Raw genomic sequence first — 115,343 nt, 5'->3', positions numbered from 1 at the left:
GCATGAATTCATTATTAATAATTTGTTTATAAGCAATCGAAAAATTTGTCTTTTGCAGCAATTCATTCTCAATTAGTTGATTTAGCTCTTCAGGATTTCGCATTATTGATTTTTAATTCTCACTAACGGTATCGCGATAGGAGGAGTTTCGCCTTCCACTATTCGTTACCTCTAAAATTAATAATTTTTTCGAACTGCATATCGACAAGTACCTATCAAGGCGAAATTACTTCCTTATCGCCTGTTATCTTACGTTCATTGTTTTTAACTTGTATATGGACTTAAACTTTATGTCGCAATAATTTATTTTTGACACCAATTTGAGCAGCTAGGTTTAATTGTGAAGTTGATTAATCATGGAAAATAATTTGGATATCGGTGTTAAACAATTGCTAGCCAATAAGATTTAGTAAGAATCTTACTTTTATAGAGATCTACTTCAAGCTCAGGGAAAGAATACCGAGCATGGAAAAAAATTTGAGAGATGGCTGCTAAAAGAGAGTGGTGGCGATTGTATTAGTGAAAATCGAAATTGCAAATAAAATATAATCTCCAGATCAGCGCAAACGCCAAGCATGAAAAGGTCTATAAAAATCGGAGGGCATTGAGTCGAGTCTTCCTCGCGAGAACAACAGATTGTGTGAAAAAACCAGAAGAGCAAAAAAATACTAAGAATTTACATCTAATATCGAAAGGTGTTCACTCAAATCAAGACCACTATTAGTTTTTTCTCTATTGAAAATCTACACTTAAGTTTCTGTAAGAATCTAAAATATGGAAGATAACTCACCTTTATCCCCACTAATATATATACATCGTTCCAACTTTTACAATTCCGTTATATTTTTTCCTAATCGATCAAGTGGACTTTGGATGTTATCCATGCTGCGTGTGGTGACATGGGTGTACACTAATGTCGTCTTTATATCCTTATGCCCTAGTAATTCTTGGATAAAGCGAATATCTGTGCCGCGATCCAATAAGTGCGTTGCAAAACAATGCCGTAATGTGTGTGGCGTTACCTTTCTTTTAATACCTGCTTTTTTGGCACTTTCTTTAATTATCTTTTGTACACTACTTGATGAATAAGCTGTTTTTCTGTTGAGTCCCTCAAATAACCAATATTCTGGTTGATATTCTTCAATATATCGTTTCATTAACTCCTTCAATGTATGACTCAGCAACGTCATCCGATCTTTATTCCCTTTAGCTTGCTTTAGAATTATTTGATTTCGGTCCCAAATGATGTCCTGGACTCTAATATTTAAGACCTCATTCAACCGTAATCCGCCGCCGTATATGGTATATGCGATGCATAAATGTTTTAGGTTTGACATTGACCTAAAAATTCGATCGACTTCCACTTCACTTAAAATAGTTGGTAAATACTTTCCTTTCTTCGGACGGACAAGGCGCTCAATATGGAAATTACTTCTATATTCTACTTTTTCATAGTAAAACTTAATAGCACTTAAAGTTATGTTGATTAGACTTTCGGAAACTCCAGTCTGTGCAATTTTAGTCAAGTATTTATTGACTTCATCCGCTTCTAAGGTTGCAATGGAAATATCTCCGTAATGGGCCATAAATTTAGCCATTTTTCCAGTGTAGGACTGGATGGTGCGCCAACTGTAGTTTTGAAGCAACATGACATCAACATATTTTGCTAGGATTTCAGGAAAAGAGCTAGGGAATTTGCTAAGTAGATAAGATAGTTTGCTCTTAATGCTCCGATTCGCAACGTAGTACTCTCCAATGTCTTTTTTAGGAATTCTATTGATAATCTTAACGCCTAATTTTTCATAATGGTCTGTGATCTTTTTTATTGTTTCCTTTTCTAAAGGTAGAATCCACCGCTTGAATTCTTTGTCATATTCTCTGTGTGCAAAGGTTTTAATGAATGATACATCGATCCCAAAACCACGGAGTTTTACATAAATGAATTTGATCCGCTCGGGACTTAGATATATTTCTATTATCCGAGGGTTCATTTGTAAATTGATCAATTCAAATAGTTTCAAATACTCTTCTTCAGTCCATCCAGCGAAATAGTTCTGCAATGACTTTAGGTTTTCAATATTTGATTTCACAACCCATACTTTATTTTCACTATGCCAGTAACTCCCTTTGAGTGACTTAAGAAATGTTACCGCTTCAAGTTCGTAAGATATATTCGTAATGAAAGCCTTTCCACTCCATGAGATTGCAGGGATATGTGCTTTTCCCAGACTTATGCTAGAATCCAGCTGAGTGATCTCAGGTTTAGGAGTTTCTAGAGTCGAAGCTTTTACTTCTATGGTGGAATTATCGCTTAGAGAAGGTGATGCTTCAGCGGTACCACTTGTGATAATAGTATATGGAATGTTTAACGCTCTTAATGCTGCATAGTCTTGAATAGAGTAAGGGATATAGTAACAAGTATGTGTGGCAGTATAACTTATATTGTCCAATGTTAGCAGTTTGGATTTAATTGTTTGTCCACCCGTAAAATTGATGCCGATGTGTCTTTTGTTCTTGTGGAATAGGTCGAAAATCTTAAGCATTGTATTAAATTTGGTGTAATCATAAGTAGAAAATGGTTAACTTGCAATTTTTAAAACATTGAAAATCAATATAATAGTGATATAAGTGATTATAACGGTTATAATTGAGTATATCGATTGTGGAATGATGATGACAGTAAAAAATATCTTATGAAGAAGAATTGTAAAATGTGCAAACAAGAGTTCAATGGGCGCTCTGATAAATTATTCTGTGGCATTGCTTGCAAGAATGAATATCATCATAAATTAAGGAAAGTTAATTCTGATGCGACGAGTAGAATTGATAGTATTCTTCATCGAAATAGATCTATTCTTCTTGAAATTATGGGGAAGAATAAGACACGATTGACAACGAGTAAGATGGTTTTGGATCGCAAGAAATTTAATTATACCTATATGACGGGATATTCGATTAATAATCAAGGGAAGACTTACCATCATATATATGATTTTTCTTATATGTTATTTAGCTCTCCGAAAGTGTTGATTGTGAGAAAGAAGTGAAAACTGATGTCATCGCTGAAGAGCGCTAACATCAGAGAAACTACTTGATGGTCTCACATTCAGCTGAGGCTATCAAACGTGGTTTCGAGTGGGAGGTAATTAATGCTGGTAAAGTATAGTCGAATAATTAGTATCAGAAAACTGATGTCATCGCTGAAAAGCGCTAACATCAGGGAAACTACTTGATGGTCTCACATTCAGCTGAGGCTATCAAATGTGGTTTCGAGAGGAAGGTAAGCAATGCTGGTAAAGTGTAATCGAATAATAAGTATCAGAAAACTGATGTCATCGCTGGAAAAGCGCTAACATCAGGAAGTTTACTCTTGTTGTCTGAGAAGACTGATGTCATCGCTGAAAAAGCGATAAGATCAGGAAACTTTACAGGAGTGGTTCGATGACTTCCCATACATTTTCAGCAACAATCTTCTGGCCTTCTATATTGGGATGTTTTCGGTCTGGCAAGTTCAGGGATGGATCTCCAGCTACTCCTTCTAGAAAGAATGGAATTAACGCTGCATCGTAATCTTCGGCTAATTTCGGAAAAATACTGTTAAAAACATTGACATAGTCAGCGCCCATATTCGGTGGAGCTTGCATTCCAGCAATCACAATCTTCGCTTCAGGACTTTTTTCTTGTACTATATCCAATATCGCCCTTAGATTCTCATCCGTTGCCTTAACACTCGTCCCTCGCAACATATCATTGGCACCTAATTCCAACATGAAGATATCCACCGGTTCTCGTAAAACCCATGAAATTCGCTCCATTCCATTCGAAGTCGTTTCACCACTTAATCCCGCATTGATCACTTCGTATTCTAATCCCAAAGAATCCACTCGGCGTCTAAGAATGCTCGGAAAATCTTGCCCTTCCTCTAATCCATACCCAGCAGTAAGACTATTACCGAAGAACATAATGCGCTTTTTTCCCGTTTTTTCGCGTTTGGTCGATAAGGTTTCAACTTTTGTCTCATTGTCGTTAACTTTTACCTCGTTATTTGGTTTATCTTTGCAACCTTGTATCATAAGCAAGGCGATCGTTAGCATTATAAAGCGATTTCTCATAAGTGCTAAAGGTAAGGTAGATTGATTTAAGAATTAGAAAAAAGGTTCAATGATTTTAGAAGTTAATGATGTTTCCAAGGTTTATAAAAGCGTAAATCGTTCTCTTACGGTTTTGGATGAGGTCAATTTTGTAGTTGAAAAAGGAGAAACAGTCGCCATCGTCGGAGCATCTGGAAGTGGGAAAACAACTTTGCTAGGCCTTTGTGCTGGACTAGATGTTTCCAGTTTCGGGAATATTAATCTTGCTGGTCATAACCTGAACAATAAGACTGAAAACGAAAAAGCATCTATCCGAAATAAGCACATCGGGTTTATCTTTCAGAATTTTCAATTGTTGCCAACATTGACCGCACTAGAAAATGTGATGTTGCCGCTTGAATTGCAAGATCGAGCGAAAGAAGCTGGACCGAAAGCTAAAGAATTGCTAGAAAGAGTAGGACTAGGTGATCGAATGGATCATTATCCGAACCAACTTTCTGGTGGTGAACAACAAAGGGTTTCGTTAGCGCGAGCATTCTCCAATACACCTGAAATCTTATTTGCAGATGAACCTACAGGAAATCTGGACGATGAAACAAGTGTGGTCGTAGAGAAATTGCTTTTTGACTTAAATAAGGAGCACAATACCACTTTAGTTATCGTAACACACGATATGGAATTAGCGCAAAAAACAAGTAGAATCATCCGATTAAAAGGCGGGAAAATTATTTCGGACGAAAAAGTAAACGCATGAAATTAGGATTGCTCTTAAAAAATGCCTTTCGAGATAGTAGACGTGATCGGTCAAAACTGGTGTTGTTTATGTCGTCCATTGTACTTGGCGTAGCAGCTCTTGTTGCCATTAATTCCTTTAACTATAATCTGGTTAATGATATAGACAATCAAGCCAAGTCCCTTCTAGGAGCGGATCTGGTTTTCGAAAGTAATAAACCTTTCCAAGAGGATTGGATAAAAGTGATGGATTCGATACCTGCTGAGAAAGCATCTGAAGTTGCTTTGCTTTCTATGGCTTATCTGCCTCAGCAAAGTCAGTCGCAGTTTGTACGAATTAAGGCGCTAGGTGGCGGGTTTCCATTCTATGGGAAATTATTAACTGAGCCGGAAAACGTAGATTTTCAGAAAGAAAAAACAGCCTTAGTTGATGATGGTATGATGCTGCAATACAGTGCAGAGATCGGTGATTCTATCAAGTTGGGCCAGGAGACTTTTGTTATCGGAGGAAGACTGAAAAATGCCTTCGGAAGTGTAGATCTAGGATCTGGATTTGCACCGACGGTATACATAGGTCGTGAAAGTCTTGCTGCTACAGAGCTGATACAACCAGGAAGTTTGGTGGATTACTCGATTTTCTTGAAAACGGCTGATGATTTTAATCCGGATGAATGGAGAGACTCGAAACGTGATGATTTCAGAGATAATGGCATGCGGATTCAGACTGTGGAAGGACAGAAAGAAAACTTACAACAAGCGTTTTCGTCGTTGAACAATTTCTTGAATTTGATTGCGCTGGTATCTCTGCTTTTAGCATGTATCGGTGTCGCGAGTAGTGTTCTGATTTATGTGAAGAATAAAGTGAAGTCGATTGCCATCTTTCGATGTTTAGGAATGAATGGAAACGAAGCATTTTTGATTTATTTTATTCAAATATTTGTGCTTTCCTTGGTGAGTGTGCTCATCGGCGCAGCGATAGGAAGCGGAATACAAATGTTACTGCCGATCGTCTTCGATAGTTTCCTCCCTTATGAAGTGGATATGAATATGTCGTGGAGAGCAATAGGTGAAGGTATATTGGTCGGTTCAGTGATTACCTTACTTTTTGCATTGGTTCCACTAATACGGATCAGAAATATTAGTCCATTGAGAACATTAAGAAGTTCTTACGAGGAAGAACAAGGCAAATTTGACCGACTAGAGTGGGGGATTTATGCCCTGATCATTCTATCTATATTTGGCTTTTTGTGGAGCCTTACTGGGAATATAAAAGATGCAGGAATGTTTACTGGCGGGTTGCTGGTGGCTTTTGGAATTCTTTTCGGCGTTGCCAAATTAATAACTTTCATCGTTCGTAAATTTTTCCCGAGGAATTGGAATTTCATTTTCCGTCAGGGACTTTCGAATCTATATAGGCCTAATAATCAGACAAGGACATTAATTGTCTCGATAGGTTTAGGAACAGCGATATTGACCACTTTATTTATCATTCAAGGGTTGATTCTTGGAAATGTAGGTGCAATGGGTGCTGGAAATCAGGCTAATACAATCTTGTTCGGTATCGAAACGAAGCAAAAGGATGAATTAGCTGAAATCACCCGGAATTACGACATGCCTTTAATGCAAGAAACACCTATCATTACGATGGATTTGTATGGCTGGAAGGGGAAAACGAAGCAAGAATGGTTAGCAGATACAACAAGGACGGCGAGAAGATGGGCAATTAATAGAGAAGCGCGAGTAAGTTACGCAGATTCGATTTCGAAGAACGATAAGATTATTGCAGGCGAATATACCAGTAGGGTAGAACCAGGAGATTCCGTTTTTGTATCCTTAGGGGAATCTTGGGCCAGATCTCTAGATGTAGACTTAGGAGATGAAATAGTGTGGAATGTCCAAGGTGCACTGATCAAAACCTATGTAGGAAGTCTGAGGGAGATTAATTTCCGAAGCATGGATACTCGATTTTTTATACTATTCCCACTGGGAGTACTTGAAGAGGCTCCGCAGTTTCATGTATTGGTCACAAAAACACCAGATGCTGAAACGACGGCAGCGTATAGAAATGAAGTCGTGCAAAAATTTCCGAATGTTTCTATCATAGACTTAGGCTCTATCTTAGTCACGTTAAATGATATTCTCTCTAAATTGAGTTATGCAATTCAATTTATGGCTGGATTCAGCATTTTGATAGGACTAATTGTGTTAATCAGTTCTTTATTCTTGTCAAAATATCAGCGGATTAATGAAAGTGTGTTGATGCGAACATTGGGCGCGGTGAAGAAGCAGATCTTAAGAATTAATATGGTGGAATATGGGTTGCTGGGCGCATTGAGTTCGCTCACAGGAATATTCATTGCACTGCTTTCTAGTTTCTTATTGGTCAAGTTTGTCTTCGAATTAGAATTTGCGATTTCATGGCTTCCTATACTAGTCATCTTTATTTTGGTTACTCTTATTACGATACTTATCGGATTAGCGAATAGTAGAGAAGTGGTGAATAAGCCACCTTTAGAGATTTTACGGAATAATGGGTAAATGTTAGGCTGGTCTTTAAATTGACATATATAAAGAGACTGCTAGGAAATATACAGTAGGATTAGAAAATCAAGACTTTCTAAAGGACATTAATCAATATTAAGTATCCTAAAATTGACAAATAGAAAGCTTCTATAAACCATGCAAAAAGGAAAAAGGCACATCGGTGTAATAACTAATGTGCCTTTTTAATTATTCTGAGTTGACCTGTTTCAAATTCATTATCTTAGGTCAAGTCATGTTTAAGCCTAGATGATAAGCCTAAATCTCTCCTGAAATAGATTCATTCACATTCATGATATGATCACCTATTCTTTCCAGAGAAGAGAATATGTTATTGTAAATCATAGCCGATTGAACAACATAACCTTCTGTTCCAATTTTGGCTAAATTATCAGCTCTTAGCTCTGTCCTATATTTGTTAATCTCCTTTTCTAGCGCCTGAGCATTTTGTAGATTTATCTTATCATAATGATCAAGTGCTAGATTTTTATTCATTTCTGCAAATGCCTTGTCGATAAGCTCAATCATATGATTCAGGTTGTTTCGCTGTTCCGGAAGGAAGTATTGTTTGTTTTCATTTTTCAGCTCAATGGTCTTAGAAATCTGGTAGTAAATATCACCGATTCTTTCCAGATCATTACAGATGTTTAGAATACTTCTCAGTTTTTGACTGGTTCGAGGAGTGATCTCTTGATTTGAAATTTTAGTAATGTATTCGGTGATTTCTATTTCCATTCTATCCGTAATCTTTTCGTATTTACGGAGTTTCTTGTACATTTTCTTTCTGACTTTCGCCGCAGTTGAATTGATCAACTGAGAAGTGAAACCAGACATTTTGCTAGCGACTTCACCGAAATGTGCTGCTTCTTTTTGCAATTCGACAGTAGCCAATTCAGGAGTTCTGATACCGGCACTGATGAATTTTAGTCTGTGTTCATCTTCATCCTCATCTTCTTTATCGGGAACACTCCATATGGCTACTTTAACAAGCGTATTCACAAAACCCACCATAATGATAACGTTCAATAAATTAAAGGCAGTATGAAAAGCTGAAAGACCGATAGGCATTCCACTCGCTTGGTATGGGTCACTCATTCCTAGAAATTGCTGCCCGAAGGAAGAAAGTAATGGCAAGAAATAGGGTAGTAATATAACCATCCAGACGACCCCTATAACATTAAACATAGAGTGAATTCTAGCAGATCGTTTAGCATTTGTATTACCTACGAGGGAAGCTAATTCAGCGGTTATTGTTGTTCCAATGTTCTCTCCTAGTATCATAGCAGCAGCTACTTCGAAAGGAAGCCATCCTTGAGCACACATGGTTAGTGTTATGGCCATTGCAGCACTAGATGATTGAACGATAATGGTTACTAATGTACCTATCGAAACAAATAAAAGTCTAGACAAAATTCCCCAATTTGTGAAATTTGCAAGGAAATCTAAGACTTCTGGGTTTCCCTTCAGATCAGGAACTGCTCCTTTCAGATAGCTCAATCCTAAGAATAGAATGGCAAATCCAATCAAAAATTCTCCCCAATACTTTAATTTTGTCCTATTAGAAAAAAGCATGGGTACACCTAGTGCAAATAACGGTATCGAATAAGCACTTAATTTGATTTTAAAACCAAGAATCGAAACAATCCAACCTGTTATGGTAGTTCCAATGTTAGCCCCCATCATAATTCCAGCGGACTCGACTAAAGTAAGTAAGCCTGCATTAACAAAAGAAACCGTCATAACCGTGGTCGCTGAAGAAGATTGTACTAATGCTGTGGTTAAGAAACCTGTTCCTACTCCTAGGAATCTATTCTTAGTCATTGTTCTAAGGATGTTCCTTAGCTGAGAACCTGCTGCCCTTTGAATACCATCACTCATCATTTTCATCCCATAGACGAAAAAGCATAGAGCACCGATTATCTGTAAAGCATCCCAAAATCCGAATTCCATAATTCTTAAAGTTAAAGTTGTATTATATTAAAAATGTAGATCCATCTGGAATCTCCAATAAATTTCATCATTGCTCACCGACCTGTCTCGGTAGGTGACATCAGTCTGCAATTTTAATTTGTGGCCCACTATAAATCTAGAAAAACCTAGTGTGTATCTTGTTTCGTCTTGGTCCACAGCAGCATCTGGATTGATATAGGTATATCTGAATGCGACTTCATGTATCTTATTCAGAAAATATCCTGCTTGTAGGTTAATTCCAGTACCAGTGTAGAAGGTACCTATTTCATTTCCATCCACCAAGACAACTGGGTCGTCACCTTCTGCCTTTTTATTAGCATATTCGCCCATCATCGAAAACCCTTCATACTTAAACATCATATCTACAAACCAGGTATATAATGTTCTACCCTCGAAGCCACCTTCAAATGGAATGAAACTTCCACCTTGACCTCTTTCCCTTGCTGTATTAACATTGATATCATAGGTGACACCTATAGATAGTTTAGGTATTGCTTCTCTGACAATTGCAGAACCGATGTAATCGCCTTTTGATTTAAACTCACCGAAAGGAAATGCTTCTACTCTGAAAGTATAATCTAAACCTCCTTTATTACCTGAGGTAATATTTCTTCCTTCGCCCTGAGAAAGAGAAAAGACTTCCTTCACAATAAAGTTGTTCAAAATCTTAGACTCGTGTTTTAACATGACTCCAAAATCTCGATCAAGTGTATACCTAGAATTCAGTCGAGATCGATCGACAAACTGGAGATTACCAGAGGATATTACTCTTTCCCTATTTCCAGGTAATTTCCCTTGTCCAAACTGGATCGCCCAATTTTCGGAAAATTTATACAAAACAGAGGCGTCTAAAATATATCTAGGAGCATTGCTATAATCTGAAGTTATTCCACCGCTCATGTCCCTATTAGAAAGACCAAGCTCAAACTTGTATATTAGATTAGGTGAAAAGGCATAGCCATCAAATTTTAATCGTGCCCTCCTAATTAAGAAATTAAATTCAGGATCTTGGAAAGATTTGTTTTCATCTTGAGACCAATTTGAAATCATTAAATTCTGGAATCTTAAGCCAATTTTCATTGTAAATGAAGAGTCTGCGGCTGTAATGTTAAGTAATCCTTTACCGAATTTTGGACTTTCAATTTGTGCATTGAGTGAGGTGATGGCACAGAGGAGCCATAAAAATAGTGTTGGTTTAAACATCGGACAATTGATAAATCTACTATTATTTTAAAAGAAACGATATGCAAAAGTATGGTTTCTAATGTTAACACTATATTAAGAAATTGTATCTTTTATGTAATAAGCGAAAGGAGAGAAAAAGCTTGTCCGAAACCTAATCTCCACTTCCGCATAATAGTATGATGCAAATGTATTTTGTTACTTTAATTTATTGGTAAAAGCAATGTTAACTTTGTGTTAAGTTGCATAATTGTTAAAAATTGGGGAAGGATTATGCAGAAATATACATCATGAAAATTAGAGCAATCGGTTGTTTCTGGAGCAAATTAAAGAATGGAATAATTATGATTAGAAGTGTGTTAGGAGGTGAATTACCGTTAGATTAGCGGATAATTCCATTGGTCGGAGAAATAAAATTACAATTTTGATAAACCGTTAAATAAAGGTTAAACAAGTATATGTGGAACTCTAACAAGTGGAATTACGTATTAAAAATTGGGTTTAAGGCATCGTAGAAATAATGAATTTCGTTTTTTTTAAACAATTTTCTATTTTTACGGTCTTCACGGAAGAATTATAAAATTCAATTATATAAACGATTTAAAATTAAATTAGGAATGAGTATTCAGTTTAAAAATTTATTTGCACTTCTTATTGTATTTGCATTTAGCTTATCTCTTGTATCAGCTCAAGATGCTGAGGCTAGTGCAGCTTCATTGTATAATGATGGATTAGCATTATTGAAAGAAAAGAAATTTGCAGAAGGATATGACTTTATGTCCAAAGCTTTAGAGAAAGCGACAGCAGACGAAGATGAGAAAGTTATCAAATTAGCAACAAAAAATGGAGCGGTAGCAGCATATAGTGCTGGAAATGCGGCTTTGAAAGCTAAGAATTATGATGAGGCGATGACGTTTTACCAGAATGGAGCGGATATGAATCCTGAGTATTCTTCTAATTTTATTGGAAAAGGAAAAGTGCTTAATGCGAAAGGTGATAAAGTGGGTGCTGTTGAGGCATACATTGCAGGAGCAAAAGTAGCAAAAGCTGCAGGAGATGAGAAGAAAGTAACAGAAGCTAAGAAAAGGTCTAAGCAAGCTGTAGGTAAATTATTTGCCGCTAAAAAATATGCAGATGCTATTAAAGCTGGAAAATTCGTAGAAGAATTCGAGAACATGCCAGAAGTAATGTACTATGTAGCAAGATGCCAGGTGGAAGAAAAAGATTTTCAAGGGGCTTTAGAAACTGCTGAGAAATCAATAGAAGCTGGAAAGGCGACTGGTAAAATAGAAGATAAGTTTTACGTTGCTAAAGGTCTTGCATTAGAAGGTTTAGGTAAGAAGTCTGAAGCGATTTCTGCTTATAAATTAGTGAAAGAGGGAGATTATAAAGAGCAAGCTGAATACAAAATTAAGGAACTTGGAGGTAAGTAATAGGTGTTGCCTATTTTGCTAAGAATCGCAAGTTTGAAAGATATAAGGAAGAACCGTTCATTGATTTGAACGGTTTTTTTTTGTTGTACAAGGAAATGAAGGTGTCGCACCTTTGGCGCTATCAAGGTGTCGCTCCGCTGGAGCTGGGAAGATGACGCCTCTCTGAGGCTACAGAGGTTTGACTACGCTGGAGACAATATTGTTTCAGCACACACGGATGTGAAAATGTTCTGCACAGTTGGGTTTCATAAAAGTGCGCTTCGTTGGAATCAGTAATACTCTAAGTCATCATATGCCATATAGGTGTCGCTACGCTGGAGATCAATAGACTGGAGTAGGCTGGAGGTGTGTGTTTCTAGAAAAGAGGCACATCGAAATCAGGAATTTAATTATCTTAGGCAAAATTTAAAAATAACAGATGAAGTCTAAGATATCAGTCCTCTTATTCGGGATGCTAATCGTATTGTTGAGCTGTAGTGAAAAATCAGTCAAGTCCTTAAAAATGGAAAAGCAAAAACTGAAAGCATTAATTATAGATGGCGAGAATAATCATGGTGTATTTCCTAAAACAACCATGATGATGAAAGATTATCTAGAAGAAACGGGCTTGTTCGATGTAGATATTGCTAGAACAAAATATATATGGCAAGGTCCTCACCATAATAAAATAGAAGGAGTAGATAGCATTCAACAATTGTTAACGATGTATCCACTTGCCGATGGAATAGAAAGAACTTCTGTGAAAGATCCTGTACCAGATCCTAATTATCAACCAGATTTTACGAAGTACGATTTAGTTTTATCGAATTTTGGTTGGAAAGCAAGCACTTGGTCTGATGATGTCAAATCGAATTTCGAACAATTCATCAAAAATGGAGGTGGATTAGTCGTTGTACATGCTGCTGATAACTCATGGGGAAGCTGGGAAGCATACAATGAAATGATCGGCCTTGGCGGATGGGATAATAGAAGTGAAGCAAGTGGGCCTTATGTTTATTACAATGAAAATGATTCCCTTGTTTATGATAAAAGGGTAGGAAGCGCAGGTTCACATGGGCCACAATCTGAATTTATTATGCAGAACAGAGCGAAAGATCATCCCGTAATGAGAGGACTTCCTGCAGAATTCAAGCATGCGAAAGATGAACTTTATGAGAAGCTTCGTGGTCCAGCTAAAAACATGACTGTTCTGGCTACAGCACTTTCAGATAAGAAAGTGAATGAAAAGAGAACTGGTCATTATGAGCCGGTTTTAATGGCTATCGATTATGGAAAAGGAAGAGTCTTTCATACCATCTTAGGTCACATGGATTATTCTATGGAAAGTGTTCCTTTTATTACTACTCTTCAGAGAGGAAGTGAGTGGGCAGCAACGGGTAAGGTAACACAACCTGTGCCTGAAGATTTTCCTCAGAATAATGAATTGGTCATCAGGAAGTGGGATCGATAAATTAGGAATAAACATTGACCTAGAAAGAAAAAAGATAAGGCCTTTTATACGTCAATGGTATTTCAATTCGATCTGAATAATCACCGTTAAATAAGTCCAGCAGAAAGAAGACTAACGGGAAAAGCACACTTAATCGCTCAATATTGTATCTTAATTGAAGTTTAGATATCTAGCAGTGATGATTAAGTGGATCTTTTTATTATTTTTTCCTATATGGGTGTGTGCGCAGCAGACGCCATTTCTCACTACTTTTTCTAGTCAACATGGTCTTCCCAAATTGAAGATCTTAAATATGGCTAAGGATAGTTCTGGGTTTCTTTGGTTTGAGAGCAATCTTGGACTTCATCGTTTTGATGGAAAGACGTTCAAGACTTTTAACGATTTACCAAACTCCGTTATTCCAGAAATTCAAGTAAGGCCTGATGGTAAAATATTCATTACTATTCAAGATTATGGCATTGGTATTTATAATGAGTTTACTGAAAGATTCGATCTTTTTAAAGAGCCTGATCTATTTAAGAAGGCTATAGGGTTTCATACAAAGACCGTATTTGGAGAAGGTGGGCGTGTTTTTATTTCTTTATCCGAACATGGCTTATTCGAATTTGATATGGAAAAGCAAGTGTTTCTAAACCTGCTTCAGAAACCTAAAATAAGAAGTATCTTGGTGGTGGATTCAGTTCCAAATCAACTGTTGCTCGCAGGAGATAGTCTCTATTTATATGATATATCGCAAAACGTAATCTCAGTTATTTCTAATTATAGGCCACTTCAGATGACACTTGATGAAAATGGAGATGTGTGGTTTAATAATCTGGATCGATATGGGTTTTGCAAAGTAAATATAGAAACGAAGGAAGAAACATGGTACGAAGATGAGGAAGAAAGTCCAACTTATTCTATGTGCTACGTAAATGGTGAGATTTGGTCTGAGGCTAATGCTAAAGTTGTCAAATTTAATGTTGATGAAAAAAAATGGGAATATTTTCAATTTGGGAATAATGAAATAACTGGAATATATGCTGAGGATAATGGTCGTCTTTGGTTTGCCCAGGACAATAAATTAAATGTAATAGATCCACAGAATCAATTTTTTCATTTAGTACCAGGAAGTGAAAAACATTCTTATACTTCAGTCGTGAAATTGAATGATAACCAATATGGTTTTATATCATTTTATACTAATGAATTGCATATTTCAAATCTGGACGGCAAGAAAGTTCAAATTGCGGATAAATTTAACAAAGACAAGAAGTTACAATTTCCATTTAGTATGGTAAGGATAAAAGATGATTTATGGATTGCTTTCAGCAATGGAGTGGCAAAATATAACATAAAGAATCAGCAATTCGAAAGAGTAGAATTTAATCGATATAATGAATTCTTTTCTGGACCTAATAAATTGAAATTGATAGCCAATAAAGGGGAGCATTTATACATTTCTAAGATTACTGATCCAATCATACTTCGGGTAAATGTAAAAACACTTGAAATAGATTCTATTCATTATACAGCTAGAAGTGATGTATATATGGGTGGTCTCAAAGTTGATGATGCTGGAATGATCCAAATACCATCTGCAAATGGTATTCTTACTCTTAATTTTGATTCTAAAGAACAGATTTTGTATCCTATTTTTTTGAATGGTAAAGAAACTAGTTTAGGATTTATTGATAATTTTTTAATGGAGGGCGATGACATTTGGCTTATAGCGAATAGTATGACCTATAAAGGAAAATTGGAGAATGATGGAATTTATATTACAGATGAAATTAAGCGCGAACACTTTAATAATTACAGTGAGGGTATGGATATTATCCAGGGGTTTGAGGACTCGAAAATTATACTGACTAGAGCAGGCATAAAAGTTATCAAAGATAACTCCAACCATTTTAATTTCTGGGGAGTAGATGAAGGCTTAATTAATGTGGATAGAAGGACATATATGAAGCGGTTAGATCAATATCTATTTTTTATGTCGCAAGGAGTTTATTATGTAGACGAAGAAAACCTTTCCACTAATAATGAAATTCCTTATGTGCAGATCAGCTCTTTCAAAGTGAATGAGACAAAAGTTGATTATGATGTCCTAAAACCTCAAGAAAACGATATTAAAATTAAGTTTGAATCCATCGACCTGACTAAGCCCCTTGACGTTAAATACAAGTATAGGTTATCTCCAGAGAATCCATGGATTAATGCTGATTATCAGGGCAACGAGGTATATTTTTTAGACTTGAAACCAGGAGTTTATACCTTCGAAGTATGTGCGAAACACAAATTTTCAGACTGGAGTAATCCGGTTTTCAAGACTTTTGAAATAAAAAGTCCATTCTGGAAAAAGTGGTGGTTTATGGGCGGAATAATGTTAGTCAGTGGATTATTGATTTATTTTTACTACAAGTACCAGCTAGTGAAAGCAGCAGAAGTTTCAAGATTGAAATCAAGGATGGTCACATTAGAAAATGAGGCTTTAAGGGCACAAATGAATCCGCATTTCATTTTTAATTCTTTGAATAGTATTAAGTCATATATTATTGAACATAGTAAAGAAGATGCAGCAGATTATTTAACGAGCTTTTCAGATTTGATTAGACTAATATTGGCCAATAGTAGAGAAGAGCTTATACCAATCGAGAAGGAATTGTCTGCACTTGAGTTGTATATGGATATTGAAAATATTAGATTGGAACAAAAATTTAGCTACCGGATTAATAACGAAGTACCAGACACTTATATCCAGCCGCTTACTCTTCAGCCTTTTATAGAAAATGCGATATGGCATGGCTTTATACACAAGAAAGGGCATGGAATGTTGTTAATAGATATAAAAAAGGTGGCAGACAAAGTGATTATTACAATCGAAGATGATGGTGTCGGAAGAGTTAAGAGTCAAGTGATAGAAAAGAAACACAGTAGGAAGAGATCATTCGGAATTCTGATTACAAAGGAGCGCCTTTCTCGATCAGAAATAGCAAATAACATTGAAATAGAAGATCTTACAGATGCTGAAGGCAAAGGAATAGGTACGAAAGTATCTGTCATAATACCTTATCAAAAAACCAAAACATGGCCAAAGAATTAATTAGAGCAATTGCTGTAGATGATGAGAATCATTGCTTGAAGACACTTGAATTCGAACTAAGTAGGAGTTGTCCAGATGTAGAACTAGTGAGAAAGATCCAAGATTCGGAAGAAGCTTTTGAAGTTTTAAAAACAGAAGAATTTGACTTGTTGTTTCTAGATATTCACTTGCAAGCGACCAGTGGCATCGAATTATTAGAACGATTAATGCCTGTGGATTTCGAAGTGATTTTTGTAACCGCGTATGATGAATATGCTATTAAGGCCTTTGACTTATCAGCTATGCATTATTTGCTAAAACCAGTGAATCGTAATAAGCTTAGAATGGCCGTAGATAAGGTCGTTGAAAAACGTAAAAAAATAGACGTGCAGCAATATGATCAGATGTTGCGGGCGCTTCGCGATGATCTATCTCAGTCTAAGAAGATAGGAATTCCTGTTCAAGATGGTGTAGAATTCATCGATCCTTCAGATATATTATACATTAAAGCGGACAGTAATTATTCTACTTTTCATTTTAAAGACGGTAGAAAATTGATGGTAAGTAAAACGCTGAAGACCATAGAAGAATCTTATCTAAAGTCTGGATTTATTAGAATACATAAGTCCCACCTCGTTAACATTAGTGAGTTAAGCAAGTACTTTAAAAATGATGGAGGTTATGTTATCTTATCTAATGGGGAACGATTAAGCGTTAGCCGTAACAAGCGCCAGATTCTCAATGATTTATTCTGATTTGTTATTGGGGAAACGGCGCTGTCAAATTGGCTTTTACTTCGTCCAGTAGTCTACAACTAGCACGTCCTCTAGGACAGGCCCGAGAATAGCACCAAATGCTTTATGATCTGGATGTGGCAAGTAAACTGCTCGATCTTCTTCACTATTAAAAGTCAGAAAGAAGCAATGAGTGAAACCTTTATCAAGACCTTCTGGACTGTTGTTCAGTCCCCATTCGTAGGCTTGTATTTGTGGAATTTTAGAAGGAAGTGCTGAAAACGCATCTTCTACTTTTTTGATCTCCGTGTCGGAAGTACCTTCTTTAAATTTAAAAAGAACGACATGTCTTAATTCTTTGTTAGCATTCATGCTCATATAAATAAAACTTGATGAAAAAACAAGGATAGTAAGTGATAGAAGTAACCATTTAGTACGCATAAAGTATTTTTTCAGTAAGATAAATAATCCAAGCATTTTTACCGCATCTTTTTTTATAGATGTCCGAGCGATTGCATTTTAGTTTGATAACAGATTTCGAAAGCAACGTTTTCCATTACTCAGCAGTTTGTCTATTAGCAGGATGAACTCATACTTGTTTTTAGATCATGCAGCTGCCTTAATTGATTGGATACTAGAAAAGGGGTGAATCATTAAATAAAGAAAAGATGAAAGAAAGATGAAGAATATATTTGGGATACTTCTCGTGTGCATGCTCATGTTAGGTGCGTGTATAGGCGATGATTTTGTCGATGATCGGGTAGATCCGGTCTTAAGGATAACGAACTCTATTGATTCTCTAGCGATAGATTCATCTTACCAATTTGAATTTTCGTACTTGAACAATGTTGGTCAAGAAGAGCAAATAGCGGCCGTATGGACAAGTGGATCTGAAGAGATTATATCTATTACAGATACGGGTTTTGCAACGGCACTGGCAGCAGGTTCTTCTGAAATTCAGGCATCATATGAATATGAGGGTGGCAGAGCGATAGATATCATTCAGGTCAGTGTGGGAGGAAATACCGTAGAAACGGAAATAACTGGAAAGAAAGGCACCGTTCAGACGACCAGTAGCTATAAACTGCAAGGTGATTTCACCCTTGCTGAAGTGGGTAGTGATCTTCAACTTAATTTTGGTAGCGATTACGAAGCATCCACGGCACTGCCTGGTCTATTTGTATATCTAAGTAATAATCCGAATACAACAGCTGATGCACTAGAAATTCAAGCCGTGGAAGTTTTTGCAGGCGCACATTCTTATACCATTCCTAATGTCGGTATCGAGGATTATAGATACGTATTATATTTTTGTAAACCGTTCAATGTGAAAGTTGGACACGGCGAAATTGTAGAATAATGAAAAAATTACTCTTTATAGGAATCTTGCTTAGTTTTGGATTCAGTCTGCATGCTGGTGGGCCATGGCCACAGAAAAAAGGTAACTTATATTTTAAAGTATCGGAATGGTGGCTGGTGTTTAATCAGCATTATACGGATCAGGGTTTAATAGATCCTAATGTTACTACCGGATTGTATAACACTACTATTTATGCTGAGTATGGACTTACGAATCGACTAACAGGAACCATATATGCGCCATTATTAAGCAGAAATTACATGAATAACTTGGTGTCGAACACAACGAAAGAAGTGATCGTTCCAGGAGAGGCGATCAATAATATAGGCGATGTGGATATTAGTTTGAAATATGCCATTAATAAGAAATTCCCAGTATCCATCTCACTGACTCTTGGATTACCGACGGGCATCGCTTCCGCTGGAAGTCAGCAAAATTTACAAACTGGAGACGGTGAGTTTAATCAAATGTTGCAAATCGATGCAGGCCAAGGTTTCAATCTTTCGAAGGGCGTTTCTGCTTACTTTAGTACATACGGAGGTTTTAACAATAGAAGCAACGGCTTTAGTGATGAAGTGAGATATGGACTAGAAGGAGGATTGTCCTTTATAAAGAATCGATTATGGATCATCGGCAGAGTGAATGGGGTAGAATCGTTGAAAAATGGGGAAACAGCAGAGACTTTTTCAAGTACTAGTATTTTCTCTAATAATTCGGAATACACGAGTTATGGAGCTGAAGTAGCCTTGTATGTAACTAAGCGAGTTGGTTTTTCAGCATCTGTAGCGTCTGCATTTAGAGGGGAGATCATTGCCGCGGCGCCTAGCTACAGTGTAGGTTTCTTTTACGATATGAGTAAGTGATTTATTTTTAGGTCAATGTGGACTAAGATTGTGACGATTTTTTACTAACGAAAAGATAACGCCCGAAGCTAATGATAACCCTATGAAAGCTAGCGAAACCCATTCCGGGAAATGAAGGTAATTAGCAGCCATTAATTTAACGGCAACAAATAGAAGGATTACAAAAACGGAGTATTTAAGGTAGGCAAATTTATCTAGCATCTTAGACAAGAAAAAGTACATTGATCTTAAGCCCATAATGGCAAAGATGTTCGAGCTATAAACGATAAATGGGTCAGTTGTTACCGCGAAAATTGCAGGAATACTATCTAGTGCGAATAGTAAATCAGTAAACTCAATGGTCAGCAAAGCTCCGAAAAGCGAAGTGAAGACCATTTTTCCATTGACTTTGGTTCTGAATTTTCCACCATCTATTCTGTTGCTGATATTGAACAGTTTCAGAATCCAATTTTGCTTACTCTCTTTCTCTGAATCATCTTTATGAAACAGCATTTTGAACGCAGTGTATAATAAGAACAGGCCAAAGATGAAGGTCATTCCTTGAATCTTATTGATGAGCACTAAGCCTAGGACGATTAGAATTGCTCTGAATACTAGGGCGCCTAGAATACCTAGAAATAATAGTTTATGCTGGTGAATGTCTGGAACCTTAAAAGTGGCAAATATGACTGCAATCACGAATAAGTTGTCGATGCTAAGAGATAGTTCTATAGCATAACCAGTTAGATACTTGACGATGGCATTTCCAGGAGTTAGGTTGTTCATATTGTCTACCAATCCTGTTTCATAGAACCAATAAATTAGTCCCGAGAAAATTAAAGCATTGGCAATAAAGAATATGGATTCGAAGGCTACTTGTCTTACAGATGGAACTTCATTTTTCTTATGAAGGACAAAGAAGTCAATAAACAATAAGATGAGAACATAACCGATTAAAATAATCCAAGGCATCCACTGACTCATAAGTTTTTAAATTGGAATTTGATGTTTTCTTCTAATCTAAAAAAAGGTGGATTAGTTCAATGGAGTGGGTTAATTTTAAAAGAGAAAACTTAAGTCTCTTATTCCAACATTGACATAGATAGCCTCTCTAATAAATCAACCTTCCCCAATTTTACTTTCCGATCTCACCAAGTTCTACTCCTTCAGAGTAAGCTACTTTTATCATGCCTTCACCAAGTGCTTTTTTTACGGTCTCAGTCGCATTATAATAAGCAGGTTCCATATGCTGAACAAGGCAGAAGGGTTTAACACTTAACTTTATGCTATGAGTATCGAATTCTAGTATTCCTATTTGTGGTTGAGGATCATTTAATATCAATTCAGTTTGCTCGAGCGCATCTAAAAGCAACTTCTGGACCTTCGGGAAGGACTCGTTATAGGGCATGTAGACCGTGAAATCTAGACGAACGTAACCATTAGAAGAAGAATTTGTTACATTTTCACTGATGGCTGATCCGTTAGGAATAATCACATCTTTATTATCCAGATTAGTGATAATGGTATTCAAAAGTTGAATCTCTTTCACAGTTCCACTATGATCACCCACATTGATAAAGTCACCCATTTTATAGGGACGGAAAATCATAATAAGTAATCCAGCTGCCAGATTTCCTAAACTGCCTTGGAGCGCCATTGCAATACCAAATCCCAGTGCAGCAATGAGTGTCATTAAGCCAGCAGTCTTAACACCGATGATGGCTAGGATGACGAAAAAGAGAATCGCTTTCAGTGAAATACTAAGGAAAGATTTAAAAAAAGGCTTCACATTTTGACTAATCTTAGAATGCTCGATGGTCTTATTAGCGAAGCTTAATATCTTTTTTATAACGGCTGATCCAATTAAGAATATGACTACGCAAAGCGCAAGTCTAGGAAGGAAATCTATTATGGTTTCAGTGTACTCAACTAAGATTTCCTGTAATGCTTCGGTATCCATTTCTGTCTAATTGTTTAAGACAAATATAAAAAAAGCCTTTTGGTCCATACTCCAAAAGGCTTTAAAATTCTAACAATTAATGTAAAGTGAAAACTTTTACACTGCGGTAAAAGCCTGTTCAAGATCACCAATAATATCATCAATGTGCTCTATTCCAACACATAATCTTAACATTTCATTTTTAACTCCAGCTGAAGCTAACTCTTCTTCGGATAATTGACGGTGAGTCGTAGAAGCTGGGTGGCATGCAAGAGACTTAGCATCTCCGATGTTTACCAATCTTTTGAATATTTCTAATTTATCATAGAATTTAACCGCAGCATCATAACCTCCCTTAATTCCGAAAGTCAACAATGACGATGGCTTACCGTCGGTATATTTCTGAGCTAATTCATAATAAGGGCTGCTTTCTAGACCAGCATATTGTACCCATTCTACTTTTTCATGTCCTTCTAAATATTTAGCGACAGCTATTGCATTTTCACAGTGTCGTTCCATTCTAAGACTTAAGGTTTCTATTCCTTGAAGAATTAAAAATGCACTCATCGGAGATAAGGCAGAACCTGTATTTCTTAAAGCTACCGTTCTTACTCTTCCTATATATGCTGCTGCTTCGAAAGCTTGAGTATATACTACTCCGTGATATGCTTCTTCTGGTTCATTAAGCATGTGGAATTTCTTAGGATAATCTGCCCAAGGAAATTTACCACTATCTACAATGATCCCAGCGACAGTCGTACCATGACCTCCCATGTACTTCGTAAGCGAGTGAATAACGATGTCTGCACCATATTCTATCGGCTTAAGAACAGCTGGAGAGGCAACAGTATTATCTACGATTAATGGAACACCATTTTTGTGTGCCATCTTAGCAATTGCTTCTAGATCTACAATATTTCCTGCTGGATTACCTATTGTTTCGCAAAAAACTGCTTTCGTATTTTCATCTATCAATTTTTCTAAATCTGCAGCTTGATCTGATGCTCCAAAACGAACATCGATTCCTTGCTTAGGAAGCATATGCTTGAATAAAGTGTACGATCCACCATAAAGCATCGGCACAGAAACGATGTTGTCACCCATTTCTGCAATGTTCAAAATAGAATAGTTAATCGCTGCTACTCCTGAACTAACTGCAAGAGCTGCTATACCTCCTTCTAATGCTGCGACTCTTTTCTCAAGCACATCATTCGTAGGATTCATAATACGAGTATATATATTTCCAGCCACTGCAAGATTAAATAAATCTGCTCCGTGCTGAGCATTGTCAAATTCATACGCTACAGTCTGATAAATCGGAACCGCAACTGACTTAGTAGTGGGTTCTGTATCATATCCTGCATGTATTGAAATCGTCTCTTTTTTCATACTTTGTTTAATTATGTTTTCTATATTAATATGTCTAAATTAAAATAATTGTAACGAATTTAATAATTATGTCCCCTTATCCTAAATAAAAAACGTTATAGTTTAAAAAATTATATAAAAAATGAATTATTTTGAAATATTTACAAATGATAATATTAACATGTGTCGTTCCTTTGTAATTAAATTTTTTGTTTGGTTCGCGTTCTTTCAGATCTTGTTATTACCTGCGATGCATGCACAGGACGTAGAATTTGAGCATACTTTGTTTTACGACAGCATCGTTGGCTCTCCTAGCGCGTCTATTTCTTCTCTTGATTGGATCCAAGGTGACTGGCGGGGGACTGCTTTCGGAGGGAATACGGAAGAAACTTGGAATGCGTCATCTGGCGGTTCTCTAATGGGAATGTTTAAGCTGTATAGTGATGAGGCTGTGTACATTTATGAATTGATGACGATATCTCAAGAAGAGCAAACCTTAATCATGAGAATAAAGCATTTCAATGCAGATCTAACGGGCTGGGAAGAGAAGGATAAGTCTGTAGAATTTAAGCTAGTCCAGCTGAAGGATGGATTCGCTTATTTTGATGGATTGACTTTTGAAAAGGTTTCTGAGGATAAAATGAATGTTTATGTGGTCATAGAAAATGATGATGGTACGAAAGAAGAACATATTTTTCCATATACTAGAAAATAATTGTAACTAAGATAAAGGTAATCAGACGGTAACACATCTGAAATTATTTTTTTGTTGCAGTTAGAAGCCGTACTTTTTAGGCAAATTTAAAATTTAACTATTTATTTAACGGTTTTAATATAAGGGGAACCGATAGTTTTGCGTTTCAGTTATAGTATATTCTAATGCTATTTATTTTTAACCCAAAATTTAATAGTGCCATGACCAATTTCTATAAAACAATTATTGCTAAGGCGATCGCCCTTCTCTTATTTAGTTTTAATTCCAGCGATCTGAATCCTTTTATTAATCTTTCAAAAAATATGGTAGAGATTCCCGTCATGGATGTGAATTTTTATATGATGAATAGAAGTGATGTGGACGCGGCGACACTAGGTCAGATTAGAGAAAATGTAAGGTATCTCAATGAGGAATTTGAGCAAACTATCATTTTCGAGGTTAATCATTTTTTCATCAATGAGGGACATGCTTACTTACCAGATCTTCATAAAGAATATTTTGGAGTTGAGGAATTAACGATAGATAGCCTTGTAGAAAATATAGAGGACCAAGGTTCCATTAATATTTATATTTTCGATAGTTATGTTATTCAAGAAATGAATGCGGAACTAATGGGTTTTACGCCTATTTTTCGTGCTAGTCATAAAGATTATGCTGATGCTTCACCCAGCTTCGATCGAATCTTTCTTGCTTATTCAGCATTAGAGAAAAAAACAACATTGGTACATGAAATGGGGCACTTTCTAGGTTTAGATCATCCTTGGGAAATGTCTGATATCAATAAGGATTTAATGGGCTTGAGCGAGAAAAGTGATATTTCAGAAAATCACATGGCATATGGGCCTAGTGTGGATGGCTTTACATCTGAACAATTAGAGCGCATGCAGCATTTTGCTAAGCAGTTTAGAGCTTACTTGATTAACAGGAAAGAATTTGTTTTTCAAGATGTGAAGGTCACGAACTTATAATGAAATTCAATTATTATAGAGATTTTAAGATAGCTTGTGCTTCCTCATACTTATAATGGTTTTCGCTCAGCGAAGACAGAATTTCTCGAGCAAACACTTTTCTATCTAATTTTATTAGCGCTAGACTTTTATACCATGAAGCTTGTTCTGTGACTTTCGGATCGTTGTTAACGATGATTTGATCATATAGGTCTATAGCAGATTGATAATTTCCCATTGCTTGTTCAGCGTTAGCAGCATAAAGTAGGAACACATTATTTCCATCTTTGGTGTATAGAATTTTGAATTTCTGTGCAGCAGATTCAAATTTTTTAGAAGTGTAGTCATTTATGGCATCATTTAGAGATTGCTCAGAGTCGCCTCTTTGGTTAAGGGCCATCGGATAAGGTTCATAATATGCAGCATAGACTTCTTTCGCTGAATTTCCATCTAAAAGTGAAGGGAGAAATATTATAGCTAATAAAAATACCGCAGCAATACTTACAATCGGGAGGATTAGTGTTAGGAGTTTGGATTTTTTCTTTTCCGCACTTTGACTTCCTGTTATTTTATTGAGTTTGTCTTTAAGATCTAATACATCTTCCGAAAATTCAGATGCCAAGACTTTGTCTAATTTGTTATCTTTTTTCATAGTTCGCTAAGTTCTTCATATAGTGCATCGGCCTTAATTCTGCTTACTAGTTCTTCTTTACATTTAAATTTTTTCTTTTTAATGTACGCCTCAGAAGTATCTAATTTTTTAGCAATTTCTGACATTTTCACCTTGGCGAAAAACATAGAAAGTACTTTTTGACATTTTTCAGCTAAGCTGTTAAAATGTTTCCTGTAGATCATTATTTGTTCCTGCTGTTCTATCGTCGATTGCATATCTAGATCTAAAGAAACGTGATCACTTCCAACATCTTCTTGATATTTTATCTTATCTTTTTTTCGGTTTTTCGCAAACCATAAATTTCTACAGACCACTAATGAATAAGACCAGAAAGTACAGGTAAGCTCGAATTCACCTTGCTGTTGTTTTTTATAAATTGATATAATCATTTCCTGAAATAAATCTTTAGCATCATCTAATTGACCTCCATTTTGCTTTACCCAGCTTGTTATTCCGGGTAATATATCATCGTATATTTCCTGAATAACTTTACTGTTCCGAGTTTTTATGCCCTCTAGATAAATTAAATTTTTGTCTTTACTCATTGACTAATATCAGTGCTAATAAAAAGGTTACCCTAAGTGATTAAATTTTTATTGTAGGTCCTATTTATTCATTCTATGAAAAAACTTTGTTCATAAAGGTAACTTTTTAAGACTAAAATATATATGAAACAAAAGTAGTAATATGAAAACCTTAATCTTGGCCTTATTAACCATCGTGTCTCAGCAAATAGAACCCGAATTATCTCCAGCATTTACAATTCATGACAAAATCACGGAAGCTGAAAAGGAAAAAATATTGGCCGTTGTTCAAGCCACTTTAAATAGATACACGGATGTCGGTAATTTTTGGGACAGTGAAAACCAAACCTTTGACAATCGAAAATATGCTGAATTTATCACGCTTTTCGCTAGCTCAGCAAAGGTCGTGGATGATATCAGTTTCAACAAAGAGGAACTGCCTTATTCCACTTATGCTCAAAAGATTTTTAGCAACCTCCAGGAAATTGGCGTATCTTATAAACTCGAAAAAGCACTGATCAATAAAATAGATATAGATGAAACAGGGTTTTATGTTATCGATGTTAGTCTAACTAAACGCTTATTCACAGGGTTGAATGAACACAACAAGCCCGTTGAATTGAAAAAAGGTAGGGTGATTCATCTAAATATGAGAATTGATCTTCCCGATTATTTACTAGAAGATGCTAGAATTCAATATATTCAAGTTGAAAACAACAACAGGGTTTTAAATTTTATTAAAAAACCGATAGGATATGTTTCTAGGCTTATGAAAAGCAAGAACTAATGCGTATAGTAATCATTTTCTTATTAACCTGCCACTTCCTTATAGGTCAATCTGGTCTAGATCTAGAAAAGGCTCAAGATCTTTATGATCAAGGCAAGAAATTTTATTATGATGCGGAATATCGAGAAGCAGCAATTGCTTTTGACTCTTGTCTTGCCATTAGATCAGCACAGCTTGACTCTCCTCATAATTTGATATTCAAAGTGAAATACAGGATTGCGAATAATTATATGAAACTTCGAAACTATGAGCAAAGTGAAGATTATCTGAGTAGTACACTTGAGGATGGTAAAGCCTTATTTGGACCTGAAAGTGATGAAGTTTCTAGAGTTTTAGGTGATTTCGGTGTGTTATATTCTAGAAAGCGACAATTTTCTAAATCTATCTTGTGGAATCAGAAATCCATTGACCTAAAAAAGAAATTATATGGTTCGTTAAGTAAAGAGGTTGCATACACGAGAATGAACAATAGTAATAACTATTATGGACAAGGTAATTATGTGAAATGTATCAATGAATTAAAGGAAATTCTAAAGATTTATGATAAAGAATTAGACCCTGATGATCAGAATTATAATAGAGTTTATCTAACCTTAAGCCAGGCATATCGCAAGAAAGGTGACCTTGATAATGCATTAGTATTTGCAGAAAAAGCGGTAGAGATAAAACTGAAAAATTATGAAGCGGATCATCCGAGTTTAAGAAAATACTACGATAACTTGGCTAAAGTTCAAGCATCACTAAATCAGTTAGAGCAATCAAAAAGCAATTTTAAAAAAGCGGAGAAAGTATACGAAGGATACGGTAGCAAGGAAGATTTGGGATCTCACCTGAATGATGCAGCAAGAGTATATGTTCAAAGTGGTGAATTTAGAACAGCGCAGGAGATGTTCGAACAAGCTGCAGAATTATTCAAAGGAAATGTAAGGAAACAAGCCATCGCAAGGTCGAATATTGCGATCTGTAAGTACTATTCGGGAGCTCCTGATGAAGGCATAGAAATTTTAGAAAGCGCATTAAGAGATGATCCAGATTTAGAAAATTTCCTTAGATTATGCGAGTGGAAGATAGAAGTGAATGATATGGATGGTGCTAGGTTAGCTTACCAAGAAGCGACCGCCATTTCAGTCAATGGAGATGATCTTTCTAAAGTAAAATTGCTCGTGTTGTCTTCGAAACTTGACAAATCTATATCGGTCGATCGGGCTTGGGCTTCTATTAATGAAGCGATAGAAGTATTGACTAAAATGAGGCGAAAGTATCTAGGAAGTGAATCTAAGAATTACCTTAATGAAAGGTTAGAAGGCATTTTTGATTATGCTGTAGAATTATCTGTTGATAAATATCGACTTAAACCCACAGAAGAACAACTAGCAGATGTTTATAAGACGATAGAAATGGCAAAGTCGGCTTCTTTTTGGGATAACTTAAGTGAAGAGAATGCAGCTTATTTGGGAAAAGTGCCTGCGGATCTGATAGAAGAAATAGAAATATTAAAGAGGGGAGGAGAGGAGATGATGCTAGCATTAGAAGAAAGGATGACCGCATTAGAAATGGAATACCCCTTGTATTATAAGAGAAAGTATACTTTAGAAGTACCAGAATTGAGCTTTATCAAGACGCAGATAGATGAAGATATGTGCGTAATAGATTACTACGTTTTAGAAGATAGTGTTTATGCTGTTGTGCTGACTTCAGAAGGGACAGATTTTATCTCACAATCGAATACAGGAGAGTTGACATTTGACTTGGAATGGGAGTACTTAAAGGACAAGTCGATTAGTCGAGTAAGCATCGTTCCGCATCGATTTATACATTTTATATCCTTTGAAGAAATTATAAATCAAGAAACACAAGACTACTTTTTATATGACTTCGCTTTTTCATATCAAGTGAATATAGAAGCATTGATAAAGTCTAGAGATCTTACAACAAAACTAAATTATCTCGGCATTGCTCCGACATGGACAACAACAAGTGATTCGAAGGATTTTGCATTTAGAAATGATTTAGTACCTCTGCCAGGTGCATCGGTTGAAATAGACAAAGCAGCCAGTTATTTTAAAAGTACTGTACTGAAAGGGGAAGATGCAAAAGAGGAAGCCTTCTATTTAAAGGCGCCAGATTTTAATTTTATTCATTTCGCTACACATGCTAAGATAGACCCAACGAATGAGTTGAATTCGTACTTGTATTTTAACTCACAGGAAGAAGGGGAAGATGGAATTTTGCATACTGATGAGATTATGAATACGGATCTAAGAGCTGATTTAGTTTTGTTAAGTGCTTGTGAGACAGGAGGTGGTGGGCTGAAATCAGGGGAAGGGGTAATGAGTCTTTCTCGTGCTTTTCAGTATGCGGGTGCGAAGTCAGTGTTGATGAGTTTATGGCGCGCCAATGATCATTCAGCGCAACCGATTATCCTAAACTTTATCAAGAACTATAAAAATGGAATGCCTAAAGATGTTGCCTTGCAAAAATCAAAGATCAAGTACATTGAAAAGGCTGATCCGTTAATGCGTGACGAGATTTACTGGGCTGGATTTATGATCAATGGTGACGTATCTCCCATTCATACTGCAACTCCATGGGGAAGATCTTTCCTATTTATCGGGCTTGGAATATGCCTATTAATCTTGCTTTTGAAATTCGCATAGTTTATTTCGAATAGTTATCTTGGCAGCTCATGAAAAGAATCAGGAATATTATCCCGATCCTAGAGACGCTGCGGACTTATAATAAGTCAATGTTAAGGCATGATTTTATTGCAGGAATAACCGTAGCAACGATATTAGTTCCTCAAGGATTAGCATATGCATTACTTGCTGGTGTGCCACCTATCTATGGGTTGTATACAGCAATAGTTCCTTTGATCGTCTATGCAATATTAGGTACATCTAGGCAGTTAGCGATCGGTCCTGTAGCGATATCTTCATTATTAGTACTTTCAGGAGTCAGCTCCATTGCGACACCTGGAACGGATGAATTTCTCGGTTTAGTAATCACCGCTGGACTCCTGATCGGTTTTTGTCAGTGGTTGCTAGGCCTGGTCAGGCTTGGATTTATTGCCAATTTTATATCATTACCCGTGATTACAGGTTTCTCTTCGGCTGCAGCAGTAATCATTTTATCTACTCAGCTTCGAGATGCTCTAGGAATAGTTATTCCGAGATTCGATTCAGTCTTTAGTAGACTGGGTTATACTATGGAGCACTTAGGTGAGACTAGTTTTTTAACGACAGTAATATGTGGTGGGGCAATTGCAATCATGTTAATTCTGAAAGCGATCAATAAAAAAATACCAGGTGCATTATTTGTAATTATCATAGGTCTAGTATTAGTTTATTTTTTTAACCTTGATGAGAAAGGTGTGGACATCATAGGTGTGATTCCTGAGGGATTGCCGTCATTTTCTATACCTGATCTTTCGATTGGTAAAATTAAACAACTCATTCCTGTTGTCCTGACAGTAACAACGATCGGAATTGTGGAGTGTGTAAGTATTGCTAAGACCCTTCAAGCTAAGCATAAAGATTATGACATCGATGTAGACCAAGAACTAATAGCAATCGGAGCGTCTAAAATGGTGGGAGCTTTTTTTCAATCCATCCCTTCTTCAGGAAGTTTCTCGAGATCCGCTATTAATAGCAGTGCAGGTGCGAAAACCACCATTGCTGCTTTTTTTACCGTAGGGCTAATTAGTCTTACATTGATATTTTTGACACCTCTATTCTACTATTTACCATCTGCTGTTCTTGCTGCGATTATTTTATTGGCTGTAGTAGGGTTATTCGATATTAAGGAAGTGGTTCACTTATGGAAGACCCATAAGAGGGATTTCCTAATGATGGTAGTGACTTTTGTTTGTACTTTGATATTCGGAATAGAGGAAGGTGTGCTCATAGGTGTTGTAATCAGTATTGCTTCTGTTTTGATTAAAAGTAGTAAACCGCATGTTGCCATTCTGGGGAAGGTTCCAGGGACGAATGAATTTAGGAATATAAAGAGGTTCGAGGATGCAATAGAATATGAAAGTACCGTAATTGTTAGATTTGATGAGCAACTTTACTTTGCGAATGCTGGGTACTTTAAAGATAAAGTGTCAAAAATTATTAATATTCCGAAGTATGCTAAGCTGAAATACTTCGTGCTTGATGCAAGTAACATGCATAATATTGATAGTACAGGAATTAAAATTCTTCATGATATCACCTCTATGCTGAAAAGTAGAGGTATAGAATTGCATATGTGTGGTGTGAAAGGGCCAGTTCGTGATATGCTATACAAAAATCAAATGCTTACTGAAATAGAGAAGCACCACATGAATATTAATGCGGCTATCGATCAACTACAGACCGGAAAACCCATTAAAAATAAAGGGAAAGCGCTTCAGACTAATTTTAGAAGGTGATCAATGCTTTAGGAGGTTTTCGTGCTTAGAACTCCATGGGATTTGGTCTTGTCGCCATTAAATTTCCAGTCGACAAGTGTAAAAATGGCATTGACCATGTAAAAAATATATTTAGCCACATTGGCAAAATTGAGCTGGAGAAAGTTTTTAACCAATTGCACTACATTATAAATCATCCATGAAAGCCAAGTCTCTTCATACTTCAATGCTGAACTTATATTAGCACCAATCGATAGACCGAACGTGATGGCTACCGTATTTAAAAATAAAGCGTCCGTTTTCCCTCCGAATAAATAAGCTCCTAGGTAAACCAAGCCATAACCTAACGCTATTCCTATAGCCATGATGGTATAATATCTCCAGTCTAGTTTCCTTATTTTTTCACCTTTTGCCCAATTGAATACCGCAAAATTCATAATGATAAAGGTAAGAGGGTAGGTGATGATCGCTGAAGCGTTCCCAAATAAATAATCGATAGTTCCTGCAGTGATTGTTGTAAATACTCCAATGATGTTACCAGTATTATTTTGCTTGCCTATAAATCTAGTCGAAAGCATAGAGAACATAGCAGAAATTATAGAGACAAAGCCAAGTGGAAATGCGCCATTACCCATTTTACTTACAATCTCAGACATGGGAACATTGAATATGATCTCACCGCCTTGGTACATGGTACCATGAAAGTTTTTGATGATAGAAATGACTAGGATTAATCCAGCGCCAAAAATATCCAAATAAGGAGATTTTACGAATGATCGAACAATTGGGTAGCGAACGTCCAAAATGTATATTGTTTAATTCTTGGTCAAAATATGATTATTTTTAATTACTTATAATCAATTTGTTATAATATTTAGGATACATGGCTTTATACCCATTAATGATTTGCGTGTATTGTTCATTGTTTAATCGCTCTTCTTATCTAATAAGTAAGATGATCGCTGCTACTGCTGTAACGATAAGTATAAAATTTCGGTAAGCCTGATCATTAAAGTAAGACACGATTTTAACACCAATGAAAAAGCCAATAACGACAAATGGTGCCAAATATAAATCGTACATTAAAGAAGTAGGATTAATCGTTTTCCAGCTGAAGACATGGAAGGGGATTTTAAAAACATTGACAATAAAAAATAACCAAGCAGCTGTTCCTATGAATTGCTCTTTCGGAATTCGCATCGCTAAAAAGTAGATGTTAGCAAATGCGCCTGCTAGATTTCCAATCATTGTCGTAAAACCAGCTGCGGTTCCAGTAAGACCGGCAAACCACATTTTCTGAGGAATTTGCTTTTTGCTTCTTTCCCACCACACCATAATGATTACGCTGATGATAATAATGACAGACATCATTTTCTTAAACAGAAACTCGTCTAGATCTTTACCTACGAAGACACCGATTAGAACTCCGAGAATCATCCATGGCAAGAACTTAATTAGAATGTTCCATTGGGCGTGGCGATTATAGTACATAACGGCTAAAATATCTCCTACAATTAAAATCGGAAGAAGGACACCAGTAGATTCCTTTGCGCCAAAAGCGATGGCCATAAAGGAAACGATAAGTATCGAAGTTCCTTTCAGTCCTGCTTTAGCGATTCCTAAGAGTAGCGCTGCGGATATGGCGAGAATGATCGCAAGTGTAGACATTTATTAGTGTGGTAGTTTATGTTTAATCAGACCATATACGAATGTTCCGAGTAAAGCTGAGGCGATCACAATTAGGATAGACCAAACGCCATGGCCAATAAGGACGAACATAGGTCCAGGACATGCGCCAGTCATTGCCCAACCTAGGCCAAAAATGGTTCCACCTACGATTAATCTAAATACTCCCCCATCTTTAATGGTGAATTTGGGTGCTTCGCCATTAATGGTTTTCATTTGTGTTCTTTTCATGATCTGAACAGCTATGGCTCCTAGAATTACGGCAGTTCCTATAATTCCATACATGTGGAAACTTTCGAATCGAAACATTTCTTGAATTCGGAACCAAGAAATAGCTTCAGATTTTGTCATTACGATCCCGAAGAGGATACCAATCAATATATATTTTAAATACTTCATTACGATAAAATTGCGGGTAGTATAACCCATGCCATTAATAAACCTCCTATAAAAAATCCAACCACTGCAATAAGTGATGCCAATTGCAAATTAGCTAATCCACTAATAGCATGCCCAGATGTACAACCACCGGCATATCTGGTTCCAAATCCAACAAGAAAACCACCAAGTACAAGCAGTACCCAGTTCACTGGTTTTCCCAATTCTGAAAAGATTTCAGACGGTACAAAGCCTGTCCCTTCACTCATGGTTTGTGGTGTTTCGATACCGATAGTCGTCAAGTAAGCTTGTGTGCTTTCAGCAATTTGCACGGGTTCTGGACTTGCTAAATATTGAGAAGCTATAAATCCACCAATAACAGAAGCACCAATGAATACTAGATTCCAGATATTAGATTTCCAGTCTATTCTAAAGTAGTCACTAAACTTTCCTGCACCGCCCATTGCGCACAGTGTTTGCAGGTTAGATGAAACTCCGAATCGTCCTCCTGAGTAGGTGAGTAGTACCATGACTACGACGATCATTGCACCTGACACTGCCCAATGCCAGGGTTGTGATATAAAATCAATCATTACTTATTGTTAATTTTGAAATAAATCGTGAAGATAATATTAATCGGTAAATGTAATTGTTGTACTGTGGACATTATCCTTGCTAGCTTACTAGTCCACGAGCAATGGTGAATTTGCTAGGCGTGTTAGTTGAGTTTAATCACTTTCTGCATGTAATTAAAGGATGTCTGATCTACTCTGATAAGATAAGTTCCGGCAGGGTAGGCCATCATAGAAAATGTACCTGTATAGACCCCACTGTACTTATTGATTTTCCTTTGCTGGAGGATCTGTCCAGTAAGATCAAGGATTTGTACCTCAATCATTGGTTCTAAGAGATCTTGGCTTGAAATGTTTATTTTAATTAAGTCGGATGTGGGATTAGGATTGATATCAATAATAACCTCATTACCATAGTAATCTAAGACCTGAGAAGTAAATCTGACGGCAACCGTTTCCATTAATTCGCAAATTCCAGATGCATCCTTCACAACGATATCATAGTCACCCGATGAGAGTGCTGAGAAAACTGCATCGGTCTGGAAGTTTTTTCCCCCGTCGATACTATACTGATAAGGAGCTATACCATTATCAACATTGATGAGAATAATTCCGTCTGCTGCAGATTCCGAGGTCGCATCTGTTATGTCTGTTGAATAAGTTAAAGAACATACTGTGCCACGTGCACAAAATGAGATCTCGGCTTGCGGACCGAAATTACCATTATTAGCAACGATTATTAAGCCTTCATTATCGGTTATGTTAAAATTGCCACTACCATAGTTACAGCAGATTCCATCTCCATAGGTATCTGTCGCTATAAATGTGAAACAAGAATCAGGGTTAACACACGCATTAGTAGAAATGGTAGTTTCTAGTAATTCTAATATCCCACTTGCGATAAGTTCTCCAGAATTCTGGCTATACAAGTTCCAACCACTTTCTTCTGGAAACTTATCAGTTGTAAAATTAATGGTAATGAAGTGGTCTTGAGGCAGTTGCTCAGCGGAAAGCCTTAAGTTGTTGTTTTCAGGGATACCATCACTAGGACTTTCATTTATAGAAAGCAATGAAAAATCAATGGTATTAAAACCGTTAGGTAAGTCAATACTTTTATAAATTACATTTTTACGTTCTCCGAATTTAATTGTTTCTTTGAGTCTGAAAGTATCCCAAACTACTTCATTAACGAGTACTTCGAAAGTTAAAGAATCTATGGTCTGAGCACCATCATTCAGAATAGAAATTGAAGTTTGTGTAGTATCTGTGCAGTTTCCTTGTTGGATATGTCCTTTAATATCTATTTCTAGTTCATGAAGATTTCGAATAACTGTTTTTAGCGTGTCATTGGCTAGATTCTCATCAAAATCAGATCTCACGATTACTTCAAAATCATAATTAGCTTTTAGTGACATGTCAATCAGTGAAGAAAAATTCACTTGAAAGAAGTCATTTGGGCCAATGTTCTGATCAACCACAATGGATTCAATTATCGCATCATCAAGTAAGAGATCAACTTCAAAATTAGAAACCTGTTTTAATCCACTATTTAGAATCGTAGCTGAAATTTTTTCTTCAGAAGATAATTCAGATGAAGTTATTGGATTGTCAATAGATTTCACGGTTAAGTCAAAGGAGTCTTGCCTGATCTGAAAGGCCACAATACGAGTCTGAGTAACCTGTCTGCCTTCACCTGCATATTCAGATGTCCACCAGAAGGTGTCGTCATGATTAGGGGATACTGACATCTGAGAGTAATCTCCGAAGCGCTCGCCAGAATAGATAACATCGAGTCCGTCTACTATCGTTACTTCTTCTAAGGTCATTCTGCCTAATGGGTCAGCTGCATTTCGACCAGTGTATCGAGCACCTACATAAATATCTGGACTAGATATATTGTATGCGAGACCGATACTTCCTTTGGCGTCTATTGCTATGGAAGGTAAAAAGCGATGAAGTTCATCATCTGGAGCGAATGTGCCTTCTTGATAGAGTGCCCACTCGCTGTCCGCTCCAGTTCTTCTCAATTCCATCCAGCGAATTCCAGAGATATTGTCTCCATTTGTTGCATCGGTTATAAAGGCGAAAACCATTGATTCATGTGTTCCGAAATTCCTTAGATGCGGAACATTCATGATGGTTTCTGGAACTCCATCTAAGCCTGGGCCATCTTTCTGAGGAATACAAGCAAAACCAAACCCACTCTCTGCACAAGGATAAGAGTCAAATGGAGTCGTAGGAATTACTGTCTTTGTAACTTCTGTATTGCCTTCATTTGAGAAATCGATATCAAAGGAAAAAACTTCTATTTGGTCTTGAGCAGGGCCACCACTCCATGAACTATCGTTAAGTAGTATGGTAATGGGTTTATTGTCATATGGTGCTGTTCTACCGTTCCAGTCTACTGGAGTGGTAACAAAAAAGCCTGCCTCCGTCGAGTTGTTACCATTAACTCTGATACGTTGCATATTCACTTCATTATCACCTGCATACAACGCTTTTAGGTCGATAAAGTAATTATGTAATTGACCACTACCTTCTTCATTAGATGTGAAGGTCAGAAATTCAGGACTTAATCCATATTTCGGATAATCTGGAAAATTAGGAGTGCTAAAGTTGTAGGCACTGTAACTACCTAGTGGATCTCCATTATCACTGATGGCGATCAGAATGTTTGAAGGATTAGAAAATTCAGTTAAGATCCAGCGGTCTGCTGTTTCATCATAAAGTACAATCGGATCTCCTGCTGAGTTCTGAGAAAATTCAAACCATAAAGTGTTAGCACTAAATTCCGAAATTAACGCTCCATCCAGATTGTACACTCCGATATATGTAGCGTTAATCATTTGTACATAATATCGATCACTAACATCTCCAGATGGATCATGGGGAGATCCGAAATCTCCTATACCATTAAAATTATGAAGGATCCGTGATTTAGTGCTTTCTGCTGATGTCTCTTTTTGACGAAGTGGATCATTACCTAGGTGTTCAATATTGAGATGAACGGCTTTGCTACGATCTCTTCGACCTTTGAAATTATCGGGTACTTGTTTGTTGCGCTTGTTTAATCTCCTCTTTATTGGTGACGTTCTTGCACGTTTTTGTAATTCACGAATGGGTTCAGAGTGTCCAAGTTTAATGACTTTTGTACTTGTAACTTCTATGTTTTCTACTTTTATTTTTTCTTGTGAATGGGCAATTGGTAGAATGAGCAAAATTAGTAGAAGGTTTATTAAGGATGTTTTGCTCATAGTAAATAGTCAGGTTGTTTTTCTGAATAAGTTTACTTTTTTAATGCTAGAATGTAAGCGTTTCCTGCATGCTTCTATCTCTGAAATATATCAGAATATGAATGGCTAAGATTTGCTTCATTCTTAAATTGATTAAAATTTAAGAATAAAATTGCACTTGATGGATGTACGGTCATTTTTTCTTAGCACTTTAACATTGAAATCAAAATATTGTTTTAGCTAGAAGGCTGTTTTTTAACTTTTTGAATAGAAATGTGTGTCAATTTCGGAGTGTGAATTGAGAAAGGGTCAAACATTGATTATCTGAAAGAACCCCAAAGAATTAACACGAACAAACCTTCACAAGAGCACATAAAGTACTACATAGTTGTTGTGTAATATTATTTGCTATCCAATGCAATAGATATTATTGTTTGCTATAGTTGCAAACCCATGAAGATCGGTTTAGGAAAAATACGTTACAATTTATCCTTTAATGTTTTCCAGAAAATATTGGCAACAAAATCATTTCCTTTCTCATTTAAGTGGACTCGATCTCTTGTTAAAACTCCTTTCTCCATATTTTCAGGATTATTCGTTTTGTTGTGGTCAATCATCATTCCTCTAAGGTCGATTAGCCCGGTATTGTTTTTTTCTGCTAGAGATTTTATGATTTTCGAATATTGGTTCAGATCACCGTCCAATGAATTACTAAAGTCTGTTTTTTCTCCTATGACACCTGGAGTAACTAGAATAAGGTCAATTTGCCTAGCTTGCATTGAATCTATGATAGCCTGATAAAATCTTTCGAATTTATTCGCATCAGTTCCAGTACCATGACTTTGCTTGTGCCATACATCATTTACACCGATATAAATATAAACGATGTCTGGATTATGGGAAAGGACATCATCGTACATTCTTAAATATAGGTCATAGACTTTATTGCCACCGATTCCTTTTCCGATTAATTCCACTTTATCTGCAAAGCCTTCGTCCTTTGCAATCTTTTGCATTTTAGTAATGTATCCAATATCGTTCACTCCAGCTTGAGTAATAGAATCACCAAAAAAGATGACTTTTTTTTGTTTGGTTGAAAATGCTGTGATTAAACAGAAACTTAGAAGGATTGCTATTGGTTTTATCATGATTAAATTTTAAGTTTACCCAAATATTAAAATTTATTAGCAGAAATAACTTACAATTGCAAACTCTTTCTGAGTGAAATTAAGAAAGAACCGAATTTAAAGTAGATGTAATAGATTTTGTGTTCTTAAATTAAGAAGAATAGGATAGGAAGACATATGAATTTAATATATCTAGGTATTTCAGAAGACCAATAAGTAAAACTATAAAACGCAAAGATGACAAGTTTAGATTCCTTAGATTGGGTTGTATTAAGTCTTTATTTTGTAATCCTTTTAGGGATAGCTTGGTGGGTAATAAGACAAAAAAATACAAATACAGAGGATTATTTCTTAGCAGGAAGGAATGTAGGTTGGTTTGTGGTTGGTGCATCTATTTTTGCATCTAATATTGGTTCTGAGCATGTGGTAGGACTAGCAGGTAATGGTGCTGGAGATAAGATGCCGCTGTTAATTTACGAGCTTCACTCATGGATTGTACTGATGCTTGGGTGGTTATTTCTTCCATTCTATGCAAGAAGCAAAGTATTTACCATGCCTGAATTTTTAGAAAGAAGATTTGATGCCAGATCGAGGTGGGTTTTATCTGTTGTTTCCATAATTGCCTATGTACTAACTAAAGTTTCCGTAACCATATTTGCAGGAGGAATTGTAGTCTCTACGTTACTGGGCATTCCATTTTGGGTCGGTGCGATATCTACGGTGGTCTTAACTGGAATATATACCATATTAGGAGGGATGAAGGCGGTGGTTTATACGGAAACCGTGCAAGCAATCGTGTTGATAATAGGTGCTGCAACATTAACATTTATGGGATTAGATGCAGTCGGTGGGTGGAGTAGTTTAAAGGAAACTGTTACTCCTGAGTATATGAATATGTGGAGACCGAATTCTGATCCTGATTTTCCTTGGTTGCCACTCGTGTTTACGTCATCTGTGGTAGGTGTGTGGTATTGGTGTACAGATCAGGTAATTGTTCAAAGAGTTTTGACTGCGAAAAATTTAAAAGAAGCCAGACGAGGAACGATCTTCGGTGCAGCCATGAAGATTATGCCGATATTTTTATTCTTGATTCCTGGAATAGTGGCTTTAGCTTTAAAGATGCGAGGTGAAATAAGTTTTGATTCTCCTGATCAGGCATTCCCAGTTTTGATGACGCACTTACTTCCATCTGGACTTAGAGGACTTGTGGCAGCAGGGCTTATGGCAGCATTAATGAGTTCGTTAGCGTCTGTTTTTAATTCTTGTTCCACGCTATTTACTTTAGATATTTATAAAAGATTGTATCCAGAAAAGCCGGAGAAAGCATTGGTTAATATTGGGAAGATTGCTACTGGAGTAGTAGTGATTTTAGGTATTCTGTGGATACCCGTAATCTCTGTATTATCTGACGGCCTTTATGAATACCTGCAGAAAGTTCAGGCTTATTTAGCACCTCCTATTGCGGCTGTATTCTTAATGGGAATTTTCTGGAAACGGATGAATGCGAATGGTGCTATTGCAGCCTTAGTTGCAGGAATGGTATTAGGGATGTCCAAATTAATGGCAGAAACTTTTATCACCAGCATGAATCCAGGTTCATTTATCCACCGATTTGCTGAGTTTAATTGGCTTGCCTTCGGGGCATTATTCTTTTTCACTTGTGTACTTATTGCTTTAGTAGTGAGTTTGCTGTCTTCGCCACCAGATGAAGAGCAAATCAAAGGTCTTACTTTTGGAGCGATAAGTGATGAACAAAAAGCTGAGAATAAAGCAAGTTATGGAATTGGTGATATTATAGCGACGCTAGCTATAGTTGGGATTATTGCATGGATTATGATTACATTTAGCTAAACAAATCACTCATTATTTGATGTGTTTTAGAAATGAAAGACTTTCACTTCTCTTTTAGCATTGTGTTATTATTGTATCAAATGACTTACACTTTCTACGCTGATTCTAATGATTAACTCTGTATTACATTAAGATTTATCATAATATGATCATGCAGAGCGAAAGCAATGCTCCTAGGAGTCAATTCCTAAAGAAGAAATTATCCAGAAAATAATAAGACTTATTGCTTTTAATGTCAATGCTTTATTCCTAAAAGTATATATTATTCTACAATCATGATACCTCTCATTATGGCTGCATGTCCAGGAAAAGTACAAACATATTGGTAAGTCCCTGGCTTACTTGGTGCACTAAAATAAATGGCATCAGAGGTGTGAGGTTGCATTAAATTCGTATGAGCAATGATTTCGTCAGATTGTGGAATAAAACCTTTTTCTAAACCGCTTAATCCAAGTTCCACGGCTAACTGAGCGACTTCATCTGCTTTTTCTGGATTAACAATGATCATATTATGTAACATATCGTCATTGTTATTAAAAACCAACTTGATTTTGCTACCAGCTTTAACCGTGACTTCACTAATGTCAAATTTTAAACCAGGTTTTGTACCCATGGTAATTATTTGGTCTGGTCCTTCAGTCCATGACTTAGGCATATCGGTAGGTCTTTTCGGAGATATAATATCCTTCGTTTCAACTTCAGGCATATTATGTGCGCTGTGATCTACAACGCCATTTTCTCCAGCAGGGATTTCATTAAGGGTATAATAACCTTTGTTGTGCAAGAGTGGCGAACCTGACCTGTCGTTTACGCTTTTTGCATCAATTTCATAAATATATCCATTCCGCATTCCGTCGATATAGATTCTAACCGTTTTTTGATCATCATCTAATTCTACTTTAGAAATGTTTTTCACTTCCTGATTAATAATAGGACTACCATATGTCAGGTGGTACTTGTAGTTAAAATCAGTTATGCTATATGATTCGATGTCAGTTGCGCTTGCTTTGTCCACTAAGTCTGTGAATTCAATTTCGAATCCAAATGACTTTGCCTTAACTGTTTTCATTTCAAACGGAAGATTCTTGTTCCATACCAATCGTTCTAATCCAAATTTTTTCTTTCCTGTAGAAGACCATCCCCTGCTTGTCATACCCACATACAATGATTGATCATCATCGAATACCATTCTTAGTATCCCAGATTCGAAACCTTCTCTAAATGGAAAACAAATGCCTTGGTATACACCATTCACTTTTTCTTGGAAGACACGCATGACTTTACTATGTCCTTGATCACCCACTAAAAGTTGATTTTCGAATGGACCAAAACCTTCTGGGATCACAACAAGGTCAGATGTTGATATTCCCATAAGTGTATGCGGAAACCATACGGAAGGAGGCTTGATGCCTTCTACTTTTTTAGAATAATCGTACAAAGTTGTTTCTTCTAAATCTTGGAAATCTTCGAATTTCAAGCTTACTGGAGATCCTTCCTCTCCAGACCATTTTAATCCTTCTGGGTTTCCTACAAAATCTCCTTTTTCAACGTGGGTCATCCGACCTGAACCGACCCAGTCTCCTTGGTTCTCTGTGTAGAAGAGGTCGCCTTGACTATTAAACCCAAAACCTGCTGGAGAACGCATTCCCGTCGCAATGGGTGTTAATTCTCCTTCTGGAGATATCTGGACAATCCATCCGCGCCATTTAGATAAACTTGCACCTTTTCCTATCCATCCTAAGTTAAGACTGACGAGCATATCCCCATTTGGTAAAAATTTAGGCCCGTATGAATATTCATGATAGTTCCCTTCTAGAGGCCAGCTATAAATGCTTTCATATTTGTCAGCTTTACCATCTTTGTTTATATCTGTTAATTTGGTCAGCTCTCCTCGCTGTGATAGATAATACGAACCATCTTTCCAGTTTAATCCTAGAGGTTCATGTAGACCGGAAGCAAATCTATTATATACAGGTTGCTTGCTGCTTGGATTCGTGATTTCCCATAATTCACCTCTTCTCGTGGTAATTCCTAGGCTTCCTTTATCATTAAAGACCATACCACCTACTTCTAGTTCAATATTTTCAGGAATGAATATGTCCTGAATAGAGTAGTATACATCTTCTTTAACCGCATTGGTTACTTGAGCTGATAATTGGATTGCAAATAAATAGATGATTATATGTATTGTACGTTTCATTTTATAATTTATGGATTACCAGAAAATGCTGTAAGTGATTTGACCAGAATCATCTGGAAAAACAATAAGTTCATTTTGGTTACTAGTCAATATTTTAGGATTACTGGTCTCATCTAGCTTGAGATAAAACTTGCCATCTACGCTGTATAAGCCATTAGGAAGTTTCTTAATGATTTCTCCTTGTGCTATACGCATCGATATTTCTGAAGTATTTCTGATGTCAGATATTTTTCGGACTAACATTGTTTTATCACTAGAAGGTTGTAAGAGGTCTGACCAAGAGTTATTATTAGACTCATAGGTGAAGAGTGGGTAGCCACTCTCAGTTATCTCATATCCTCTATATGAAACCTTCTGAGTAGATAACGAAGTCCATTTTTTTTGATCTTCAGTAAGCATTCCGATGGGGACACCTGCTACAGATTCTATGGATGCATTTATTGGTTCTAAAATTTGCGGTTCGCCTCTATTTTTCCACATGCCTGTCATGTCAGCAAATCCTCCACGCCAGAATTTTAATAAAGATCCTTCTTCAAGATCGTATGCATAATGAATTTTATCTGGCGATCCTACAGATATGGCATGTGTTCTTTTTTGTCCGTCATAAACCGTGAAGTTTCTATACATTTCAGGTTCAGAAACAGACTCAATAAGTATTTTACCATTTGAATTCCTAGCCTTTGGGGAAGGTGCTTTTCTTCCAAGTACGTGATGGTAAATCTGTGGACCTTCATAATCAATCCTTATGGTTGCACTCCATACATTATCATAAAATCTTAATTCAAAATCAGTAACGCCGCTGTCGAGTTTTGCAATGCCGTTTTGCTCAGAATATCCTGGATCACCTTCATTGTGGACGATTTGCTTGCCATCGATCCATAATGCACCACCATCATCAATGGCCGTCTTAAATAGATATTCTCCTGATACTGGTACATGTAATTTCCCATTAAAGATTAATCCGTAATGATCTTCTTTTTCATTTGCAACCGATGGATCAAGCGATGTAGCTGATCCATTTTTTAAAATTTTAACAGTGTCAAATTCTGGAAAGGTAACATCGTAAGGATGTTCAAAATATTTGTAAGTTAAGTCGCTTAAAGTAAGCGAATCTTGGGTATAAGATTTAAACTTGATATTCCTAAAGGCAATATTTCCATGATCACCTTGAATGACAATTGGTCCGTAAGCTGCTTCCCCTTCTAGAAATGGACCTCGTGTCGGTCCAGAGAGAGAAACATTATCTTGGATTAAAATACCATTATGAAAAACAGATTCAAATCTAGCATCTTGTGTTTTCTCTCCATTTTTATTAAATCTTGGGGCTCTAAAAAATATTTTCATTTCTTGCCATAACCCTGGAGCCTTGTTTGTAATCACAGAAGGTGGATGACCATCGTATCCATTCTCGCCGTCAGGCTTGCTGTTATCCCATCTTTCATAAATAGCGCCAGCATCGGAAACACTAGGAGTCTCGACTCCATAACTATCGAAAAGTTGCAATTCATATCTTCCTTGAAAATAAATTCCGGAATTTGATTTCTTAGGAATTAAATATTCAAATTGCAATTCAATATCACCATGTTCAAATGTGGAATATAGGGCATCGTTTCCTGAGTCGAGCATTTTATTGGCAAGGATACCTGTGCCGTTAGTTAGTTCAAATGTTGACCCATCATTGAAATCAGTATATACGTCTCCTACAAGTTGCCAGTTTTTTCCCTTGGATTCGAAAGTTGTGAAACTGCTTAAGTCTACAGATTCCATAGGGAATGTTGAAATTGCAGTTGTGCTTTCCTTTTTTAAATCGTTAAATACATTTGTATGAGGATCAATGCTACAACTTGAGAAGTATATTAAAATACTTAACAGTAACAGTAAGCGAGTGGTTGGCATTTATGTCTATTTTAATTACGAATCTTGAATATCGTAGAATTTATGGACAATATTTAATTTTGAGCAAATATTAAGCTGTATGAGCCTAAAATTTAAGCTGCGGTGATGTGTTCGAGTATATTAAATCTTTTTTTATTAGCGTCGAACACTGAATGCTGGCCAATTTAAGCTATGGTTATAAAGAAAGAAATAGAAGAGTAGAGAATATTTGAATTCCTCTCAAAACATTATATTCTTGAAAAGTGAGGGTGACAAAATATGAATTATTAAAACATTGACAATCAGATAAGATTTATCCGAAGCAATTCTAATACTTTACTGCTTTAATAAAATACTGGGCATTGCTACCAGATATGCCAGATAAATACAAAGTATCATTGATAACCATGGAAAATTCTGGATCGATAAACTTCAATACTGAATTAAGGTTTCCAGTTTCTACTTCGAACTTACCAGATACGGATTCTGTTTTGCCATCTAAGTCAGTAAATAACCAAACAGAAGAACCAGCACGATCATATTGCATGTCTACAGATTCAAATATGGTATTTAGATTTTCTTTGTCATCGACTTGGAAGCTTGTTGTCCGCCAGTCACCGATAAGGAGATCTTTGTCAGATGAAGTTGCACTGTTTAGATCACAACTATGTATTAATAATACGCTTATAAATAATATAAGCAGGCCAAGGGCAGGGTATTGGATATTCATTTCTAATTATTTAGGTACTGGGTATAATTATAGATACATATAAATGCATATACCACTATCGGAAATTCGAATTTAACATTGACAATAATAGAAAGCTGTACGATTCACTACAGAAATAGGCCAATTCAATACATTCTTTTTTTTCAATGAATATAAAAGACTCACCTTTAAACCATTGAATGACTAAATATTTAAAAATGAAAACACTAATAACTATTCTCATACTAAGTATTCCACTAATCGGTTACAGTCAGTCTTCTTCGATTAGCATTAATCAGACGAATGGTAAAACCACTATGAAAGTGAAAACCGAGAATGGAGCTAATTTTTCTTTAGAGTATGAAGGGGAGATCACTCTTTCAGATGATGATTCTGATGTAATTGCTATTTCAGATGGTGGTTTTATGGAGATTAAGAAATCCGCATTTGGAAGTAGGCGGAGAGTTTATATAGAAGAGGAAGGAGGCAGGTTAGTGAAGACATATTATGTAGGGACGAAAGAGGTGCCGTTTAGTCCTGAAGGTCAGAAATGGATGGCAGAGATTTTACTAGAAGTGGTTAGAACAACGACCTTAGGTTCGGAGAAGAGGGTCGATCGACTGTTTGCTAATGGTGGTGCAACTGCAGTAGTGAATGAAGTAAAGCAAATCAATAGCGATCACGTCAAATCACAGTATCTGAAGTTGCTATTGAATAAAAATTTAAGGAATGAAGATTATATTCCACTTTTAGAAGAAATTTCAGATATAGATTCTGACCATCATAAGGCAGATATTCTGAAATATAATATGAATAGCTTTCTTCGTAATAAATACGTAACTACTGAATATATAAAAACAGTGGGATCTATAGATTCAGATCATCATAAGGCTGAAATCTTGAAGACAGCAGTCAGATCGGAGCTGATCAATGACGATGAGCTCGAACCTTTATGTTCAATCTTAGATGAAATCGAATCAGATCACCACAAAGCGGATATTATTAGAGAAATTCTTAGAACGAAGAAAATGAATCCGAGAAACATTGACCTGGTCTTGAAATCGGCAGATGAAATCAATTCAGATCATCATAAGGCTGACTTGTTAAAGATCGCCTTGAGTATGCCTGGGATTTCTGAAAGTGGATATGAATTGTTTTTAGATTTACTAGATAACATTGACTCAGATCATCATAGAGCCGATATATTGTTGAATATGTTAGATGAGGATCTTAGTGAAAATGAATTAGATAGAGTTTTAATGTTAGTAACGGAAGACGTTAATTCTGAACATCAGAAAAGTGAAGTTCTAAGGAACATAATAAATAACCAGCAACTCACTCCATCCATTATAGAAAAGTTAATTCGAGCTAATCTTAGCATGGATTCTAGTCATTTACAAGGTGAAACATTTAGGTCGTTTAATGATAAGAAATTGTCAGAGGCAAGCTTAGTTAATATCTTAAATGCGATCAAATTTATAGATTCAGATCATACTATTTCTGAAGTGCTTATTTCATTTAGTCCCACAGTAAGAAGCAGTTCTAATCAAGTAAAAGAGGCCTATCGGAAAGCTGCTGATGAAATCAGTTCGGATCACAGTAAAGAAAGAGCTCTAAACGCAATTAAATAATTTTATTCCCTAAATTAGGGAATGCATTTACGGAAAATAATGAATCTTCTGAAAATTGGGCTCGGTATTTTATTGGGTATTTCTGTGTATGTTTTTTTGAATATTGACGCAGAAAACGACCCTTTAGAAATGATGATGTGTGCTGTGCTAGGAATTATGATCGCATACCTGTCAGGATGGGTTTCTCTAAAGTTAGACCGGTATATCAGCTGGAGAAATAATGTAGGGCTACGCATGTTAGTCGGCATCATTACGCTTGCTCTTTTGCCATCCCTGATGTGCATTGTTTTTCTTAATGTTTTTGGTCAGACGGTGACAAGTATACATATCAAATTGCTTATCATCATGTTGTGCTTATCGATCTTTTTTAATATCATTTATTTCATATTCTATTCTTATTATGAATATAACAAAGGACAGCTAGAACATCAAGTACTCCAAAGGAAGCAAACTACCTTGCAGCTAGCAGCATTAAAGTCTCAATTGAGTCCGCATTTTTTATTCAATAGCATGAATGCGCTTTCGGCACTATTTCACAAGGATGTGGAGGAAGCTGAAAAATTTATCAGATCATTGGCGAAATCATTTGATTATGTATTAAAGCGATACGATAGTCCTTTGGTCAATGTTGACACCGAGTTAAAGTTTGTTGACTCTTATGTGGAAATGATGAAAATCAGGTTCGGAAAGCATTTGCAGCTTATTACAACTGTAGGAGAAGAGGCTTTAAAATCCAAAATTCCACCTTTGACCTTGCAGATGCTTTTGGAAAATGCAGTCAAGCATAACTTGATGAATGCAGAAAATGAACTAGTGGTTAGCATTAAAGATCAGAATGACCATTTACAAATTTCTAACAAGAAAAACCTGAAAGAATCCGTTCGGCATTCTACAAAAGTGGGACTTCAGAATATTGCTGAAAGATACGAGCTAATTTCTGAACAAGCGATCAGAGTCGAAAGTAATGGTGATTTTACCGTGTACTTACCATTGATTAAATGAAGAAACTGTTCATACATCTTCCATTCTTTCGATTGCTAAGTCCCTTGTTTAGCGGAATAATTGTCTATTTGTTAATGTTGCTAATCAATAACAATGTAGAACAGTTAAGTGAAAATTTCCTTGGCCAAGAACTATACGTTTGCATAGGTTTAGCATTTATTATTCAAGAATACAGTCGGTTTTCATTACTGATCTTTGCCAAGTTTGATAAACTAGATGCCTTAATCATAAGGACAATATTTCAGTTTTTAGTGATTATCGTTGGATCGGTTTTGATAGTAACCTTTTCCATAAATCTATATTTTAGTAAAGTGCTAGGTTACACGCCAAATTTGCGAGAGCTCCTCATTTTTAATTCCATTTTTGGCTTTATTACGCTTATGTATTTGTTGTTATATAAAGGGAATCAGTTAATGTATACGATTAATAAACATAAGTTAGAAGGGGAGAAGGCCTTGATTAAAAAAGTAAGACATGATTTTATTGATTACAGTCATAAGATCAATGCTGACTTGCTGTACGACTGTCTGGAGACATTAATTGTGATCATGAAGGAAGATCCAGATATGGCAGAACGATTGACAGACGATTTTTCTCAACTGTATCGATACAACTTATTAAAAATGGATCGAGAGTTGGTGGAGGTCAATGAGGAGATAGAGATGGTCGAAATCCTCATCAGAATTTATAATGCAATGCCGTACCGAAAAACGGAGGTGGCGTATCGTCAAGATCTGGAAGGATATGTGCCGCCTGGCAGCATGATATTTATCTTTGAGAAGATTATTAGAAGTACGATTTACGCTTTAGCAGAACCAATGCGTATAAATATTGGATTTGATTCAGGTAGAATTGTTATTAAATATGTACCTGTTGAAAAGTTGAACTCGAGATTGACCACCGAAACATTGAATCCAGTCGTCGAAAAATATAGAATCTATTCAGATCAAGAAATACATTTGAAGGAAACCATTGATGAAAAAGTGATTTCATTGCCAAAACTCCAACTCTATGAAAGTAGTATTAATTGAAGATGAGCCACTAGCTGCGGAGAAGCTGGAAAGGTATTTTGATAAATGTTCTATCGATATCACACTGCTGGTGAAATTGACATCCATAAAAGAGAGTATTACGTGGATAATGGACCATCATGATGAAGTAGATCTCTTTTTCATGGATATCCAGTTAGCGGATGGGCTTAGTTTCGAAATATTTTCTAAAGTGAACGTAACAAAACCAGTGATTTTTACGACTGCCTTCGATGAGTATGCCATAGATGCATTCAAGGTGAATAGCATCGATTATTTGTTAAAGCCGATCAGTTTTACGTCTTTGTCCAAGGCACTGATTAAGTATGATAATCTGAAGAGTCAATATACACAGCCGATTTCAAGACCAGTGCTGACGCAAATAAAACAGAAAGGATATAAACAGAGATTTCTAGTTAAGAAGGGGAATCACATTCAATCTATATTGACAAATGAAATCCATTACTTCTATGCGGAAGGAAGGGACGTCCTATTGGTTCATCAATCTGGAAGAAAGTTTTTAATTGAATATACGATCGAGGAGATTGAAGGGTTTGTGGATGCTTCGAGATTTAAAAGGATTAATAGAGGCTTTATTGTCAATATTTCTTCGATAAGTGATGTAATTGTGCATTCTAATAGGCGATTAAAACTTTCCCTTGATCCTGAATTTTCAGATGAGGTGGTCGTTAGTCGGGAGAGAGTAAGTGATTTTAAGAACTGGTTCGGAGGAGCGCATTAATATTTAGGTCAATGTTAAAGCATGCCTTGAGAAGGTAATTCATTAATGAGTGACCAGCATTTCATTATTCTATTTTTTTTAGGTCTATAGTTTTGCTTTCAATCGGATACGAAGAGTGAAAGGTGTCCAATTAATTTATTTATTTCAATTCCGAGAATAGGGTGTATAAAAAAAGACCCAATAAAATTAATTATTGAGTCTTTAAGAAGTGATCGGTCTGGGGCTCGAACCCAGGGCCCACGCCTTAAAAGGGCGTTGCTCTACCAGCTGAGCTAACCGATCAATCCATTTCTGAAATGATCAGAAACACTTGATTTCTCAAATGGGATTGCAAAGATAGAAGTATATCTAAAATTTCCAAGAAGTTTGATTTAGAAAATTTATTTTTTTTGAAAAAAGATTAAAATTGGAAGGTGCAATTAGTGCTCAGATACTTGAAAAACCTTGCCATCCAGCGCTAAATCAACATTCGAAAATATTTTCTCAGCTTCATCAATAAAAACAGAAAGATCTTTATATCTGGATGAATAATGGCCTAAAATAAGTTTTTTCGCTCCTGATTTTTGTGCAATCAATGCAGCTTCGTGAGCAGTTGCATGACCTCTTTCTCTTGCTTTAGTTTTTAATTCATGTAAGTAGGTCGCTTCATGATAGAGTAAATCCACATTTTGGATGTATTGAATTAATTCTTCATCGTAGATGGTGTCTGAGCAAAAAGCATAGGATTCAGCTTTATTGGCGATGATGGTGTGATCCATATAATAAAGTGTAGAACCATCAGGACGAGTAACATCTTTAGAGTTTTTCAATGTTTTGATCTCTTCAATAGAAAGCTTATGTTTTTTTATAGAAGGAGGCAAAATATTCCGAGGGTGCTCTTTTTCTTTAAAAAGAAAGCCAGTAGTAGGTATTCTATGTTTTAGAGGGATAGAATATACTTCTAAATATTGATCCTCGAATACTTTCTGGAAGACATCTGCTTGCAATTCATGGATGATTAGTTCGAAGTTCAAATAAATACTTCCTATTTCTTTAAGTGTATGGATGAACTTGGATAGGCCTGCAGGGCCATAGATGGTCAGAGGTGTTAATCTTCCTGATAAGTTAAGTGAAGTGATTAAACCGGGTAGGCCGAAAAAATGATCACCATGCAAGTGGCTAATAAAGATTTCGTGAATTTTAGTTCTTTTGATTTTAAGATCTTTCAGGCGAATTTGAGCACCTTCACCACAATCGATAAGATAGGTCTTGCTGCTATTTTGGAGCGCTTGAGAAGTTGTAAAACGAGAAAGAGTTGGGACTGCAGAATTGCAGCCCAAAATTGTAAGCGTTAAGCTCATATTAATCCTCTACCTCCTTATCTAAGGTTCGTTCTATTTCTTCAGTATCGACGTAATCTATCGATTTCTGTAAAGATGGCATAAGTGTTAGAATGGTTTCTAACCTAGAAATTTCGATTAATCTCTGCACACTTGGGTGGTCGATTCCAGTTAATACAAATGATCCGTAACCTTTCCATAGTCGGTTTGCGGTCAAAATGGCACTCAAGCCTGACGAATCGACATACTTTACGCCTGATAAATCAAAAATTAAATTTCTAACACCTTCATTTCTCAGAAAAACGAATTCTGACTTTAAATTCGGGGCGATTAAAGAGTTAAGATTTTCTTCCTGTAATTGAAAAACAGAATACTTATCTTCCTTATCTACATTGTATTTCATCTATGTTGACTTTTATGTTAAGCGGTTTTGGGAATAGCAATCTTTGCAAATTTATTTAAAATAAAATGACTTCAAAGTATAAATTTACAATAAAGATATAAATTCCTGATAATGAACACATTTATAAGTGAACCGTTATATTTGCGTTAAAATTGTTCCTCTTGTTAACTTTTATTAAGTAAAATGGTTCTTAAATGTACGCCATTTTAACAGTTAATTTACAGTGGCACGTTTTTTTTAGTAAATAGAACATAGTTACTATTGATAACTAACAGAATTAATAGTATAATTGTTATACCTAAATAAATATATGAATAATAAGAAATTTTCACCTAGAGTAAAGAAAATCATTTCTCATAGCAGGGATGAAGCTTTACGATTAGGTCATGATTATATCGGCACGGAACATTTATTGTTAGGCGTTTTAAAGGACAAAGAAAGCTTAGCAGTAAAAGTCTTGGGTTCGATGGATATTGACTTAAATGAGATTAAATACAAGGTAGAAGAGAATACCAGTTCTAATAAGTCTGGTGATACAAAGTTGAATGTAGGAAACATTCCACTGAATAGACAAGCTGAAAAAGTATTAAAGGTTACTTTTTTAGAAGCTAAGATGTACAAGAATGATGAAATAAGTCCTGAGCATCTAATGCTTTCCATTCTAAGACATCGTGAAAATTTAGCAGCCAAAGTGCTTTATGAGTACGATATTGATTATGAAAACTTTAAAAGTGAGTTAGAATACGTGAGTCAGGAAGAAAACGAATTTTTTACAGAATATATGGATGAAACACCATCCGATTCAGATGTGCCTATGGAAGAAGATGCAGGATCAGAAGGATACTCAAGAAAGAGTACTTCTAAGTCAAGAACACCAGTACTAGATAATTTCGGCAGAGATGTTACGAAATTAGCTTTGGAAGGAAAATTAGATCCTATTATAGGGCGTGAAAAAGAAATAGAGCGTGTATCTCAGATATTGAGTAAGCGGAAAAAGAATAATCCTATTTTGATCGGAGAACCTGGAGTTGGTAAAACGGCCATCGTAGAAGGATTAGCGCTTAGAATTAATCAGAAGAAAGTAAGTAGGTCACTTTTTAATAAAAGATTGGTGATGCTTGATCTTGCTGCATTAGTAGCTGGGACTAAGTATAGAGGTCAGTTTGAAGAGCGAATGAAAGCGATTATGAACGAGCTAGAGAAATCTAGAGATGTGATTCTTTTCATTGACGAAATTCACACTATCGTAGGAGCAGGTGGAGCTACAGGTTCTTTAGATGCAAGTAATATCTTTAAGCCAGCACTAGCAAGAGGTGAATTGCAATGTATCGGAGCTTCTACTTTAGATGAATACCGTCAGCACATTGAAAAAGATGGAGCTTTAGATAGAAGATTTCAGAAAGTATTGATCGAGCCGCCATCACCAGAAGAGGCGATTCACATTTTGCATAATATCAAGTCTAAATATGAAGAATTTCATAATGTAGATTATTCTGACGATGCGATAGAAGCATGTGTGAAATTCAGTGATAGATATATCAGTGATCGTTTCCTTCCAGATAAAGCTATTGATGTTTTAGATGAAGTAGGTGCCAGAACACACTTGAAGAATATTCATGTTCCTAAATATATAGAAGAGTTAGAGCAGAAGATCGAGGATATTAAAGAATCTAAGAATCAAGCAGTGAAGAATCAGCAATATGAAAAAGCAGCTGATTTAAGAGATAGTGAGTCTAAGTTGATTAGGAAACTAGAACAAGGTAAGGCAGATTGGGAAGAAGAAGCTAAGTCTAAGCGTTATCCAGTAATAGAAGAGAATATTGCTGAAGTCATTGCGATGATGACTGGTATTCCAGTTTCTCGTGTTGCTCAAAGTGAAAGTAATAAGTTGGTTCATATGGGTGAAGATCTCCAGAAAATGGTGATCGGACAAGATGAAGCGATAAAGAAGATTACGAAAGCTATACAGCGAAATAGGGTAGGGTTGAAGGATCCAAAGAAACCTATTGGTTCGTTTATTTTCTTAGGACCAACGGGAGTTGGGAAGACGGAATTAGCAAAAGCACTAGCTCGATATATGTTCGATAATGAAGATTCATTGATCCGAATAGATATGAGTGAGTACATGGAGAAATTTTCTGTAAGTAGATTGATAGGAGCGCCTCCAGGATATGTAGGTTATGAAGAAGGTGGTCAGTTAACTGAAAAAGTAAGAAGAAAGCCTTACTCTGTTATACTTCTTGATGAGATAGAAAAAGCGCATCCAGATGTGTATAATATCTTATTACAAGTATTAGATGATGGACAGTTAACAGACGGACTTGGTAGAAAAGTTGATTTCAAAAACTCACTAATTATAATGACTTCTAACATTGGAGTTAGACAATTAAAGGATTTTGGTCAAGGTGTAGGGTTTGCGACTAAATCGAGAAAAGATTCGACAGAAGAGCATTCTAAATCTGTTATTCAGGGTGCACTAAAAAGAACTTTCTCGCCAGAATTCTTGAATAGAATAGACGATTTAGTAATCTTTAATAGTTTAAGTCAAGAAGATATCTTCAAAATTATTGATATCAGTCTTTCAGACCTATTCAAAAGGTTAGAAGGAATGAACTATGATCTTGAATTATCTAACCCAGCAAAAGAGTTTGTTGCTGAGAAAGGGTTTGATCCACAATATGGAGCAAGACCATTAAATAGAGCTATACAGAAGTATATTGAAGATCCTTTGGCTGAATTTATATTAACTCATAATCCTGATGAAAAGAGCAAATTAGTTGCTAAGATGAATAAGGAAAAAGATGGGTTAGTTATTGAATTCGCTAAAAAAACGAAGTCGGAGGATATTAAAAAATAAATTAAAATGAACTTTCAATAAGAAGTATTCCTTAGTTAAGGAGTACTTCTTATTTCAATTTTGAAATAAAACAATATTAATTAATTAAATAAAAAAACATTTGGCAAGAAGAACACGCGGCAAAGTAGTTCGCAAAGAAGCAGAACACAGAATCAACGAAAACATTAGAATCCCAAAAATCAGACTAGTCGGAGATAATTTAGACGATGTAAGTGAAGTAGCTGGTCAAAAAATCTTACCTGAAATTTATGACACTTATAAAGTGAAAAAATGGGCGGAAGAGTTAGGTATGGATTTGGTAGAAATTAGCCCTAATGCTAAGCCACCCGTATGTAAAATCATAGATTATAAGAGATTCCTTTATAATAAGAAGAAGAAGGAGAAAGAAATCAAAGCAAAGACTGCAAAGACTGTAATTAAGGAGATTAGATTTGGCCCTAATACAGATGACCATGATTTTGATTTCAAAGTAAAGCATGCAATGAAGTTCTTAGAAGACGGAGCAAAAGTTAAAGCTTATGTTCATTTTCGAGGAAGAACGATCGTGTTTAAAGATAGAGGAGAGTTATTGTTACTAAAATTCTTGAAAGAATTAGAGGAATATGGTGCAGCGGAGGCTTTACCAAAGATGGAAGGACGAAGAATGATCGTAATTGTATCTCCTAAGAAGAAAAAGAAGAGTTAATCCATATAAAAAAGAAAGCTAGACTTTAGTGAAGTTAATAATCTAGCGGAGTCTCAGAAAAATACAATCGTACAAGGTTGATTGAAATGTAATTTTTATAGTCGTATATAAAATTGTAAGAGGTGCATTTTCAATTATCAATTTAATTCGTATCTTTGCACACTATTTGAAAAAACGTGCATTAAATATTTTATTATGCCAAAAATGAAGACGCACTCAGGTGCAAAAAGAAGATTCAAAGTAACAGGTTCTGGTAAAATTAAAAGATTCCAAGCTGGTACTTCTCACTTATTAAGAAAGAAGTCTAATAAGGCGAAGACAAGATTGGTAGGATCAACATTAGTTGATAAATCAGACATGGGACGAGTAAAAGACATGCTTTGTCTTTAATTAAAAATTAATTATTTAACGAGGAATCAGGTGAAAAGTGATTTTATGTCCTCTGATTCGAACTAAATTAGAAAAAAATGCCTAGATCAGTAAATGCTGTGGCTTCAAGAAAAAGGAGAAAAAAAATCCTTAAAGCTGCAAGAGGTTATTTCGGAGCAAGATCAAAAGTTTATACAGTTGCAAAAAATGCAGTTGAGAAAGGACTTTCGTATGCTTACAGAGATAGAAAAAATAAGAAACGTGTATTTAGAAGATTGTGGATTGCAAGAATAAATGCAGCAGCAAGATTAAACGGAATGACTTATTCCACTTTAATCCACGGTTTAAGTAAATCAGGATCAACGCTTAATAGAAAAGTGTTAGCTGATTTAGCAATGAACCACCCTGCATCATTCAAGGCGATCGTAGATTCTGTTAAGTAATCTTCTAGTTAAAATATAAATAATGGCATGTCAGGGATACTGACGTGCTTTTTTTAGTATTGGTTATAACCATCATAAATTAAAATAGAATGAGAACTAAATTATCAAATTTTTCTTTTGAGTTACCAGAAGAGCTGATATCTCAATATCCAAGTAAGGAGAGAGATCTTGCAAGATTGTTAGTAGTTCATAGAGATACAGGTAAAATTGAGCATAAAGTTTTCAAAGATATTATAGATTATTTCGATGAAGGAGATGCTTTAATTTTTAATAATACCAAAGTATTTCCTGCTAGAATGTATGGTACTAAAGAAAAAACTGGAGCTAAAATTGAGGTTTTTCTTTTGAGAGAGTTAAACAGAGATTCTAAGCTTTGGGATGTGCTCGTTGATCCAGCAAGGAAAATTAGAGTTGGAAACAAGCTTTATTTTACGGATGAAGCTGGAAATGATGTTCTTATTGCTGAAGTAGTAGATAATACAACTTCTAGAGGAAGAACGATTCGATTCTTTTATGATGGAACAGATGATGAATTTTACAAAGTATTAAATGAATTAGGTAACACTCCGTTACCTAAATATATCACTAGAGAAGTGGAAGCTTTAGATGATGAGCGTTACCAGACTATCTATGCGAAGGAGGTGGGAGCTGTTGCTGCGCCAACTGCGGGATTGCACTTTAGCAGAAGTCTTATGAAGAGATTAGAGCTGAAGGGTGTGGAACTGCCAGAGCTTACGCTTCACGTTGGCTTAGGTACGTTTAGAGCTATCGAGGTAGAAGATCTATCTAAGCATAAGATGGAAGCCGAGTATTTCAAAATTACGGACGAAGCAGCACAGAAAGTTAACAAGGCGAAAAAAGCTGGAAAGAAAGTTTGTGCAGTAGGAACAACTTCAATGAGAAGTATAGAATCTGCTGTAAGTGCGACAGGTAACTTGAAAGCTGCGGAAGGGTGGACTAATTTATTTATTTATCCTCCATATGAGTTTAGTATAGCTAATTCGATGATAACTAATTTTCATTTACCGAAAACTAGCTTGTTGATTATGATATCAGCATTCACAGGTCATGAATTAGCAATGGAGGTCTATAATGAAGCGGTAAAAGAAAAGTATAATTTCTTTTCTTACGGTGATGCAATGCTTATATTATAATAAATTCATTTTTTTTAGTGAATTGGGAATCTTTTTTGGATTTTCTCATTAATATAGATGAACAACATTCCCTAAATATTCTCGTGAGAATCTAGAACAACTGATTGGGTAGTCATCCAATCGGAAGGGATGTTTAATATTTTCTCAGGATAAAAGCAAGAAAATCTTGTGTGGATTTTTTATTTTTTTATTTTTGTGGGAAATATGAGTATTATTTATATTTAAAATTAGAACCAATTAATTATGTATTGGACATTAGAACTAGCCCACCATTTAGAGGATGCTCCGTGGCCGGCGACTCGAGATGAGTTAATAGATTACGCAATAAGGTCTGGTAGACCATTAGAAGTAATTGAGAATCTACAAGCCATGGAAGATGAAGGAGAGATTTATGATACGATGGAGGATATTTGGCCTGATTATCCAAGAAAAGATGATTTTCTTTTTAATGAGGACGAGTATTAAAAGAGAAAAAATTAACTTAAGCCTTGCAAACAAAAACTGCAAGGCTTTTTTTATATGATAATAGCAATAGACGGATATTCGGCGTGCGGGAAAAGCACTATGGCTAAAGCTCTGGCGAGTGAAATAGGAGCTGTTTATATTGACACTGGGGCAATGTATAGAGCAGTGACTTTATATTTCATTAGAAATGATATTAATCTTGAAGATATGGAAGCTGTAAGTTCTGCTTTAGAGAATATCGTTATATCATTTGACCATAGCAAAGGACTGAATGAATGTCTTTTAAATGGAGAGAACATTGAATCTCTAATCAGAACGAAAGAGGTATCAGGTCTTGTTAGTGAAGTTGCGACAATTTCATTGGTAAGAAAAAAACTAGTGGAGATTCAAAGAGCGATGAGTGACCACCTAGATGTTGTAATGGATGGTAGAGATATCGGAACAGTTGTATTTCCTGATGCCAAGGTTAAGCTTTTTATTACAGCTGATCCATTAATAAGAGCAGAGCGTAGGTTGAAAGAATATAAGAAAAAAGGAGTCGAAGCAAATATTACCGAAGTGCTTGAGAACCTAAAGAAAAGAGATTATATAGATTCAAATCGGAAAGATAGTCCGTTAAAGGTTGCTGATGATGCTATCGTTATTGATAATTCCAAATTAACTAGAGAGGAGCAACTTGAAAAGGTAATAGATATCGTTCGGCGAAGCCAAGAAGAAGACCATTAGAATCAATCTTTAGGTTCATTTTCATCTTGGTATTCTAAGTAAAGTGCAATCATTTTAATATAGTTACATCACCATTCACAATTCGTTGGTCACCAGTAATCATTTCTACAATTACTTTATATACATAAACACCAGGTTGAAGAACCTGTCCATTCATTTTACCATCCCATCCAGCAGACATATCACCAGGAGGAAAATTAAAATTTTCATGTACTTTATTTCCCCATCTATCAAATATAAGAATTGACTTAATTTGAGCTACACCAGGATTTGACGAAATGTAGAAAATGTCATTTACACCGTCATCATTCGGAGAAAAAACATTGGGTTTAAATAGAACAGGTTCTTGGTCAACTCTTACCCTTACTTGATCGGTAATTGTACAACCCTTTTCATCTATAATCGTTAATTCAACGAGTAGATCTTCATTAGGTGTTAAAGTAAAGGAAAGACAATCTCCACAACCAATTTGATTTTCAATCTGCCACCTTATAGATTCAATTTGATCCATAGTAAGATTAGTATTTGCAGAAATTTCAGTTTCGTCACCTAGGAAAACATCTATATTATCACCAAGTTCTAGTTCTAAAGCAGTTGTTTCAAAAATTGTGAACATTTGTTCCACTATACATCCAAAACTGTCTTTAGCAAAGAATGTATATTCACCAGGTGATAAATTATTCAATAATGAATCATCTGCGTAAAAAAGATTGTCAAGTGAAAAAGTATACGGTCCTGTTCCACCTAATCCTTCTATAAATTTGACGGAGCCATTATTTTCTCCGAAACATCTTGGATTTTCACTTTCCAATGTAATATCAATAAATTCAACAGGTGCTTCTTGTGCAAAATATGTAGTATTGCGAATACAACCATTATTGTTATTGGTAACTATTAGATCGTAATTGCCGATCCCTTGAATCTGAGTCACAAAAGAATCGATTCCATTAAGGATTATGCCATCGTTAGTCATCCAAGAGTAAGAATATTCATTGCCAGTTGAAGAACCATTAGCATTTAGAGAAATAATATTTTCATCACAACGAATAGTTCCAGCCTGTTGAATCATAGCAAATGGTTTTATCGTATCGTAGGAGATATCTACCTCAACTTGAGCATTACATCCATTACTGCCTCTTACAATTCCAGTATAAATACCAGTTTCATTAGGTATTAGGAATTCAACATTGGAAACAACTCCACTAGGACTAGCCCATTCGATGTCGTATGATAGACTATCAGATAATTCAGAAATATCTATGTTGGGATTATAGCAGTTTATGAGGTTAGAAGTATTGATAACATCGATATCAATTGAGCTTATATTAAAAGTATCGCTATCTACACAATTGTTAGAACCACGTATTGTATAAATATATTCACCGGTATCTAACGCAACTGTATTTTGATCAGTTGATGAAAAACCATTGGGTCCTGTCCATAGAAAAGTAGCTCCTGGATCGGTGGTTATTCCTTTTAATTGTGATTCAATATCAATACATTCAACTGATCCATCAAAACTATAAGTTACTTCAGGCAGAATTAATTCTTGAATTACTTCTATCGTATCAAAAGCGATACATCCTTCTTGGCTTTCGATTGTTACGATATATTCACCAGGTTCACTTACCATAGGATTTTGTAAGTCGGAGGTGAAAAGACCAGGACCGTCCCATAGGTAAGAAGCAATTGGAACATTGGCTTCAGCAGAGATTGAGACCAAAGTATCTGCGCATGTCAATGTATCAAGTGCAGAAATAGATGGTATAGGTGTATCTGGGTTAGGTGAAACAAGAATGCTTGTATTTGAAATACATCCATTTTGGCCTGTTAGTGTAAGATTGTATTGTCCTGTTCCAAAAACAACTGGAGAAGCAATACTTGAACTGTAATCATTAGGGCCTTCCCATTGATAGATAACTCCGGGATCTGTTACGTTAGCATTCAACGTTGCAGATTGAGTTTCACATTCTAGACTAGTATCAGCAAGTGAAAAAACTGGAGGATCTGTGTCTTGGATAACGGTTGCAGTATCTAAAGTAATACATCCATTGCCTCCGGTTATGGTTACCATATATTGGCCAGGCTCACTTATTGATAAATTTTTAGTAGTAAACGATGAGTTATTCGGGCCGCTCCATGCGTACGTATTTCCACCACCGTTCGCAGTGAGGAATATGTTTGCTTCAGGGTTGATACAATTTATCTCAGTATTAGATATAGAACTGGTTCTTGGAATGGTATCAGCTATTATCCGATCACTATAAAGTGATACGCAACCTGTATTAATGTCTGTGATTGTTAAATAGTAAAATCCTGGTGCAAGGTTTGCAATGTAGGAAGTGTCAGCAGTAAAACCACCATCAGAAGTCCAATTATACGCATAATCTGGGTTTTGTGTTATACCGATAACACCGGAGTTTGGTCCAGTAGTACACGACACATTTGTTTTTTGAATAATGTTAAAAGTTGGAGTTCCATTAATCGGATCTATTGTAAAACGATAAACAACACTACAACCATTAAACGTGTTTATTAAAAGGAAATAGTTGCCAGCTGTATTAACATCAATTTGATTACCTGTTCCAAGAACAGCAACACCTGTTAATCCCCACCTCACCAACGACGTCTGAAATTCATTAGCTAACGGAATCGCGGTTAATCTCCATAATGGATTTTCACAATCTCCTATGTTCTCTACCATTACATTATAATCAGGTAGATCTGATATGTCTCTTATTAAGGTAACAGAATCTCTTACATAACAGCCGTTCGCAAATATCTCAACGTAATAGGTCCCCTCTGACGCAACTGAATTTGTAGCGGATGAAGAAAAGAAGTTATTAGGACCTGTCCAACTGTAAATAGCATTACTAGCTTCTGAACTAGCACTGATGGTAACGACACCGCCATTACACAAGAAATCTTCCCCAGTAACTTCATAATCAAATATTCCTACATCTCCGATAACCACTAATGAAGTATAACCTTTACAACCATCGGCATTATGGACTTCTAGAAAATATTCTCCTGGAATAGTAACCATTGGTTCCGCTATATTAGAAACAAAGCCTAAGGGACCAGTCCATCTATAGATCGAATATGAATTATCGCTTACAGAAATTTGCACTGAAGAAACTGTACATGAAATATTTGGAGCAGTTGCTTCTATTGTAGGTTGGTCAGGACCTTGTTCGAGATCGTAAAATCCCATAACTTGGCAACCTGCATCATCTGTTAAAAGAGCTGTATATCTACCTGCATGAGAAACTGTAGGTTCTATTGTAGTACTTGTAAATTCGAATGGGCCTGTCCAAATAGCAGACACAATATTAGCACTTGAATTTACACTTAATAATACACTCTCATCTACACAAGATAAAGGAGGAGCGCTTATCGTAAATTGAGGCACTGCAGCATCTAACGTAATATTTATTGATGTTGATAATTGGCAGCCATTCTCGGATTGTTCTAAAAAATATGTTCCTGGTTGTGAGATGTCTATTGTTAGCTGTGTAGGATCAGATGTGATTAAGCCGTCTGTAGTTGTCCATAAAAACGTGCTTCCATTCTCTTCTATAGATCCTGAGGCATCAAGTGTAATTGTCGTTGTATTACAGTTCAATTCAGGAGCAGAAGCTTGAATGATAGGCTGAATACCAATTATTTCTAAATTTAGGACAACTGTGGTATCACATAAATCACCAGCCATTCGTGGAGCCGTTGCTGAAAAAGTACCCTCAGTATTAAATACTTCTCCTCCTATTATTACTTCCTCTCCATTGCAGATTACTTCATCCATTACTCTTACAGCAGGAGCTTCTATAAATTCTACAGTTGTGCAATTATCAGTTAAGTCAATACAGAATGGAAGGTTGCCTAAGGTAATTCCTGTAATTAATTCTGTATAGGTCAATGGGGAATTTATAAAACTCAATAAGTCATCATTATTTACAGAGACAGCACATATATCATAGATTCCAGCGTCTATTCCTATAAAGTTTCCGTCTAAATTGATAGATGTTAAAACATCATTTTGACTTATTAAATATGCTATGGTATATTCAGGATCATTAATTTCTCCGTTCAATCCCAAGTCTAAATTAAGATCATCATTTAGACAAACTTCGATATCTGATATATCTTGGGTTCCAGCCTCAGCATTGCAAGTGTTACTAACACAAGTAGCATTTCCATTTAAAATAAAGCCTATTCTCGAAATATGCCCCGTATTAAACTCAAAACCATCTATAATACACAATGTCCAATCACCATTTACAGAGCCCACATTAAAATCTTCAAAACAACCATCTGAAGGATAATAAATTCCAGTATAATTACCACCTATTTGATTAAATTCACTATTGTCCCAAATTTCTGAAGTACCACTATGAGGGATAGCGCCGCCTAAACATTCTGTAAATAAAATATTCCAATTGGCGCCTGGAGTTAAACTTCCATTTTGATCTAAGTCTCCTATTAATGTTATTTCTTGCCCTGAAGGTGAAGTGAGTATCATTAATAAGTCGCTTAAAGCATCATGCTCAAATTCGATTTCTAAGCCGGACAAAATTGTGCCAAGTGATAAATCATCATTTATAACCCCAGAAACATTGACAACTAAACAGGTATCTGTATTGTCTGGAATATCAAATGATCCAAATACATTTGCACATTGAGCGTGAAGACTTAAGGCAGTAAAATAAAAAAGTAATGCAAAGAGTGTTTTGCAACAAATATTCATGTGTTCCAATGTGGTTTTTTCAATTAATTCAGGTGTACTAAGACTCTAATATAATGCTTAATATTAAGACAAAAAACAAATGGACCAACCCCTACCATTTTTGGAAGAAGCAGTAAAGACAAATAATACATATTTTTTGTCTTTACTTATAATTGACACACTATAAACTATTTTCGCTGCTTAATGGACAATTATTAATTTTCTATAAACTGCAGGTTTGTCGCTTAATATCAAAGCAACAAAATATTGACCAGCTGGAAGATTTTTCAGGGCGTTTATTCTGATCGAACTTCGTTGATTATCTATTTCTCTTACCAATAATTGTTGACCTAATTGATCAATTATTTCTACTTGCTTAACATTCTCTATTCCATCAAAAGAAAGATCTAAGTGTTTATTAGCAGGATTAGGGAATACGTGGAAATTATCAATTTCTTCCACTTCGTTTATTCCAGACGAAAGCAATGAAATTTCACTTTTGAAAACTGTATAACATTCTCCTAAATAAATAGTAGCTACAGCCATATAATCTCCTACAGCATCATATGTATGCGTAACGTTTTCTCCAGTCTGAGTATCACTTCCATCTCCAAAATCCCAAACGATAGAATCGTAACGTTCTGAAGCAGCATTAAAATTGACTTCCAAATTATTAACAATAAAGTCAACGTCAATTTCTGGTTGAGCATATACTTCTATTATGGAATTCAATTCTAGCGTATCTGATCCAAATGAATTAGTTGCAATGACTTTAATTCCATAGTTGCCGGGTGTCTCATAAACTACCTCTGGAGTATACCCAGAGATCTCTTCTTGATCACTTCCAGGTAACAACCATGTAACTTCATCAGCATTCTCAGTAGATCTACTCTCAAAACTGACCTTTAGTGGAGCACAGCCTTGAGCTCTATCTAAAGAGAATCCAGCTGATGGGAAAACAGTTATGGAAACGGTATCATTTGTAATACTTGAACCACATGAATTAGATACTTCTTGTTCCACTACGAATGTCCCATTCTTTGTAAAGGTAAACTCCGTAAGCGTATCGAAAGAAATCTTTTTATTTATTGTCCAGTTAATATGACTACCGAATGTAGAAAGATCTTCTACCAAAATTTTGTTATCAATTTGCGTTATATCAAATCCAGCAGTCGGCTTTTCAATTATAGTAACATAATCTTCTAACTCTACAACTCTAGTATTAAAACCATTAGTTACGGTTAGTTTAACATCATACACCCCGAAAGCCTCGTAGTTTACTTTTGGATTTTTTTCTGTAGAAGTGGATGGCGTGCCTCCCGGAAATTCCCACAACCATTCTGTAATATCTTCAGATGATAAATCTATAAATGAAATTTCATCAGATAAGCAGTAAGAATTACTAGAGATGCTAAAGTTACCATAGGTGTCCGCTTCATTATATAAGTCAATTATTTGCGTCATGGTATCTGACGAACAACTGTTAAAAGTAATCAGACTAACCTCATATGCCTTTTCTTCATCAAATTCAAAAACAGGACTCAGTTCATCACTGCCGAAACTCCACTTAAATTCGTCGCCGTTTTTAGACAAATTAAAGAATTGAACTTTGTTTTTATCTACCTCATATTGGAATTCTGAAATAGGTAATTCACTAACATTGACAAAATCAGTTCTCGTTTCTATAATTTCTTCTGTTTCACTATTTACCTTAAGAATAACATCATATGTACCTGCATTTTCATAGCTAACTACTGGATTTCGTTCTGTAGATGTCGCTGGTGTTCCTCCTGGGAAGGTCCAGTTCCAAGAAGTTGCATTTCCTGAGGATTGATCAGTAAACTGAATATTATTAGTCGCACAGATATCTGTTACATCTGTATTGAACCCTGCAACTAATTTATTGAAAACTGGGACATCTAGGTTGGTTTCTATCTGACTACAGTCATTCTCTACAATTAACTTTACATTGTAATTCCCTTCATTTGCAAATTCATGAGTCGGATTCGGCAAGTTACTTGTCGTTCCATCGCCAAAATCCCAAGAATAGCTTTTCCCATTCTGTGAATTGTTTTGAAAGGTGATCAGCATTTCGTCTTGAACGTAGGAAAATCCTGCCTCTGGTAAAGGCATAACTTCTATATATTGCTGAATGATCTTGCTGTCTTCATCTTCTGAATTTTTTACAGTAAGCTCCACATTGTACATGCCTGGCTCTTCCAAATTAATAACAGGGTTTTGTTCTGTTACATAAATCATCTCTTCTCCTTCTATTACCCAGTTCCATTCAGTAGGGTTACCAGATGATAAATCATTTAATACCAATGTTTCACCTGGACAAAGCGTAGTTTCAGAAGCTGTAAAATTAGCTAATAGTTCATTGAAAACAGGGACCTCAATAACTTTTGTCTCGTTACCACAAAGCCCTGTCACAGTAAGTGTAACACTATAATTTCCTTCTGCAGCGTAGGTATGTGTCGGGCTTTGATCCGAAGAATTCGTTCCATCTCCAAAATCCCAAGAAACGGTTTCGAAGTGCTCACTAAGGTTACTATAAGTCACTGTGAGTTCATTCAGTACATAGGAAAAATCAGCAGCAGGTGAATCTGAAACTTGTATTATGTCTGTCAATGTTTTAGTGTCAACTGCACCAAAGTCTCCCGTTATGGTAAGTTTTACATTAAAATCTCCAGCATTATCAAACGTTATCGTTGGGTTTTCTAAAGTAGAAGTTGCTGGGCTGCCTCCCTCTATCTCCCAAAGGTAACTTGCTATTTCGCCTGCAGAATTGTTATTTAATGTAACGCTTTCTCCTTCACATATTTCTTCTACAGATACATCAAAATCTGCTTCTACAATTTCTATAATGGTAATTTCTCTTACATCAATATCGCTTCCACAATTATTTGTTGCTGTCAATGTTACATCATAACTGCCAGGTGCTGCATAACTATGAGTTGGATTAGCTGTTGCACTTGTTTCGCCATCTCCAAAGTTCCAAGAATATGAGTTGGCATTCAGTGAATTGTTATCGAAAGTTACTTCATAGCCTGAAACGTTTGATGTGAAACTAGCTGATGGCTCATCGTTAATTGTGATATAGTTAATTTTATTTTCTGAATCTGAAGCAGAACCATCACTTACTGTCAACTTTGCATTGTAGGTTCCAGCTTGATTAAAAACAACTTGCGGATTCTCAGCCGTAGATGTTGCAGGGCTTCCTCCTTCGAATTCCCAGAAATAACTTGTAATAACTCCTTCAGAAGTATTCGTAAACTGTATCGCACCACCTTCGCATACCTCTGTATGATCAACAATGAATCTCGCAACGATATCTGACTCGATGCTTACAATTTTACTTATTTCATCCTCGCTACAATCATTATCAGAAACTAGAGTTACAGTATAATCTCCAGGTCCTGCATAAGTATGCGTTGGATTTGGACTTGTACTGGTCTGGCCATCACCAAAATCCCAGTCGTAGAAAAAACCTCCTACTGTATTGTTATCAAAAATGACTGTGTTCTCTGTTACATCAAATTCAAAGTCTACAAATGGTGCTCCAGTTGTTTTAACAAAATTATTTTTACTTTCTGTATCATTATATAATGAATTAGATACAGTTAATGTTACGGTATGAGCGCCGACTGGTGAAAAGATTACGCTTGGGTTTTGTTCAGTAGAGGTTGCAGGAGTACCATTTTGAAATTGCCAAAAATATTCTGTAATATTTCCAGTAGAAATACTTGTGAATTGGAATTCTTCTCCTTGACAATCAGTTGTCTTATCTACAATAAAGTCTGCATTTACTTCATCTGCTATAGTGATAGTTCTAATAGACATATCACTTCCACAATCATTACTAGATGTTAACGTGACATTATATGTTCCTGAAGTTGAATACGTATGTGTTGGATTTGCAGCTGCAGAAGCATTGCCGTCTCCGAAACTCCAATTATAAGTAAATCCTCCTAAAGTATTGTTATCAAATTCAACGGTATAACCATCGATGGTTTCCGTAAATGAACTATTTGGAACATCGTTAATCGTTACATAGTTTACTTTTGTTTCTACATCGTTAGTCCCTCCACCAGTTACCGTCAGTTTCGCATTAAATGTGCCTGCGAAATTATAAGTGACTGTTGGATTTTCTTGAGTAGATGTCGATGGTGAACCATTTTCAAATTCCCAAAAGTAACTTTCTACATTAGATGAAGACTGATTGCTAAATGTAATAGATTCTCCTTCACATATCGATGTTGCATTTGCTGAGAAACCAGCAAAAACCTGATCTGTAATAGTTACATTCTGAACTTCCGAATCTGTACCACAGTCATTGTTAGATGTTAAGGTTACTGCGTATGTTCCAGGATTTGCATAAGTATGACTAGGATTAGCAGTGGCAGAAGTACTTCCATCTCCGAAATTCCAGCTATAAGTTAATCCATTGGTTGTATTGTTATCGAATGTTACTGTATTTCCATTTACACTATAAGTAAATGCAGCATTCGGTGGATTACCAATATTGTTAAGATTCATGTTAAGAACCTTAGTGTTAGAACCATGCTCATTGGTTGCTGTGAGCGTAACACCATATGTTCCTCCACCTGGTAAGTCTATTATCGGATTTTGTTGTGTAGAGGTAGAAGGTGATCCGTTCTGAATCTGCCAAGACCAAGAAGTTGGACTATTGGTAGATAAATCATTCATCTGTACTCTCGTCGGATTACATTCTTGTATTAAACTTGCATCAAAATTAGCTACTGGTGGAGTTCCTCCAGGGCCTCCGCCTCCTTCACAAACACTCAGGCAGTTAAGTCCAGAAACGTATGAATTAATATTTGATATTGACGATGCATTCCATGTTGTTGTCCCACTTACAGAACCGGTCATAATGTATCCAGAGGCTGCAATGTGACCTAAATTAAAATTATGACCTATTTCATGTGAAACCAAATTTCTCAATCCAGATGCATTCCCTCCATAATCTTCTAATACATGATATTTGTATGAACTGCTACAAACAGTACCAACCCACGCTAATCCAATTGTAGACGCGCTTGTAGAACCATCTTGATTGTGATATATTAAATCAGTTCTAGACCATAATTCTCCAAGATCATGTGTGTTGTTAAATCCGCTAGGTCCCCAAGCTGTAAAATTATCTAGTAAAACTCCTATATTAGAAGTAGCTCCCCAGGCATTTTGACCTGAATTCTGAGCAATATAAGTCTCGACGATTACAAATCTTATTTCATAATCAAAATCATTATCATCATAATCCGTATTTACATTGGCAATAACACCAGCGTTCATACTAGCAACGTTAGCACCATATTGACTATACATGGTATGATCATTTGCAATGGCTAATTCTACTTCTCTACATTCAGTAGGAAATCTCGAGTTTTCGTTATGCTTTTTAACTTGTGTTAGGCTAATTTTATCTTTTTTCTTTTTTAAATCATGTGCAGCACATGTACCATTTTCTCTTTCTATGACATCTGATTGTCGATAAATTACAATTTGATCTGGTTTTGCATTTTTATCAAAAGTGGATAAGGGCTCAAAAAAGATAATTTCACCTTCTAGATCCACTCGGCCATATAAAAAGTTATCATTAACCGTTATGGTTGCTTTAATATTATTTGAATTTTCGCTGTATCCTCTAAGAACAATAGGAAGAGAAATGGATTCTTTATTTCGAGAAACAGAACCTTCTTGACTGATATATCGATCAGCAAATACCTTATCAGTGGTAAGTTCTAAATCCCAACTATACTTCTTACTTAGCCTAAATGGTATATTGATGAAATCATTTCTCTTTTGTTCAGCAGTAGCTTTTAAAGCTTTAGAATCAAATGTTGCAATTTCATACGATTTAAAATTGTAATCCAAGGTTGAATCCTGTGCCTGAAGAAAAGAAGAAAAGATTAGAAAAAGTATTGTGCAGAAATATGATAGCTTGCTTAGTAAATTCATTTAACGTTCTTAGTTACTTTCCAGATTATTAATAGTGCCATTCTCAATATAGCTTAGTCGAATCAGAACATGGGGTATTATTAATTGAAACAAATTCTCCATCTAACCACTACTCATAAGCGAATGCGAATTTAATTCTAAAAAATATATATTCATTAACTAATTAAATATATTTATATATGTTTTTTTAATTCAAATCGCCTACTATAAAGGACTTAAGCTATTTTGTAAAAAAAATTAATCTTTTGGGTTGGTAATTGTTAGACGTTTAATAAAGAACTCCCCCCCAAATAAAATGTAAAATATTTTACAAAAGTGCAGATAAATGGGATCCGTAGACCTAGAGGTTGTTTCGAACAGAATTCTAGCTGTATGAAAAGCTTATAAAACATTTACTTATCTTGCACGATTTTCTGATCAATAATACTTGACATATGAGCGGACAGAATAAGGCTTTAAATGCAGAGCAAAAAAGGCTAAAAATTTCCCAAAACAACACCAATTGGAAAAAATGGGGCCCCTATATGACCGATAGGCAATGGGGAACCGTTCGAGAAGATTATAGTGCAAATGGAGATCCCTGGAATTTCATATCACATGATATGGCAAGAAGTAATGCTTATCGATGGGGCGAAGAGGGGATAGGTGGATTTTGCGATGTACAAGAAATTCTGTGCCTTGCACCTGCTTTCTGGAATGGTCATGATTCCATATTGAAGGAGCGATTATTCGGATTAACGAATGGTCAAGGGAATCATGGAGAAGATGTAAAAGAACTTTACTACCATTTAGAATCAAGTCCTACTCACTCATATGCTAAAATGCTGTACAAGTACCCAATGGCAGCATACCCATATGAAAAATTGACCATCAATAATCAAAGAAGTAAAGAACAATCTGAATATGAGCTAGTCGATACTGGTGTCTTCGATGAAGATAAATACTTTGATATTTACCTAGAGTATGCGAAAGCAGATGTTGATGATTTATTACTTAAGATTACAGTGAAGAATAGATCAGATCAAGAAGCTGAAATTCATGTTATTCCTCAGCTGTGGTTTAGAAACTTCTGGAAACATAATCCGAGATATTCTAGGCCTAGCATTACAATGTCTAAGGACAATGAAATCCTTTCACATTCTATACGAAATGGAAAGTATCGTTTTTACTTTGAAGGTGGAATACCATTGTTCTGTGAAAATGAAACCAATAATGAAAAAATATACAATACTCCTAATGATATCCCATTTGTAAAAGACGGAATTAATAATCACATCATCCATGGTGAAGATTCCATAAACCCTGAATTATCTGGGTCTAAATGTGGGGTTTGGTATCATGAAGTTGTTCCAGCGAATGGAGAAGTTGTCTTTAAAGTGAGATTGTCGAAGAAAGAAAAAGAAAATGCTTGGGAAGATTTTGAAGATGTTTTTACTGAGAGAATTAAGGAAACCAATACCTTTTATGATAACATTACTCCGAAAGGAATTAACGAAGAAAGAAAGCATATATTAAGAAAATCCTTTGCTGGATTATTGTGGACTAAGCAATTCTATTACTTAGATGTACATAAATGGATAGAAGGCGGACCAGGGGAAATTCCTCCTTCCAGAAATGAAAAACGAAATGAAAATTGGACGCACTTAACCAATAGGGATATTATCTCTATGCCTGATAAGTGGGAGTATCCATGGTATGCAGTCTGGGATCTTGCTTTCCACGCTACGACCTTTGCAGAAATCGATGCGGATTTTGCTAAGAATCAATTACTTGTTATGCTTAAGGAATCCTATATGCATCCGAATGGTCAGATACCAGCATATGAATGGAATTTTAGTGATGTAAATCCTCCAGTTCATTCTTGGGCAGTTCTTGATGTTTATGAGAAAGATAAAAAAGCGAATAATGATGTTGGAGATCGGGATTTCTTAGAGAAGTGTTTTCAGAAATTGCTGATTAATTTTACTTGGTGGGTAAATCAAAAAGATTCTAGCGGAAATAGTCTTTTTGATGGTGGGTTTTTAGGACTTGATAATATTGGAGTGTTTGATCGAAGTAATATGCCTAGAGGTATTAAAAAGATGCAACAAGCTGATGCAACAAGTTGGATGGCCATGTTCTCCTTGGATATGTTACGGATTTCAGTTGAACTGTGTACATATAATAAGGCTTATGAAGAATCAGCCGCAAAGTTTTTTAGGCATTTTCTAAATATCGCTTGGGCGATGCACCATATCGGTTCTAAAGATATTTCGCTTTGGGATGATGTGGATTCTTTCTACTATGATGTAGTGGAAATGGATTCGGGAGTTACTTCTCGATTAAAAGTTCGATCACTTGTAGGTATTATTCCATTATTTGCTATCGAGATCATTAACAAAAAACTTTTTGACGAACTGAAAGAGTTTAAGAATAGGGTCAGCACCATGACCAGAACCAGACCTGATTTAGCCCGCTTGATTTCAAGAATAGAAGAGGAGAATGAAGAAGGAAATTATTTGTTTTCTATAATGAGAGGCTTTAGACTAGAACACGTTCTGAAAAGAATGCTCGATGAAAAGGAATTCCTCTCAGAATATGGCATCCGATCATTATCAAAATATCATGAAAAGAATCCGTTTGTTTTTGAGCATCATGGTAGACATTCTATAAAATATGAATCAGGGGAAAGTAGAACAGATATGTTCGGTGGAAATTCGAATTGGCGTGGACCGATTTGGTTCCCATTAAATTACCTTATTATTCAGTCTTTAAGAAGGTATTATAAGTATTACGGCCCAGAGTATAAATACGAAATGCCCACTGGTTCAGGAAATATGATGAACTTGAAAGAAATAGCTCATGAATTGTCTGTGAGACTTTTAAAGTTATTCGAAAGAGATTCGCAAGGGAAATATCATTACCATACAAAGACCAAAAATAAGTTGTATTCTAAGAATAAACATTTTAAGGATCATCACTTATTTTACGAGTTTTTCGATGGCGATTCGGGTAGGGGACTTGGTGCATCTCACCAGACAGGTTGGACTGCACTTATAAGCAACATCATTCTCGAGCTGGAAGATTAGGAAGATTTTTTATGTCAATGTAGGTTTAAGCGTAATCGTACATTGTTTACCGGTAGTATAAGGCTATTATTGGCGATAGTTATTTCTATGCCTTTTCTGATTATCTATATTCCTTGAATTAGTCAGTATTATTATATGCGGTTTTAGGATTGTTAAAATAATCTTAATGCAAAGCAATAAAAATTCAATCAACCACAAATGTAAAACCACCGCTCGAAAGTTCGAGCGATGGCTTTATCTTCCCTAAACCTAATGGGAACATGTAAGTAGTAAACCTAAACCTACTTTATCTTCATGAATTTCTTAAGATCGGTAGATTCTCCATCGGTTACTTTGATGTAGTAAGTTCCACCTGGGAAATCATTAACATCTATCATCAATGAATTTAATCCTTTGATAACATCTGCGTTTTGATTTTTTACCAATTGTCCTAATGGATTAACAATTTGGTAATTAATATTTTGATCAAATGCTGAATAAACATTAAGCTCAAATGATTCAACGCTTGGGTTAGGAGTGATTTCCTCAATTGCTAAGGTTTCAATCTCACCATCTAACTCACCTTTTGTAAGACACTCTATGATTTTTTCACTGAATGTTATACAATTGTTTGCATCAGTCACTTGAAGCGTTAAGTTAACCGTATGGAACCCAACATAAATTTCTATCGTTTCAGTACCTTGGCCACCTTGAATCTGACAATCTTTTCCTTGAATTGTCCACTCATATGTGAAAGGTGCTTGTCCTCCAGTTACGTCTGCGGTTACAATATTTTGATGTGAGTTACATCTAATATTTTCTTCCGTTTCGATAGTCGTAGCTAAGTCAGAATTCACAATAGAAGCAAGCGTCTGAACAGCTTGAGATACATTACCACATTCATCTTGTGCATACCAAGTATTCGTAATAGTCATGATATCATCTGTCATATCTTCTATCTCAGTAAATGTGATACTTCCACTCATTGAGTCAACCAAACTACCAAATGTAGGTGGTTCTAAGTTTCCAAGATCTGGAATTGGGTTACAACCGAAGTTAGCACTTTGAGGTTGATTAACCAATACTGGTGGAATGTCATCAATGATAATCAAGTTGATCTCCATTCTGCTTTTGTTTCCACAAGCATCAGACACTTCCCAAGTATATGATCTCTTTTCATACCATCCATCTTCTGCACATTGTTCTGATTTAATAGAATTTTCTGTGAACTCAGGGTTAATGATCGCTCCTACGCAATTATCTCTACCTAGAACAGTATACCAATCTATTTCGTCGATGAATTGCATGTCAGAAGGGTTAGACATATACACTGTTGCACTATTGCCCATGTATTTTTTCAACTCTTCATTATAAATCAATTCCGGAGCGGTAACATCTTGGATAGAAATCATTTGTTCTACTTCCGTTGTATTTCCACATAAATCTGTTGCTGACCACATTCTTCTGATATAGTACTGTGCGTCACATTCTTCGCTGAAAACCGTGTCCTGAACCATGAAAACTTCTATGTCTGCATTTCCACAATTATCTACAGCACTAACTTCTGGCATAGAGATATCTTCACATATGAACTCTTCAAGTCCTAAGATTTGTGGGCCTTGTTGATCCACAACATGAATCAATTGAGTACGCTCAGAAGTATTACCGCACTCATCTGATGCTAAAATTCTTCTTTTGACATCATATGTATTCGGACAATCTCCAGGAATAATTTCATCTTCATATTGAACAGTTGCACTTCCACAATTATCGATAGCTTCCGTATCAGGAATTGATCGATCACATGATACAGTTAATTCACTTCTAAAGTTTTCAAATACTGGAGCCTCTGTATCTATTGTTCTAACATAAACTGCATACTCAGAAACATTTCCACAGAAATCTTCTGCCTTCCATACTAATTTCATTAGTGATTTTCCACCCTCATCACAATTCATACTTCCTTGCTCTATTTCTTCGAAAGAAGTTTCTAATGGTCTATCACACTCATCAGTAAATACTGCATCGTCTAATCCAATGCTTAAGAAATTCTCACCACAACTAACGCTTACAGTATCGCCATTTGCAATACCTACTAATGCCTCAGCATTGATAGAAATTTCAGGACTTGTAACATCATCAAAAATTATGGTCTGAACGAAAGTGGCGTAATTCCCACATCTGTCAACTGCTTCATAAACTCTTTCTACTACATTTCCACATGCTCCATCTACTTCACGATCAAAAAAGGACATATTACTATTACCACATGCATCTAATGAATATACAAATGGTATGTCATCATCACTTCCACAAACATATTCAGAAGAACCAACGATAACTGGCGCTACTGTATCAACTACACGGATAGTTAGTGTGATACTCTTAGTATTTCCACATGCATCTGATGTTGTCCAAGTATAGGTTTGAACTTCTAATGCTCCATTATTACAATTATCGTAAAGCGATATATTCTCATCCAATGTAATTACTGGAATTCCACTGCACATTTCAGTAGATGTTGCATTTTCAAGTGATAATGCATCATATTCAGATGGAATACCACCAGAATTACAATCAAATGTAAGTGTCAAGTCTTCTGTAATATCAAGATCACCAGGCAATGCTATTGTTAATGTTGGTGCCGTGTCATCAGTAAAGAATATGGTCTGAGTTGTTGTTGCTTCGTTTCCACAACAGTCAGTTGCAGTCCAAGTTCTTTTGATCATTTGATCTCTTACACATTCGCTTGCAATAAATTCCTCTTCGAATGTTACGTCTGCGCATAGACATTCATCTACAGCAGTCATTGTTGGGGCATCTGGAATATTGTCGCAAGTAACAGTCGCATCCAATGGTATAGAAGTAAATACCGGTGGTATTTCATCAACGATATCCATGAAGATGTATAGTAATGTTGAGTTTCCACAAGCATCAGTAGCAGTCCATGAACATCTTAGTCTTTGGATATAGCCATCTTGTGCACAATCTCCATCACCTATTTTAACTTCTGTTACATTGACTTCAACTTCTGCATCACAGTTATCTGAAACGGATACATCATTAATTGAAGCTTCTGGTATCTGCCAATTTGGATTTTGGCCATAACACTGTATTTTCATGATGTCTCCATTTTGTAACCCTTCCATCATTGGATTGATGAATGTGATTACAGGATCTTCAGTATCTATAGTCCATGTATAAGTAATCGATTTTTCTTCTGCACTGCCACAAATTCCTTCGTAGTTAGCTGTCCAAGTTTGACTATAATGACATCCTTCATTAACTTGACCTTCTGTAGTAATTATAACATCATTACCACTTTCTATACAATTATCTATTACTTCAAAAGTTGGCGCAATGACCTCAGGATTACATCCTAAGTCTTGACTTTCAGCGTCTGTAGTAATTTCTGGGTTTTCAGAAGCACTAATCCAAGTATAAGTAACAGATTCTTGTTCAGCTATATTTCCACAAGCATCCGTATAATCAGCCGTCCAAGTTTGAGTATAATAGCATCCTTGATTACTAGGACCAGTTGTAGTCGGTGCAATATCTATTCTCAGTTCTTTACAATTATCTGTTGCACTAAATGTTGGTGGTATGATTTCAGGATTACAACCTAAATCTTTATCCTCTGAATCACTAGAGATTACAGGTTTCTCAGTGTCTTCCGACCATGTATATGTCACTGAAACTTGATCAGCTACGTTTTGACAGTTGTCAGAATAATTAGCCGTCCAAGTTTGTGTTATTGCACAACCATTGCTTTGTGGTCCATCAGTAACAGCACTTATAGTCATATCTGCAATATCAAGACAGTTATCATTGACATAGAAAATAGGTGCGTCAAATTCAGGATTACAACCTAAATCTTTATCTTCTGAATCACTAGAGATTACAGGTTTCTCAGTATCTTCTGACCAAGTATAAGTAACAGATTCTTGTTCAGCTATATTTCCACAAGCATCCGTATAATCAGCCGTCCAAGTTTGAGTATAATAGCATCCAAGACTAGTCGGTCCATCAGTCACAGGAGTAACATTAAGTGTTTCATCCATGCAGTTATCCGTAACAGTGAAAGTCGGAGGCACAACAGTAGGATTGCAACCTAAGTCTTTATCTTCTGAATCACTAGAGATTACAGGTTTCTCAGTGTCTTCCGACCATGTATATGTTACTGAAACTTGATCAGCTGCATTTTGACAGTAGTCAGAATAGTTAGCTGTCCAAGTTTGTGTCCATTTACAGCCATCACTTTGTGGTCCATCCGTAACAGCACTTATGGTCATATCTGCAATATCAAGACAGTTATCATTGACATAGAAAATAGGTGCGTCAAATTCCGGATTACAACCTAAATCTTTATCCTCTGAATCACTATAGATTACTGGTTTCTCAGTATCTTCTGACCAATTATAAGTAACAGATTCTTGTACTGCAATATTTCCACAAGCATCCGTATAATTAGCCGTCCAAGTCTGAGTATAATAACATCCAAGACTTGTTGGTCCATCAGTCACAGGAGTCACATCTAGTGTTTCATCCATGCAGTTATCTGTAACAGTGAAAGTAGGAGGCACAACAGTAGGATTACAACCTAAGTCTTTGTCTTCTGCGTCTGTTTCGATGACTGGTTTTTCAGTATCAACGGTCCATGTATAAGAAATCGTTACTGGAACTGCTTCATTTCCACATTCGTCTGTATAAGTAGCTGTCCAAGATTTAGTCATTACACAACCTGTTGCAATCGGTTCAGCAACAAAAATTTCTGCATCTACCGTAATATCAAGGCAGTTATCTTCAACTTTGAAAGTCGGAGGCACAACAGTAGGATTACAACCTAAGTTTTTAGTTACTGCATCAGTTGAGATCACAGGTTTTTCAGTATCAATTTTCCAAGTGTACGTAACGCTTTTTGGCTCAGCTGGAGTATCACAAGAAGTTCCATAATTTGCTGTCCAAGTTTGGGTATAGTAACAACCATCATTAGTAGGTCCATCTGTTTCTGGAACAACATTGACCGTTGCATCTAGACATTTGTCAAAAGCGGTAAATGTAGGAGGTACTACTGTAGGATTACAACCTAAATCTTTATCTTCTGCGTCAGTAGATATGACTGGCTCTTGCGCATCAGAGATCCACGTATAGGTAACTGAAGCTTCATCCGCCTCATTATTACAATGGTCTTTATAATTAGCTGTCCAAGTTTGAGTCATTGCACAACCATTGCTTTGAGGTCCATCCGTAACAGCACTAATAGTCATATCTGCAATATCAAGACAGTTATCATTGACATAGAAAATAGGTGCGTCAAATTCTGGATTACAACCTAAGTTTTTAGATTGTGAATCAGAACTAATCACTGGTTTCTCAGTATCTTCTGACCAAGTATAAGTAACAGATTCTTGTACTGCAATATTTCCGCAAGCATCCGTATAATTAGCCGTCCAAGTCTGAGTATAATAACATCCAAGACTAGTCGGTCCATCAGTCACAGGAGTAACATTAAGTGTTTCATCCATGCAGTTATCCGTAACAGTGAAAGTCGGAGGCACAACTGTAGGATTACAACCTAAGTCTTTATCTTCTGCGTCCGTTTCGATGACTGGTTTTTCAGTATCAACGGTCCATGTATAAGAAACCGTTACTGGAACTGCTTCATTTCCACATTCGTCTGTATAAGTAGCTGTCCAAGATTTGGTCATTACACAACCTGTTGCAATCGGTTCAGCAACAAAAATTTCTGCATCTACCGTAATATCAAGGCAGTTATCTTCAACAGTGAAAGTCGGAGGCACAACAGTAGGATTACAACCTAAGTTTTTAGTTACTGCATCAGTTAAGATCACAGGTTTTTCAGTATCAATTTTCCATGTGTACGTAACGCTTTTTGGCTCAGCTGGAGTATCACAAGAAGTTCCATAATTGGCTGTCCAAGTTTGTGTATAGTAACAACCATCCTTCGTAGGTCCATCTGTTTCTGGAACAACATTGACCGTTGCATCTAGACATTTGTCAAAAGCGGTAAATGTAGGAGGTACTACTGTAGGATTACAACCTAAATCTTTATCTTCTGCATCAGTAGATATGACTGGCTCTTGCGCATCAGAGATCCACGTATAGGTAACTGAAGCTTCATCCGCCTCATTATTGCAATGGTCTTTATAATTAGCCGTCCAAGTTTGAGTCATTGCACAACCATTGCTTTGTGGTCCATCAGTAACTGCACTTATCGTCATATCTGCAATATCAAGACAGTTATCATTGACATAGAAAATAGGTGCGTCAAATTCAGGATTACAACCTAAATTTTTAGATTGTGAATCAGAACTAATCACTGGCTTCTCAGTATCTTGTGACCAAGTATAAGTAACAGATTCTTGTGCTGCAATATTTCCGCAAGCATCCGTATAATTAGCAGTCCAAGTCTGAGTATAATAACATCCAAGACTAGTCGGTCCATCAGTCACAGGAGTAAGATTAAGTGTTTCATCCATGCAGTTATCCGTAACAGTGAAAGTCGGAGGCACAACAGTAGGATTACAACCTAAGTCTTTGTCTTCTGCGTCCGTTTCGATGACTGGTTTTTCAGTATCAACGGTCCATGTATAAGAAACCGTAACTGGAACTGCTTCATTTCCACATTCGTCTGTATAAGTAGCTGTCCAAGATTTAGTCATTACACAACCTGTTGCAATCGGTTCAGCAACAAAAATTTCTGCTTCTACCGTAATATCAAGACAGTTATCTTCAACTTTGAAAGTCGGAGGCACAACAGTAGGATTACAACCTAAGTTTTTAGTTACTGCATCAGTTGAGATCACAGGTTTTTCAGTATCAATTTTCCATGTGTACGTAACGCTTTTTGGCTCAGCTGGAGTATCACAAGAAGTTCCATAATTGGCTGTCCAAGTTTGTGTATAGTAACAACCATCCTTCGTAGGTCCATCTGTTTCTGGAACAACATTGACCGTTGCATCTAGACAATTATCTGTCGCAGTGAAAGTCGGAGGCACAACAGTAGGATTACATCCTAAGTCTTTATCTTCAGCGTCAGTGGATATGACTGGCTCTTGCGCATCAGAGATCCATGTATAGGTAACTGAAGCTTCATCCGCCTCATTATTACAATGGTCTTTATAATTAGCCGTCCAAGTTTGAGTCATTGCACAACCATTGCTTTGAGGTCCATCTGTAACAGCACTTATAGTCATATCTGCAATATCAAGACAGTTATCATTGACATAGAAAATAGGTGCGTCAAATTCTGGATTACAACCTAAATTTTTAGATTGTGAATCAGAACTAATCACTGGCTTCTCAGTATCTTCTGACCAATTATAAGTAACAGATTCTTGTACTGCAATATTTCCACAAGCATCCGTATAATTAGCCGTCCAAGTCTGAGTATAATAACATCCAAGACTTGTTGGTCCATCAGTCACAGGAGTAACATCTAGTGTTTCATCCATGCAGTTATCCGTAACAGTGAAAGTAGGAGGCACAACAGTAGGATTGCAACCTAAGTCTTTATCTTCTGCGTCTGTAGATATGACTGGTTTTTCAGTATCAACAGTCCATGTATAAGAAACCGTAACTGGAACTGCTTCATTTCCGCATTCGTCTGTATAAGTAGCTGTCCAAGATTTAGTCAATACACAACCTTCAGCAGTAGGCCCTTCGTAAGTTACTTCTGCGTCCATAGTTACATCAAGGCAGTTATCTTCTACCATAAAAGTCGGAGGCACAATAGTAGGATTACAACCTAAGTCTTTATCTTCTGCATCAGTTGAGATCACAGGCTTTTCAGTATCAATTTTCCATGTATAAGTAACACTTTCTTCATCTGCTATATTATCGCAACCATCAGTGTAGTTAGCAGTCCATGTCTGTGTATAATAACATCCTTGGTTAGTTGGTCCATCAGTTTCTGGAGTAAGTGTCATGTTCTTAAGTAGACAATTGTCTGAAACTGTAAATACAGGTTCTACAATTGTTGGGTTACAACCCAAGTCCTTGTCTTCAGCTTCTGTATTAATTACTGGCTTTTCACTGTCTTCAGTCCATGTATAGGTAATCGAAACTTCATCCGCTTCATTGCCACAAGCATCTATATAAGTAGCTGTCCATTTTTGTGTATATGCACAACCAGTATTTTGAGGCCCATCTGTATTAACAGTTGGTTCCATTGTAATATCAAGGCAATTGTCACTAACACTGAAAGTCGGAGGCACAACAGTAGGGTTACAACCTAACTCATCATCATCAAAATTAGATGTGATTTCTGGTTTCGTTTGATCATGAATAGTAATCGTTTGACTAACACTTCCAGGATTCCCGCAAGCATCAGTATAAGACCATGTTCTTGTAATGGTTTCTGGACAAGTTTCACCATCACTTTCGTCTTCACCTAACACACTTCCTTCTCCATCACAATTGTCCGTCCAATTAAGCTCTTCAGCCTCAGGCAAGTCTGAAAGACATGAAATAGTGATATCAGCAGGAGGAGTTTCAAATTCTGGTCCTTCTGTATCAACTATCGTTATGATTTGTTCGCAAGTAATATAATTGTTGTCAGCATCTTTCGCTTTCCAAGTTCTTGTTATTATTCTCTCATTATCACACTCACCCGCTTCATCACTATCTTCGTAAGTCACTGTAATTTCGCCACATCCTTCACCGGTAGTTGGTTCCCCTGTAAACGAAGGATCATCCGAGTCATCACATTGAATAGTAACATCACTTGGGCAATCTATAGTTGGAGGCAAACAACATGCTATCTGAGTTTCATTTGCAGTTTCATAGCAACCATATTTATCTGTTACAGTAACATAATATGTACCTGGTTCAACATTGAACAGATCACTATTAGTAGATTCGAAACCATTAGGGCCTTCCCATTCATACTGAAAGTCTCCTGATCCTCCAGTAATAGATATACCAATATTGATTTCACTTTCTTCATTACAGAATCCATTCGTCTGAATAGAAAGACCTGGATAAACTGTAACTTCTATGGTAGCTGAGTTACTACATTCGTTATCATCAGTATACGTATAAGTAACTTCATGCACTCCAGGTCCTGCCGTAGCAGGATTAAAAGTATACGTCGCACCATCTCCATTATCTTCAACACCGGTACCTGAATACACACCTCCTAGCGGAGTCGCTCCTCCGAAAGAAGTCTGCTTTCCTTCGTCTTCACATAAATATTCATCATCGAAATTATCAATGATGATTTCATTAACTGTTACTGTTGCTGTTTCTACTGTTTTACAATTTAATTCATCAGTAATGGTACAGCTGTAAGTAGTTGTTTCGGTAGGTGATACATTTATTGTACTAGTTGTTTCTCCGGTTTCCCATAAATAAGAAACTTCTAACTGATTGCCATTATCATTATTGCCTTCATAACTTGTGCTCGTGTAATCAGCTGAAATACTTGCCTCTTCTCCTTTGCATATTTCATCATCTGTCATTTCACCCGTTAATAAACAAGTAACACATATTTCGTTGGTTGTTGCAGTAATCGAACCTACACCGAATGAATCTCCATTAGGATAAGGTGAGCATACAGTAACTTCAGCAATATCTCCACCGCCTGGTACATCTTCTAAGGTGATTTCATATAATGCTGCTTCTCCGTTTCCTTGTGCGCCTGTTGCCGTATTGAAAACTTGAGAATGTGTTGCTAAAACCGTATTTGAACCAGAAGTTTTAATTTCAACTTCGACAGTCACTTTTCTAACTTCATCTTTTTCATGAATAGGAACTGCAATAGTAATATTTCTGTCTACATCATTCTGCCCTAATAGTATAATGTCAGTAATACATTCAGGTGCACTTTGTCCGTGCAATTCTTGATCAAATGTAGTTAATGAAGATGTAGCATTAGGCTCATCTCTTTCCACAACTACAACCATTGATGTTGGATCACAACCATTAACATCAATGATATTAACGTAAGTAGGGCTTCCTGTATAGATGTATCGATAAAAATATTCTGATACACCACTAGCACTACTTTGTACTGCCAAGACACCCTTAACACAAATGTTATCCAAGCCGCCAAAATCAAAAGTGATGTTATTAGCTGGATTGTTACCATTACAATCATTGGTTTCTATCCATACCTCGACGATAACTCTAGTCGTTGCATATGGAGAAGATGGAATATTGATTGTGTAATCACCACTATTGTGATTAGAACTCGAATAACCTTTCATATAGGTTTTTAATGATCGATCTGTTCCACAATCATTTTCAAATGTACCAGAGAAAGAGTTTGGGCATGTTGTATAACTATTTACTTCAGAATGAATATCATTAGAAATAGCAAAGTTTTCCGGATGCCAAAAAGCACTTTCAGAATTTGGGCCACTATTTTGGCCAATAACATTGGAAGTAATAAATAGGAGTAAAATAAATTTAAAACAGCGTAATGGGTTATTAAATTTAGAATTAAAGTGTGAAGTATTATAAGATGTCATAATAGAGGAATTCTGACAGACTTACAACATATCTATTGACCTTAGCCAAGTTAATGACTCAAGAATATAAACAGACTTGTAGGTTGTTAATTAGGTGATTAACAACAATTTAGGTGTTTGTAGTAATTTGATCTGGTATTCAGGGGTAACTGAAATTAGATTTAAGGTTAAAAGGTATGCTTTAGGTCTAGGTTTAAGATTTAGGTTAATTAAAAATTATTTAGGTTTTATAAACTGATTGCTCAATTTGGTTTAAAGATAAACTATTTATTAGGTAAATGTCAAGTAGAATAAATAAAATGTAAACTATTATACATTTTAAAGTGATAATTACGTAGGGGTACGTAGGGGTGAGGTGTTTTATCTGGAGATAATGATACTTTCGTCGAATTTCTACTCCACAAATCGTTAATTTTCTAGGACTTGTCTTAACTCCCGACCAAATTTAAATTTTATTGGAAGAAACTTTGTTGATAATAGTGAACGAGAAAATTCTTGTTTTATCAATTGTAAACAAAAAAATATTAAAAAATGAAAAATTCAATTTGTGGTTATTGTAAACTTGGACTTATAACATTAACAGGATTAAGCGTTGTTATGCTTATTATTTTAAATTCAACTTTATAAGGAAAACGATAAAGTGAGTTTTTATTATAAGATAACAAATAAAAAAGCCCAGCTAGTTTTTAGTTGGGCTTTTTCTATGGCTTCTCCTTTCAAGCAAACATAGTATTTCTTATCCTTTGAACTCTGGAGATTCTAATAATTGGAAGAACTGATCTAGTTTCGGAGCGATAATAATTTCTGTTCTTCGATTTGCACTTCTTCCTGTAGCGGTATCATTTGATTCTTTAGGCATGTTATCACCTCTTCCTGCAGCAACTAATCGTTCTGGGGTAACACCATACTTAGAGGCCAGTATCCTAACTACTGCGGTTGCCCTGTTAACTGATAAATCCCAATTATCTTTATACTTACTATTAGAAATAGGCACATTGTCTGTATGACCTTCCACCATAACATCCAGTTCATAGTGATCATTAATAACGGATGCAATTTTCTCTAGTACAGATTCAGCACTACTATTAATCGTAGCGGATGCAGAATTAAAAAGTAATTTATCTGAAATTGAAATATTTACGATACCTCCACGAACTTCTACTTTCACATCTTCGTCATTAATATTATTTAGTGAACGCTTTAGATTCATGACTAAAGCCAGATTGATCGAATCTTTCGTTTGGATCTTAGTTGAAAGATTTTCGATAAAACTGTACTGTTGTGAAATATTTTCTAAAGACTTAGAGATGTTTTCAGCACCCGTTTTAGAAACGATACTCAACTCTGACATTCGATCTAATAGACTAGCATTCGTACCTTGCAGGTTATCTAACTGGTCTTTGTATAAATCAGCTTGCTCTGTTTTTATGGCGAGTTCTTTTTCTAACTGACCTCTCGTTTTTCGCTTACATGATGTCGCTATTGCTATGACTACGATGAGTATAAGTATATGTAGTTGTTTCATTTCTTTTCTTTTGAGAACGAGCAAAGTTAAATATCTTATTGTTCTAAAAGGTTAAATGTGTCTTGGATGCGTAAAAATTTGCGTTTAATGCTTATTGGGTTCTATATTTTATTAGCCATTTAGCGCAATTAGTATCCGTGTATAAAATGATGATTTTGAACTTTATAGGTCAATGTTTGATTATAATGGTCTGTGGATTTTCAGAACACAAACATTGACAATTATAATTTGTAAATTTGCCACCATATATGATAGAATTACCAGTAATCAAGAACAAATTAGAAGATTGGCTTCCGATCACGAAAGCGGAAGTAGAATCTCGTGGTTGGCAAGACGTAGATGTGGTGTTGGTTTCAGGTGATGCGTACGTGGATCATCCAGCTTTCGGAACTGCTGTAATCGGTAGGATTATGGAAAGTGAAGGTCTTCGAGTTGCTATACTTCCGCAACCTAACTGGCAGGATGACTTGAGAGATTTCAAGAAATTCGGAAAACCTAGGTTGTTTTTTGGAGTAACATCCGGATGTATGGATACCATGGTGAATCACTATACCGCTTCTAAGCGTAGGCGATCGACTGATGCTTATACGCCGGGAGGAACAGCTGGATTTCGACCTGATTATGCATTGACAGAATACACGAAAATTTTAAAGAAATTATATCCTGACGTACCTGTTTTAATCGGAGGTATAGAAGCATCTCTAAGAAGAGTTACGCACTATGATTATTGGAAAGATGAGTTGTTCGCAAATATTCTGACGCATAGTGGTGCAGATCTATTAGTTTATGGGATGGGTGAAATGCCATTAAGGGAAATTATTAGGCTCTTATTAAAAGGAGTGCCTTTTGAATCTTTAAAGACGATTCCTCAAACCGGTGTATTGGTTGATCGAAATGCTGATTTACCGAAGAGTAAAAAATGGGAAGACTTGGTGCTGTCATCACATGAGAAATGTTTGCGGGATAAAACTGCATTTGCTGCTAATTTTAAACACATTGAGCAAGAATCTAATAAAGTTCAAGCGAAACGTTTAGTACAAGGAGTAGGAGATCATAATTTGGTAATCAATCCTCCCTATCCTCCGATGACTGAGGATGAAATAGATACTTCATTTGATTTGCCTTATACGAGGTTGCCACATCCAAAATACAATAAAAGAGGAGCAATTCCAGCATATGAAATGATCAAATTTTCGATCAATATGCACCGTGGATGTTTCGGTGGCTGTAGCTTTTGTACTATATCTGCTCACCAAGGAAAATTTGTTGCAAGCCGTTCGGAGGAATCCATTCTGAAGGAAGTAGATAAAGTTACAAATATGCCTGATTTCAAAGGTGTGATTTCGGATCTTGGTGGTCCTTCTGCGAATATGTATGGGATGAAAGGGAAGATTCAGTCTATCTGTGATCGATGCGTTGCTCCTTCTTGCATCCATCCAGTCATTTGCAGTAATCTAGATACGAGTCATAAAGCAATGACAAATATTTACAAGAAAGTCGATGCTAATCCGAAAGTAAAACATGCTTATGTAGGTAGTGGAATCAGGTATGACTTATTAGTTGATTCATATAATAAGAATGCTGACGGTTCTCAAGATGAATATATGGATCAGTTGGTTTCACGTCACGTTTGTGGGCGATTAAAAGTTGCACCAGAACATACTTCGGATGCAACCTTGAGGGTGATGAGAAAACCTTCATTCAAACACTTCCATGAGTTTAAAGAAAAGTATGAGAAAGTAAATAAGAAATTTGGATTAAAGCAACCTCTAATTCCTTACTTTATCTCGAGTCACCCAGGTTCTACTGAAGAAGAGATGGCGAATCTTGCGGCGGAAACGAAAGATATGGGCTTTAGATTAGAGCAAGTACAGGATTTTACACCAACTCCTATGACGGTTGCTACCATTATTTATTATACTGGCCTTCATCCTTATACACTGCGTCCTGTATATACTGCAAGGACGAAGAAAGAAAAGAAGAAACAACACATGTTTTTCTTCTGGCACAAGCGAGAAAATTATCAAGAAATCAAGGATAAACTGACTAATCTAGGACGTCCTGATTTAATAGAGAAACTATTAAGTGATAAAAAGAAAGCTAAGAAAAAAGAAATCATTCAAGGTCGTGTGAAAAAGAATAAGAAATTTACCAAAAGAAGGAGGTGATCCTAAGTAATTTTCTAATTTTGTGATATAAGGAATATTCACCATGACTAGAAAACATATTGATTATGTTTTCTGATTTCTAATCTATGATTATCAATGAGTTTAATAAAAAGTATTTGGAATTACACTTGTCCAAGATGTAGGGAAGGGGATCTATTTGTTAAGCCTTTTAATATTGCGAAACCGCTCGAAATGCCTGAGAAATGCTCAGTCTGCAATCAGCGATTCGAACCTGAACCAGGATATTATTTCGGAGCTATGTACATTTCCTATATGTGGACAGGAGGCGTTTGTCTTGTTGTTGTAGGATTCTGTTTGATGGTATTGGACTGGAGTGTAGAGAAATCGTTTGCACTTTTAATAGCAATAGCTATCGCTTCTTTTTTCTTCGTGATGAGAATTTCTCGTTCGATGTATATACACTTTGACGTGAAATACAAAGGAGATCAATTCAGAGAAGAAATGAAATTAAAGCAATAGCTATTTCTAAAGTTTAAGGTGTTTCCAATTTACCATCTGGATAAAGAGCAAATTTCCCTTTTTCTCGTGGATGAACGTGGTCGATCGTATCCCACGGCCAACCGCCAAATTCAGTTTTTCTGTAATCGTCCATTGCAGCCATGATTTCTTGTTGAGAATTCATTACAAATGGGCCATACTGTGCAACTGGTTCACCGATCGGTTTGCCTTGTAACATAAGGAATCGACCACTTTTACTCCCATTTTCTATCAATGTGCTTTGGCTTCCATCTAGTTCTAAGGCTTTATTAATTCCATATTTTTTTCCTTCAATGTTTATTTCATCTCCTTCGAAAAAGTAAAGACTTCGATTAACAGTCCCATCTACAGCAGGAATGGTGAAGCTTCCATTAGCATCAATATTAATGGTCCAGATTTGAACATTGTTTGCCTTGTCAGCTGCCCAAGAATTAGGTGCTGGTGGTGGTGCTTGTTCTCCTTTATATTCACCTGCAATTAATCGAACGGAAGCCGCTCCTTCTATGACTACTGGGATAGACTTATTCCATAACATGGAGAAATGTGGTTCTACGAACTTATTCTTTGCTGGAAGGTTAAGCCAAATTTGGAAAAAATCGGTATGATTTTCTTTGTCTTGGTTTAACATAGGAAACATTTCACTATGTTGAACGCCTTTTCCTGCCGTCATCCACTGAACATCTCCGTTGCCAAATCTTCCTGCAGCGCCTAAAGAATCGGAATGATCTATAATTCCTTTTTGGACGGCTGTTACGGTTTCAAATCCTCGATGAGGATGAGCTGGGAATCCTGGAACTGATTTTCCATGATACATGCTCCATCCACTTGGATTACCAAAATCATTTCCAAGATTTCTTCCTGCAAGGGAAGCTTTTGGCGTCATGTCTTCATTTCCTTCTGGATAATCATCCTTATGAAATACACAAAAAAGAAATGGATCTTGTGTTTGCCACGGGAAACTCAAATTTTTTACTCGGAGTACGGATGTCATAATGGTTAATTTTTATATCTAACAATTCAGAGTAAGTTTTGTTTTTTTGTGGAATAGTACACGCCTTATGAGACCCATTTCTATTTTAGATATTGAAGAATTTTAGATCCTTTTTATTCCGATGCTCCTGAATCAAATTCTCGTTCCTTTCGATTTCTCTTATTTGTAATTACTCCTTTGGCAAACTGGTAACTAAAAGAAAGGTAGCCAATCCTTGATTCTCTTTTTCGCAGTGATCTTTCTTCAAAGCCGTCGCCAAATAGAATCGATTCCGATTGAAAAGTATCAAAAATATCTGTAACTCTAAACGTCAAGCTTCCTTTACCTTTTAAGATTTTCCATCTTAAGGCAGTATCAAACTTCTGTGTTTCCACTGCTTTACTATAACGATTAGTACTTGCTCCTCGATAAATCCAGGTAATATCAAAGCTCAATTTCTTATTAATATTAAAGAGGTTTTTGATGGTCAAATTACTGTTGTTAAGATCAAGGAAACCTAAATCATTATCGACAGTTGTGTTGATTTTTTCGAAGTAGAAATTACCATTGATGTTGGTCTTTAGAAATTTATAAGGATAAAGAGATAAAGCTATTTCAGTTCCATAAGCATGGCTGGTGCCGTCATTGGTATAGCTTTGGAAGATGGTATTGTCAGTTTCGTTCGTAATATATAAAGGTAAAATAATGCTAGTCTTGTACCGATAAAAGATTCCAGGGTTAAAAGACCATTTATCGTAGCTATTGAGTGAATTGACTTCAAAACTATTCGAATATTCAGGATTTAAACTTGGATTACCTTGTCGATTGTAAAATCGGTCAAAGGAATTAGAAAATGGATTAACCTGTCTTAAACTAGGTCTAGAAATTCTTCGATTGTAACCAAAATTAACACTATTGTTTTCCGTGAAACCATAGGTGAAATGAGCTGACGGAAAGAAGTTATGGAAAGTACGACTGACTTGTAACTCTGTATTTTCAAACTGGCTTTCTGACCAAAATCCTTCATACCTAACACCAAACTGGCCTTTCAAGTTGCTCCATTCTTTTTTGATTAGGGAGTATAAACCAAGATTCTTCTCGTCAAACATAAAACGATTTTGTCGATTAGTATTATCGTAATCATTCACAATTTGGTCATTAATTACATCTTTGATGGTGTAAAGCATCCCCGTTTCTATGCTCGATCCATTACCTAATGGCTGTACATAGTCTAAAGAAAAATTACTGACCTTAGAATCATATTCTAAAAAATCATCCCTGAAATTATTACCTGCTTGATAAGCGGCGCTTAGATCGTTTCGATTATCTGTGTAATGAAGATCTGCCTCTAAATAGTGATTTTTGTTGTTGAAGATTCGACGGTAATTAGCATTATATTCAGCACTTAGATGTTCATGTCGATTATTGGATATAAATTTATAATCAGCGGCATTCTCTATAATTCGAGTTGTATTAATAATATCATGCGAATTATCAGTATAACCACCAGAAAAGGAAAATTCATTTTTATCATCTAAAAACCAATCTATACCAGCCTTGATACTTTTAACTTGAGCATCAAACAAATTATCTCCAGACTGAGAATAATTCAACGCATCTGAAATCCGACTTCGACTATTAATTGATTCTGTAGCTCTATCTGCAAAATTTAAATTTAAACTCAAGTTGACCTTTTTTAATCCATTCGACAAGGCAAGTCCCGTAAGATATTGTTGATTAGTGCTGGCGCTTCCAGAAAGGGTACCAGAGAAACCTTGTTCCTTTTTTTTCTTAGTGATAATATTGATGATCCCTGTTAATCCATCAGCACGATGCTTGGCAGATGGTGTAGTGATCAATTCGATTTGTTGAATTTCACTCGCATCTATTTGTTGGAGGACATCCTGTGGAGCAAGTGGAGAGGGTTTTCCATTAATCAAGAGGTTAATATTACCTGATCCTCTTAATTCTATGCCACCATCTATTCCCGTTTGCACTTCTGATAATTGATTTAGCACTTCTACTGCGTCTCCACCTCCTGATTGCAAATCCTTGCCTACATTGATTACTTTTCTGTCTATCTTTTGTTCTACCGAGGTTCGTTCTCCACTTATTACAACCGTTTCCATAGTGATTAAATCACTTGATAGTAATATTTCAACATCTTTACTTCCTACTAGCTCTATCGTTTTTTCTTTGTTTTTGTAACCGATAAAACTAAACTGAAGGACATAATTTCCTTTTGGTAATTCTAATTTGTATTCTCCGTCATGATCTGTAGCCGTACCTTCTACATAAACCATTTCTGGGGTATTAGCAATAACGGTTACATAGGGGATTTTTTGCTTAGTATCAGCATCTAATACACGTCCACTTAATTGGACTTTGCCATTTTGAGCTGTTGCTGACAGAATGAAAAGTAAGCAAAAACAAAAGGCGGGAACAATTCTATTTATGGACATATAAAACTGATATTAAGATGACAAAGTTAGTGAAAGCCTTACAAGGATAATGATAAACTCACTTATTTATAAGCTTTAATTTTTTGTAATCTACATGCTTTTATGATTGATCGTGATATATTTATATTCATTAACAAGTATTTTGAAATACATTAACAGAAGCACCGGCTTTTGTATGATTATAGAACTTTGACTGATAACTAGATACGAAAAGGCCTTTTATCTATCCAAGGAGAGCTTAGAGTAATAGCTCGGGTTTCGGATGCCATGACTTCAAATTTTAATCCAAGGCTTCTAGCAGATCTTCTAATTGTGTAATGTACTTTCCGTATAGCTTCTCTGCCCACCAAATGGTAGTAAAATAGAATAAGATACCAACGATTATTATAATTGAGATGCAAATAATCGTAGTAACAATATCGCCTTCAAATAAGAAGTATCTTGAAAATAAATCAGGACTAGTAGTTTTTGTATTTCCAAAAAACAGTGCAGTTACAGGAACGGGCAGCAATAGACTGCTTCCCATTACGGCAGTCTTATATACCTCTAGAGTAAGTTTTAACTCATGCACGAAATACAATATGGATGATTTCGAGTCACCGCTAATTTTGTTAGTGTTTTTTACGAATTTCATCATTCGAACGAGGTACATGAGCGTAATGATGGATGCTAAAGTCATCATTATTACGTAAACCGAGAATGCTAGAGGATATAATTCTACGAAGAAAAGTACGGAAAAGAATACTAGAATGAAGCATAGTTGGGTTATGATTTCACTTTTCATTGATGCCCTTACTTTATCGATAGGCAATTGACTTTTTCTTAAATCTGATAAAGAATTTGGAATTTGAAAATCGTTAGATTCACTTGATATTTTAGATTTTAAGTTATCAAAATTCATACTTGTTCTCTTTAATAATGTCTTGTAATTTTTGTTTAGTTCTATTCGTTTTAACCCTTACGTTTCCTGGACTTATACCCAAATTTGCTGCAATTTCTTCTCCACTTAAGCCATCCAAATATTGAATGATCAAGGCTTTTTCTATTTTATTTAAATGCTTCACAGCTTTGTAGAAGATTTTAACTTCATCATCTTGGGAAGAGTCATACCAAAGTCCAGGTTCAGATTGAATAACCTCTTTTTGCTTGTTTTCTTTTTTAAAGTAAACTAATGCTGTATTGATTGCTACTCTATAGGCCCATGTTGAAAATTTTGATTGCCCTTTAAACTTGGAGATAGAATTCCATAATTGAAGCAAGATTTCCTGGAACAAGTCCTCTTGATCTTGCTTCAATTCGAAGTACATTCGGCATATTTTCACGATCATTCCTTTATGATCATCTACCAACTTTAGAAATTCGTTCTCTTCCAATTTGCTCTAGTTGAAAACTGGTGTTACGTTATAACCTAAAGCTCTTAAATTTGGAATCAATCCAAACTCTCCAATGAGGTGAGCACTTCCTACTGCGAAAAGATTACTTTCTTCTTTCATCATTTCAGGCATTTTTTCTAACCAATTTTTATTTCTGTATTCTAACATCCAGTATTCAGCATTCTTATTCATGAAGCGAGGATCAGATATCACTGTGCCAAGTTCAGTTATTTTTTCTGAGTTGTATGTACTCACCATTAGATCAAATACATCAGAATATTCATCCATTATTAATAGTTGTTCTAACATTTCATCTGGCGGGAAAGCATTGTTGAAAAATTCTGCTTGCCTTTCTATTTTTTCTAGTCCTTTTATTTCCTTTTCATGTGTATTGGCCAATGCAATAAGTTCAAATTCCCACATTTTAACTGATGGACATGAAATAGATTTTTGAAGAATCATGGAATAAACAGCCATGATACTGAACTGATCAAATGATTCTATGCCTGCATTCATTGTCTTTTTTAGTAGTTGGTCAAGTTTTTCTATTTGGTCCTCAGAATAAATTTCAGAGAGTGGTTGATCTCCCATTAATGTTTTTTGCAGAGCTTGTATTTCTTCAGGGTCTGAAAAATCAATCTCTAAAACAAGGTTGCTAGTTTCTTTTAAAGCATTTACAACTTTGTCTTTCATCACAAAATCACTTTCACACATAACGTGAATCGTCCCTAATAAATAAGATGCTTCTGTTAATCCATTCCCTTCAATTTTCCAAAGCGTAGAATTTTCTATTTTTTCATCTTGTGCACTTAATTTTGTAACTCCAATAAGGACTGCAAAAAGGAATATAATTTTGAATATATTTTTCATTTTCTATTTTTTTGTGTTTGTAAAATTTTTTCGAATCGATTCATCTAGTTAGTAGCTCAGATGTGAGATTTGTTACAAACACTTTAATTTATTTTTATAGAAAGTGTTTAAGTTGCAGTATGTCAATGTTTTATATTCGTAATAAAATGTGAGTATGGTGGTGATTATAGAATTTAGAGGTCCAGGAGTTGTGTGAATTGAAATTCAAAAGTTTGCTAAATGCTTAAAATACGGGGGATTTAATTTTGGGTATATTCAAGATAGAGGAGCTGATTTAATTTACAGCATCTTAAGTCAATTAATAGCAATTAAATTGACAAATATCAATGTGAAATAATCCATTACATACTAATGATCCCTTGAATAAATAAAATTTAACGGTTAGTTATTTTAGCTCAATGCACCATAATTAATCGTCTGACATAGAACACCACCAATAAGCATTAAGCATATCAACCAAAACCCAAAATGGATCATAATATATTTCCAGCCCCTTCTTTCAAACAATGAAATGATTGCAATAATGGGAAGAACAAAGAATACAGAAGCCATAATACCATGTATGACACCGTGGCCAAAAGTTCTGAAGCGATCTCCATAATCCACCATGAGTTCATTATATACTTGCTGATCACTGCTTCCGGAGACCATGACATCTGGCATTAACATTGAAAAAACACCGCCCTGATGAATAACGACAGAAGTGAAAAAGAAAGAAAGGACTACGGAAAATAGATAAGTAAGTCCGAAAATGAGCCCCATATTTGCACCTTTCATAGATTCTTCTGTGAATCCATTCGTCTTCATCCATATGGTCCCGAAGGTTTTAGGATTATAGTAAAGGAAGCCGATCAATAAAGGAATCAATCCAGTAACGAAAAACATGTACCAGTTCGTAGGCATAATAGTTAGTTTTGTTTAGAATAATTGGAGAGTTGGTATCTCTTTCTGAAAGTTACATATAAAATTGGGTTGTTAGTATAAATAAACATAGTTTTTATACTGAGAGATAGAGACTTAAGTATTTATTTTTTACTGATCCATGCCCAATTCATTTCTGCAACCACCACATCTTCACCAGATTCGTCTACTAACTTAACAGGTATGATGAGATCACCACTTTCTGATGCCCTAATTTGTTGAATAGCTTCTTCTGTCAATGTTGCTGTGGCAGTCTGATTTCCTATGCTGCGCTTAATATATTTTACTGATAGCTTTTTCATTAATGGCAACTTATCATCCGGGATATTCATTCCGAGCAGTATGCCTGTAGTGGTTTCGGCAAGTAATACCGTTGCCGCTGCATGCACTTGATGGATATGGTTTTGGATTTTCTTGTGATTCGGAATGTGCGCAACGAGTTCAGAGCATGATATTTTATCGAACACAATACCTGCAGTACCAATCATAGGAACAGCTCTGCCTATTGCCTTATTTCTCGCCCAATTTTGAAGAAATTTTGGCAACTTGTTTACCTTCTCTAAAGACCTATTCAATCGATTATTATACTCCATAAGCTAAACTAAGTTTTAATAATTACTCTCTATTCACCATTTCCATGGAAAAAGCTGGTAGGCAAATTGCTAAATATTCACAAGCCGTATCAAATGGATTAGAATACTGAACTCTTGCTCCTTTCTGGATATGTATTGATTCTCCCTTTTCCAAAACAATGATTTCGTCATCAATAATGAACTGCTTCTTTCCATTGATGATAAAAGTGAATTCATCAAATTCTGGTGTCTGGTAGGGTTCACTCCATTTTGGTGGTGCAACCATGTGTGCAATACTTATTGCTTCATTATGGGTAGAAGCAAGACCATGATGTTCTTTTATTGATTTCCCATCATTAGTAGGAACAACAAAGGGATTTCTCTGAATAGTAAATTTTTGATCTGACATGGATGTTTATTTAAATTTAGCAATTGTAGTTGTTTTAAATCTTTATTTCCCAGTTTCTCCATAAATGTCATTCAGCATTTTGCCGAGTCTAAGTCCTGCTACTACAAGTTGCTGTTGAACAATCTTTTTTCCATTTTCAATGTATAAATCGGATGGTGTATTTCCTGGTTTAATATATTGATTACGACCTCGGTCATCGACTCCCATTTTACCTTTGTAACCATATTTAACAGCCAATTTATGGCTTTCCAATGCCCAGAAATCAGGATCTGTTTCATCTAAGCAAACAGAAATATCTTGATCAAAGTCACTCAGAAGTTGTTTGGCTAATTCTTGATATCGATTTATCCCTTCATCTTTCAATGCTTCTTTCGGTTTGCCGTAAGGGCTGATATCGTTCATATGACTCAGGAATCCACAGCCATCATCCCACATCGAGTGGAGATTACGATATTTACCTTGAAGATTAAACTCGTTTCCTCCAGCATCTCCGGACGGATTTTCGTCAGAGAAGTGGCTGGTGCAGTGAAGTGGTTGGTGAATATCGCCTACAAAGTGAACTAAGAAACCCAAGTGTCTAGCTTTGTCAATATCCCTTGATTTCTCAGTTCGCAAAACTTGATTCATTTGGTTTATAGCCCAGATGACATCAACTTCTTGATGATCAGGTAAAGCCACACGGTCGGGATTGTATGGAATGTTAGTATAGTGCCAGGTATCGAAAGAACGAACACCTTCCGCTTTTAAGTCATCAGGCCAAGCGCCTAATGTAATAAAATGGTTAGTATATGGATAATCACGCTGAGCAATTTTAGTTAAGCGGTTCACTTCCTTTTTTGCTGTATCATCAAGCTGCATATAGGCAATCATTGCAACGACTAAGTGTCCAGGATCCCACCACGCTTTTAGCTGAGTAGAAAAACTAATAAGCAAGGTCAAGACAAGTATCTTTTTCATTCGACTAAGTTTTTTGTAAATTTAATAATAGCGAATCAATAATGTAGTATTCGCATAGAATGTAACGTTATTTTTAAAATACTTCACGGTTAGTTAAACGCACCAAATAAATTAATGATGAAATTAATTCTTTTACTCTTTTCAATTCTTTTTTCATTGGCGAATTCTAGTGTTCAGCTAAGTGAAGATCCTGTAATTATGGCTTATTATGTGCCTGAACGAGATTATAAACCAGAACAAATTCCAGTTGAAAAGTTGACGCACATCATTTATAGTTTTAGTAAAGTGATCGATGGTAAAATGCAATTAAGCAATCCAAGGAAAGCCGGTGAAAAGTTAAAGCAACTTGTGGATCAGAAGAAGCGAAACAAAGATCTAAAGGTTATGATTGCATGTGGAGGCTGGGGTGCTGGTGGATTCTCTGAAATGGCATGGACTCCGGAAGGCAGAAATAAATTTGTTGAAAGTGCAATAGCATTTATTGAGGAATACAAATTGGACGGGATGGATATGGATTGGGAGTATCCTACGAGTTCATCCGCAGGCATCGGAGCAAGCCCGGAAGATAAGCAGAATTTCACTTCATTAATGAAGCAACTTCGGGAAGCTTTAGACGAATTAGATCGACCTCAAGTGCTAACATTTGCTTCTGCTGGGTGGAAGGATTATTATAATTACATAGAAACTGAAGAGGTAATGAAGTATGTTGACTACATGAATGTCATGACTTATGATCAGATTGTTTCAACTTCTCCTTACACAGGTCATCACACTCCACTTGGATATATTACAGAGGTAAGCATGGAAGGTTATCCACTTTATGAACATATGCAGTCAAGAAAGGAGGAAATGGCAAAAAGAGGTAGGACATGGGAACCTCGATCTGTTAAAAAGATTATTGAGTTTTGCTTGGCACAGGGTGTGAAACCTGAGCAATTGGTAATCGGAGCTGCATTTTATGGTAGAGCATGGAAGGGTGTAGATCCTGCGATGAATGGATTATATCAAAAAAATAGAGGGGAATATATAGGTTGGAGTGCTTATAGTCAGATCAGATCTGAGTTTGAAAAAGATAAGAATTTTACTAGGCATTGGGATTCAATTGCCATGGCTCCTTACTTATATAGTGTTAAGGATAGTATATTTATAACTTATGACGATCCAGAATCCGTTACATTAAAGACAAGGTATGCCATTGAAGAAAAATTGGGAGGAATTATGTTTTGGCAATTAGGAAATGATACAAAAGAAGAAAATGGATTATTGGATGCGATCTATGAGGAAAGCGTTAGGTAGTGGATAGATGAAAGTGGATAGAGAATAGAAGAGAGTTTAAAGTGGAGAGTTTAAAGAATTAGATCTGTAAGCCGAGCACTGGCTTTGGTGTAGGCTGGGATTTCAGAGCTGAATTTAAATTTGAAAGGAAGTAGGGAAAAGTTTTCCGCAGATTTCGGTGATTACGCAGATTAAAAAAACATTCATAAGCTCACTTGAGGTGATACTATGAAGTTTTTATCAATGATCAGGGATAGTTAGTTTAAAGAATTAGATCTGTAAGCCGAGCACTGGCTTTGGCGTAGGCTGGGATTGCAGAGCTGATTTTAAAGGAGAGAGTGGAAAAGTTTTCCGCAGATTTCGGTGATTACGCAGATCAAAAAAACATTCATAGGCTCACTTGAGGTGATACTATGAAGTTTTTATCAATGATCATGGATAATTAAAGAATTAGATCTGTAAGCCGAGTACTGGCTATGGCGTAGGCCATGATTGCAGAGCTGATTTTAAAGTTGAAAGGAGATAGGGGAAAAGTTTCCCGCAGATTTCGGTGATTACGCAGATCAAAAAAAACATTCATAGGCTCACTTGAGGTGATACTATGAGGTTTTTATCAATGATCATGGATAGTTAAAGAATTAGATCTGTTAGCCGAGCGCTGGCTTTGGCGTAGGCTAGGATTGCAGAACTGATTTTAAATCTGAAAGTTGAGAGTGAAAAAGTTTCCGCAGATTTCGGTGATTACGCAGATTAAAAAAACATTCATAGGTTCACATGAGGTGATACTATGAAGTTTTTATCAATAATCATGGATAGTTAGTTTAAAGAATTAGATCTGTAAACCGAGCGCTGGCTTTGGCGTAGGCTAGGATTGTAGAACTGATTTTAAAGTTGAAAGGTGAGAGTGGAAAAAGTTTCCCGCAGATTTCGGTGATTACGCAGATCAAAAAAACATTCATAGGCTCACTTGAGGTGATACTATGAAGTTTTTATCAATGATCATGGATAGTTAAAGAATTAAATCTGTAAGCCGAACACTGGCTTTGGCGTAGGCCAGGATTGCAGTGCTGATTTTAAATTTGAAAGGTGACAGTGGAAAAAGTTTCCCGCAGATTTCGATGATTACGCAGATCAAAAAAACATTCATAGGCTCACTAGAGGTGATACTATGAAGTTTTAGTGAAAAAGGACCCAAAAATTCACAAATATTAGGTTCATTGATAAGAATCCGTATATTTTTATCAATTTTAAAAATTAAAAGGAGTAATAATGAGCGAACACGGATTTAGTCATATTTCCAAGGATGGAGAACCAAGCATGGTGGATGTAGGAGATAAGAAAGTAACTGATCGGATTGCGATCGCGCGAGCTATCGTGGAACTAGGAAATGAAATCGTAAGGGAAATTACAGATAACGGTTTTCAGACCAAAAAAGGTCCCGTTTTTCAGGTGGCTTCACTAGCTGGAATTATGGCAACGAAGCGAACTTCTGACTTGATTCCACTGTGTCACCCACTAGCATTAAATAAGGCAGATGTGGATATTAAAATAATTAGTGATACGGAAGCGCAAGTTGATTGCTTGGTAAAAACATCAGGGAAAACAGGTGTTGAAATGGAAGCATTAACAGGCGCTACAGTGGCGGCACTTACGATCTACGATATGTGTAAGGCCATGTCACATGAAATCAAAATCAAAGAAGTGAAACTCATACATAAATCTGGAGGAAAAAAGGATTACAATGCAGAAGAAAAGTAAACACGCGAACCTAGTCAAACCAAGTTTCGGATCCTTTGGGAGAAATGAATGGGCATTCATCGGAGCGCCTTGCGGAGAGATTAAATCACTGGTAGAGCGAATTGCTGAACTTGCTGAAAACCAGATTCTTTACATTGACGAAACGCACCATAAAGAAGCAACGCCAGAAAAACTTGCGATCACAACCAAAATGGGTCAGGCTCAGTCCTTTTCTCAACCGAAATCATGGAACAAACCAGGGAACTATATCAACTTTAGTCACTACGATTTTTGCTTTGTCAATGGAAATCATTTCACGGCTCAGAAACAAATTGTCATCTTAGATTCGAAGAAGGAAGAATCCTTAAGCAAAAAGCTTGACAGATTAACCAATGTTCGAGCTATTCTCACAACCGAAAGAGTTGCTAAGCCTTACGATTTTTTAAAAGATCACCTCAACGATATCGATGCTATACCTGTTTTTTCAATCCATGATCATCAGCAAATTTGGGAGTTTATAAAAAATGACTTTGAAGTTCCACGACTTAAGGCATTAGTCTTAGCAGGTGGGAAGAGCGTAAGAATGGGCAGAGATAAAGGAAAGATAAACTATCATGGAGTGGGCCAAGCAAGCTACTTATATGGTATGCTTTCAGGAATGGGGTTCGAAACCTATATGAGTTGCCGACCGGAACAATCGGAGCAATATGCTGACAAAAATCAGATTCATGATAAGTTCTTAGATTTGGGACCCTTTGGTGCTATTGCGTCAGCTTTTATGACCGATCCGAATGCAGCCTGGATAGTCCTTCCTTGTGATTTACCGCTGCTCGAACAATCACACATTAAAACATTGACATCGAAAAGAAACCCTCATCTATATGCGACGGCATTTCTGAATAATCACACTCAGTTTCCAGAACCACTAATTAGCATTTGGGAACCGAAAATGTATCAAAGAATGCTGGGGTTCTTAACACAAGGATATTCCTGTCCTCGAAAAGTGTTAATCAATTCTGAGGTAGAGCTCATTGAGATAGAAAACCAAGATTTTATGACCAATGTGAATACTCCAGAAGAACTTGAAAAGGTATCTTTAAAGATAGAAGGAAACTGAAATGAGTGAGCCCATTTTTACCGAAATAGACGGACGAAAAATCAAGCTCACCAATCTTGAAAAATTAATATTTCCTGAGGCAGGTTATATCAAGGCAGAAATTATTCAATATTACCAGCAAGTAGCACCTATTATGCTGAAATATATTGGTAATCGGCCGCTAACCTTAATTCGATTTCCGGATGGAATAGAGGGCAAGAAATTTTATTCCAAGGACAAACCTGATTGGGCGCCGAAGTGGATTCAAGATATTAAATTGGAAGAAGACGATAATCAATATGTGGTTGCGCATCGAATTGCGGACTTGGTATGGTTAGGGAATCTGGCAGCACTTGAAATTCATCCCATGCAAATTCGCGGTCCCGAATACGAATTTCCAGACCATTTTATTTTCGACCTTGACCCATCTCCTAGTTTTAGTTTTGTTGATTTGAAATCTATTGCTTTAAAATTGAAGATCTTTTTAGAAAGTAATGGATACCAAGTGTTTATAAAAACAAGTGGAAGTAAAGGACTACATCTTTATGTTCCTATAAAACCTCTTTATGAGCATGGATTATTTTATGAATCTATTAAGACTTTAGCACAGAAATTTGTCTCGGAAAATCCTAAGACTTGTACCCTGAAGATGAGCAAAGAGAAGCGACTCGGGAAGGTGTTACTTGATATTTATAGGAATCATCGTTCGAATTCTTGTGTCGCGCCTTATAGCCTTAGGGCAAAACCAAATGCGCCCATTTCGATGCCCTTCGAATGGAGTTTACTTGATGAAATAAAGGATTCACAACATTTCAAATTAAAGGATTTAAACATAAATCACGATGCCTGGGAAGGATTTCATGAGCAGGCTGTAGAATTATCTGATCAAAGAAACACAACAGTAGCCACTACAACTACACTTTCTTCTTACGAAAAGAAGCGAGATTTTGTAAAAACTGACGAACCGCTTCCTGAAGTTATTTACGGAAGAAATGATCAATTTGTGTTGCAATTACATGATGCAAGTAACTTGCATTACGATTTGCGTTTAGAATATGATGGTGTGCTTTGGTCATGGGCGATACCGAAAGCATTACCCGTAACGAAGCTGGAAACAAGAATGGCTATCAGAACAGAGGATCATCCCATTAAGTATTTGGATTTCGAAGGGAAGATTCCGAAGAATGAATATGGAGGAGGGGAGATGTGGATCATGGATAGAGGGAAGTATAGTATTATTGAACTAGAAGAAAAGAAGATTCAGATCAAGTTAGAAGGTCAATTTTTCAAGGGTGAATATAAATTGATCAATACAGGTGCGCAACAATGGTTAGTGAAATTATTAAGTGAATCGCTAGCAATTCCGGATTACAAACCTATGCTAGCAAGTGCTGCCCTGTCTATGGATGGCTTTGGTGAAGAATATCAATATGAAGTGAAATGGGATGGCATTAGAGCCTTAATTTTTGTCGATGAAGGTCAAGTAAAAATCATTAGTCGTAGTGGATCGAATCTAACTTCCAAGTTTCCTGAAATCGTAGATAGCCTGGAAATAGATGCCCAGAGTGGGGTCTTAGACGGTGAAATTGTGATATTGAATGAGAAAGGAGTTTCTGATTTTCCTAGCGTTATCAGTCGGTTACATTCAAGTGTACCTGGAAATCAAGACGCGGTTTTCTATGCTTTTGATTTAATTTATCTCGATGGAAAACGGCTAGAAAGCGAACCATTAAGTAAAAGAAAGGATTGGTTAGAAGTGATCCTTAAGAAGAATGAGGTTTGCAGGATTAGTGGTTTCTTCGAAGATGGGAAGGCTTTATTTGCAGCAGGAAAAGATCTTGGGATCGAGGGCGTGCTGGCGAAGGACATCAATGGCTTATATCATAGTGGCGACAGAAATTCAGTGTGGCAGAAAGTAAAATATCGCTCAGAAATCGTGGCTTATATTATTGGTTATACAGAAGGATCGGGGGATCGTAATCCTTATTTTGGAGCATTGCATTTAGCAAGCCAAGAAGATGGAGAATTTACTTATATCGGGAAAGTGGGTAGTGGTTTTAACCAAGACTCATTAAAAGAAATTTATAGCCTTTTAGAGAAATTACCTGAGACCAAACAATTTATAGAAGCTGAAATATCGGAACCATCTAAGACAAAATGGGTGGAGCCAATCATAAAATGCGAAGTCAATTTTGCATCTTTAACCAAAAGTGGCACATTAAGGGAACCTGTATTTATAAAAATAATAAACGACAAATTATGAGATCAGTCTGGAAAGGGCATATTCGTTTTTCATTGGTAACCATACCTATTCAAATTTTTAATGCAGTTGAAACCAACAAAAATATTAAGTTTAATCAACTTCACAGGGGTGATTTAGGTCGAGTTAGTTATCAGAAAACTTGCAAGTCTTGTGAAAGTATTTTATCCAAGAAAGATATTGTAAAGGGATTTGAATACGAGCCTGATCAATACGTGGTTATTGAACCGGAAGACTTGAATAGCCTAAAGTTAAAAAGTACGAGAGCTATTGATATAGAAGCTTTCGTAGATGTGGATGAGGTGCATCCTTCGCGTTTCGAAGCGGTGTATTATGTGGCGCCTAATGGAGAAGTTGCTCAGAAAACATTTAACCTGTTCAATGAAACATTAAAGAAGACAGGGAAGGCTGGAGTAGGTAGGATTATATTAAGAGATCGAGAAGATGTCGTCCTTTTAGTTGCGGAAGGCGAGGCGATTATCATGTATAAATTGAGATATCCATATGAAATTAGGTCGATCAATGATGTTCCTGGCATTGAGAATGAAAAAATAGAAAAAGCTCAGTTAGATCTCGCGATTAACTTGGTTACGGCGTTTACCAAGAAATTTGAGGAGGTTGATTTTACGGATCGATATAGAGATGCGGTGATGGAACTGGTCCAAGAAAAAATTGACGGAAAAGAAGTCGTGCATGTGAGCGATGAAGAAGAAGCGGGAGAAGTGGTAGATATCATGGATGCATTGAAAGCGAGCATAGAAAAAGCTAAGGGAAGTCAGAAGCAGGCAGGGTAAAATAAAAGATTTTATGACACTGAATACTATGATACCTTGATGTCATGATCAGAATGCATGAAAAGGAAAATATGATTATTTTTCAACTTTATACACTCATTGAATACTAAAAAACCTTACATTTTGTTACGAATTTTATCATGGAATATAAGACAGGGTGGGGGCTCAAGGTTGAAAGCTATAAAGAGCTATCTGAATAGTACAGGTGCGAAAATAATTGTGCTCAGTGAATTTAGAAACAATCTGAATGGACTGAATCTGAGAAATTCATTATTGTTAAATGGATATCGCTACCAGGCTGTTTCCGCCTCTAAAACTGAAGATAATAGTGTCTTAGTTGCTTCTAAAATTCCATTTAGTAGTGAGATTTATGCGGATATAGACCCCATTTATTCAGGAAATATTATCAAAGCATCCTTTAAGGCATTTGACTTATACGGCTGCTATCTTCCTCATAAAAAGAAGCATGTATTATTTGATTTTATGATCGATAATTTATCAAAGGATAGACCGACCATAATTGCCGGAGACCTTAATTCTGGCATTAATGGACTTGATCAGAAAGGAAATAGTTTTTGGTACGAAGAGAAGCTTCTAGAGCTAGAGGAAAATGAAGTTACAGATCTATTCCGGTTGAAAAATGGTAAGATAGAAGAATACTCGTGGATAAGCCATCAAGGGAATGGTTATCGATATGACCATTTCTACGGGAGTAAAGATTTAATTCCCATTGTTACCAATTGTTATTATGACCACGACTCACGATTAACGGGTCTAAGTGATCATGCTGCAATGTTTCTAGAATTAGGATAGCGAGCTGTTTTAATATTTTTTCAATAACTTCACAGAGGTTTTTTTTCCAGTTTTCAATTCCTTTACAGCTAGGATGTACATGCCATCGGGTAAGTTTCGAATGTCCAATGTCTGACCTTGAACTTGTTTGATTTTTTTGCCAACTCCATCAGATAATGCAAGTTGATATTTTTCCAAGTCTCCAGTGATGCGATAGATTCCATGAGAAGGGTTTGGGAATATTTTTAGGTCAATGTTTTCTAGCTTTACAACTGAAGAAGTCCTTACTTTTTCGACAAGTATCGCCCAGTCCTGTTCTGGATCAGTTGGCGGAGGACCAATTTCTTGAATACCTGGTCCGGCAATTTCTCTTGCTTCACTTAAGACGCCAGTTCTTGGATTAAACCAATAGGTGTTATAGATGGAATCATCAGTAAATTCAATATTTGTTTGACCACCATTCTTTAAGTAGATTAGATATTGTTCTCCAGGATTCGCCATACACCAGCCATCAGAAACTAAGTCATTATTAGGCTGCATTTCCCAAAATTCAATACTATTAAAAAAGGTCAATGCGTGGTTTACGAATTCCCAACTTTTATCTCTACTTCTGAAATCTTGTAAGCTCAGGTCTGATTCAGGTTGTTGGTATCCGAAATAGTATTCTACACCAGCCCCTCCAGCCATTAAATTTCCCCAGAGAACTTCTTTGCGAATATCGTTAAAGTCTGGGTTGCTACCTTCGTATCCAGGATATCCAGGATCTGGAGGAACGCCTAAGTTTGCTCCACCTTGTTCATCATTCGCAACGACCCATATTTTGCCGGATTCGTTCGAAGCCTTAACCCATTTTGACGTTTCGGAATAAACATTGGACCAATTAGTCTGAATAGAAATTCCTGAATATAAAGACTGGTCACCTAGCAGTTCATTGTATACTTTATCGGTTTGGTTAGGATAAGTGTGGATGACAACATGATGACCATATGGATCATTCTCCGCGAAGTAAGCTGCCATATCTTTTCGTTGATTGTCTGTCTGAGTATTTTCTTCGCCCATGTTCCAGTTTAAGGCTAAATGATGACCAAATCTTGCAATCAATTCTCGATAGTAGAGCTTTCTCTGTATTCCTAATTCTCCGCCATCTAAGAGCTGGTCATTTTCTGTTTCTTGTGTTTTAAAGTGTAGATAAAAACCTAAAGAATCAGCATGCGTAAATATTACTTCCCATTGATCTAGTTTAGAGCAATCGAATCTTGTGAAATCAGTATCCTCCACATAAGGAAATACGTTCTGATCATCTCCTTGAATATTCATTGTTAGAAAGGATATAGCATTAACTCCTTTAGAATAAAGATAATTGATCGCGCCTATCAGCTCTGTGCCTTTCCCATCTTGCCATGAGGGATCACCTGCATGGTAATCTACTTCATGAGGCGAATAGGATTTTCTGCGATTACCATGATTAGGCGTGTTGTCGAAATCCTCATAAGCTAATAAGTTTTCAGGGGCATCTGAACCACCCTTTAAGAAATACTGACCAGATTCCTGGAATTGGAGGTATCGCTCTCCGACAACATTTAGTCGTCCTTGAGCGCGATGATCTCTTCCTGTTTTATCATTCGGTTCGATATTAAAATTGCCACTTAATCCATCTATTGGATCTACAGGAAGTCCTGTTTCATTGGACACTGCAATGTTGTTACCAAATTCGAAATTACACTCATAAGTCCACAATCCTTCTAGATCTGGAGTGAAGTGCACACGCCAAACACTTCCAGAATCTGAACTGCTTTCGCCAGCTCGTCCATCAGCTGCAAAATAACCTGGAACTGTGTAAGAGGTTTCTCCATTAGAGAAAGTTACATTTAATCTGAAATCAAGGAAAGGGTTAGCATCAGCTGAATTTTCCGAATAAGCAGGTCCATCTATCGATAGGGTTTGTTTATGCCATTTCTTTGGTTCTCCGTTTTTAGTAATTGCACCACTCCCAGTATGAGTAGGGAATATTGGATCTGATTCATTAGAAACAACCGTAAAATTAAGATTGATAGAATCTAATAAATTTCCACTTGCCCCTGATCCAGCATAAGCTCTTGCCACAATGTTGTGGTCTCCAAGAGCTGGCGTCCATGCATTATAATTGCCATTGCTGTCTCCTGCTAGAGCATATGGAGCTATATTTTCAGTTTGATAATTATCATCTGAGTCGTAACTAAATCGAACACTACCAACTTCACCATCAATCGTAGCGATAATATTTAATTGAGATCCAGTTTCAGTTAGATTGATGGTCATGTCATCATTCATATCGAAAATGACTTCATTATTAGAAGCATTCACTAAGGATAGAGCGGTTATGTTTTGGGCAGTTGCAAAAAAGGAACTGGTAAGTAGAGCGAAGAATAGTAGAAATTTCATGATTGCAATTTAATCGTACTAAAGATGTATGAAAAAAATCAATTATCCGAATTATTGCAAGACGAAGTCAAAGGGTATTCCATATAGACAAAAAAAAAAGCCATCACAAGGTGACAGCTTCATTGGGTTCTCATTTTACATCCTAATGGAACGTAATTCTTATGCAGGAGATTTTCCAGACTTCTGAGATAGAAGGTAGTAAAAAATCGCTCTGTATTTGTTTCTGTTACTTTTTCCCATTTTTTCAACAGCATAATTCACCATGCCATCTAAATCATCACTAGCAGAAAATCCTAGCTTCTTGATTAAGTAATTTTTCTTTACTCTATCTAATTCTGTTTGATCAGATCCAGATACTGTTTCAGCATCCTTGTTGTAGATAGAAGGACCGCACGCCTTAGTGCAATCATGTATCAATTGGTCATCTACTTTAATACCAAGTTTACCCATTTGCTCTTTATAAAAAGCTAATTTTTCATCAAACTTACTCATTTGAACGTTATTTTAAATTCAAAAATTAATTAATATGCGATTAAATATAAATATTTAAAAACTACTTTTTCAAATACTTAACTCCTTTTAACCTTTTTTAACAGGTACGGATATGATATCAACTGCTTTCTCGCGAATCAAAGTATTCAGTTCTGGTAATTTTTTATCCCTTATATCGTAAAAGAGATCCAACTGGACATTTATTTTAGCAATTAATTCATCTCTCACCGCAATGGACTGTTCAGTCGGTCTGAAATCTCCAAATCCTGCAGTTGATGCCACGGCACCTAATTTGTTTGTAAGTTTTATGGGGTAATTTAATGGATCTTGTCCTGATCTATTTTTCGTTTGGTAAAGCTCTTTTTCGATGTTAGAAATGGTTGAATCTATTTCTGAGGCCATATCAACAATTTCAGCATCCATCTTCTCTTTATCTTTGAACGGAGTAATCTTTTCCTTTAGGATACGAATGTCTTTAATAACTTGGTGCGCTTCTGTAATTTTATCGTTGATGCCTTGCACGAAATCAAATTGAGCTTTTAAATCATCTACAGTACTTTCCATTCTTGGATCTGCTATGATGGTAATTTTTTCTGAAACAGTCTTTCCATTTTTGCTTAAGCTTACAGAATAGTTACCTGGTATCGCTCTAGCTCCTCTGAGGCTTGCAGCCCACATGATCATGCCTTTAAATTTCTCCGCATTAGGGTAGTAAAGGTTCCAGATGAATTGATTAGCGCCTTTTTCTACCTTGAGTTTATTTTCTTTACCTTGATTAGAATAGGTAATTATTTCATTCCCAAGTTCGTCTGAAAATTGCATTTTGATGGTATCCTTTTCATCATAATCTTTTATATAATAATTGATGATGGCTCCATTAGGATGGTTAATGCCAGCGCCTTTTACTTTATCAGAATATCCTCCTCCCATGCGAATCACATCTTTGGGTGGAAATAAAATTAGATCAGAAGCTTTGTTTAAATTTTTAAATTCATAAACAGGATTAAGGTCGTCGATCATCCAGAGGCTACGTCCTTGAGTAGCTACGATTAAGTTGTTATTCTTAATGGTAAGGTCTGTTATAGGAACAATTGGTAAATTCTGCTGGAAAGGACTCCACGAATTTCCATCATCAAATGAAATATACATCCCTGTTTCCGTACCTGCATATAATAATCCTTTTTGATTAGGATCCGCTCTTACAACTCTTGTGAAGTGGTCCTCTTGAATTCCGGAAGTGATTTTCTTCCATGTTTTTCCGTTATTTTCAGTCTTATAAATATACGGAGTGTAGTCTCCTTTTTTATATAAGGTAGCAGCAACATAACAACCTTGTTCATTGAATGGATCAGGTTCTATGGTATTAATCATAGCCCACTCTGGTAGGTTAGAAGGAGTAACATTTTTCCAGTTTTCCCCGCCGTCAGTTGTTAAGTGAATAAGTCCATCATCAGATCCAGTCCAGATGACTCCTTCTTTAAGTGGCGATTCATCAACTGCAAAGATGGTACAGTAATATTCTACGCTGGTATTGTCTTGAGTAATTGGTCCACCTGAAGATTTTAATTTATCAGGATCGTTTCTTGTTAAATCTGGGCTTATTAATTCCCATGATTGTCCTTCATTTGTTGTTACATGAAGGTGATTAGAAGCGGTATATAATTTATTAGGATTATGTTTAGAAAAGAATATAGGGAAGTTCCACTGGAATCGATATTTCATTCCTTCTGCACCATAGCCCATTGGGTTGTCAGGCCAGACATTGATCCCTCTTCTAGATCCTGTTCTGTGATTTACTCTGGTAAGAAATCCGCCATAACTTCCACCGTATACGATTTCATCATCTTTAGGGTCAACTGCAATATGCGCAGATTCACCACCTGCTGTCGATTCCCAGTCTGATTCGCCGATGCTTCTACCGTCTGTACGATGAGATATCCTTACAGTGCTATTATCTTGCTGTGCAGCATATATGCGATATGGGAAATGATTATCAGTAGTTACTCTATAAAACTGAGCAGTAGGTTGATTATGATAAGTACTCCAAGTCTCTCCACCATCGAAACTTACTTGTGCCCCACCATCATCTGCAATAATCATACGTTTATTATTCGATGGATCGATCCATAGGTCGTGGTGATCACCATGTGGTGCACCGTAAGATTTAAATGATTTTCCTGCATCTTTTGATTTGTGATAAGATACATTGACCACGAAAAGTCCATCTTCATCTTGTGTATCAGCGTAGATTCGTGTATAATACCAAGCCCGCTGTCTTAAACTTCTATCATCATTGGTCTTAGTCCAGGTTTTTCCACCATCATCGGATCTATATACTCCACCATCTTTATTTTCTATTAATGCATAAATCCTATTTCGCTTTACAGGTGAAACAGTAATGCCCGATATTCCCCATACGCCCTCAGGTAATCCTTCATTTTCTGAGATATTTTCCCAAGTTTCCCCACTATCAGTACTTTTCCATATAGCAGATCCTTCTCCACCGCTTTCTAGGGAATAAGGAGTTCTTCTGATAGTCCAAGTGGAAGCATATAGCACTCTGGAATTATGAGGATCGATAATTAGATCTACTGCTCCAGAAGAAGCATTGGCAAAAAGTGTTTTTTTCCATGTTTTACCTCCATCTGTGCTTTTATAAACTCCGCGTTCTTCAGAATCCTTATATAAATCTCCCATCACTGCAGCAAATACAATCTCTGAATTTTCAGGATGAATCCTTATCCGGCTGATATGACGAGAATCGTCTAAGCCAATGTGGGACCACGTTTCTCCAGCGTTTTCAGACTTCCACATGCCATAACCATAAGAAACATTACCTCGAACCGTCTTTTCTCCTCCACCGACATAGATCACATTATCATCAGATTCCGCAACGGCAATGGCGCCGATACTTCCACCGAAAAAGCCATCTGATATATTATCCCATGACCTTCCACCATCCATTGTTTTCCATACTCCACCTCCAGTACTTCCGAAGTAAAAAAGGTTATCTTTTCTTTGTACACCAACAACAGCACAAGATCTTCCCCCTCTAAAAGGTCCTAATAATCGATATTCTACCGACTTTAAAATTGATTCTTGTTCGTTCTGACCGTAAGAAGAATTGACATTGAAGAATATCAAAAGCATTACGCTTAGTGCATAAGAAATGATGGCTTTCATACTTGATTTATTTATGTAGTGGAATGATTTTAAATCATCTTAATGCAATACGCTGTATAGGCCTAAGAACACTATACTACCTGCTACGAATCCGACTGCTGCTAACCAACTGATCTTTTTAACATACCAAATAAAGTCTATTTTTTCCATACCCATCGCAGCAACTCCAGCGGCAGATCCAATAATCAACATAGATCCTCCCGTTCCTGCAGCATAAGCAATAAAGTGCCATAATTTTGCATCCATAGGTTGATCATACATACCCATCGAAGCGGCTACTAGTGGCACATTATCAATTATTGCAGAACCGACACCTAACAGCATGATCACGATATCTTGATTCGGGATTGCATTTTCTAGCAATTCAGCTAAATAACGTAAGGTTCCTACACCATCCACAGCTAATGTTTCAAGTGCACCTACGGCCATTAATATTCCTAAAAAGAATAAAATACTAGACATTTCTATCCTACTCAGCGCTTTGTGTGCTGAGTACAGTATCTTTTTATCTTCGTCAAAATCCTCTTCAGGGTGTATGTATTCCGATACTAGCCAGACCACTCCCATACTAAGCATCATACCTATATAGGGAGGTAGGTGGGTAAATGTTTTGAAAAACGGTACAAATACAATGGCACCAAGACCTAAGAATAACATGGTCTTACTACTTAATAAGCGGTCTACTTCTTCATGATCGTCAGGAATGACAATTTCTCCTCTGAATGGTTTCATGAAACTCGCAATCGCGAATGGTACAACAAAACATATTACAGAAGGAATAACTAACCATTCAATTAATCCTAGTGTACTTACTTTCTTGCCTATCCATAACATCGTTGTAGTTACATCACCGATCGGCGACCAAGCTCCACCTGCGTTTGCAGCAATAACGACCATCGAAGCATACCATATTCTCGTCTCTCTGTCGTGGAATATTTTTCTCAATAAAGTAACTAGAACAATCGTTGCCGTTAAGTTATCTATAATAGCAGAAAGGATAAAGGCTAATACTCCGATTATCCAAAGCAGCTTTCTTTTATTTTTTGTTTTTACCCAACCTTTTAAGATATCAAATCCTCTATGAAGATCAATAATCTCGACGATGGTCATTGCTCCAATCAAGAAAACGAGGATTTCCGCTGTTTTTCCTAAGTGGTGAAGTAATCCATTCACGAAACCTTCTTCGTTATGCAGATAAGCTTCCCCTGCATGGTCTGTAATGCCAGCAAGAGACCAAAGATTTTCGTGTGTATCGATTGCAGTTATTAAACCTTTATGAAATCCTACTGCAAGAAATGCCCAACACAGAGCACCCATAATAAGAGCAGGTACGGTTTTATCTAATTTTAAAGGGTGTTCAAGGACGATAGCAATATATCCAAGAATAAAACATAGAACAATAGCTAAAAACATAGTTGGCTAATTTTACGGAAACATAAAGATTTACTAGACTAACTAAAAATTTTGACAATATTATTTTTTGAATAAATATAAAATATAGACTTATGTCAATAGGAGATTTTGTTATTGAGCAGGTTATTCTATGACTTTAGAAAAATAGCCTTATTTTTGTGGATTCAAAAAGAAATAAACTTGGTCAAAATAGGTAAAACAGAGCTAGGAGAATTCCCATTATTACTTGCTCCGATGGAGGATGTAAGCGATCCTCCTTTTCGCGCGTTGTGCAAGCAACAAGGTTGTGATATGATGTATACAGAGTTCATCTCTGTGGAAGGTCTTATCCGGGATGCTACTAAAAGTGTCCAGAAACTGGACATCTATGATGATGAAAGGCCTATCGGTATTCAGATCTTCGGAGCGGAATTAGATTCTATGGCTCGCGCTGCGGCAATCGTAGAAGAAGCTGAACCAGAATTACTAGATATCAATTTCGGTTGCCCAGTGAAAAAGGTAACCTGTAAGATGGCTGGAGCTGGAATTCTGCAAGACATCGACAAGATGGTTAAGCTCACAGATCATATTGTGAAAAGTACGAATCTTCCCGTGACCGTGAAGACAAGACTTGGATGGGATGATAATACAAAGTTTATAGAAGAGGTTGCAGAAAGACTGCAAGATGTGGGGATTAAAGCGTTATCGATCCACGGAAGGACTAGAAAACAAATGTACAAAGGAGAGGCTGACTGGTCTCTGATTGGTAAAATCAAAGAGAATCCAAGAGTACATATCCCGATTTTCGGTAATGGGGACATAGATTCTGGGCCTAAAGCCTTAGAATATAAGAATAGATATGGTGTGGACGGAATCATGATCGGAAGAGCAAGCATTGGCAATCCATGGATATTTAGAGAAATTAAGCATTACTTTAAAACAGGTGAAGAACTCGCACCACCTACTATAGATGAAAGAGTAGATGCTGCAAAACAACACTTGAAGAAAAGTCTTGAATGGAAGGGAGAAGTTTTAGGAATCCTAGAAATGAGAAGACATTATACAAATTATTTTAGAGGTTATCCACATATTAAGCCTTTTCGAGCAGTTCTGGTGACTTCACATGATATAAATGAGCTAGAAGACACATTAGAAACGATTAGAGAGCGCTATGCAGATCATGTAACCGTATGATATTTAGAATTCAGAAATACGAAAGGAAAATTTTCGAATTGATCGGAGATTGTGCAGAAGAATTAGGTTACCCTACATATGTCGTAGGTGGATATGTGAGAGATCGCTTATTAAACCGTCCATCGAAAGATATGGACATTGTCTGTGTAGGAAGCGGTATAAAACTCGCTCAGCAATTAGCTGGTAAATTAAAGCCAATACCTAGATTAGTGGTTTATCAAAGGTTTGGTACAGCGATGATCAAGCACAAAGATTTAGAAATTGAATTTGTAGGTGCGCGGAAGGAATCTTACCGATCGGATTCCAGAAAACCTGCCATAGAAAGCGGAAGTCTGGAAGATGATCAGAATCGAAGAGACTTCACGATTAATGCACTAGCTGTCAGTTTAAATAAAGAGGATTTTGGGAGTTTAGTGGATCCATTCGAAGGGCTTATTGACCTAGAGAATAAGACGATCAAAACTCCGCTCGAACCTGGGAAAACATTCTCTGATGATCCGCTTAGAATGCTCCGCGCAATAAGGTTTGCTACTCAATTGGATTTTGAAATTGAGCCAACGACCTATAAAGCATTGAGTGAGTTTAAATCCAGAATATCTATTATTTCTAAGGAAAGAATCACTACGGAATTAAACAAAATTATTCTGTCTCCAACGCCTTCTAGAGGTTTTAAAATGCTAGAAGAAACTGGATTGCTGCCCTTCTTTTTTCCTGAAATGCAAGCGCTAAAAGGTGTTGAGATTCGAAATGGGAAAGGACATAAAGACAACTTCTATCATACACTAGAAGTGTTAGATAATATCTCAAAACATACAGATAATCTTTGGCTTCGGTGGGCTGCAATCCTTCATGATATTGCGAAGCCTCCTACTAAGCGTTTCAATGACAAGGCTGGATGGACTTTTCATGGTCATGAAGTTGTAGGAGAAAGAATGGCCGCTAAAATTTTCAAACGATTAAAGCTACCACTAGACCATAAACTGAAATATGTTCAGAAATTGGTACGATTGCATCTTCGTCCGATTGCGCTTACAAAAGAAGAAATCACTGATTCAGCAATTAGGCGCTTGCTTTTTGACGCTGGAGATGACATCGATGATTTAATGACTTTATGCAAGGCAGATATTACTTCTAAGAATGAAGCTAAAGTCGTTCGTTACTTAAAGAATTACGAGAAAGTTATTCTAAAGCTGAAAGAAGTAGAATCGAAAGATCACCTTAGAAATTGGGAACCACCGATTTCTGGTGAGATCATTATGGAACATTTTCATATTCCACCTTCGAGAATCGTTGGAAATATTAAATCCGCTATCAGAGAAGCTATTTTAGACGGGGACATCGAGAATGATTACAATGCGGCATTTGCCTACATGCTTAAAAAAGGTGAAGAATTTGGAGTAGGGTAGGTGTTATCCAATTTATATAATATTAAACCGATCATTTAAAGTAATCACTGAAGAATAAAAATTGATACTTCATAGAATTAGCCCAATATTTAGAATCGTGTTTTCCTGGTCGCTCTATATAATCATGCGGAATACGTCGTTGCAATAATTTTTCATGCAATCTATTATTGCCATCATAAAAGAAATCATCCACACCACAATCGAAGATGAGTTTTAAATTACTGCCATTAAGCAAGTGCACCATATTGATGACCGTATGCTGCTCCCAGTTTTTCTTATTTTCAGCGTATTCACCTAATCGTTTATTCAAGTCCCACCCTTTAGGAAAAGGTCGTATATCAACTCCTCCACTCATGCTACCCGCGGCTCCATAGATATCTTGGTTTCTGAAGGCAAGATAAAATGCGCCATGGCCTCCCATGCTTAAGCCTGTGATTGCACGTCCTGATTTATTTCTAATTGTTTTGTACTTGTCATCGATGACCTTGATCAATTCCTTCGAAACATAGGTTTCATATCGAAAAGCTGAATCAACTGGGCTATCAAAATACCAGCTATAAGGGTCTCCATTAGGACAGACAATGATCATTTTGTATTTAGTGGCGAATTCTGCTAAATTGGGTAAAATGCTGAGCCATGAGGTATGATCACCCGTTGCTCCATGAAGTAAATACAATACGGGAAAACTTTCTTCTTGAGATTCATATTGATCAGGAACAATTACCAAATTCTTGATCGATTTGTTCATCGACTGACTTTGAATAATCAGGGTGTCTACTTGGAATGCATAAGCAATTGCAGTATTGCAAATCAGTAAAAAGAGAATGAGTCTTATCTTCATGAATTTCTTATTGAACACTAAAGATCATAATAAAAATCAGAGAGATTAATTTTTAGTGGTAAAAAAATGAGCTAGATAGGAATCTCTATCATATATTTAGTGCCTTCGCCGGGATTGCTCTGAATTGTATAATGTCCATTGAGTTGTTCTACTCTGGAATTGATACTCTTAAGACCGAAGCCACCCATGTTTTCATTAACATCGAACCCTTGTCCATCATCACTTACGGTAACATTCACTTTTGAATCCAATTGCGATAGACTGATCCAAGCATTCTTTGCTTTAGAATGCTTAAGAATATTGTTAATCATTTCGAAGATTATATTATAGAGTTGATAGGAATAAGCCTCTAGATCTTTCTCTTTTTCGATACTGGAAACAAGGTGGAATTTAGTATGATCATTATCATTTAGCGTATGGATTAATTTCTGTAAAGAAGGAAGTAATCCGATTTCTTCTACTGTTTCAGGCATCAGATTATGCGAAATTAACCGGACATCTTCATAAATATCATTAACCAATGCGAGTGTCTCATCGAACATTTTTTTATTTTGGTCTACCGCGGCAAGAGCTTGAGCTTCTAGTCTGTAACGTACAGCTGCTATTTTTGTATTCAAGTTATCATGCAATTCACCAGCCATTCTCTTTCTCTCTATATTCTGTCCCTTCATCTGCGCCATTAGAATCTCTTTGTTTTTCTGGGTCAATTTTATATTACTCTTTCTTAATCGTCTGTAGGCCCAATACATGAATCCCATGATCAACAAGGATAATCCAGCTAAGAGGATTAGATAGTTTCTAGTGATCCCTAGATTTTTATTTTCAAGTCTTGCAATTTCAAGTTCTTGTTGATCTATTTCTAATTGTTTCTCTAATTCTGCCTGGAGTTTAAGAGCACCACTCTTATTCATATTCTGGATACCTTGATTATATTTCTCAAGATATTCTAGTGCTTTTTCAGGATTGTTCAAGTTTTTATAACTCCGGTATAACTGTCGATCTATTCTATTGATATACTCTGGATCGTTCGTTTTTAGTACATAATTGTAAGACTTTAATCTAAGCTCAAGTGTCTCTTTATGTTTGCCGTCTTCTTCTAAGACCTCTGCTTTATCACCCAAAATGGCAAAAAGGATATCGTTATAGCCGTATTTACTGGACAATTCAATAGACTCATTAAAGTACTTTTCTGAAAGTTCATCTTCACCTAGTCTTCTGTAGACATTGGCCATATTGTGTTTACTTTCTACGAACCGGTAACTAGAATCAGGACCTGGACCTAACTCCTTTTCAAGTAAGGTGTAGTAATATAGAGCACTATCCATATTTTCTACTTGATAAGCTGAATAGTAGTTGTAATCACCGATAAAATCAAGACACATTAACTCATTGTATCGATTGCCTAGTTTTTTAGATTGGCGATAACCCTTTCTAATTTTATTAGATCCTTTTATAAAATAGGTGGTATCATAATTTATTAATCCTGCGCTTGAAAGAGCGAAACCAGAACCAATAACTGAATTTATATATTCATTCGTCAATGGACAACATTGACCTAATATCTGTTCCGCTTTGCTAAAGTGCCACAGCGTTTTCTCGTGATCTCCTTTACTTTGCCAGTAAGTTCCTTGAATTTGCTGCACAAGGCCTTCTTTAAATTCTGAAGAACTATTACTTTGAATTTCGATTAAAGTATCCAGGTACTTTTGTGATAAAAAATTGCCGTTTCTGATAATAGGCAAATGTTTTTCTACCTTCTTTAAAAATAAGGAATCTTGCAAACTCAACTGCCCATTGACCATGAAAGTGAATAACAAGAAAAAGATTGTCAATTTAATGTTCATCAATGTGCAGATTGTGTTTGATTCCAAATTTTACTAGACCTACAACACTCCTCACTTCTAGCTTTTTATAAATATTATGTCGGTGAGTTTCTACTGTTCCTGGAGAAATGAAGAGCTCATCAGCAATTTCAGCAGATGACTTCTCTTGCAGCATTAATTTGATGATTTGGATTTCACGCTTTGTTAATAATTTGATTTGTTCTACTTCTAAATCAACTCCTTTTCCAGCTAAAATGACGCGCATTACTTCTTGGCTGTAATAAAGATCTCCATCATTCACAGTCCGTATGGCCTTTTCCATCTCCGCACGGCCAGCCTTCTTCATAACATATCCAGAAATTCCTGCTTGAAACGCATCGACGATGAGTGAGGTATCGTCATTTACAGTGAGCATAAGTATTTTAAGATCGGGATAGGCTTCTTTCAACTTGAAGCTGAGCTGAATTCC

At 36.3% G+C, this 115,343-nt stretch carries 79 protein-coding genes and 1 tRNA gene (2 of these 80 cut by a window edge); 37 read left to right on the top strand and 43 right to left on the bottom strand.

Features of this window, described 5'->3' with window-relative positions; translation table 11 throughout:
- Both L2586_RS20345 and L2586_RS20340 read right to left on the bottom strand, forming a co-directional pair.
- Positions 1 to 103, bottom strand: the 5' end (the start) of a protein-coding gene (locus tag L2586_RS20345; protein WP_235294792.1) for an ADP-ribosyltransferase. The gene continues 587 nt to the left of window position 1, outside the view; 103 of the gene's 690 nt are visible here — the first part of the coding sequence; its start codon is at positions 101 to 103; its stop codon lies beyond the left edge, outside the window.
- A 724-nt stretch (positions 104 to 827) separates the two neighbouring features.
- A complete protein-coding gene (locus tag L2586_RS20340; RefSeq protein ID WP_235294791.1) occupies positions 828 to 2,543 on the bottom strand; it encodes a tyrosine-type recombinase/integrase in 1,716 nt (571 codons plus the stop codon).
- Between the two features lie 150 nt (positions 2,544 to 2,693).
- On the opposite strand from L2586_RS20340, the gene L2586_RS20335 reads away from it, so the two are divergent.
- Entirely contained in the window at positions 2,694 to 3,047 is a 354-nt protein-coding gene (locus tag L2586_RS20335; protein WP_235294790.1) for a hypothetical protein, read from the top strand.
- Between the two features lie 378 nt (positions 3,048 to 3,425).
- Here the strand turns inward: L2586_RS20335 and L2586_RS20330 are convergent, their stop codons facing one another.
- Entirely contained in the window at positions 3,426 to 3,962 is a 537-nt protein-coding gene (locus L2586_RS20330; protein ID WP_235294789.1) for an arylesterase, read from the bottom strand.
- A 199-nt stretch (positions 3,963 to 4,161) separates the two neighbouring features.
- On the opposite strand from L2586_RS20330, the gene L2586_RS20325 reads away from it, so the two are divergent.
- Positions 4,162 to 4,845: an ABC transporter ATP-binding protein gene (locus L2586_RS20325; protein WP_235294788.1), complete on the top strand. Its 684-nt coding sequence runs from the start codon at positions 4,162 to 4,164 to the stop codon at positions 4,843 to 4,845.
- Positions 4,842 to 7,361, top strand: a complete 2,520-nt coding sequence (locus L2586_RS20320; RefSeq protein ID WP_235294787.1) for an ABC transporter permease — start codon at positions 4,842 to 4,844, stop codon at positions 7,359 to 7,361. The genes L2586_RS20325 and L2586_RS20320 overlap by 4 nt, the downstream gene beginning before the upstream one ends.
- Positions 7,362 to 7,622: 261 nt before the next feature.
- On the opposite strand, the gene L2586_RS20315 is transcribed toward L2586_RS20320, so the two are convergent.
- Together L2586_RS20315 and L2586_RS20310 are read right to left on the bottom strand one after the other, a co-directional pair.
- Positions 7,623 to 9,314, bottom strand: coding sequence for a Na/Pi cotransporter family protein (locus L2586_RS20315; RefSeq protein ID WP_235294786.1), 1,692 nt, complete (start codon positions 9,312 to 9,314; stop codon positions 7,623 to 7,625).
- 27 nt (positions 9,315 to 9,341) lie between these two features.
- Positions 9,342 to 10,538 carry a porin gene (locus tag L2586_RS20310; protein WP_235294785.1) on the bottom strand — a complete coding sequence of 399 codons (1,197 nt, stop codon included), beginning with the start codon at positions 10,536 to 10,538 and terminating at the stop codon, positions 9,342 to 9,344.
- A 596-nt stretch (positions 10,539 to 11,134) separates the two neighbouring features.
- On the opposite strand from L2586_RS20310, the gene L2586_RS20305 reads away from it, so the two are divergent.
- The 4 genes from L2586_RS20305 to L2586_RS20290 all read left to right on the top strand — a co-directional run bounded on the left by L2586_RS20305 (position 11,135) and on the right by L2586_RS20290 (position 17,219).
- Positions 11,135 to 11,950: a tetratricopeptide repeat protein gene (locus tag L2586_RS20305; protein ID WP_235294784.1), complete on the top strand. Its 816-nt coding sequence runs from the start codon at positions 11,135 to 11,137 to the stop codon at positions 11,948 to 11,950.
- A gap of 418 nt (positions 11,951 to 12,368) precedes the next feature.
- Entirely contained in the window at positions 12,369 to 13,400 is a 1,032-nt protein-coding gene (locus tag L2586_RS20300) for a ThuA domain-containing protein (RefSeq protein WP_235294783.1), read from the top strand.
- 154 nt (positions 13,401 to 13,554) lie between these two features.
- Complete coding sequence (locus L2586_RS20295) at positions 13,555 to 16,485, top strand: histidine kinase (protein WP_235294782.1); 2,931 nt, start codon at positions 13,555 to 13,557, stop codon at positions 16,483 to 16,485.
- Entirely contained in the window at positions 16,470 to 17,219 is a 750-nt protein-coding gene (locus L2586_RS20290) for a LytR/AlgR family response regulator transcription factor (protein ID WP_235294781.1), read from the top strand. Before L2586_RS20295 ends, L2586_RS20290 begins: the two co-directional genes overlap by 16 nt.
- 36 nt (positions 17,220 to 17,255) lie before the next feature.
- Here the strand turns inward: L2586_RS20290 and L2586_RS20285 are convergent, their stop codons facing one another.
- Positions 17,256 to 17,576: a Dabb family protein gene (locus L2586_RS20285; RefSeq protein ID WP_394804423.1), complete on the bottom strand. Its 321-nt coding sequence runs from the start codon at positions 17,574 to 17,576 to the stop codon at positions 17,256 to 17,258.
- Between the two features lie 301 nt (positions 17,577 to 17,877).
- On the opposite strand from L2586_RS20285, the gene L2586_RS20280 reads away from it, so the two are divergent.
- Positions 17,878 to 18,558, top strand: coding sequence for a hypothetical protein (locus L2586_RS20280; protein WP_235294779.1), 681 nt, complete (start codon positions 17,878 to 17,880; stop codon positions 18,556 to 18,558).
- Positions 18,558 to 19,421 carry a hypothetical protein gene (locus L2586_RS20275; protein ID WP_235294778.1) on the top strand — a complete coding sequence of 288 codons (864 nt, stop codon included), beginning with the start codon at positions 18,558 to 18,560 and terminating at the stop codon, positions 19,419 to 19,421. Before L2586_RS20280 ends, L2586_RS20275 begins: the two co-directional genes overlap by 1 nt.
- A gap of 12 nt (positions 19,422 to 19,433) precedes the next feature.
- On the opposite strand, the gene L2586_RS20270 is transcribed toward L2586_RS20275, so the two are convergent.
- The 3 genes from L2586_RS20270 to L2586_RS20260 all read right to left on the bottom strand — a co-directional run bounded on the left by L2586_RS20270 (position 19,434) and on the right by L2586_RS20260 (position 22,728).
- Complete coding sequence (locus L2586_RS20270) at positions 19,434 to 20,384, bottom strand: TerC/Alx family metal homeostasis membrane protein (protein WP_235294777.1); 951 nt, start codon at positions 20,382 to 20,384, stop codon at positions 19,434 to 19,436.
- Between the two features lie 151 nt (positions 20,385 to 20,535).
- On the bottom strand, positions 20,536 to 21,360 hold the full coding sequence (locus tag L2586_RS20265) for a mechanosensitive ion channel family protein (RefSeq protein ID WP_235294776.1): 825 nt from the start codon (positions 21,358 to 21,360) through the stop codon (positions 20,536 to 20,538).
- A 96-nt stretch (positions 21,361 to 21,456) separates the two neighbouring features.
- Positions 21,457 to 22,728, bottom strand: a complete 1,272-nt coding sequence (locus L2586_RS20260) for an O-acetylhomoserine aminocarboxypropyltransferase/cysteine synthase family protein (RefSeq protein WP_235294775.1) — start codon at positions 22,726 to 22,728, stop codon at positions 21,457 to 21,459.
- A gap of 121 nt (positions 22,729 to 22,849) precedes the next feature.
- Between L2586_RS20260 and L2586_RS20255 the strand changes: the two genes are divergently transcribed.
- Together L2586_RS20255 and L2586_RS20250 are read left to right on the top strand one after the other, a co-directional pair.
- Complete coding sequence (locus tag L2586_RS20255) at positions 22,850 to 23,422, top strand: DUF6265 family protein (protein ID WP_235294774.1); 573 nt, start codon at positions 22,850 to 22,852, stop codon at positions 23,420 to 23,422.
- Between the two features lie 200 nt (positions 23,423 to 23,622).
- Positions 23,623 to 24,390 (top strand): zinc metalloprotease, encoded by a 768-nt coding sequence (locus L2586_RS20250; protein WP_235294773.1) that lies wholly within the window; start codon positions 23,623 to 23,625, stop codon positions 24,388 to 24,390.
- 13 nt (positions 24,391 to 24,403) lie between these two features.
- Here L2586_RS20250 and L2586_RS20245 read toward each other — a convergent pair whose 3' ends face one another.
- The gene (locus L2586_RS20245; RefSeq protein WP_235294772.1) at positions 24,404 to 25,021 is read right to left on the bottom strand and encodes a hypothetical protein; all 618 of its coding nucleotides are present in this window, start codon (positions 25,019 to 25,021) and stop codon (positions 24,404 to 24,406) included.
- A complete protein-coding gene (locus tag L2586_RS20240; RefSeq protein ID WP_235294771.1) occupies positions 25,018 to 25,587 on the bottom strand; it encodes an RNA polymerase sigma factor in 570 nt (189 codons plus the stop codon). Before L2586_RS20240 ends, L2586_RS20245 begins: the two co-directional genes overlap by 4 nt.
- A 142-nt stretch (positions 25,588 to 25,729) precedes the next feature.
- Between L2586_RS20240 and L2586_RS20235 the strand changes: the two genes are divergently transcribed.
- The 3 genes from L2586_RS20235 to L2586_RS20225 are packed head-to-tail and all read left to right on the top strand — an operon-like array spanning position 25,730 to position 30,764.
- Complete coding sequence (locus tag L2586_RS20235) at positions 25,730 to 26,353, top strand: hypothetical protein (RefSeq protein ID WP_235294770.1); 624 nt, start codon at positions 25,730 to 25,732, stop codon at positions 26,351 to 26,353.
- Positions 26,353 to 29,010, top strand: coding sequence for a CHAT domain-containing protein (locus L2586_RS20230; RefSeq protein ID WP_235294769.1), 2,658 nt, complete (start codon positions 26,353 to 26,355; stop codon positions 29,008 to 29,010). Before L2586_RS20235 ends, L2586_RS20230 begins: the two co-directional genes overlap by 1 nt.
- A gap of 29 nt (positions 29,011 to 29,039) precedes the next feature.
- Entirely contained in the window at positions 29,040 to 30,764 is a 1,725-nt protein-coding gene (locus L2586_RS20225; protein WP_235294768.1) for a SulP family inorganic anion transporter, read from the top strand.
- An 8-nt stretch (positions 30,765 to 30,772) separates the two neighbouring features.
- On the opposite strand, the gene L2586_RS20220 is transcribed toward L2586_RS20225, so the two are convergent.
- The 6 genes from L2586_RS20220 to L2586_RS20195 form a co-directional block, all read right to left on the bottom strand.
- Positions 30,773 to 31,498 carry a nicotinamide mononucleotide transporter family protein gene (locus L2586_RS20220; protein WP_235294767.1) on the bottom strand — a complete coding sequence of 242 codons (726 nt, stop codon included), beginning with the start codon at positions 31,496 to 31,498 and terminating at the stop codon, positions 30,773 to 30,775.
- 184 nt (positions 31,499 to 31,682) lie between these two features.
- Positions 31,683 to 32,411 (bottom strand): sulfite exporter TauE/SafE family protein, encoded by a 729-nt coding sequence (locus L2586_RS20215; RefSeq protein WP_235294766.1) that lies wholly within the window; start codon positions 32,409 to 32,411, stop codon positions 31,683 to 31,685.
- 3 nt (positions 32,412 to 32,414) lie between these two features.
- Complete coding sequence (locus L2586_RS20210; protein WP_235294765.1) at positions 32,415 to 32,828, bottom strand: YeeE/YedE family protein; 414 nt, start codon at positions 32,826 to 32,828, stop codon at positions 32,415 to 32,417.
- Entirely contained in the window at positions 32,828 to 33,400 is a 573-nt protein-coding gene (locus L2586_RS20205; RefSeq protein WP_235294764.1) for a YeeE/YedE family protein, read from the bottom strand. Before L2586_RS20205 ends, L2586_RS20210 begins: the two co-directional genes overlap by 1 nt.
- Positions 33,401 to 33,525: 125 nt before the next feature.
- The gene (locus L2586_RS20200; protein ID WP_235294763.1) at positions 33,526 to 36,633 is read right to left on the bottom strand and encodes a T9SS type A sorting domain-containing protein; all 3,108 of its coding nucleotides are present in this window, start codon (positions 36,631 to 36,633) and stop codon (positions 33,526 to 33,528) included.
- A gap of 458 nt (positions 36,634 to 37,091) precedes the next feature.
- Positions 37,092 to 37,760, bottom strand: a complete 669-nt coding sequence (locus L2586_RS20195; protein WP_235294762.1) for an SGNH/GDSL hydrolase family protein — start codon at positions 37,758 to 37,760, stop codon at positions 37,092 to 37,094.
- A 216-nt stretch (positions 37,761 to 37,976) separates the two neighbouring features.
- On the opposite strand from L2586_RS20195, the gene L2586_RS20190 reads away from it, so the two are divergent.
- Positions 37,977 to 39,590, top strand: coding sequence for a sodium:solute symporter (locus tag L2586_RS20190; protein WP_235294761.1), 1,614 nt, complete (start codon positions 37,977 to 37,979; stop codon positions 39,588 to 39,590).
- A gap of 262 nt (positions 39,591 to 39,852) precedes the next feature.
- Here L2586_RS20190 and L2586_RS20185 read toward each other — a convergent pair whose 3' ends face one another.
- From L2586_RS20185 to L2586_RS20175, 3 genes are all read right to left on the bottom strand, one after another.
- Positions 39,853 to 41,790: a plastocyanin/azurin family copper-binding protein gene (locus L2586_RS20185; RefSeq protein ID WP_235294760.1), complete on the bottom strand. Its 1,938-nt coding sequence runs from the start codon at positions 41,788 to 41,790 to the stop codon at positions 39,853 to 39,855.
- A 15-nt stretch (positions 41,791 to 41,805) separates the two neighbouring features.
- A complete protein-coding gene (locus L2586_RS20180; RefSeq protein ID WP_235294759.1) occupies positions 41,806 to 43,686 on the bottom strand; it encodes a family 16 glycoside hydrolase in 1,881 nt (626 codons plus the stop codon).
- Positions 43,687 to 43,993: 307 nt separating this feature from the next.
- Entirely contained in the window at positions 43,994 to 44,395 is a 402-nt protein-coding gene (locus L2586_RS20175) for a hypothetical protein (RefSeq protein ID WP_235294758.1), read from the bottom strand.
- Between the two features lie 197 nt (positions 44,396 to 44,592).
- Here L2586_RS20175 and L2586_RS20170 point away from each other — a divergent pair, with 197 nt between their 5' ends.
- From L2586_RS20170 to L2586_RS20155, 4 genes are read left to right on the top strand one after another with little or no spacing between them, the layout of a single operon-like run.
- Positions 44,593 to 46,005, top strand: a complete 1,413-nt coding sequence (locus L2586_RS20170; RefSeq protein ID WP_235294757.1) for a hypothetical protein — start codon at positions 44,593 to 44,595, stop codon at positions 46,003 to 46,005.
- A 39-nt stretch (positions 46,006 to 46,044) separates the two neighbouring features.
- A complete protein-coding gene (locus L2586_RS20165) occupies positions 46,045 to 47,007 on the top strand; it encodes a sensor histidine kinase (protein ID WP_235294756.1) in 963 nt (320 codons plus the stop codon).
- The gene (locus L2586_RS20160; RefSeq protein ID WP_235294755.1) at positions 47,004 to 48,038 is read left to right on the top strand and encodes a histidine kinase; all 1,035 of its coding nucleotides are present in this window, start codon (positions 47,004 to 47,006) and stop codon (positions 48,036 to 48,038) included. The genes L2586_RS20165 and L2586_RS20160 overlap by 4 nt, the downstream gene beginning before the upstream one ends.
- Positions 48,019 to 48,777: a LytR/AlgR family response regulator transcription factor gene (locus L2586_RS20155; RefSeq protein ID WP_235294754.1), complete on the top strand. Its 759-nt coding sequence runs from the start codon at positions 48,019 to 48,021 to the stop codon at positions 48,775 to 48,777. Before L2586_RS20160 ends, L2586_RS20155 begins: the two co-directional genes overlap by 20 nt.
- Positions 48,778 to 48,986: 209 nt before the next feature.
- Here the strand turns inward: L2586_RS20155 and L2586_RS20150 are convergent.
- The 3 genes from L2586_RS20150 to L2586_RS20140 form a co-directional block, all read right to left on the bottom strand.
- Positions 48,987 to 49,059, bottom strand: a tRNA-Lys gene (locus L2586_RS20150).
- Between the two features lie 137 nt (positions 49,060 to 49,196).
- The gene (locus L2586_RS20145) at positions 49,197 to 50,117 is read right to left on the bottom strand and encodes a ribonuclease Z (RefSeq protein WP_235294753.1); all 921 of its coding nucleotides are present in this window, start codon (positions 50,115 to 50,117) and stop codon (positions 49,197 to 49,199) included.
- Position 50,118: 1 nt separating this feature from the next.
- A complete protein-coding gene (locus L2586_RS20140) occupies positions 50,119 to 50,499 on the bottom strand; it encodes an STAS domain-containing protein (RefSeq protein ID WP_235294752.1) in 381 nt (126 codons plus the stop codon).
- A 310-nt stretch (positions 50,500 to 50,809) separates the two neighbouring features.
- Here L2586_RS20140 and L2586_RS20135 point away from each other — a divergent pair, with 310 nt between their 5' ends.
- From L2586_RS20135 to cmk, 7 genes are all read left to right on the top strand, one after another.
- Positions 50,810 to 53,356, top strand: a complete 2,547-nt coding sequence (locus L2586_RS20135; protein WP_235294751.1) for an ATP-dependent Clp protease ATP-binding subunit — start codon at positions 50,810 to 50,812, stop codon at positions 53,354 to 53,356.
- A 100-nt stretch (positions 53,357 to 53,456) separates the two neighbouring features.
- Positions 53,457 to 54,041: a translation initiation factor IF-3 gene (infC, locus tag L2586_RS20130; RefSeq protein ID WP_235294750.1), complete on the top strand. Its 585-nt coding sequence runs from the start codon at positions 53,457 to 53,459 to the stop codon at positions 54,039 to 54,041.
- 195 nt (positions 54,042 to 54,236) lie between these two features.
- On the top strand, positions 54,237 to 54,431 hold the full coding sequence (rpmI, locus tag L2586_RS20125; RefSeq protein WP_235294749.1) for a 50S ribosomal protein L35: 195 nt from the start codon (positions 54,237 to 54,239) through the stop codon (positions 54,429 to 54,431).
- A gap of 77 nt (positions 54,432 to 54,508) precedes the next feature.
- Complete coding sequence (gene rplT / locus L2586_RS20120) at positions 54,509 to 54,853, top strand: 50S ribosomal protein L20 (protein WP_235294748.1); 345 nt, start codon at positions 54,509 to 54,511, stop codon at positions 54,851 to 54,853.
- Between the two features lie 89 nt (positions 54,854 to 54,942).
- Positions 54,943 to 56,007 carry a tRNA preQ1(34) S-adenosylmethionine ribosyltransferase-isomerase QueA gene (queA, locus tag L2586_RS20115; RefSeq protein WP_235294747.1) on the top strand — a complete coding sequence of 355 codons (1,065 nt, stop codon included), beginning with the start codon at positions 54,943 to 54,945 and terminating at the stop codon, positions 56,005 to 56,007.
- 243 nt (positions 56,008 to 56,250) lie between these two features.
- Entirely contained in the window at positions 56,251 to 56,472 is a 222-nt protein-coding gene (locus tag L2586_RS20110; RefSeq protein ID WP_235294746.1) for a DUF2795 domain-containing protein, read from the top strand.
- Between the two features lie 54 nt (positions 56,473 to 56,526).
- Positions 56,527 to 57,198 (top strand): (d)CMP kinase, encoded by a 672-nt coding sequence (cmk, locus tag L2586_RS20105; protein WP_235294745.1) that lies wholly within the window; start codon positions 56,527 to 56,529, stop codon positions 57,196 to 57,198.
- 49 nt (positions 57,199 to 57,247) lie between these two features.
- On the opposite strand, the gene L2586_RS20100 is transcribed toward cmk, so the two are convergent.
- Both L2586_RS20100 and L2586_RS24710 read right to left on the bottom strand, forming a co-directional pair.
- Entirely contained in the window at positions 57,248 to 61,942 is a 4,695-nt protein-coding gene (locus tag L2586_RS20100; RefSeq protein ID WP_235294744.1) for a T9SS type B sorting domain-containing protein, read from the bottom strand.
- 180 nt (positions 61,943 to 62,122) lie between these two features.
- Positions 62,123 to 67,903 carry a PKD domain-containing protein gene (locus L2586_RS24710; protein WP_284283300.1) on the bottom strand — a complete coding sequence of 1,927 codons (5,781 nt, stop codon included), beginning with the start codon at positions 67,901 to 67,903 and terminating at the stop codon, positions 62,123 to 62,125.
- Between the two features lie 434 nt (positions 67,904 to 68,337).
- On the opposite strand from L2586_RS24710, the gene L2586_RS20080 reads away from it, so the two are divergent.
- Positions 68,338 to 70,971 (top strand): MGH1-like glycoside hydrolase domain-containing protein, encoded by a 2,634-nt coding sequence (locus L2586_RS20080; RefSeq protein ID WP_235294743.1) that lies wholly within the window; start codon positions 68,338 to 68,340, stop codon positions 70,969 to 70,971.
- Between the two features lie 281 nt (positions 70,972 to 71,252).
- Here L2586_RS20080 and L2586_RS20075 read toward each other — a convergent pair whose 3' ends face one another.
- A complete protein-coding gene (locus L2586_RS20075) occupies positions 71,253 to 81,443 on the bottom strand; it encodes a T9SS type A sorting domain-containing protein (RefSeq protein WP_235294742.1) in 10,191 nt (3,396 codons plus the stop codon).
- A 736-nt stretch (positions 81,444 to 82,179) separates the two neighbouring features.
- Positions 82,180 to 82,968 (bottom strand): OmpA/MotB family protein, encoded by a 789-nt coding sequence (locus L2586_RS20070; RefSeq protein WP_235294741.1) that lies wholly within the window; start codon positions 82,966 to 82,968, stop codon positions 82,180 to 82,182.
- Between the two features lie 248 nt (positions 82,969 to 83,216).
- Here L2586_RS20070 and L2586_RS20065 point away from each other — a divergent pair, with 248 nt between their 5' ends.
- Together L2586_RS20065 and L2586_RS20060 are read left to right on the top strand one after the other, a co-directional pair.
- A complete protein-coding gene (locus L2586_RS20065) occupies positions 83,217 to 85,136 on the top strand; it encodes a YgiQ family radical SAM protein (RefSeq protein WP_235294740.1) in 1,920 nt (639 codons plus the stop codon).
- A 96-nt stretch (positions 85,137 to 85,232) separates the two neighbouring features.
- Positions 85,233 to 85,616 (top strand): DUF983 domain-containing protein, encoded by a 384-nt coding sequence (locus L2586_RS20060; protein WP_235294739.1) that lies wholly within the window; start codon positions 85,233 to 85,235, stop codon positions 85,614 to 85,616.
- A 13-nt stretch (positions 85,617 to 85,629) separates the two neighbouring features.
- Here L2586_RS20060 and L2586_RS20055 read toward each other — a convergent pair whose 3' ends face one another.
- The 9 genes from L2586_RS20055 to L2586_RS20015 all read right to left on the bottom strand — a co-directional run bounded on the left by L2586_RS20055 (position 85,630) and on the right by L2586_RS20015 (position 94,168).
- Positions 85,630 to 86,625: a pirin family protein gene (locus tag L2586_RS20055; protein WP_235294738.1), complete on the bottom strand. Its 996-nt coding sequence runs from the start codon at positions 86,623 to 86,625 to the stop codon at positions 85,630 to 85,632.
- Between the two features lie 113 nt (positions 86,626 to 86,738).
- Positions 86,739 to 89,066, bottom strand: a complete 2,328-nt coding sequence (locus L2586_RS20050; protein ID WP_235294737.1) for a TonB-dependent receptor domain-containing protein — start codon at positions 89,064 to 89,066, stop codon at positions 86,739 to 86,741.
- 280 nt (positions 89,067 to 89,346) lie between these two features.
- Positions 89,347 to 89,967 (bottom strand): hypothetical protein, encoded by a 621-nt coding sequence (locus L2586_RS20045; RefSeq protein WP_235294736.1) that lies wholly within the window; start codon positions 89,965 to 89,967, stop codon positions 89,347 to 89,349.
- Positions 89,957 to 90,439, bottom strand: a complete 483-nt coding sequence (locus L2586_RS20040; protein WP_235294735.1) for an RNA polymerase sigma factor — start codon at positions 90,437 to 90,439, stop codon at positions 89,957 to 89,959. Before L2586_RS20040 ends, L2586_RS20045 begins: the two co-directional genes overlap by 11 nt.
- Before the next feature lie 6 nt (positions 90,440 to 90,445).
- Positions 90,446 to 91,309 (bottom strand): TraB/GumN family protein, encoded by an 864-nt coding sequence (locus L2586_RS20035; RefSeq protein WP_235294734.1) that lies wholly within the window; start codon positions 91,307 to 91,309, stop codon positions 90,446 to 90,448.
- A 390-nt stretch (positions 91,310 to 91,699) separates the two neighbouring features.
- Positions 91,700 to 92,212, bottom strand: a complete 513-nt coding sequence (locus L2586_RS20030) for a DUF1761 domain-containing protein (protein ID WP_235294733.1) — start codon at positions 92,210 to 92,212, stop codon at positions 91,700 to 91,702.
- 122 nt (positions 92,213 to 92,334) lie between these two features.
- Complete coding sequence (locus L2586_RS20025) at positions 92,335 to 92,823, bottom strand: DUF4442 domain-containing protein (protein ID WP_235294732.1); 489 nt, start codon at positions 92,821 to 92,823, stop codon at positions 92,335 to 92,337.
- A gap of 22 nt (positions 92,824 to 92,845) precedes the next feature.
- Positions 92,846 to 93,211 carry a cupin domain-containing protein gene (locus tag L2586_RS20020; protein ID WP_235294731.1) on the bottom strand — a complete coding sequence of 122 codons (366 nt, stop codon included), beginning with the start codon at positions 93,209 to 93,211 and terminating at the stop codon, positions 92,846 to 92,848.
- A gap of 42 nt (positions 93,212 to 93,253) precedes the next feature.
- Positions 93,254 to 94,168 carry a S1/P1 nuclease gene (locus L2586_RS20015; RefSeq protein WP_235294730.1) on the bottom strand — a complete coding sequence of 305 codons (915 nt, stop codon included), beginning with the start codon at positions 94,166 to 94,168 and terminating at the stop codon, positions 93,254 to 93,256.
- 117 nt (positions 94,169 to 94,285) lie between these two features.
- Between L2586_RS20015 and L2586_RS20010 the strand changes: the two genes are divergently transcribed.
- The 6 genes from L2586_RS20010 (at position 94,286) to L2586_RS19985 (ending at position 102,143) form a co-directional block, all read left to right on the top strand.
- Positions 94,286 to 95,464: a glycoside hydrolase family 18 protein gene (locus L2586_RS20010; protein ID WP_235294729.1), complete on the top strand. Its 1,179-nt coding sequence runs from the start codon at positions 94,286 to 94,288 to the stop codon at positions 95,462 to 95,464.
- 1,248 nt (positions 95,465 to 96,712) lie between these two features.
- Positions 96,713 to 97,201: a cyclic pyranopterin monophosphate synthase MoaC gene (moaC, locus tag L2586_RS20005; protein WP_235294728.1), complete on the top strand. Its 489-nt coding sequence runs from the start codon at positions 96,713 to 96,715 to the stop codon at positions 97,199 to 97,201.
- Complete coding sequence (locus L2586_RS20000; protein WP_235294727.1) at positions 97,185 to 98,297, top strand: NTP transferase domain-containing protein; 1,113 nt, start codon at positions 97,185 to 97,187, stop codon at positions 98,295 to 98,297. Before moaC ends, L2586_RS20000 begins: the two co-directional genes overlap by 17 nt.
- Before the next feature lies 1 nt (position 98,298).
- Complete coding sequence (ligD, locus tag L2586_RS19995; RefSeq protein WP_235294726.1) at positions 98,299 to 100,539, top strand: non-homologous end-joining DNA ligase; 2,241 nt, start codon at positions 98,299 to 98,301, stop codon at positions 100,537 to 100,539.
- Positions 100,536 to 101,330, top strand: a complete 795-nt coding sequence (gene ku, locus L2586_RS19990; RefSeq protein ID WP_235294725.1) for a non-homologous end joining protein Ku — start codon at positions 100,536 to 100,538, stop codon at positions 101,328 to 101,330. Before ligD ends, ku begins: the two co-directional genes overlap by 4 nt.
- A gap of 123 nt (positions 101,331 to 101,453) precedes the next feature.
- Entirely contained in the window at positions 101,454 to 102,143 is a 690-nt protein-coding gene (locus L2586_RS19985; protein WP_235294724.1) for an endonuclease/exonuclease/phosphatase family protein, read from the top strand.
- A 9-nt stretch (positions 102,144 to 102,152) separates the two neighbouring features.
- Here L2586_RS19985 and L2586_RS19980 read toward each other — a convergent pair whose 3' ends face one another.
- The 4 genes from L2586_RS19980 to nhaD form a co-directional block, all read right to left on the bottom strand.
- Entirely contained in the window at positions 102,153 to 104,543 is a 2,391-nt protein-coding gene (locus L2586_RS19980; RefSeq protein WP_235294723.1) for a DUF5060 domain-containing protein, read from the bottom strand.
- A gap of 159 nt (positions 104,544 to 104,702) precedes the next feature.
- Positions 104,703 to 105,035, bottom strand: coding sequence for a DUF2853 family protein (locus tag L2586_RS19975; protein ID WP_235294722.1), 333 nt, complete (start codon positions 105,033 to 105,035; stop codon positions 104,703 to 104,705).
- 87 nt (positions 105,036 to 105,122) lie between these two features.
- Complete coding sequence (locus tag L2586_RS19970; protein ID WP_235294721.1) at positions 105,123 to 108,218, bottom strand: WD40/YVTN/BNR-like repeat-containing protein; 3,096 nt, start codon at positions 108,216 to 108,218, stop codon at positions 105,123 to 105,125.
- A 39-nt stretch (positions 108,219 to 108,257) separates the two neighbouring features.
- Positions 108,258 to 109,631, bottom strand: coding sequence for a sodium:proton antiporter NhaD (nhaD, locus tag L2586_RS19965; protein ID WP_235294720.1), 1,374 nt, complete (start codon positions 109,629 to 109,631; stop codon positions 108,258 to 108,260).
- A gap of 180 nt (positions 109,632 to 109,811) precedes the next feature.
- Here nhaD and dusB point away from each other — a divergent pair, with 180 nt between their 5' ends.
- Positions 109,812 to 110,804, top strand: a complete 993-nt coding sequence (gene dusB / locus L2586_RS19960) for a tRNA dihydrouridine synthase DusB (protein ID WP_348535537.1) — start codon at positions 109,812 to 109,814, stop codon at positions 110,802 to 110,804.
- Positions 110,801 to 112,210 (top strand): CCA tRNA nucleotidyltransferase, encoded by a 1,410-nt coding sequence (locus L2586_RS19955; RefSeq protein ID WP_235294718.1) that lies wholly within the window; start codon positions 110,801 to 110,803, stop codon positions 112,208 to 112,210. The genes dusB and L2586_RS19955 overlap by 4 nt, the downstream gene beginning before the upstream one ends.
- A gap of 31 nt (positions 112,211 to 112,241) precedes the next feature.
- On the opposite strand, the gene L2586_RS19950 is transcribed toward L2586_RS19955, so the two are convergent.
- The 3 genes from L2586_RS19950 to L2586_RS19940 form a co-directional block, all read right to left on the bottom strand.
- The gene (locus tag L2586_RS19950; RefSeq protein ID WP_235294717.1) at positions 112,242 to 113,051 is read right to left on the bottom strand and encodes an alpha/beta hydrolase; all 810 of its coding nucleotides are present in this window, start codon (positions 113,049 to 113,051) and stop codon (positions 112,242 to 112,244) included.
- A gap of 71 nt (positions 113,052 to 113,122) precedes the next feature.
- A complete protein-coding gene (locus tag L2586_RS19945; protein ID WP_235294716.1) occupies positions 113,123 to 114,895 on the bottom strand; it encodes a tetratricopeptide repeat-containing sensor histidine kinase in 1,773 nt (590 codons plus the stop codon).
- Positions 114,885 to 115,343, bottom strand: partial view of a response regulator gene (locus L2586_RS19940; protein WP_235294715.1) — the 3' portion only. Its footprint extends 186 nt past the window's final position; only the last 459 of its 645 coding nucleotides appear in the window; the start codon falls outside the window, past its right edge; it ends in the stop codon at positions 114,885 to 114,887. The genes L2586_RS19945 and L2586_RS19940 overlap by 11 nt, the downstream gene beginning before the upstream one ends.

Origin of the sequence: Portibacter lacus (assembly GCF_021533215.1) — a bacterium.
Classification (GTDB): Bacteria; Bacteroidota; Bacteroidia; order Chitinophagales; family Saprospiraceae; genus Portibacter; species Portibacter lacus.
Note: the sequence above shows the minus strand (reverse complement) of the source record. Positions and strands in the feature narration are given on the sequence as shown.

What these genes read in the sequence shown, in the direction of transcription:
- L2586_RS20010 (WP_235294729.1), top strand. Translation starts at nt 94,286, where the DNA reads ATGAAATTAATTCTTTTACTCTTTTCAATTCTTTTTTCATTGGCGAAT.
- L2586_RS20245 (WP_235294772.1), bottom strand. Translation starts at nt 25,021, where the DNA reads ATGAAAAAAGATAACAAATTAGACAAAGTCTTGGCATCTGAATTTTCG.
- L2586_RS19955 (WP_235294718.1), top strand. Translation starts at nt 110,801, where the DNA reads ATGATATTTAGAATTCAGAAATACGAAAGGAAAATTTTCGAATTGATC.
- L2586_RS20200 (WP_235294763.1), bottom strand. Translation starts at nt 36,633, where the DNA reads ATGAGCAAAACATCCTTAATAAACCTTCTACTAATTTTGCTCATTCTA.
- L2586_RS20250 (WP_235294773.1), top strand. Translation starts at nt 23,623, where the DNA reads ATGACCAATTTCTATAAAACAATTATTGCTAAGGCGATCGCCCTTCTC.
- L2586_RS24710 (WP_284283300.1), bottom strand. Translation starts at nt 67,903, where the DNA reads ATGAATTTACTAAGCAAGCTATCATATTTCTGCACAATACTTTTTCTA.
- L2586_RS20155 (WP_235294754.1), top strand. Translation starts at nt 48,019, where the DNA reads ATGAAAGTAGTATTAATTGAAGATGAGCCACTAGCTGCGGAGAAGCTG.
- L2586_RS20265 (WP_235294776.1), bottom strand. Translation starts at nt 21,360, where the DNA reads ATGGATACCGAAGCATTACAGGAAATCTTAGTTGAGTACACTGAAACC.
- L2586_RS20210 (WP_235294765.1), bottom strand. Translation starts at nt 32,828, where the DNA reads ATGAAGTATTTAAAATATATATTGATTGGTATCCTCTTCGGGATCGTA.
- L2586_RS20335 (WP_235294790.1), top strand. Translation starts at nt 2,694, where the DNA reads ATGAAGAAGAATTGTAAAATGTGCAAACAAGAGTTCAATGGGCGCTCT.
- L2586_RS20235 (WP_235294770.1), top strand. Translation starts at nt 25,730, where the DNA reads ATGAAAACCTTAATCTTGGCCTTATTAACCATCGTGTCTCAGCAAATA.
- L2586_RS20000 (WP_235294727.1), top strand. Translation starts at nt 97,185, where the DNA reads ATGCAGAAGAAAAGTAAACACGCGAACCTAGTCAAACCAAGTTTCGGA.
- L2586_RS20270 (WP_235294777.1), bottom strand. Translation starts at nt 20,384, where the DNA reads ATGAGTCAGTGGATGCCTTGGATTATTTTAATCGGTTATGTTCTCATC.
- L2586_RS20075 (WP_235294742.1), bottom strand. Translation starts at nt 81,443, where the DNA reads ATGACATCTTATAATACTTCACACTTTAATTCTAAATTTAATAACCCA.
- L2586_RS20025 (WP_235294732.1), bottom strand. Translation starts at nt 92,823, where the DNA reads ATGGAGTATAATAATCGATTGAATAGGTCTTTAGAGAAGGTAAACAAG.
- L2586_RS19950 (WP_235294717.1), bottom strand. Translation starts at nt 113,051, where the DNA reads ATGAAGATAAGACTCATTCTCTTTTTACTGATTTGCAATACTGCAATT.
- cmk (WP_235294745.1), top strand. Translation starts at nt 56,527, where the DNA reads ATGATAATAGCAATAGACGGATATTCGGCGTGCGGGAAAAGCACTATG.
- L2586_RS20080 (WP_235294743.1), top strand. Translation starts at nt 68,338, where the DNA reads ATGAGCGGACAGAATAAGGCTTTAAATGCAGAGCAAAAAAGGCTAAAA.
- moaC (WP_235294728.1), top strand. Translation starts at nt 96,713, where the DNA reads ATGAGCGAACACGGATTTAGTCATATTTCCAAGGATGGAGAACCAAGC.
- L2586_RS20255 (WP_235294774.1), top strand. Translation starts at nt 22,850, where the DNA reads ATGAATTATTTTGAAATATTTACAAATGATAATATTAACATGTGTCGT.
- L2586_RS20135 (WP_235294751.1), top strand. Translation starts at nt 50,810, where the DNA reads ATGAATAATAAGAAATTTTCACCTAGAGTAAAGAAAATCATTTCTCAT.
- L2586_RS20280 (WP_235294779.1), top strand. Translation starts at nt 17,878, where the DNA reads ATGAAGAATATATTTGGGATACTTCTCGTGTGCATGCTCATGTTAGGT.
- ku (WP_235294725.1), top strand. Translation starts at nt 100,536, where the DNA reads ATGAGATCAGTCTGGAAAGGGCATATTCGTTTTTCATTGGTAACCATA.
- L2586_RS20195 (WP_235294762.1), bottom strand. Translation starts at nt 37,760, where the DNA reads ATGATAAAACCAATAGCAATCCTTCTAAGTTTCTGTTTAATCACAGCA.
- L2586_RS20140 (WP_235294752.1), bottom strand. Translation starts at nt 50,499, where the DNA reads ATGAAATACAATGTAGATAAGGAAGATAAGTATTCTGTTTTTCAATTA.
- L2586_RS20070 (WP_235294741.1), bottom strand. Translation starts at nt 82,968, where the DNA reads ATGAAACAACTACATATACTTATACTCATCGTAGTCATAGCAATAGCG.
- L2586_RS20065 (WP_235294740.1), top strand. Translation starts at nt 83,217, where the DNA reads ATGATAGAATTACCAGTAATCAAGAACAAATTAGAAGATTGGCTTCCG.
- nhaD (WP_235294720.1), bottom strand. Translation starts at nt 109,631, where the DNA reads ATGTTTTTAGCTATTGTTCTATGTTTTATTCTTGGATATATTGCTATC.
- L2586_RS19970 (WP_235294721.1), bottom strand. Translation starts at nt 108,218, where the DNA reads ATGAAAGCCATCATTTCTTATGCACTAAGCGTAATGCTTTTGATATTC.
- L2586_RS20170 (WP_235294757.1), top strand. Translation starts at nt 44,593, where the DNA reads ATGAAAACACTAATAACTATTCTCATACTAAGTATTCCACTAATCGGT.
- L2586_RS20045 (WP_235294736.1), bottom strand. Translation starts at nt 89,967, where the DNA reads ATGAATTTTGATAACTTAAAATCTAAAATATCAAGTGAATCTAACGAT.
- L2586_RS20285 (WP_394804423.1), bottom strand. Translation starts at nt 17,576, where the DNA reads ATGAGCATGAATGCTAACAAAGAATTAAGACATGTCGTTCTTTTTAAA.
- rpmI (WP_235294749.1), top strand. Translation starts at nt 54,237, where the DNA reads ATGCCAAAAATGAAGACGCACTCAGGTGCAAAAAGAAGATTCAAAGTA.
- L2586_RS20175 (WP_235294758.1), bottom strand. Translation starts at nt 44,395, where the DNA reads ATGAATATCCAATACCCTGCCCTTGGCCTGCTTATATTATTTATAAGC.
- queA (WP_235294747.1), top strand. Translation starts at nt 54,943, where the DNA reads ATGAGAACTAAATTATCAAATTTTTCTTTTGAGTTACCAGAAGAGCTG.
- L2586_RS20015 (WP_235294730.1), bottom strand. Translation starts at nt 94,168, where the DNA reads ATGAAAAAGATACTTGTCTTGACCTTGCTTATTAGTTTTTCTACTCAG.
- L2586_RS20300 (WP_235294783.1), top strand. Translation starts at nt 12,369, where the DNA reads ATGAAGTCTAAGATATCAGTCCTCTTATTCGGGATGCTAATCGTATTG.
- L2586_RS20030 (WP_235294733.1), bottom strand. Translation starts at nt 92,212, where the DNA reads ATGCCTACGAACTGGTACATGTTTTTCGTTACTGGATTGATTCCTTTA.
- L2586_RS20020 (WP_235294731.1), bottom strand. Translation starts at nt 93,211, where the DNA reads ATGTCAGATCAAAAATTTACTATTCAGAGAAATCCCTTTGTTGTTCCT.
- L2586_RS20185 (WP_235294760.1), bottom strand. Translation starts at nt 41,790, where the DNA reads ATGAAACGTACAATACATATAATCATCTATTTATTTGCAATCCAATTA.
- L2586_RS20205 (WP_235294764.1), bottom strand. Translation starts at nt 33,400, where the DNA reads ATGATTGATTTTATATCACAACCCTGGCATTGGGCAGTGTCAGGTGCA.
- rplT (WP_235294748.1), top strand. Translation starts at nt 54,509, where the DNA reads ATGCCTAGATCAGTAAATGCTGTGGCTTCAAGAAAAAGGAGAAAAAAA.
- L2586_RS20225 (WP_235294768.1), top strand. Translation starts at nt 29,040, where the DNA reads ATGAAAAGAATCAGGAATATTATCCCGATCCTAGAGACGCTGCGGACT.
- L2586_RS20260 (WP_235294775.1), bottom strand. Translation starts at nt 22,728, where the DNA reads ATGAAAAAAGAGACGATTTCAATACATGCAGGATATGATACAGAACCC.
- L2586_RS20320 (WP_235294787.1), top strand. Translation starts at nt 4,842, where the DNA reads ATGAAATTAGGATTGCTCTTAAAAAATGCCTTTCGAGATAGTAGACGT.
- L2586_RS20230 (WP_235294769.1), top strand. Translation starts at nt 26,353, where the DNA reads ATGCGTATAGTAATCATTTTCTTATTAACCTGCCACTTCCTTATAGGT.
- L2586_RS20050 (WP_235294737.1), bottom strand. Translation starts at nt 89,066, where the DNA reads ATGTCCATAAATAGAATTGTTCCCGCCTTTTGTTTTTGCTTACTTTTC.
- L2586_RS20305 (WP_235294784.1), top strand. Translation starts at nt 11,135, where the DNA reads ATGAGTATTCAGTTTAAAAATTTATTTGCACTTCTTATTGTATTTGCA.
- L2586_RS19975 (WP_235294722.1), bottom strand. Translation starts at nt 105,035, where the DNA reads ATGAGTAAGTTTGATGAAAAATTAGCTTTTTATAAAGAGCAAATGGGT.
- L2586_RS19945 (WP_235294716.1), bottom strand. Translation starts at nt 114,895, where the DNA reads ATGAACATTAAATTGACAATCTTTTTCTTGTTATTCACTTTCATGGTC.
- L2586_RS20240 (WP_235294771.1), bottom strand. Translation starts at nt 25,587, where the DNA reads ATGAGTAAAGACAAAAATTTAATTTATCTAGAGGGCATAAAAACTCGG.
- L2586_RS20100 (WP_235294744.1), bottom strand. Translation starts at nt 61,942, where the DNA reads ATGAATATTTGTTGCAAAACACTCTTTGCATTACTTTTTTATTTTACT.
- L2586_RS20330 (WP_235294789.1), bottom strand. Translation starts at nt 3,962, where the DNA reads ATGTTCTTCGGTAATAGTCTTACTGCTGGGTATGGATTAGAGGAAGGG.
- L2586_RS20275 (WP_235294778.1), top strand. Translation starts at nt 18,558, where the DNA reads ATGAAAAAATTACTCTTTATAGGAATCTTGCTTAGTTTTGGATTCAGT.
- L2586_RS20215 (WP_235294766.1), bottom strand. Translation starts at nt 32,411, where the DNA reads ATGTCTACACTTGCGATCATTCTCGCCATATCCGCAGCGCTACTCTTA.
- L2586_RS20325 (WP_235294788.1), top strand. Translation starts at nt 4,162, where the DNA reads ATGATTTTAGAAGTTAATGATGTTTCCAAGGTTTATAAAAGCGTAAAT.
- L2586_RS20035 (WP_235294734.1), bottom strand. Translation starts at nt 91,309, where the DNA reads ATGAAAAATATATTCAAAATTATATTCCTTTTTGCAGTCCTTATTGGA.
- L2586_RS20165 (WP_235294756.1), top strand. Translation starts at nt 46,045, where the DNA reads ATGAATCTTCTGAAAATTGGGCTCGGTATTTTATTGGGTATTTCTGTG.
- L2586_RS20055 (WP_235294738.1), bottom strand. Translation starts at nt 86,625, where the DNA reads ATGACATCCGTACTCCGAGTAAAAAATTTGAGTTTCCCGTGGCAAACA.
- L2586_RS20145 (WP_235294753.1), bottom strand. Translation starts at nt 50,117, where the DNA reads ATGAGCTTAACGCTTACAATTTTGGGCTGCAATTCTGCAGTCCCAACT.
- L2586_RS20180 (WP_235294759.1), bottom strand. Translation starts at nt 43,686, where the DNA reads ATGCCAACCACTCGCTTACTGTTACTGTTAAGTATTTTAATATACTTC.
- L2586_RS20190 (WP_235294761.1), top strand. Translation starts at nt 37,977, where the DNA reads ATGACAAGTTTAGATTCCTTAGATTGGGTTGTATTAAGTCTTTATTTT.
- L2586_RS20290 (WP_235294781.1), top strand. Translation starts at nt 16,470, where the DNA reads ATGGCCAAAGAATTAATTAGAGCAATTGCTGTAGATGATGAGAATCAT.
- L2586_RS20315 (WP_235294786.1), bottom strand. Translation starts at nt 9,314, where the DNA reads ATGGAATTCGGATTTTGGGATGCTTTACAGATAATCGGTGCTCTATGC.
- L2586_RS20060 (WP_235294739.1), top strand. Translation starts at nt 85,233, where the DNA reads ATGAGTTTAATAAAAAGTATTTGGAATTACACTTGTCCAAGATGTAGG.
- L2586_RS19980 (WP_235294723.1), bottom strand. Translation starts at nt 104,543, where the DNA reads ATGAAATTTCTACTATTCTTCGCTCTACTTACCAGTTCCTTTTTTGCA.
- L2586_RS20160 (WP_235294755.1), top strand. Translation starts at nt 47,004, where the DNA reads ATGAAGAAACTGTTCATACATCTTCCATTCTTTCGATTGCTAAGTCCC.
- L2586_RS20340 (WP_235294791.1), bottom strand. Translation starts at nt 2,543, where the DNA reads ATGCTTAAGATTTTCGACCTATTCCACAAGAACAAAAGACACATCGGC.
- L2586_RS20110 (WP_235294746.1), top strand. Translation starts at nt 56,251, where the DNA reads ATGTATTGGACATTAGAACTAGCCCACCATTTAGAGGATGCTCCGTGG.
- ligD (WP_235294726.1), top strand. Translation starts at nt 98,299, where the DNA reads ATGAGTGAGCCCATTTTTACCGAAATAGACGGACGAAAAATCAAGCTC.
- L2586_RS20310 (WP_235294785.1), bottom strand. Translation starts at nt 10,538, where the DNA reads ATGTTTAAACCAACACTATTTTTATGGCTCCTCTGTGCCATCACCTCA.